Raw genomic sequence first — 115,343 nt, 5'->3', positions numbered from 1 at the left:
CATGCAACAGCGCCTCACGGTCCAGCGATAACGGCGCCTGCTGCTTTTCACAGAAAGCGATCAGGTTTTCTGTAGCCAGATTGCCTACCAGCTCATCTTTGGCCATAGGACAGCCGCCAATGCCTTTCAGGGCGCTATCAAACCGGCGACAGCCATGCACCCAGGCAGCCTGCACCTTCTCCTCCCAGTTGTGCGGCGCAGCATGAAAATGCGCACCAAATTCCACTTTGGGATAGGCAGGTATCAGGTGACTGAATAAATTCGAGATAGTAGCCGGATCAGCCACGCCAACAGTATCTGCCAGCGAAATAGTATTGATCTCTACTTTTACCATTTCCTCTACCCAGCGTAATACTATTTCCGGACTGTAGGCATCACCATAGGGATTACCAAATCCCATGGAGATATATACCACCAGTTCTTTTTTATTTTTCAGGCAGAGTTCCTGCATAGTATGTACCTGCTCCAGCGATTCAGCAATCGTTTTATTGGTATTACGCAGCTGAAAGGTCTCTGATACGGAGAAGGGAAACCCCAGGTAGTTAATTTCATCAAACGCCACTGCCTCTTCCGCTCCACGAACATTTGCCACAATAGCCAGCAGCTTACTTTTGCTACCACTCAGCTGTAAACGGGGCAATACCTGCGCGGTATCTGCCATCTGCGGGATAGCTTTGGGAGATACAAAACTGCCGAAATCAAGGGTATCAAATCCTACTTTCAACAGTGCATTGATATACTCCACCTTCTCATCCGTGCTAATTAACCGGTGCCAGCCTTGCATGGCGTCTCTTGGACATTCTATCAGTTTAAGCATATGCGATGTTTGGAATTGGCAGTGTGAAAATCAGGCCCGGCTTACATCCTTTGTTTCATCGCTTCATACAGGATGATACCTGCTGCTACAGAAACGTTGAAAGACTCAAATTTACCGGCCATAGGGATACGGAATAATACGTCCGATGCCTTGCGAAGCGCAGGAAATACACCATGATCTTCGGAACCCATGATCACTGCCACCGGTTCTTTAAAATCACAGTCAAACAGCTGCGTCTCTGTTTCCATTTCGCTGGTCAGTACCTTAATACCATTCAGGTGAAGGGTATCAATGGCTTTCAGCAGACTGTTTACACGGCAGACAGCGATCTTCTCCAGGGCGCCGGCAGATGATTTCATGGCTTCTTCATTCAGTGAAGCAACACCCTTATCCGGGATGATGATCGCCTGGGCACCACAACATACGGCACTGCGCGCAATCGCCCCGATATTCCTGACATCGGTAATACCATCAAGAATCAGGAATAAAGGCGTCTCGCCCTGCTCTGTAACATGAGAAATGACATCCTGTAAGTCCAGGTAGGTTACATTACCAGCCAGCGCAATAACGCCCTGGTGATTGGCCTGGGTAAGGCCGTTCAGCTTCTCTACCGGTACCAGGTTAACAGGTATATTAAAATTCTGTGCTTGTTCTTTGATCTGAGGAATAATATCGCCGGTGGCAGTACGCAGCATAAAGATGCGCTCAATAGGCTTACCACTGTTGATAGCTTCAATTACCGGCTGACGGCCGATAATCAGTGAAGATTGTTTCGGGCGGGGACTCGAGAATTTCTTATGGTGAGCACCAGCGTGTTTATGATTAAATTTTCTTTCCATTGCCGCAAAGATACTCTTCCTTGCTGACATAGCGATTAATACCCTAACAGCTTCAGTTTCAGGCGCTGTATCGCCGCTACAGACAATGAATCCGTGATTTCATAATCCCTTACCATCCTGTATGCTTCTTCGAAAGGTACTTTCTTCACTGTCAGCTGCTCCGTTTCCTCCGGTGTAGATACGCCCTGCTCCAGCCCCTGCGCCAGATAGATCACCGCCGTTTCATCCGTTACGGAATTGGAAGTATCCAGCTTTACCAGCAATTCATATTCTTTTGCTATCAGCCCGGTTTCTTCCAACAGCTCTCTCCTGGCAGCATCCAGCGGATCTTCATCCAGGGCGCCACCGCCCTCCGGAATCTCCCAGCTGAAACGCCCCAGCGGAAAACGGTACTGACCCACCAGGTAGGTATTCATCTCCTCATCCAGCGCTATAACACCTACAGCGATGTTCTTGAAGTGAACCACACCATAAATACCGGCATTGCCCGCAGGATTCAGCCCCTCATGATGCGTAATACTAATCCAGTTGTTGTCATACTTCGTTTCACTGGAATGAATTTTCCAGGGATTGTTATGCATATCCATCCTGCAAATAAAATGAAAATAGATGATGATTAATTATACGGACAGATAATAATAGTAAGAATTTGAATCTTTTTTATATCCTTTTTTTTCATACAGTGACTGGGCATTGGTATTGGAAACATAGGTCTGCAACATCAGCCACGCAGCATCGGTATCTTTTGCCAGCGACTGCGCCGCATCCAGCAAGGCAGAGCCTGCACCATTACCACGATGCTCCTCCAGTACAAAAAGGTCATTCAGCAGCCAGGCCTTTTTCATAGACACAGAACTGAAAATCGGATATAACTGCACAAAACCTACAATTTCGTCCAATTCCATCGCTACAAAAATGGTACTATCTTTTTTTTCTATTCGCTCAGTGATATACTTCAGCGCACCATTGAAATCAGGAGCCTGATCATAATAACTGCGGTAGGCATCAAACAATACGGCTACTTCATTGGTGTGAAGGGCGGTGGCCTGTACAACTTCCATAAGATATATTTTAAATAAGATTTCCAGTCTCAAATTAACCCCTTTTCAGGAGAAATAGTTCAGCCACACATGGTTTGTGCATTATGTTTTCCGGGAGATTCTTTGCCTGCCTTTGGCAGGCAAAGAATCTCCCGGTTCATCGGGATGCCTCCGGCATCCCGATGAACCGGGAGGAAGAATTACTTTCGGTGATTCATTAAAAGATATAGCCCAGATGCCTGATCCGGTAGATACCGGCGCGGCATCTGACTATACTTCTACCTTAAAAAAAAATGCATCCTTTTCGTATAGCTATTACTGTTGGGATGCGAGTTTCTTATTTTTTGCCACTGCATTATTAACCAGGTAAACACCCCCCAGCGTCACCAGACTTCCCAGCCCCATCAGCCACGTCAGTCCTTCTTTCAACAATACCCATCCCAGCAATACCGCCACAATCGGATTAATATAGGCATATACACTCGCCAGCGAAGGCGGCAGATTATTCAATACAAACACATAGGCAGAATAACTTAGCAGTGACCCTACCAGGATCAGGTACAGCAAACTTTCCCACAGCTCCACTGTAAAACTGGCGGCTTCAATATGCTGCCCCATAAACAAAGTGGCGATCACCAGCATCACTACACCGCTGAAGAACATCTGAAAGCCTGCGCCATAGAGGAAATTGACGCGCAAGGCCCATTTTGCGGTAAGCACAGAACCCAATGCCCAGAAAACACAGGCCAGTACCGTCAGTATGATACCAAACCTGAAGTCGGGGTTCATTAAACTGGAAAGGTAATTATAAAAGATGCCTGCTACCCCTGCAAAACCCAATATCAGCCCTATGATCAGTTGCATACTCAGTCGGGTACGCTGTACCAGGAAATAACTGAAAAAGGTAATCCAGATAGGCACCGTGGCCGCAATGATAGCCCCCAGGCCACTGGGGATATATTGCATAGCCCAGGTAATAAGGCCATTACTGCCACATAGCATTAATACGCCAATGATAAAAAGCTTTGACAGTTCTATGCGCTCGGGTAGCTTATAGCCACGAAACAGGAAAAAGAGGATAAGGATAAGCCCTGCGGTTCCCTGCCGCAATCCTGCCAGCATCATGCCATGCATGTGCCGCACGCCTATATGGGAAGCCAGGTAGGTAGTCCCCCAGAATATACTTACTATCGCCAGCGCAATGTAAGCCATGGTCGTAGACTTACGCATTATTATATTATTTACGGATTAACATTTTTTGCATGGTTGCCCATACGATCTCTATATCTTTATCTGTTGTACGCCAGTTGACCAACGCCGCTCTGATGGCTGCCTGTCCGGCATAAACAGTACGTGTCATATATACTACCCCGCTGTTGTTGATACGCTCCAGCAACCCGTCTACTGCTGCTTCCTGTTCTGCTGCGGCTACATCCAGTGTAAAGCAGACTACACATAACCTTACCGGCGCCAGCAGCTTCAGTGCTGGCTCAGCAGCGATATAAGTACCCAGCTTCCTTGCCAGGCGTACATTATTATCTACGATATAACGGTAGCCTTCCTGTCCGTATGCCTGGAGTGTAAACCATACCGGCAAAGCACGCAGCCGGCGTGAGTTTTCGGGGATATAATTACTGTAATGAAAACTGGCAAAGGGATCGCCAAGGTAAGCAGCGCCAGGGTTCTGGAATACAGACAACTGCAACGCCGGATGCCGGGCAAAAATCATGGCGGCATCATAGGGTACGTTGAGCCATTTATGGGCATCAACCGTGATACTGTCTGCCTCTTCCCATCCCTGTAATAAATGGGCAAAATCTTCGCTGCAGGCGGCGAAGCCACCAAAGGCAGCATCTACGTGCAGCCAGCAGTTATACTTTTTCTTCAGCACTGCCAGCGCTGCGATATCATCAAAATCAACGGTATTTACGGTACCTGCACTGGCCACAATAATAAATGACTGGCCGGGATGCTCCCGCAGGTAATATTCCAGGGCATGAAGGTCAATAGATTCCCGGTTAGGAATGGCAGGAATACGAACGAGGTTATTTCTTCCTATTCCCAGCATAGACATAGATTTCAATATGCTGGAATGCGGTACTGCTGCCAGTACTTTTATATCTTTTACAGCCGAAAGCCCGTCTGCCGCGATATTGACGCCTTGCTGCTCCCCTATCCACTGGCGTGCCATGGCCAGTCCGGTGAAGTTAGCCATGGTAGCACCGCTAACGAAGGCGCCCAGGAATTGTTCCGGCAGCCCGAATAATTTACGCAGCTGCTCTACCACATCTTTTTCTATATGCGCTGCCACCGAACCACTGTTGGAACCATTCAGGTCCAGTACAGATGTGATCCAGTCGCCCATTAATGCAGCTGGTGTAACGCCACCTGTTACAAAGCCCCAGTAGCGTGGCCCTGTGGCCGCAGTGAGTGCATCACCATAGTGTTGTCTGAATTTCTCCAGTGTGGCAACACCACCCAAACCAGCTACCGGCAAGGAAACAGAGGGAAGCGACCGAATCTCCTTATGCGGCGCCAGTTTATCCGTTGCTGATAAAAATTTGCTGCTGAATTCTTTCGTAAGTTGTAATAACTGATCTGTGTATTTTAAGTCGTCTGTTAGTCTCATCAGTGCCAATTATTTTTTTAGAAGAAGTCTTTCGCTTTCCCGACACAAAATTGAGAATATTTAAACTCTGAAAACAGATGCAGTTTTTTAATTTTTGAGGATATCAGATTTGATTACACTTCATAATATTTCCGGGAGTTTTTGTGCCCGCCTCCTGCGGGCACAAAAACTCCCTTTGCAGATCGATGCCTTTGGCATCGATCTGCAAAGGGAGTGTAATAAAACAACATCTTTTATATAGCCCGCAACCCGGTGAATAAATCACCACGTTCATGGTCCAGCAACCAGCGTTTTCGCCACAAACCGCCAGCATAGCCGGTTAACGCGCCACCACTGCCAATCACCCGATGACAGGGTACTATAATAGCAAGTGCATTCTTACCATTGCTGGTGCCTACAGCACGAATGCCTTTTACATTATTCATTCTCCTGGCCAGCTGCATATAGGTAACAGTATGGCCATAGGGAATATGTACCAGGTGCCCCCAAACGTTTTGCTGAAACACCGTGCCTTCCTGTTGTATAGGAACATCAAACTCCCGCCTGTCGCCGGCGAAATACTCAAACAGCTGCTGCGCACATTCGAGCAATAGCGGCGGCGCCTGTGGAAAGCTCTCTTCCGGTGAATCTGTAAAAGTGACGGCATTGATATGAGTAGCGGTACCTGTGATCAGCACAGGCCCTACGGGGGAGTCTATACGAAGGTGATACTGCGTATCCATATGTATTATTGGGGTAGTAATGTTCTCCATAGATAAAATGTAGCATATGCTGCATGCTCCTTCCAGACGCCTGTCAGCTCCTGGAGCTGTGCCGGTGTTGGCTTTGCAGGCAGCTGCAATCGAAACCTGATGGCATTATGCAGTCCGGCATCTTCCAATGGTAGCGCCTCCGGAAAGCGGCGGTATTTCATTAGTATGTAATTGGCCGACCAGTTGCCTATGCCTTTCAGCGCTATCAGACTTTCTCTGGCAGCAGCATAATCCTGCTGCAGCAAGGCTGCGGCCGACAGCTCTCCTTTCACCATGGCATTGGCCACATAAATAAGATAGGCTGCTTTGCTCCTTGAAAACTGCAGGGGAGTAAGCATTTCCGGTGTTAAAGCGGCTATTACTTCCGGTTGAGGAAAAAGATGATAGGTATTTCCGGCAACATCCAGACTATATCCAAATTCAGTGATCAGCCGTTGCCGTAGTGTATAAGCGAAGGCCAGGTTAATCTGTTGACCGATGATCGTCCAGCAGATGGCCTCAAATAATTCAGGGATGCCTACCAGCCGTAAGCCTTTGTATTGTTCCGGCAAGCCTTTCAGCAGCGGATTCTTTGCAGCAAACTTGTAGAAACTTTCCAGGTTTGCATCCAGATCCAGCCAATGACTTACATATCTACGAATATACTGTAATCCTTCTTCACTTATCTGCCCGGGTTCATCGCCAGGTGTCAGTGCCACTGGCAGTACTTCCACCCGCAGCTGCTGCCTGTCACCTGCTGAAACTGTAATCAGCGCTATGCCATCATCAACAGCAACCAGCCGCTGCAGCCGGTCTTCACGAATAAAATGTAAAATTTCCTTATCGGAGCGGCCCAGAAAACGCAGGCATTCCTGGAAGGAAAAATTCTCCGGATTATTGATCGCTACAAAAATCTCCTGACACTTCATATCATACAAAAATAAAAAAATGCACCACAGTACCAAGCCCGATTCTTGCTATTCTTTTCTACCTGCAGATTTAACATCTTCCTAAAATACATCAAAAAAACAGATTTAATTTTTAGTACTTTTGGGCAGATCAGATTTTTGTTGCCATGTTAAAAACCGCAGAACACCTCTACCTCCAGGTTGCTGATAATATAGAGCAGCTGATTGAAAAAGAAGTCCTGAAAATAGGCGAAAAACTCCCATCTGTACGTACTTTAAGCAAGCAACAGGGCATCAGTTTATCGACTGCCTTCCAGGCCTATTACCACCTGGAATCGAAGGGCCTGATCGAGTCAAGACCTAAATCAGGCTATTATATCCGTTTTAATACCAGGCGCTTCCCTGATATTCCCAGCAGGTGTGAACCGGTGAAGAAAGCTGCGGAAGTTACTGTTTCAGAAATGGTGCAGCAGGTGTTCCATCATATGACCAACGAAGACGTGATGAAGTTTTCTGTGGCAACACCTCCTCCTGCTGTATTGCCGGCGGCTAAAATGGCCAAGGCGGTAGTGCATGTATTACGGGAGCTCCCTTATTATGGCATTGGCTACGAATCAGTACAGGGGAATCTCCGCCTCCGGCGGCAGATTGCACTGCTATCCCTGGGCTGGGGTGCTGCCCATACCGAAAATGACGTGGTTACCACCAATGGCTGCGTAGATGCATTGACGTTATGTCTGACCGCTACCACCCAACCCGGCGACACCATCGCCATTGAAAGCCCCTCCTATTACGGTGCGCTCCAGCTGGCCGAAAGCCTGGGACTGAAAGTACTGGAAGTGCCTACCCATCCAACTACCGGGGTAGATCTCGACTATCTCGACAAAGCCATTCCCCGCCATAAAATCAGGGCCTGCCTGTTTGTGCCTAATTTCAATAACCCTTATGGTTGCTGCATGCCCGACGAGCGTAAGCAGGAACTGGTGAAGATGGTAGAGAAATATGATATTGCGTTGATTGAAGACGATATATACGGCGATCTGTATTTTGGTAAACAACGGCCTGCTACCTGCAAAACCTTCGACAAGAAAGGAAATGTACTCTATTGCAGCTCTATCTCCAAGTCGGTAGCGCCGGGATTCCGCGTAGGCTGGTGTATCCCCGGCAAATACAAGGAGAAGGTGATCCAGATGAAACAAAACCATAGCATTGCCTGCTCTACGATTCCACATGCCGCCGTAGGTTACTTCCTGGAAACCGGCCGCTATGAAAATCATTTGCGAAATATGCGCAAAGCTTTACATACACAGTGTTTGCGCTATACGCAGGCTATTATGGAGTATTTCCCGGAAAGTACCAGGATCAGCCGGCCACAGGGCGGATGTGTATTGTGGATTGAGCTGGAAGAACATATCAATACCTTCGAATTATTCCAGCTGGCACTGAAGTCAAAGATCAGCTTCTGCCCCGGTAGGATCTTCTCACTGCGCGACCGCTATTCCAATTGCCTGCGTATCAGCTTTGGCATTCCATGGTCGAAACAGGTAGATGATAACCTGAAGGCACTGGGAAAAATGATCCGGAAACTGAGTTAAAACTTAATAAAAAAGCGGTCTCTGCTGAGTAGAGACCGCTTTCTTTAAATATGTTACCTGTTAAGGATTGGCATGTTCTACTGCATACACCAGATCATCTACATAAGTATGTAGTTTCTTCAGATCGTCAGGGTCCAGCTTCGCTGCTGTCACTTCCTTTTCATAGTCCTTTTTCAGGGCTTCCAGTTTATCAACATATTGATTTCCTTTCTGGTCGCTGTTTGCATTGACAAGGTTGGAGAGATATTTATGAAATTTCTCTGCCATTCGTTTGGTATCTTCATTTTTAAACTGCGGCAATGGAATTCTTGCCATGGCAGCATCAATATTGGCCACGATCATTTCATTCTCTGCCGCTGCGCCATTCTCGGTTCTTGCAGCATCCGCATCAATAGATTCCTGTTCTGATTTAGCGGCTTCGTACGCTTTCTTTTCCGATTCTTTTTCATCATGCTTCTGGGGATTCTGGCATGCTCCAGCGAGAGCAACCGCCAGCGCCAGAAAATAACCTGCAGATTTCATAATCAAAAAATTAATAGTCCAGGGAATATTTAATCTTCAATTTAAAAACACCGGAGGATGATAGATGGTTTTAATTGTGCTGCCGGCGGGGTGTTAAGAATTTGCTATAAATAATAAAAGGATATCTCTACCATAGGAGAGATATCCTTCACTGCAATCGCGTTATTGCGGTTTATCGAGAATAGAAAAAAGTACTATATGATTGTCAGCCAGCGAGCGGATGCACTGCGAAGCCGCCATCAACCTGTATTTCAGAACCAGTGATGAAGCTGGCATCATCGGAGCTGAGGAAATAGACCAGTTTAGCTACTTCAGCCGGATCACCAATTCTTTTCAGTGGAATAAGCGTGCTCATGTTATCCCTTGTTTCTTCCGAAACACCAGCTTTTTCGAAAATAGGTGTTTTGATAGGGCCGGGACTAACGGTATTTACTCTTATCTTTTTAGCGGCCAGTTCCCTCGACAATGTTCTTGCCAGGGAGTTTAAAGCCGCTTTGCTGGCGGAATAAACGGAAGCGCCTGGCATGCCGGTAGTGGCATTAATGGAAGAGAGGAAGATGATACTGCCACCTTCGTTTATCAGCGGCAGCAGGTACTGTGTTGTAAAGAAGGCACCTTTGAAGTTGACATCCATGGTGGTATCAAAATTTTCTTCGCTGGTATCTTCGAAAGAGGCAAATTTTCCCAGGCCAGCATTGACGAATAATACGTCGATGGCGCCATAACGGTTACGGATATACTCCGCTAACTGCTGGGTGTCGTTCATGTTTGCCTGATCAGCGGTGAAGCCATCTGCAGACCCCCCCAGCTGCTGGACTGCTTTTTGTACAGCAGCTGCGTTACGGCCTGTTATCAATACCCTGTATCCTTTATTCAAATATTCTTCTGCTGTTGCGTATCCTATGCCACTGTTGCCACCGGTGATGACAACTGTTTTATCCTGATATTGAGCCATTGTTTGATTTATTTAAAAGTATCGATATATTATTTTGAAAAAAAAGCGCGGTAAGCGCTGTTTTATTGAAGAAGCATGGTCAGCCTGCCAGTGGGTGAACGGAGAATCCTCCGTCGATACTGATCTCGGCGCCGTTAACGAAAGCGGCATCCCTGGAGGTAATAAAGCCTACCATTTTTGCTATTTCGTGTGGTTCTGCTACGCGGCCCATGGGCACCAGTGCGGCCATATGGTCCAGCCCTTCTTTTCCGAATCCTGCTTTTTCTGCCAGTGGCGTATTCACGGGGCCCGGAACGATGGTATTGACACGTATCCTTTTAGGTGCCAGTTCCCTGGAGAGCGTGCGGGCCAGGGAGTTTAAGGCGGCCTTGCTGGCCGAATGTACTGCTGCGCCAGGCATTCCGCCGTTGGCATTGCTGGAAGAAAGGAAGACAATACTTCCGCCTTCTTTCACCAATGGCAACAACTGCTGGGCAGTAAAGAAAGCTCCCTTGAAATTGATGTCCATCACTTCATCAAAGGCGGCTTCTGTCACACTTTCAAATGGCCCGAATTTTCCTATGCCTGCATTGATAAAGAGTACATCTATTTGCGTGTAGCGTGATCTAACGTAATCTTTAAGCTTTTGAATATCCGCCAGACTGCCCTGGTCGGCCTGGAATCCTTCTGCGGGGAAACCAAGATCATAAACTGCCTGTTGTATGGCTCCCGGATTTCTACCAGTAATCAGCACTTTGTAACCTCTTCCCAGGAATTCTTCTGCTGTAGCATATCCTATTCCGCTGTTACCACCTGTGATTACAATCTTCTTTTGTTCTTTCTTTGTCATTGATGCTAGTGTCGTTACTGAAATGTTGATGTGGTAGAAATCCCTTGGCTATACTTTGACTATATAGACTCAAATAATACCTGTAGTACGCGTAACTGCCAACCATTATCTGAGGAAAATCCGCTGTGGAATTTTTGGTGATACAAACATGGATGAAAATTTGGGGTGCGCCGTACTCCGGCGCTGAGCAATGAATGATTCTTAATGGCAAGTCCGAATAACTTTACAACGCCCGATACATTGTATTACCAGCGACATAGCCCTGCTTTTGTACTTTAATCCTGTCTTTAGTCCCGTTCCAGTCTGTTGAAGCAAACCTGCCTTTATTTAAGATAATCCCTTCCCCCGTTGTAGCGGGGGAAGGATATCCTCACACCATTACTGTACTTACAACTGTTTTGTTTCTTGTTCCTGGTATTCCCGATGCCCGTATCAGGTAATTACCACTGTTGATTCATTCGATTTATTTAAAACTTTCGATGTTTAAACATTTAAAAAAAGAGATCCTAAATCCCTCATATCTATACATTTAAAAATATCAATGTTTAAACTGATAAAAAAAGCCGTTTACGGCTATTTTATTGTTAATCAGCTTAGTTTCAGAAAAAACATGCTCAGCTGTTTCATCATTTCCTTGTTGATGGTCAGCTCCAAGACACGTCCATTCTTCGTTGAATTAAGAACGCCACTGTCTACCAATATTTTAACATGGTGAGACACTGTAGGCTGAGATAAACAAGTCAGGCCACACATATCGCCACAGGCCATACTTCCTTTCTTCGCGATCTCCATGAGTATGGATAACCGGTGTCTGTCCGCTATGGCATTGGCTGCTTTTTCAATTAATCCCAAATCCATGATGCAAATATAGGAACATTTTCGAAATATCGAAATTTATCGATGAATTTTTTTTGAGAAGATTTTTCAGGCAGATGATCCAAGCGGGTAAGCTTTATTAAAACGACACCAGGAAATCCAGGCGGCAGCTATATATGGTACAACAGAAAAAAACACGTAAAGAAAATACTCTATATCTATAGGAAAGGTCGTACTCAAGCCTGTTTTAAGCGTGACCGCTATCAACACTAACAACAGTGAAACAGGCAGCCCCCACCAACACAAACATCTATATATAAAGCTATTCGCCTTCCTTTTATGCAATAAAAATATCGGTAAAAAGGTGACTGCTCCCGCTATTGCATATGATAGGCTTATCATAGTGTATAAATAAAAATAAAGCAGCCCATCCGTCCAAGAGCCTCCATAATGCCACTTCCTGCCCATCTCGCACGCACAAAATAATAAACTGATACCACACTGCGTTACAAACGACCAAAGCAAACAGTCTCTATAATATTTACCCATTTTATAAAATGATCTATTAAAATGCAACATGTATCACCTTTTCAGGCAGATGATCAAAGCGGGTAAGCTTTGTTAAAACGACGCCACGAAATCCAGGCGGCGGCTATATATGGTACAATCATTCCCAACATATACCAATCACCGTCAAATCCAGTCATACAATTCCATAACAAGATGCACAACAACGCGATCCCAGGAATCAGCCACCAGCATAAACATCTGTATAAGAAAACATCACGAACAGATTCATTATCTAACAAAAACAATGGCAGGAAAAGTACAGCTATTACCACCCCATTATCAATACCATAATGATCCACAATCCATAAAAGGCGGATGAAGGCAACCATTCGCCGGGCATCTGTCCACTTCCCCAGTAATAATCCTGGAAAATTCTTACAATGGCTAGTCCAACTGCAATGAGCAAGGGCCACCAGATTATATAATAAAAGTATTTCGCCATTATTTTTATTTTTTGCAGAAGATACCGGCAGATGATCAAAGCGGGTAAGCTTTGTTAAAACGGCGCCAGGAAATCCAGATTCCTATTATATATGGAATAAAAAGTACAGTGAGCAAAAGCAGATCATCGCTATAATATCTATACTCCAGGTTGGTTATCGTCCTGTAGATAGCTGCCAGCAGTAACAAACTCCCCGTTACCGGAAGTGCCCACCAGCATACATATCTACATAATAAACGATCTCTCCAATCCTCATTATTCAACAAAAAAACCGGCAATAATGATAATCCTACCAGGAAGGCCCATACAAAACATAGCCCCATCAACATGGAAATACTGTGTGCAAGCCCATTCCAACTAAAAGGTGCTATACCATAAATATTAATATATACGCAATAAACGCAAACCAGCACCCATTGGAAGAGAAATGGCCTGACCAGACAATCACTATAATATTTACGCATCCTGATTGTTTATGAGATCTTTATGAAATATCTGCCAGCCGATAAACCCACCAACCAGATAAGGCGTCACCCAGCATATCAGCAACCAACCATCTTTGCTATTCACACCTTCATCCACTGCCCATAAGTGAGAGAAAAAAATAATGAGGAAAGCGCCAATAAGCGGGAAAATCCACCAGCAGAGCCATCTTACCAATGCTGACTTCCTGAAAAGAGTAATACCCAGCAACAACATCGGCAGAAATGACAAAAAACCATAGGCCGCCAATGCGAGATTTGCGCCAGCCACAAACATGATATAATCCCTGAAACCCTCTCCCTCTTTGAAACACCAGACGCCGATATACAACAAACTTACTGTCAGGCAAAATAAGAAAGGATAACCAAGGCAATAACGATAATATTTCAACATGGTAACAGTGTTAAGGGTTTGTAGTGTCATCCGCTGAGACTGGCAATGAATGGATAAACCACACATTTGTAATAGTACTTTTCCATAGGATATTAAATAATTTTTTATGATTCCAATTCCCGCATATCTCTCATTCGCCCCTTAATGAATAGAAACCAAATTATGGTTTACTGATTATACTGCTCTATCTCCTTTTGCTCCTTTTTCAACTCTTTATTAAACAGATACCAGCCAACAAAACTACCGGCAATATGCAATACAAAACCAGCGTAGATCATGACAAACATCAGGAGATCATCAATAGGCATTTTCCAAAAAGGAAATCCGAAACCAACAGAATACAGCAAGTACAACCCTGGTAAAAGCCACCAGGATAAATATCTTTTGAGGGTATTCCCACGAACATCTTCCCTGCTGTTTAAAAAAATCGGCAAAAATAGTACAGCAAAAAAAACAGCATTATAAACAAAAGATATCCCCTGCGCTCCGATCCAAAACCAATATTCAGCAGTAACATCTTTACCAATGACATTTACAGCAGCAACAGCAACAAGAATGATTAGAGACAATAACAACGGATAGAGTATACACCAGCAGTAATATTTTCTCATTGACATAGGAAAAAAAATTTCGATTTAAATAGAATACAAGTTGATTAGTATAACTGTTAACATTAGCCGTCGTGCCGGCCATATTCACGCTGAAACGCCCTCCGGTCACGATTAAACGTCAACCAGCCAATGACACCGCCTATTGCATGCAGTATCATATTCAGCAATAAGAAGAAAACCATGGTACCATCAAAAAAAGGCATTTCTTTTTTCATGCTGCCATTGAATGATATATAAGCAATCCAGGCCAGCGGCAGGCCCCACCACGATAAAAACCTTAGCACCTGATTATCTCTGACAGCAGCGTAATTATTCAGAAATACAGGCAGGAAAAAGAGTCCGGCCATCATGATGGAAAACATAAAAATCAGCAATACAGCAGCTCCCGTGGTTTCCCTGTATTGCAGCCAGTCCCTGCCCAGAACCCAGGCGGAGAGCATAAAAGTGACGAGTAATAAAAGCGTCAGTAAAAAAGGAAATACCACACACCAGCGATAGTACTTAAACATAAGCTACAGGGAAAATATGTAATAGGCACAAATATCTGTCAAAATATAGATTTCATCTCTGCTTTTGTCGAACATGATAACCTACCTATACATGCTCAAATTCGACGGTAAAGGTAGTGCCGCTGTTTTCTTTGGAAACAACACTGATATTACCCTTGTGCAGGCGCACTATCCTGGCAGCAAGGGAAAGCCCTATTCCGTTGCCATCGGCATATTCTTTATTTTTTCCGCGGTAGAAAGGTGTGAAGATATTAGGCAGGTCCTGTTTGGAGATACCTACACCTGTATCGATAAAACGTAAGATGGTATGGTCTTTAAACCAGGTCACCACTACCTGCATTTCGTGTATGGCCGAAAACTTGCAGCCGTTCTCCATCAGGTTCAGGAAAGCCACTTTCAGCAGGTATTCGTTGCCGGCAATGGTGATCACGTCACTATCTTCCATGCTTTCTTCGAAGTTGATATGAATGCGGTAGAAAGGATAAATTTTCAGTAATTCTTTCCTCGCTTCCACGAGCACTTCGTCGAGGCGGAGGTCTTTGAACTTGATCTCTGCAGGGTCGTAGCTGGCTTTGGCCAGGTCCAGTAAGCTATTGGAGAGCTTCACCAGCTTCTGTGCATCCGCAATGGCGTGTTGCATACTGGCAAGATATTCATCTGCCGGCCTTTCACGCGAAGCAGAGATTTCGAGTTCCGCCATCATGGCTGTCAACGGCGTTCTCAGTTCATGGGATATATTGGATACGAACTGTTTCTGTGCGTCAAACGATTGCTCCAGCCTGTCGAGCATAGCGTTAAAGGTTACCGCCAGTTCCGCTATTTCATCTTTTCCGTTACCTTCTTGCAGGCGCAAATCAAGGTTGGTAGCGGTAATTTCCTCTACCCTGTCTACCATGTCCGATACCGGCTTCAGTGCCTGACGGGCGAAAAACTGCCCGGCAACAAATACCAGTATCACCGCCCCCAGGAAGGTAATACCGAGAATATAGGCAAGATTCCGTAACCGTGCCAGTCCGTACTCATCTTCTGCTACGGCGGTGATCAGGTATTCCTGGTTGTTATGTTTATAAACGAAACCTACCACCTGGAATTTTCCCTGTTTAAACATCAATTCATGTTCCCGCACGATATTACTTAGCATCACGGGGGTTTCCTTCACTTTGTCGATATCTACGGCATCGTGATATAACAGGTGGAAAGCGGTATCATAAATGGCTACTTCTTCCTGGGAGAGGCTCCCGGAAGAATTTTTATAAATCAGCTGTAATACCTGCGGACCTATTTGCGCATCAAACAGCAGGTTGGCTTTGGTAATGGCCTGCTGGCGCAGATTTTTATAGTATTCATCTTCACGGTCATGGGCATACGATACGTATACTGCTGCTACAAACAAGAGTAGCAGGGCTGCGATGATGCCGGTGAACAATAAGGTCAGCCGCGTTCGGATTTTCATGTTATCCTGCTTTAAAAATGAATCCCATACCGGGTTTGGTATGTATCAGTTTTACGGAAAATTCTTTATCTACCTTCTTACGAAGATAATTAATATACACGTCAATGAAGTTAGTACCGGTATCGAAATGTGTATCCCAAACATTTTCAGCGATCTCTGTACGCGAAAGTACGCGTTCGTGGTGCTGCATCATGTATTCCAGTAACCTGAATTCCTTTGGGGTGAGATTGATCTCTTTTCCTCCCCTGGTAACGATTTTTGTTTGCAGGTTCATTTCCAGGTCGGCATAGCGTAGCTTCATGGGTGCTGCCTGTACCGGCAGGGTATTCCTTTTCAGGAGTGCCCGTATACGCACCAGCAGCTCTCGCAGGTCGAAGGGCTTCACCAGGTAATCATCGGCGCCGGCATCGAAGCCTTCGACCTTATCGTCCGTAGTACCCAGGGCGGTAAGCATGAGGATAGGCATGTTGGGCAGGGCATTGCGGATGCTTCTGCTCAGGAGCAATCCATCTGTGCCGGGCAGGATAATATCGGTGATAACGAGTTCGAACTCGCCGGTAAGCGCCAGTTTTAGTCCGGCATCGCCGTCGCGGGCCAGGGTAACTTCGTAGCCTTGTTCTTCCAATCCTCTTCTGATAAGCATTCCAACACGGGCTTCATCTTCTATTACGAGTATACGAATCATATCCAAAGGTCTGTAATTCTTGCTAAAACGCTATTAAAGTTCGTAGTCTTTTAATAATTTGGCGGCAAATAATACTAAATCGTGAGCAAACCAATACTTGTCATCAAATTTGGAACGGCGTCCATCACCCGCGAAAACGGTGATCTGGACGAAACCGTTATTGCCGGAATAGCGCGTCAGGTAGCGGAATTGCATGAGGCATACCATATCGTGCTGGTGTCGTCCGGTGCGGTAGCTGCCGGAAAGCAGTTTATGAAGCATTATGGTGGTACTATCAGCGAACGTAAGGCCGCTGCCGCCATCGGCAACCCGCTGTTGCTGAACAAATATAGCCGTTATTTTGCCCCCTATGGCATCGCAGTGGCACAAAGCCTTTGTGAGCGCCAGCATTTCTCCGGCCGCGAGCAGTTCCTGCAACTGAAACGTACCTACGAAGAATTATGGGCCAACAATATCATCCCCATCGCCAACGAAAACGATGTGGTCAGCAGTACGGAGCTGAAGTTTTCTGACAATGACGAACTGGCTACCCTGATCGCTGTGGGCTTTGGCGCCTCTATGCTGCTTTTCAGCACTTCCGTGGCCGGTGTACTCGACCGCGAAGGAAAAGTGGTGTCTCAGATAGATGTCATCGACCAGCAGGCACTTGGCCTGGCAGACAAAGAGAAATCAGCGCTGGGGCTGGGAGGCATGGTGTCTAAACTGACCTTTGCACGACTGGCTACCCGCATGGGTATCCGGGTAGTGATCTTCGGAATCCGTACCAACGACGGGATCCTCCATGCCCTCAAAGGCGAAACAGGTACCCTGTGCCTGCCGCAGCCCTGCAGCATGCCTGCCCGCCGCAAATGGCTGGCCAGCGGCAGTCTGGTTACCGGCCGCGTACTCATCGACGCCGGCGCCCAGGAAGCCCTGGAGAAAAGACATAGCTTACTCGCCGTAGGCGTAAAGGAAATACTGGAGAAATTCGAAGGCGGAGAAGTAATTGAAATTGTTAATGATCAGAATATTGCTATTGCTGTAGGCAGAGCCAGGCTCTCCTCCGATGTACTGGAAAAACACAGCCGGCAACAGAACACAGAGGTAGCACATGCTGATGATATCGTGCTGCTGTAAATAATCCCCGACATGCATACCATACAACCCTTGCTGGAACAGGCAAAAAATGCTTCTTCCTCTTTACGTCACCTTCCTGACGCCCAACGCCAGGAATTGCTCTACGACCTCGCAGAAGCACTGCTGGTTAGAGCATCGGAAATCATAGCCGCCAATAAACCGGACCTGGACCGCATGCCCGACGATGATCCCAAAAAAGACCGTCTCCTGCTAACAGGCCCGCGTATACGCAGTCTGGCCGCCAGCGTAAAAGATATAGCCCGTTTGCCCGACCCCGCCAACGAATTACTACTGGAACGCCAGCTGGACAATGGTTTGCTCGTACAGAAAAAGACCGTTCCCCTGGGCGTGGTAGGCGTCATCTACGAATCACGCCCCAACGTAACAGTAGATGTCGCCGCCCTTTGCATCCGCAGCGGCAACGTATGCGTGCTGCGTGGCGGCTCCGACGCACTCGATACCAACACCATCCTGGTACAGATTATCCAGGAATGCCTGGCAAAATACAACACCGATATCCATGCAGTACAGCTGCTGCCGGCAGACAGAGCGCTGGTAACAGAAATGCTGACTGCTGTTAAATACATCGACATCATCATCCCCCGCGGATCACAACAGCTGATAGAATTTGTCAGGGCCAACTCCAAAGTGCCGGTGATAGAAACCGGCGCCGGCGTGTGTCATACCTACGTAGAGCAATCAGCTGACCTCGAACAGGCCGCCCTCATCGTTACCAATGCCAAGGTATCACGGCCGTCCGTATGTAATGCATTGGATACCGTACTTGTAGATGCAGCCGTAGCCGCAGATTTCCTGCGCATACTCACACCGCAGCTGGCAGCCCATCATGTAGACGTATATGCGGAAGCGTTAGCATACCAGCACCTCCTGGCTGCAGGCTATCCGCAGTTACATACCGCTACCCCGGATGATTTCGGCCGCGAATTCCTTTCGCTGAAATGCTCTGTGAAAGTCGTTAGCGGACTACCGGAAGCACTGGCACATATACAGGCGTTCTCCAGTAAGCACAGTGAGGCCATTATCTCCCGCGACCCCGCCCTCAGTGAGGAATTCCTCAATACCGTAGATGCGGCGGCAGTATATGTCAACGCCTCCACCCGGTTTACCGATGGTGGTGTGTTCGGCCTGGGTGCTGAAATAGGTATTTCTACCCAGAAACTACATGCCCGCGGGCCTTTTGCCTTGGAAAAGCTAGTGACAGAGAAATGGTTTGTTTATGGCGCCGGCCAGATACGCGAGTAATTTTTTCTTTATATAGATAATTGCCAGCACACCTCTGTGCGAAAAAAAGCGAGGGCCCCGTTGGGGGCCCTCGCTTTTTTTCGCTTGATCTGCCCGCCTTCGGCGGGTGGATCAAGCGAAAGCTGAAATATATTACGCGATGGTAATCGCGGTATTCAAATAAACATCCTGAATGGCATTCAGCAAGGCAACACCTTCCTCCATAGGCCGCTGAAATGCCTTTCTGCCGGAAATAAGCCCTGCCCCGCCGGCACGCTTATTTATCACCGCAGAACGCACTGCATCCGCGAGATCAGCAGCCCCTTCAGAAGCGCCACCGGAATTGATCAGTCCCATCCGGCCCATATAGCAGTTAGCTACCTGGTAACGGCAAAGATCAATAGGGTTATCGCTGGTGAGTTCGGTGTAAATACGCTCATCCAGTTTACCGTAGGTAGAACTGCCCGTATTCAATGCTTTATAACCACCGTTTACTTCCGGTAATTTCTGCTTAATGATATCCGCCTGGATTGTTACACCCAGATGATTGGCCTGCCCTGTTAAATCGGCCGATAAATGATAATCTACATCTTTTTTGAAAGCATCATTACGCAGATAACACCAGAGCACAGTAGCCATACCGAGTTCATGCGCATGTTCGAATGCCTGTGCAATCTCTACCAGCTGCCGGTCTGAATTTTCAGAGCCGAAATAAATGGTAGCACCAACGGCCACAGCTCCCAGGTTCCAGGCTTCTTCCACCGTACCGTACAGGACCTCATCAAAACGGTTAGGATAGGTAAGCAACTGGTTATGATTGATCTTACAAATGAAGGGGATTTTATGGGCATATCTCCTGGAAACCGAGGCCAGTACACCAAAGGTGGAAGCTACTGCATTGCAGCCGCCTTCCAGCCCCAATCTGACAATATTCTCAGGATCAAAATAAGCAGGGTTCTTTGCAAAAGATGCGCCGGCGCTATGCTCTACGCCCTGGTCTACCGGCAAGATGGACATATAGCCCGTTCCTGCAAGGCGGCCACTGCCAAAGAGCTGCCCCAGACTCCGCAATACCTGCGGATTCCGGCTGCTGGGGCCATAAATATCATTCACCGTTTCCGGACCGGGGAGATGCAACATTGATTTATGGATAGTCTTGCTGTTGTGCGACAGCAGCAATTCACTGTCCTGTCCGAGTAATTCATTGATTTTTTCCAAGGATAACATACGATTGCTTTTTTATCTCACTAAATTTAAATAATTAAATCTGCAAATGATAAACAGCTGGTTACCTTCCTTGTTCTATTTCAATTAGCCATCCTTCAGAACAGCTCCGGCACTTTTTTGTATCTTTGCGCAGCAGAAAATCATTTTAGCAACGATATGACGACCCGTATAGCAATTATCAGACATGGCTCTACAGCCTGGAATAAAGCAGGAAGATTACAGGGAAGCTCAGATATCCCCCTGGATGAAGAAGGAAGAGAACAGGCCCGCAGACTGGGACAACGCCTCATCGGTGAACCCTGGGAACTGATATACAGCAGTCATCTCGACCGTGCAAAGGAAACCGCCGGCATTATCGCCGCCGCCATCGGACTGACAGACCTCCGGCAGGACGAGCGTATCCGCGAAGCCAGTGGCGGACAAATAGAAGGCACTACCGAAGCAGAAAGAATAGCGCAGTGGGGCCCCGACTGGAAACAACTGGACCTCGGCGCAGAAACGACAGACGCCATCATCGCCAGAGGAACCGCATTCCTCAACGATCTCATCGCACAACACCAGGGAAAGAATATCCTGATCGTGAGCCATGGCGGATTTATCCGTAAAATGATCGGCCACCTCGTACCGGAGGCACCTCACCAGATAATGCTGAAAAATACCGCCGTAACAGAGTTACTGCATTCAGATAATAGCTGGAGTTGCCACCTTTACAACTGCGTTCAGCACCTGGAAGAATAACAACTTTTTATGTTACATACCGATTTTTATCCATTCCCCCTGATCACCACCAACAGGCTGGTACTCCGTGAGCTCAAACCCTCGGATGATGCCGCCATTTATCAGCTCCGGTCCGACCCGGCCGTAAATATGTACCTCAACCGGGCCCCGTGTACCGACCGCGTGGCGGCTCAACGGTTTATTACCGCCATCAACAACAATATCGCCAACGCCACTACGCTGTACTGGGCCATCACCTCCCCCGACGGCCTTATCGGCACTATAGGCCTATGGCAATACGATACCGTGGAAAATAGCGTGGAACTGGGCTATGAACTACTCCCCGCCCATCAGGGAAAGGGTTTCATACAGGAAGCCATGACGGCCATTATCCGCTTTGCCTTTGAGAAAATGCATGCCCGGAAAATCGCCGCCAACGTAGTTCCCGACAACCTCAAATCCATCAGGGCCCTGGAAAAACAAGGGTTCCAGCCTCAGCCACATAACGGCATCGCAGCAGAAATAACCTACGTACTAACAGCAACAACTGCCTGAACCATCTACCTAACTACTAAGACTATACGCTGATATCATCTCTTAATGCCAGAAGCCCTGTGCCTTTATCTGTGCATTGGCAATACCATGCTCCCGCAGGAACTTACGTGTATTAGCCACCAGGTGGGAATTGCCCGCCAGAAAAAAAGTATGGTTACGCGGAGGTAGTTGCTGTAGTAAATCTGATAAGACGAGGAAATAATTTTCATCCCGCGATACGGGCTGTAAATCCAGCCAGCGGCACTTGTCCACGAATTCCTCCTTATGTTCCGGCTTATTCACCACCATAATTCCCGTAGCTACGTGCCCGTTAGCCGACAACTGCTGTAAGGCGCTGAAATGCCCTATTGCCGACTGGTCGCCAAGGAATATAGGGTAAGTATCTGCCGCAGGCGCATGTTTCATACCATCAATGCCGGCATAATGAATGGTATCATCAGTTTGCAGGCTACGTACCCACTGACAGCCCCGCCCATTATGGCCGCCATCGATAAACAACGTACAGGTTTTAGTGCTGCAATCCCATTGCGCCGGTGTATAATCACAATAATGAAAGCTGGCAGTCCGGCAAACAATGCGCTGTACCGTATTCCATTGCTCAGGTTTGGATTTGGGAAGATGCAGATCGATTTCAAAGAAATCATGGGTATCCCAGGTACGGATAGCCAGTACCCTGCCGGTTTTTATGAAGATATTTTCGATAAGGGAAACTTCCCTCTTTTCTATGCTACTAATCATAACACAAAACAACAGCGAAATATCTTTTTAAAGTCGTACAAATAAGGGGAACCATAGGACTATTCACGGAATGATTTCCGGAATGATAATGCGGTCATGCCGGCAATTTTCTTAAACATACGGGTAAAATAACCGACATCTTCATACCCTAACTCATAGGCTATTTCTGTAACGGTAAGATGGGTGTGATATAACAAACGCTTGGCTTCCAGTATTACCTGCTGTTGTATATGCTGCGAAACGGCAATACCAGTCACATCTTTGATAGTGTCATTCAGGTGAGTGGCGGTGATATGCAGCACTTTGGCATAATCGGCCGGACTCTTCCAGTCCTTGAAATGTTCCTGTACCAGCAGCTGAAATTCCCTGTTGATAATGGCCGCCCTGTTATCTGGCTTCCTCCCGGATTGTAAGGCCTCCAGACTACCTGCTACCAGCCCCAGTATGCCCTGCAGGATACTGTGCATGGCAAATGCCGTAAAGGCATCATCGGACTGATTACGGAGCTTCATCAGGATTTCCAGCATCTCCTCCGTTTGCTCCATCAGCAAATCATTGGCGCCAAAAACAGTTTCTTCCTTGAAATAAGCCTCTATCGTGGATTTCAGCGCTACCGGCATCAGGCTGGGGTCGAAAGTAACAGAATAACCTTTCATGGCCTTCGCCTCCAGCAGCTGGTGCACCTGCCCCGGTACAATCAGACCTATAAACTGCCCTGTTCTATGCACCACCCTGAAATCAACATTAGCTTTATATCCGCCACCATAGGAGAAAAACATCAGGTAATGCTCGTCCCGGTGGGCAGCATAGATATCATGGTCCATATAGTCCGGCGGATCATCATGCGAATGCACCTGCATACCTGCCTTGGCTTCAACAGGCATCTTGTATCTCGGAATAGCTGCACGGGAAGATTTCATATGCCAAAATTAGGGGCTATTCATTATATCTGAAGTAAATTATTTCTTCTTCCAGATGGTATTAAAGCCCCCTGTCAGGCCTAACGGCAGCACTTCAGCCACCTGGCAATCCAGCGACTGTAGCGCCTTTACGCGTTTAGTAAGCATGGAAAACGGAAATACATCTTCCACAAAATTGGTACGGGAAATATTAATGATATCAAAGTTATTGGCAGCGGCCAGCTCACGCAGCGCTGCGCGGGTAAAGAATTGGACGTGATCCAGGTTATCCGCCTGCGATTGTACCGTAGTACCCTTATACCCCAGTGCGCTTTTGATTCTATTTACAAACGACTGCAAACGCGGACTCCTACGCACTTTCAGCATAGGCTTCGTTACCAGCACCTCCCTGGGTCCCATACCGTTTGGCACCGTTACAATCAAAGTGCCGTTATCTTTCAACGACTGATAAATCGTTTTCAACAATACACCCGGATCATGCAAATGCTCCAGTACCTCACTGCATATCACCGCATCATACTGCGCGCCACTGGCCACCAGTGCTTCTGCACTGATCACTTCAAAACGGACATTAGACAAGGTATTTTTGCTGCGGGCGACCGCAATCGTTTTTTCACTTACATCGATGCCCAGTACATGATAGCCAAACTGGCCCAGGTGACGCGTAATAACGCCATTGCCACATCCGACATCCAGGATATTAGCATGGGCGGGGATAACCTGCTGCAGACTATTGGTGATAAAATTCAGGCGCTTAATATCAGTAATGCGCTCATATTCATAAGTAATATTGGGGGACATAAATTGCTGATTGTAGCATAAAAATACAAGCTGACAGCGGAAAAACCTAGGCTACAGCACTTTAGTACACACATGATAATTTTATCATAAAAAAACGATGATTACCATGGAGGATCCAGGTAATCATCGTTATGCAATGCGGTGTTTATTTTAATGCGCCTAACACAGCCGGGCCTATCACGGCTGCCCATGCAGCATATCCTTCTTTGGCAAGGTGTATACCGTCATTTCTGTAATACTTAGGGTTCAGGTCCCCGTTATCCAGGATCATCGCGGCAGCCAGTTTTTTCACCAGGTTACGGCTCTCTTCCGGAGCTGTTTTGGCCAATACAGCCTGTACCTGCTGGTATTTTATCCGCTTGTAGTGATCAGCAGTAAGCCCGGCGGGCAATGGCCCCAGGAGAATGACTTTCGTTTTGGGCATGTTTTTCACCAGCCACTGATAGCTTTCTTTAATACCTGCTGCAATTTCCGGTGCGCTATCATCATCAAAATTATTGACGCCTATCGTCAGCACCAGCACTTTAGGTGCGGCTTTTACATAACTGCCGTGCTGCACGCGCCAAAGCACATGCTGCGTTCTGTCGCCCGAAATACCGGCACTTTCCCAGCTATGCCCGTGGTACAGGCTATCAAATACGGCAAATCCCGGTTTGCTGGTCACAAAATGCCGGTGGCCACCGGTTCCCTGTGTGATGGAATTCCCCAACATCAGGATATCCAGTGGCTGCGCGGCTTCCAGCAGATTATTAATATCTTCATTTTGTCCCCACCAGTCTTTACCGTCACTCCAGCCCGCAGCCGACCTGTATTCCACGCCAGGCGTAGCAATGGCAGCGAAGTTTGTTTTATGTCCTGCCGCAGTAAGGATAAAATCCACAATGGGTTTAGGATTAGGCAGCGAATGCGGGTGATGGCCCATACCTGGCTTATGAATCACCGTAATATCACCGCCGGCGGCCTTCACCGCTTTTTCAAACGGGGCTGTATTTTCTGCTACCGGCACCAGGTCGTCTGCATCGCCCACTACATGCAGCATTGGGTAACCTCCCTTTACAATAGCAGGTATGTTGTACAGCGGACTGCCTTTAAACTGCAGCGCCGCTTCATCCGTTGTAAATCCGTAATCAGCTTTGAATTGCGCCCACTCAGCCGGTGCACGTTTATGCGTGCCCGTGCCTCCGGGCCAGCTGAGCAGGTCTAGCACGGGATTATCAACATAGACGCTGGAAACCTTATCCGGATTGGCTGCCGCCCAGTTGTATACATATATTCCTCCCCTGCTCATACCTTCCATCGCTGCTTTTTTGGCAAGTCCGTTTTTATGCAGGAGGTCGTAGTATTTGTTCCATAGGCTGATGGCCTCTTTATTACCAAACAGTTCGCTGGCATCGCAATACACGACATGGTAGCCTCTTTCCAGCAGGGCGATGTCTGTTTGCGGCTCATGTCCCCAGAACCTTGCCCGCCATATCCATGGCTGTCCGGGCATTACACGATGTGGCTGCACCACTTTACATTCACGGTTATTAAAGGTGAATGTGGCCATTTTATAGCCATAGAAAGATGCATATGTTTTGTTGTAATTAAGTTTCGGGAAGATATCAAACCCTTTCTGAACGGGTTGTTGCACCACTTCATAGAGGCGGCGTGTAATGATGGCCGTTCCTAACGGAGATATATGTACCCTATCCGGCATCATGCTTTCCTTCGACAGGAGCATGTCTACGTTCACTACTTCCGTGCCCGTTTCGTAGGCAGTTTGCTGAATTTTTTGCAGCACCTGTTGTCGTATAGGCTTTTCCGTTACTGCGCTGCTATCCGGCATATCAGCGGGGATGGTCAGCAGTAGCACGATGCGTGCATCGGGATTGGCTACACGAAAAGAGCTGATCAGGTCTTTCAGATCAATGGCATATTGTTGCAGCCCCTGATTGTCCGGCGATTGTGTATCAGCAATGCCTGGTTCTATCACCACCAGATCTGCGGCGTATTGCAGCGCATCTTTATAGGCAGTTGTTTTCCAGTAAGGCAGATGACCGGCTTTGAGTATCCCTGCACCGGCAACACCAAAGTTTTTTACTTCGTACTTGTCAGACAGCATGGTCTGCAATTGGGCAGGATAAGCGTTTTTCTCTCTGTTGGCAGTCCCTTCGGCATAGGTATAACTGCTACCTATACACGCAATTTTTACGGGATGTTGAGCGCGTGCGATAAATGCATGACTCAGCAGCAGGCATAGTAGCATACTGAGGCGAAAAAAAATGTTTTTCATTTCCGTTGGAATAATTCATCGTCAAGAAACAACATTTACTGCGGAAATAAAAGCCACTTTTATTCCGGGGGTTCGGGGGTAGACCCTTTGCCTCCGGCAAAGGGTCTACCCCCGCGCCAAACAAAGAAAGGGCTGCCGACGGCAGCCCTTTCTTTGTTTGGAAGGATAGCCGCAACGGGTGCGGGTGCCCTTAAACCCCGAATTACTTAAGCAATTGCTGTGCTCTATACAAATTATCCGTCGTCTGCAGAATCTTGCTTTTCAGCTTCTCATTATAACCAGGATTATTTCTCAGGAAATCCTGTACTACCTGCCATGCCGCAGCATCCTGGTAGTTGGAGAAGATGGCACCCAGCCATGATTGCGGGAAGAAGATATCGCCGGTATGCTGAATCTCTTCCAGCATGTTCAGGCTCTCCGGAAGGAACTTCCTGGAATACTGCTGACGCAAAGGATGGTGAAGATAGCTAAGGCCTACTGCTACCCAGGATTCTTTAGCCCTGTTTTTCCTTTCTTTCAGGCTGTTAAAGAACTGCTCTCTGGTAGCGGCATCCGGTGATAATGCCGGGATAAGGAAAGTCAGTCTGTCTTTTTTATCATTATCCTTCAGGCGCTCCTGCTGTTGCGAGATAACGGAAACATCGCCTTTTTTCAGGGCAATGGTGAGTGACAGTGAGATATAATCTTCTTCCGCGAGCTTCACATTTTCAGGTGCCTGCTGGCTTTGCCAGATGTTGAATACTTTTTCTCCGGCTTCGGGTGTCAGGTAAATATCCTGGTAGGCTTTGAACAGCAGTTTACGGTTATTGGGCGCCGTCTGTTTTTCCATGGCATCCCATATCTTCTTTTCCATACCAGCCACGATGGTACTACGTTCTGCCGGTTTGGTAAATTCCCAGAATAGTGTAGAGATATATCCGGTCAGTTGTTTAAGGTTGGTTTCTTCCTGTTCGGTGGCCAGTGCGTCGGTGAAGGCTGCCAGCAATTCGCCAGGGGCGTAGGTTCTGTTGGCCAACATATTCTCGTAGGCATTTACATAGGCAGAAGCTCTGTTGATAGGGCTTTCCAGGCGATTCAGCTTAGATTTCTCTGCCGGATCGGAAGGGAATAAGCCATAACCTAAGCCATTTCCATTGAAGATAATGAACAGTGGACGTGGCTTACCGGCGGCTTCCGGAATATCCATGGCCTGATCCTGCATATTTACGCGAATGCTGCTGGTAGAATCAGGATATACCAATGTCACATCGAACGACTGCGGCCATAATCTGGCTGCGCCGGATTCAGGTTGCTGGGTAATATGCAGCTGGCTGATTTTATCACCATCATAGTGGAGCTGATAATCGAATACCGGGCGGCCAGGCTGGTTTACCCAAACGGTATTCCATTTGTAGAGGTCAGCCGTGGTATATTTTGCCAGTATAGCGATCAGGTCGTTCCAGGTGGCGTTGCTGTAGGAGTATTTATGCAGATATTCCCGCACACCCTGCTGGAAATTCTCTTTGCCCATCAGCAGCTCTATCTGACGCATCATGATAGGCGCCTTATGGTAAATGATATTGCCGTACATAGTGCCGGCATCCTGGAGGTTATCCAGCTGCTGGCGGATAGGATTGGCGCCTGCGGTGCGGTCTACGCTATAGGCAAGGTTATAGTGGTCCTGGAGGAAACGCAGGTTGAAAGACTCGCTACCCTGTAGCTTTTCCGCCACCTTATCTGCCATAAAATTGGCGAATACTTCTTTCATCCACACATCATTGAACCATTTCATGGTCACCAGGTCTCCAAACCACATATGCGCGGTTTCATGGGAGATCAGGTTTGTTCGTGCCAGCAGCTGATCTCTGGTAGGATTTTGCAGGAAGAGAGAAGATGCTTTATACTGCACTTCGCCCGGGTGCTCCATCCCGCCAAACTGAAAATCAGGAATAGCAACAAAGCCTATTTTCTGGAAAGGGAACGCAATGCCAGTCCATTCTTCCAGGAAACGAATGGCTTCTTTATGTAATCTGAAAACAGAGTCTATGTTATCCCGTGGATCCTTTTCGCGGTACAGGAATGTTGCCGGACGGCCGTCCAGCGTGTCAGTGGCCTGGCTGTACTTACCGGCGGTAAAGGAAAAGAGGTAGGTAGGTAATAAGTCTGTTTCTTCAAAATTATGTACGATGGGAGTGCGTCCTTTCTGCACCATGCTTTTCAGGCGGCCATTTGCCAACGTTTTCCACTCTCCCGGCACAATTAAAACGAGTTTAAACTTCGCTTTCAGGTCGGGCTGATCGAAACAAGGGAAAACAACCCTGGCCCTGTCTGGCACAAACAGCGCGTACAGGTATTCTGCGTTACGGTTCAGGGAGCCGTCACCAGCGGTGAAGTCAATGATTACTGTATTGTTGCCGGTGTTCACGTATTGCGCAGGAATCAACACATGCTCCTGTTCTACTACTGGTTTAATGGTTTTACCATTTACAAGTAGTCTGCTGATATTGGAAGCAGGTTGTTTAAAGTCGAGCTGCAATGTCTGTGTAGCTTCTTTCAGATCAAACGTAATTGTTTCATGGGCGGTAATTGCCTCCGTTTTTTCTGCCGGTATCTGAAAATGTATATCGTAATGAATATCAGTGATCACCTGCTGTCTGTAGGTGGCAAGTTCCAGGGAAACCCCTGTAGTCACAGGTACCGGGCGCGCTGTTTGCGCGAATATGGCCGATGTGGTTGTTGTCAACAACACCAGGCCTGTAAGCAATGCTTTCATCAGATTCTGTTGGCTGGTAATAGTTAAGTTCCAAATATAATCATTTCCGGCGGAGACAGGTAGCCGATAACTATGGGCGAATTCCGTTAAATTGACATCAATAAAAAATATCCGGGTCATGATGTCCCGGTAGGAATACTTCGATCGTCATAGAAGTACAAAAACAAATTATCATGAAAGAGTTCGCATTAATTTTCAGACTGAATAATACTTCTGACGCAAAGCCTTCACCAGAGCAGTTGCAGGAGAGAATGAACTGGCTGGCGGGCATCGCTGCACAGAACAAACTTGTCGATAAAGGCAATACCCTTTCGCCGGTACAGGCCAAAACCGTAAAGCCTGGTGGCATCGTTACCGATGGCCCTTTTGCGGAAATCAAAGAATTTATCAGCGGTTATATTATCGTTCGTACGGAAACCATCGACGAAGCCGTAGCCATTGCACAGGAAAATCCCATCTTTAAAGTGGGAGGCAGTATTGAGGTGAGAGCGCTAATAAAACCACATGACAACAAATAACCAGGCAAACGAGATACTCCCCCATTTATTCCGGAGGGAGTTTACCAAAATGACGGCAGTATTATGCCGTCATTTTGGGCTGGAACATATGGAGATTGCGGAGGATATTGTCAGTGAAGTATTCCTCATTGCGGCCGAAAACTGGGCACTGAAAGGTATTCCAGACAATCCTTCCGGCTGGCTGTATACCGTTGCCAAAAATAAAACCAGGGATTATCTCAAACGGCAACAGGTATTTAATACCAGCGTATCACCCGTGCTACAGCAAAACCCGGTGTACATCTCCCCGGAAATAACATTTACAGAACAGCTGATCAATGATAGTCAGCTGGCGATGATATTTGCTGTTTGTAACGCGCATAATTCGCCGGAAGCACAGATTGCGCTTGCCTTACAGGTATTGTGCGGATTTAGTATTGAAGAGATTGCCCATGCGTTTTTGTCTAAACCTGAAACCATCAAAAAACGCCTGCAGCGTGCAAAGGAAAGGCTTCGCAGCGAATCTTTCCGTATCGACATCCTTCAGGAGGACGCATTGCTGAGTCGCCTCGATACCGTCCTCACCACCATCTACCTGCTTTTCAACGAGGGTTACTTTTCTCAGACCAGCAGTCTGACCATACGGAAGGAACTCTGTGCAGAAGCTATCCGGCTGGCGCTGGTACTTACCGACACTGCCTTTACGAACACGCCTGCACTCAATGCCTTGCTGGCGTTGATGTGTTACCAGAGCTCCCGGCTGGATGCCCGCACCAGCAACGAGGGAGAAACCCTGCTTTTTGAAGAGCAGGACCGCGGGCGCTGGGACCAATCCCTGATTGACCGTGGACACTATTTCCTGGTGAATGCCTGTACCGGCGAAACACTGAGCCGTTACCACCTCGAAGCTGCCATTGCCTACTGGCATACGCTCCCCGACAACGAAAACAAGTGGCCCAATATCCTGCAGCTGTATAACCAGCTTATTGTTCTCGTATATAGCCCCGTTACGGCGCTGAACCGTGCTTTTGCACTTTCCAGGGTATCCGGCCCCGAGATCGCCATTAAAGAAGCGCTTAAACTCAATTTATCAGATAACAGCTACTATCACGCCTTATTAGGCTATTTATACCGGAACATCTCCCCGAAAACCGCTGTAACCCACTACCAGCAAGCTATCTCCCTAACCCCTTCTACTACCGAAAAGCAGACACTGACCCGCCTGATGAAAGATATAGCGATTTAATTTTCAATTATTTATACATATAACCCTCAATTTCTTAATCTAGATTAAGACTGTTTCTTAATCCAGTTCATTGCTGGCGGAACGGCGGCATCCGACATTTGTGTTATCAAACAAAGCAAAGAACTAAGGATATGACAAGGTATATATTTCATAAAGAAGACAGCCGCCACCATGAATTTAACGAATGGCTCGACAGCAAAAAGACTTTCAGCTTTGCGGATTACTACAATCCTAAAAGGATGAGCTTCGGGGCATTGCGTGTATTCAACGACGACACCGTACAGGCTACCAAAGGCTTTGGCCGCCATCCGCACGATAATATGGAGATTATTTCCATTCCCCTGGAAGGAAGTTTAATTCATAAAGATAACCTTGGCAATGAAAAAGTTGTTAAGAAGGGTGAAATACAGCTCATGAGTACCGGCAGCGGTGTTTTTCACAGCGAGTACAATCATGAACAGGACAAGGCAACCCGCTTCTTACAGATATGGATATATCCCGCACAGCTCAATAATGCACCTGCGTATTCACAGGTAGCAATAAACGAAGCGAAAAGTCAGCATCAGTTCAGCACCATTGTTGCCCCTGAAGAAGGCCCTCATACTGCCCGTATTCAGCAGGATGCCTGGTTGAGCATAGGACACTTCGGTGCAGGTGAAACATTCCGCTATGATATCCGTAAAAAAGATAACGGCGCATATGTATATCTCATCAGCGGCAACATAGAAATCGACGGTCATAACTTATCCGCCGGCGATGCCCTCGGCATCAGCGATACCCATTCCTTTAGCGGAACGATAAAAAGTCAGGATACAACAATACTGATAACAGACGTACCGATGAACCTTGAAAAGTAACAGATCATGACAAGTAACATATCTCTCCGCCTGCTGGCAATAGGTTATCACCCTGAAATCATGCAGGTACTGCACCGGCTTATGAATAGCCATTCCGGCTGGAAAGGCGATATAGCCACCAGTCTGGAAGAAGCCACCAGTCTGATTACCAATAACACCTACGATGGCATATTGCTCGCTGTAGGCGTTACCCCGGAAGATGAAACATTCATCAGAACACAGGTGGAAATTACAGCACCCGATACTAAAATCATCCGCCACTACGGCGGCGGTAGCGGACTGCTGGAAAATGAAATCAGAACAACATTCGAAAATCTCACTACAAAATAATTTACTATGAATAACAATATTTTAGGCCTTCACCACATCACCGCCATCGCAGCAGACGCACAGCGTAACTATGATTTCTATACCAAAGTAATGGGACTGCGACTGGTGAAAAAAACTGTCAACTTCGACGATCCCGGCACCTATCACTTCTATTTCGGAGATGAACACGGCACACCGGGCACCATCCTTACCTTCTTCCCATGGGAAAATATTTCCAAAGGGCAGGCAGGTACCGGTATGGCCACAGAAATTGCCTATAGCGTACCTCAAGGCAGCATTGAATTCTGGAAAGAACGCTTTAAAAAATATAACGTTCCCTTTACCGAAGTGAACGAAAGATTCGGTGAAAAATTCCTCAGCTTCACTGACCCGGATGGCTTACAGCTTACCATGGTAGAACCTGCGAAAGTTGACACCCGTAGCGGCTGGACAACCGCCGAAGTAAACAAAGACGTTGCCACCAAAGGATTCCACAGTACTACCCTCATGCTTCGCAGCATAGAGCCTACTGCAAAAATCCTGACAGATATTTTCGGTTATGAGCTGCAGTCACAGGAAGGCAACCGTTACCGCTTTGCCACCAACGCAGTAGAACAGGCCAACATCATCGATCTGCTGGAAGCCCCTGACGGGCCTCGGGGCTACAATGCCGGCGGTACTAATCACCACGTCGCTTTCCGCGTAGCAGATGATAATATCCAGATGGAATTCAGAGATAAAATCCTCCGCAAAGGGTTACAGATCACACCAAAAATTGACCGTGATTACTTCTACTCTCTCTACTTCCGGGAACCAGGCGGCGTGTTATTCGAAATCGCTACCGACAATCCGGGCTTCACGGTAGATGAGCCACTGGAGCAGCTGGGTACTGGCCTTCGCCTGCCAAAGCAATATGAGCCGGCCAGAGAAGAAATTGAAAAGATATTACCCGTATTGAAATAAGATACCGATGCCGGCCCTGTTTGCACAGGGCCAGCATTAAAAAAATATTCACAACAACAGGAAGGAGTTAATTATGGCACATCAATATAAAGTTATTGCTGCCGGCAAACCGGTAGCGGAGGCAGAAAAGGCACTGATCATGATTCACGGCCGCGGTGCTACTGCCCGTGATATCCTTACACTGGCGCCACATTTAAATGTCAGTGATTATGCGTTGCTGGCCCCACAGGCCACTGGCAATACCTGGTACCCGCAGTCATTCCTGGCACCTATTGAAGAAAACGAGCCATGGCTCAGCAGTGCATTGGAAAATCTGCAGCAACTGACCAAAGAAGTCATTGCCGCAGGCATCAAAAAAGAAAATATTTATTTCCTGGGATTCTCGCAAGGGGCTTGTCTGACCATGGAATTCATTGCACGCAATGCGGATAAATACGGTGGAGCAGTCGCCTTTACCGGCGGCCTCATCGGACCGGCAGTAAATACGGCCAATTACAAAGGTAATTTTGAAAAGATGCCTGTATTTATTGGCAGCAGCGACCCTGATTTTCACGTACCGGTAACCAGGGTACATGAAACCACCAAAGTACTGGAAGATATGGGGGCGGATGTAACCACCATCGTTTACCCACAGATGGGGCATACTATCTCACAAAATGAAATTAATGAGGTCAACCGTTTAATATTCAGTAAGTAAGCCTTAGGGCTTACTTTTTTTATGCATACTGTTTCTCACCTTACTTAAAAATTCCGGCGAAACACCCAGGTAGCGCGCGATCTGGTTCTGTGGTACCCGTTGTACTATGTCGGGGTACTTTTCCATAAAGGCAACGTAGCGTTGTTCTGCGGTCTGCGAAACGAGGCTATGGAAACGGCGCTGCAGTGCAAACAGCGAGCGTTGCACTAACAGACGGAACAGCGTTTCAAATTTAGGTATGCGCTTATATAATTCTTCCTTGCTTTTATAATCGATGATCAGCAGTTCTGAATCTTCCAGTGTTTCGATAAACATATTGGAAGGTTTCTGTTCTGTAAAACTATACAGATCGCTTACCCACCAGTTTTCTATGGCAAATGACAAAATCGTTTCCGTACCATCTTCACTTAAAAAATAAGTACGTACACAACCCTTTACAATAAATGCTTCGAAATCGCAGATCTCTCCTTCCTGCAAGAGGTAGGTACGTTTCCTTACCCGCTTGAATTTCAGGAGTCCATGGAAGTACTCCCGTTCTTCCGGGGTGAGACTGATACACTTGTCCGTAAATTGATCTATAAGCTCATACATAGTATAAAGATAGGATGCTACCGCTAAAATAACCAGGCCCGGGGTTATTTTAATTTACCCCTTATGTTTGGCTACAACAAACCACGATTCGGTTATCTGTGTTATTCGTATAGGTGGCAACTTTGTTTTATTAAAAAAATGCGGATATGAAAATCGTATTAACTGGTTCAGTAGGAAATATAAGTCAGCCTTTGGCGAATAGTCTGGTCCACGACGGGCACGATGTTACCATTATCAGTACCAATCCGGCCAAAACGGCCATTATCAATGAATTGGGCGGCACAGCTGCCATTGGTTCCATTGATGATGTGGATTTCCTGTGTAAGGCCTTTGCAGGTGCGGACGCCGTATATTGTATGGTGCCGCCAAATTTCCGGGAGCCGGACCCGGTTGCTTACTATATACGTATTACAAATAACTACGCCAAAGCCATACAGGCGGCGCAGGTGAAGCGGGCAGTTTATCTCAGCAGCTACGGTGCGGAACACGAACAAGGCACCGGTGTGATCACGGGATCCCATAAAGGAGAAGAGCTCCTGAAAGCGGTACCGGGCTTATCCCTGACGTTTGTGCGGCCGGGTTACTTTTTCTATAACCTGTTAAACTTTGTGAAGATGATCAAAGTGGCGGGAATGATAGCGGCCAACTATGGCGGGAATGATAAATTATTGATGGTAGCACCTTCGGATATAGCTGCAGCGGTAGCGGAGGAGCTGGTGAACCCGAAGCCGGATGCGGTGCGTTATGTCGGCAGCGACGATCGTACCTGCAATGAAATTGCGGAAGTGTTAGGCAAGGCCATTGGTATCCCTGCGCTGCAATGGCAGGTAATAAGTGATGAAGATAATAAAGCGGGATTGATAGCAGCGGGCGTTCCTCCTGCTATGGCAGCCTCGTTGACGGAGCTGGGTCATGCTACCCATACCGGGCTGTTAAGGGGTGATGTAGACCAGCACCCGATACCTTTAGGCAAGGTGAAACTGGAAGATTATGCACCTACATTTGCAGCAGTGTATCATGCGACTAGTGTAGATGCACCTGTGGGGCATTAAGGAAATCAGTAAACAAAGGTGCTATGACTGCACCTTTGTTTATTCGCTTTTATGCCTTGCTATGTCCTCCTTGATCATGGCGATAAATTGCTCATGATCCACATTTGCAAGAAATTCTTTTGTTCGCGCCTGATTTTCAGGAAACCAAACCTTATCTTTTAGTCTATCTAAGGCCAATTCCAGGTAGTTTCTTTGGGGTACAGTTATCATTTTTTCTGTTTGACTTCCCTTTTCAAAAGGCATGTGATATCGCTTGATTTTCCTTCAATTAAATAAGAACTAAACGGCTCGCTTATGGCACGCAATATTTTTGTTGATCAAAGCCAGGAATTCTTCCTGGTCTGTTTCTTCAAGAATAGCTTTCATTCGAGCAAGACTTTCTGGGAACAAGATCCTGTCCTTCAATCTTTCTGAAACTAATGACAGATATAGCATTTCAGGTATAGTTATCATTTTTTCGGATTGATTTTCTTTTTGAGCTAGCATATTAAACAATTTTATTTTTATGACAATATATTACGTTGTATATTCCTGTTGGCCTATAGCATTCTGTTCTCTTAATGCCCTTTTTTCCTCTCCAACCGCCGTAAAATGTATATGATTTATTAAGTTCATCAATATTCTTATCAACAAACCATCTATAAGTCCTGATACGTCTATCCATGTTTTTACATATATCCGTACATTTTTTGCGACATAACTTCCTGCATTCCTCCGAAAACGCCTTACCAGAGTCACTTCCCTCAACAGACATTATAGCGTTTGGGTTCTCATCAAAAAAGTGCAGAACAGTATTTAAAACAGTATAAAAAACAGTGTAAACATCTCCGTTATTACTTATCACCCGGTCTATAATAGAATCTGTAAGTGGATCATAATCTCCAAAACCGAGGTTATAAACCGGATATTTTCCTAAATGCTGGGTATAAGTATATTCAACTGCTTTTACTATCTCCTCTGGTCCAGAGCTAACAAACGTATAAAGTTTGCTCTCATCCCTCAATTTTACATTTACGTGATAGGTTTTATCAAATGCCATTCTATAAATTTTGCCCAGTTATATTCGGTAAAACTTAACAGCCGGATTTCATAAAATTTTCACATAATAACCTGGTTATCATAGTGATAACACCACTCCGTCATTAGGTACTGAAAGTCAGTTTATTCGCTTCAAAAACTGTATTTTAAAATAATTTCAAAAAAATTGTAGCTTCAGTTATGCCCAGGAAAACGATACATCATGTCAATACCATCAGTGAGTTTCATAAGCTCAGAAAGCTGCCTGCGCCGGAGCATCCGCTGATCAGTGTCATTGACTTGAAAACGATTGATTACAGCACGGCGAAAGGCAGCACTTTTGCACCAGGATTTTATTCCATTTCGCTGAAACGCAACCCTGGCGCTAAAATCAAATATGGTCAGCAGCAGTACGACTTCGATGAAGGACTGATGTTCTTTATCGCACCCGGGCAGGTATTCAGTATAGAAACGGATGAAGAGCTCGCGGCAAAACATTCCGGGCTTATATTACAGGTGCATCCGGATTTTCTGTGGAATACGCCGCTGGCCACCAAAATCCGGCAATACGAATACTTTGACTATGCTGTCAATGAAGCGTTGTTTTTATCTGAAAAAGAAGAGGCGATTATCACCGGCATCATGCGGATAATAGAACAGGAACTGCATAACAACATTGATAAATTCAGTGAACAGATTATTATTGCGCAGCTGGAGGTATTGCTGGCCTATGCAGAGCGTTTTTATCAGCGGCAGTTCATCACACGTAAGATCAGCAATCATAAAATCCTGGAAAAACTGGAGGCATTGCTGGATGTACATTTCAGCGACAAGGCCCTTTCATCCTCCGGGCTGCCGGCGGTGCAGGATATCGCTGCAGCGTTGCACCTTTCGCCCAATTACCTGAGTGGGTTACTGAAAAGCGTTACGGGTAAGAGTACACAGCAACATATCCATGAAAAGATAATCGCTGTGGCCAAGCAGCAATTATCCGCGACGGAACTATCTGTTAGCGAAATCGCCTATGAGCTGGGATTTGAACATCCACAATCTTTCAGTAAGCTCTTTAAGGCAAGAACAAATTTATCGCCACTGGCCTTCAGGAAGATGTATAATAATTAATCCGCCTCATACGAGCAGATTTAACATCTCTCTATAATAATAGCAAAGGTATTTCTTCGTAAATTTAAGTATGGACAACATATATTTCGAAGGCCCTGTAATGTGGGCACAGCTAGATGCAAATATGCATATGAGACATTCCGCCTATGCGGATTTTGCTGCACAGGCAAGAATGAATATGCTGATCAGTGTGGGATTGGAGGTCAATGATCTGATGCGTTTGAAAATGGGGCCGATTCTTTTCCGGGAGGAGTTGATTTATCATAGGGAGGTGGGTCCTAACGATGTGCTGAAGGTAAGCTGTATGATCAGGAGATCGAAGAAAGATGGCAGCCGCTGGTCTGTTCAGCATGAGATATTTCGCCAGGATGGTGTGAAAGCTGCTACTGTCAATGTAGATGGTGCCTGGATAGATGTGTTGAAAAGGAAGCTTACAGCCTTACCGGAAGACCTGGCGGCGAAGTTCCAGACATTACCTTATACAGAAGATTACGAATCGCTGGATTAATAATAGCAACATGATGTTGTATAAAATAGAAGGTCCGTCTCTACATGGTAGAGACGGACTTCTTTTTCAGGAACATTAGCGAATGGAAACCGGTTTATCTTTCATAGAGATTTGCCGGTCAGATTCCAACTCCTTGATAAAGGGGAGATTGTTCTGTATATAGGCCTTGGTGGATTGTTCGAAATAGCTGTCCAGCTGGAAGAATTTAGCAGCGCGGGTTGCACCGAGCAGTTTATTCATTCTTCTGAAATAGCGCAATTGAAGATGGCTGTATTCCATATCATTGCTCATGAGCTGTTTGGTCAGAGAGTTCATTTTTCTTTCGTCGATAGAGGCAAATTCTTCATTGTACATTTTCAATAGGGCCAATCTTTCTGCCTGCCAGGGTCTTTTTTCATTTTCATAGTCAAACAATGCTTCCTGGAATGACTTTGTTTCCAGTGGTGAAATACGTAGATAATCCTGCATAAGCGCTTCCTTGTTTTTACCGAAGATTTCCATTACGATATCCTCATCCTCAATTGGCATAGCCACCGTTGTAGCCTGCGCAGTTTGCGTAGTCTCCGTAGATTGCGCAGCTAAGCGCATGGTGGCGCATACAACAACCAACAAACAAAAGAATTTTTTCATAATGACGTATTTTATGGTGATCGGTATAATGAGATCCACCACCGGACTGCGCTAATCCATCTTTGGTCTGACATGACCAGTGCTGATGAGTAAACGATGTCACCGTCAGAGGGGTAACTGCTTAGCTGGTAAGAGCTAACGGGGCACAAAAAATGCAAGGGTTTCTTCAGATAGTAATTCCGGAAATACGATCGATAAATTCTTCTCTCCGGGCCATTCCGTTCTGCTCCGTACTTATTCGCTGTGACGTAATCTTACAGATGTTGCGGTTACCTTAAAGCTACGGTTCCACTGAATGTTAAACGACAATGCGGTTTAGATCTCTGTCTGCGTAAAATTCTCATTCCATGAACTTTTCAACGGTTTAAGTTTTAAGATTAAAAAACAATACGTCCATTCAAAACAGGTGAGTGCCGTCCGACGAACATTCAATATATAAACTTCAATAAAAGATAATCAGAGAAAAATTTTTGCGGAGTGAGAGCACTCCGCAGTCATTCATTATAATTCCACGTTACGAAAAAGAAGTATCTTTTATCAATTATATAAATTCAATCTTTTATATAAATATTGATACAGGCTTGCTAATTCGAAATAAAAATTTAATGACGTTGCGGGTGGTTATGCTTAGGAGTTAATCATTTGATTCGCAGGAAGTCAAATTTAATTGCTTCTTTTTTATCCACCAAAAAAATAATTTTTTCCACATTTAAACAAAATCGCGAACAATAAATTGGGGTACTCAGCCATAAAAAAAGCCCCCCTCTACCGATGTAGAGGGGGGCTTTTTTTTATGTTATTATAGCTCCGCACTTTTGATAAATCGCTTTCCTCTTGTCCCCCATTGTCCTACTGCTTTTGTCATTAATTCATGCATCTGCTGACGGTTCACCACTTTTCCTTTTTTAGGCGGCTGCATAACAGCCGGCGGTGGATTATCAACCAATACCTTTGTAGCAAACCAGCTTACGTGATCATATGGCAACGCTACTCCCAGGATCATCCCGGGCAGGCCGGCAAAAGATTCAGGACCACCAGGCGCGATGATCTGATCTGTATAGAAAGCTACCACATAGATAGAATCCATGATCACCGCATTGGCACGCCTGCACTCAAACCCAGCGATATTACGGGTTTCATCAGTGATCTTCCAGTCAATCTTCCTGATACTATCCTGCAACAGGAAGTTTGTTTCAAAGAATGATTTCTTTGCTATTGTTTTCCCATCTGCAAAAGTATTGTAGATCACATTTTCGGAAGAAGGCACCTGTTCTATGCCTTTGTTACCATCTTCCGGCAAATAGAGGGAAGCAGTATCTGTAAAATAACAATCATAGAAAGCACTCTGAAACTTCAACGGATAGCGCTTTTTGCTGATCTCTTTCCAGGCATCATCATCTTCATCTTTGAATATCTCATCGATGTATGCATGCATATTCATTTTCCGTTCGTACTGAATCTTTCCGCTGTGCAGAAATACATCTGCCTGAGCACTCAATTTCCCTGCTACCAGCAGGAAACTTATAATGACTATTGCAATTTTTCTGATCATAACTTTAATTATTTAGCTGCTGGCGCGCCACCAAATTTTTTGAAATTCCAGACAAAGCTTAACATCGCATATCTGCCAATAATACCGTACGTCTGCTGGGTAACGACATTCGCAGTACTGAAACGGTTAATACCCAAACGTTGCTGCAGGATATCTTCTACAGATGCCCTGACCTGAAACGCATCTTCCTTACCAAACTTCTTAGCTACCGAAGCACCCCAGATAGCCTGGTTATTATTGGTGGTAAACAGATCCGTTTTAGGACGAATGCTGTAGTCTATATTTGAGTTTACTTCAAAGTGATAAGGCAACCTCAGTGTCAGGCTTTCATACAGAGAGTAAGTCATGTAGGAGGTCGTCAGACTTTTCTGAATAGATGACACGGAACTATTGTAGTTGGCAGAAAAACTGAAATACTGCTCATATTTCTTTTCCTTATAGGTATTTGCGCCTATACGGAGATTTAAATTAGCAGCATTGGTGTGGTTTTCCTGGAGATTTACAAAGTTGGTCGTCTTCCGGTAATTACTGTTGGTAGAGATATCGAAGCGGGTATTCAACGGCTTTACTTTCCAGTTATAGCTCAGGTTCAGGTATATTGTTGAATTTCCGTTCACGTTAACGGTAGTCGTTTTGCTTCTGCCGCTAGCATCGGTGATGGTACTGGTAGAAAAATCGTTGTTCGTCATATTAAAGCTAAGCCAGGCCCACATACCACGCTCTTTCATTACCTGGTAGTCGCCATAGCCAATACTGAAATTACTATTGAATGCCGGCCTCAGATCAGGGTTTCCGACGAAAATATTGATCTGGTTATCATTACTTACCAGTGGCTGTAGCTGCTGCACACTTGGCTGTCTTGAATAACCATTATAGCTGAATCGTAAACTTCTTTGCGGCCCCATACTATATACGAATCTTGCATTGGGATAATAGTTCACAAAACTGCGTTTCCAGAGATTGCCGGTGAACATATTTTCCTGTGTATAGTTGGTACTTCCTGCAATGGCGTTGGCGCTAAACTTCACTTTTTTAGTGTTGTAGGAATATCCCAGTCCGCCTTTGTTGGTCATCACATTATACGCGAAATCGTTGCTGTAGAGGGAATCCAGGTCTGTATATTTTCCGCCGGCATCTTTGTTGTATGAACTTCTGCCGGACTGGTTATTATTGACATCCAGGCCGTAAGTAAATACCATGCTTGATTTCTTGCTGAGTGGCTCCGTATAGGTGGCGGTACCAGACAGGTGAAACAGTTCTGAGTTGCTGATCTTATGCTGATCAACCATCATTGTCGTATCCAGTTTGCCTGTTTTATACACATCCACTTCCGACTCCTGCAGCGCTGTATTGTTATCCTTGTTATAATTCTGTGCTATACTCAGGGACACTGTCCTGCCTATTTTCTTAAATTTCTGGCGCCACAGCATTTCTGTGCTGAAATAGTTTCTATCGCCATTACCGGCTCTGCGGTTATGGCTTTCATTGAGCAGGTTACCTTCATCATCGGTAACGGTACCATGCGACTGCGACAAGCTGCTGCTGTTATCCTTACCTCCTTTCACTGTAAACTTCACAGATGACAGGGTATCCAGTTTCAGTTCATAGATGCCGCTTGCTGTCATCCTGGAAGTGGAGTTTTTGGAGCTGCTGGTATCTTTGGTGATTTGCACCTGGTTATTCAGTACTGTCTGGTTGAGGTTTTGAGACCACTGTTCCACACCGAGGTGCATGGCTTTGGCGTTGAGGTTTACCCGGTGCTTGTCTTCATTCCATTTATCTTCATAGTGTACACCTGCATTCTGTGAAAGTGGGAATCCCTGTCCATCGAAGCGGCCGCCCCATCCGCCGAGGTCATCGTCGCCGGAGCCGTAAAAGTACATATCACCATTATCTTCCACAGACATATTCTCTGCATTGCTGGAGCCGAATCGATCTCTCTCATCCCAGTTAAGACCTGTTTTTCCGAGGTTGCTGGCGATGCCATAGGCTGCAAATTTCTTTTTTCCTCTGAAGAGGTTGAACATCAGCTCTGTGTTGAAGTAGCCTTCGGTAGCACCGCCTACATCGATTTTCCCGAAGTAACCACGTTTTTTATCTTCTTTTAGTTTGATGTTGATTGTCCGGGATTTATTGCCATCATCTACACCGGTAAAGGCGGCCTGGTCGCTCGACTTATCAAAGAGCTGTACTTTATCGACCATGTCGGCGCGGAGGTTTTTGGTGACCAGTGTGGGGTCATCACCAAAGAACTCTTCCCCATCTACCAATACCTTTTTTACTGTCTGTCCCATGGCGGTGATTTGTCCTTTGCTATCTACCTGTATGCCCGGGAGGATTTTGAGCAGGTCTTCTACATTGGCATTGGCGGCCGTTTTGAAGCTATCTGCGTTGAACTCAGTGGTATCTCCTTTAAATCGTATAGCCGCTACCTGTTGTTTGATCACTACTTCCTGCAGCAGTTTGGATTTCTGGATAACACCGATATTGCCCATTTCCTTTACGGTAGATGAGTCTAACGTTACCGGTTCAACGTAATCAGCAAATTTCGGGTAGCTGATACTGACGAGGTAATTACCTGGTTGCAGGTTTTTTAGTTCAAATTTTCCATCGGCGGTAGTACGCTGGAACTTGTACAGAATAGAGTCTTTGGCGCGAAGCACCGCTACTACTGCATTGGGCAAGTGGTTTCGGTTAAGCGTGTCCGTTACTTGTCCTCGGATAACTGCGTGCTGTGCGTGCAACCCTTGTGCAAGGCACAAGAGTGTGAGGAATAATAAAATTTTTTTCATTGACGGGCTTACGGGTTTTGTACAGATTTCATTTACGCTCGTTCACATGGTCCCAGTAACGTCAAAATTGGGGGGAAAATTTCATATAGAATTTATCTAGCCTGATAAACAAGTGTTAAATCATAGTCTAGTTATCATGTAGGCAATTGGGGTTATTTTCCCGACCATCTTCGATGGTCGGGAGGAGGGCTGGCCGCGCTGGCGCGCGGCCAGCCATTCCCAAGGAGAAATAGCGCACGTAGGTTATTTCCCTCGAAAATCGACCTCACGAAAGACAGTACCAGGCCGATTGATTTGCCGACCATTCCCAAGGAGAAATAGCGCACGTAAGTTATTTTCCTTGGAAATCGACCTCACGAAAGACAGTACCAGGCCGATTGATTTGCCGACCATTCCCAAGGAGAAATAGCGCACGTAAGTTATTTTCCTCGGAAATCGGCCGCAGGAAAGACAGTACCAGGCCGATTGATTTGCCGCGATGGCGAGCGGCCGCCATTCCCAAGGAGAAATAGCGTAGGATGAGATTTTCGAAAGGAATAAGAAACGTAGGGCATTTACTCGTAAGTCCAGCCCGGAAGAAACAGTATATGGGCGGTGCGCTGATGCATCACCATTCATAGAAATAGTCGAGTGGTAGCAGTGCTAACCTTATAACGTATTCACCAATTCGATCAATTCATCAGCGGAGAGTTTGACAGCCATATCAGTACCTTCCAGCAGCTGGTCGGCGAGTTCTCTTTTGGTATTGTGAAGGGTGAGGATTTTTTCTTCGATGGTATGCATGGCAACCAAACGATAAATGGTGACGGGCCTTGTCTGGCCGATACGCCTTGCCCTGTCGGACGCCTGCTCTTCGATAGCAGGGTTCCACCACGGATCGAGGTGGATGACATAATCGGCGGCAGTGAGGTTGAGGCCCAGGCCGCCGGCTTTCAGACTTATAAGGAACAAATCGGCTTCTCCGGCCTGGAACTGTTTTACCAGTTTAGCACGGGTCGCAATTGGGGTACTGCCATCGAGATAGAGGAAGCGGATACCTTTCTGCAGCAAGGCTGCTTTTACGAGATCCAGGTGTTTTACAAACTGGCTGAATACAAGTGCTTTATGGTTATTTTCCAGCAGCTCGTCCACAATTTCCAGGAAGGCATTGAGTTTGGAGCTACCCATTTCCAGCTGGCTATCTACCAGCTTTGGATGGCATGCCGCCATTCTGAGGCGGGTAATTTCTGCCAGGGCGCGGATATGGCGCTGCGCATTGTTTCCTTCCTGTGCGGTCAGCGACTCCAGCGCACGACGCCGTACGGCTTCATATAAAGCAGTCTCTTCAGGGGATTGCTCCACCAGCTTAACGATTTCCGTGCTTGGTGGCAGCTCCTCCAATACGGCCGTTTTGGTACGCCGCAGCATAAATGGCGACAATATCCTCTTCAGCTGCTTTTTGACATTGCTCTCCGGGTTTCTCAACGATGGAAATACATATTGCTTATTGAAGAAATCAATGCTGCCTAGCAGCTCAGGACACAGGAACCTGAAGAGTCCCCATATTTCCGTCAGGTTATTTTGTATAGGCGTTCCCGTGAGGGCGAGTTTAAAACCGGCTTGCAGATTATATGCCGCCTTAGCAGTGCGCGTCTGATGGTTACGGATGATATGCGCCTCATCCAGCACAATAGTAGCCCATTTACGATTGGCCAGCAGCTGCTCTTCTGATTGCAGGAGGCCGTAGGTGGTAATGACTACCTCAAAAGCAGCCGCCTTTTTGATAATAGCGGCGCGGTTTCCGCTGCTAAGGTCTGTAAACTGTAATGCTGGTGCAAAACGCAGCGCTTCACTGATCCAGTTAGGCAATACAGAGGCAGGACAAACGATCAGCGCAGGGCCTTCTGCCGCACGTTGGAGCAATAGCGCCAGCGACTGCACTGTTTTTCCGAGCCCCATGTCATCAGCCAGACAGGCACCTGCTCCCCAGGAGGCCAGCTGTACCATCCAGCGGAAACCTTCTTCCTGGTAGTTACGCAGACTGGTTTGCAGTCCTGCCGGCACTTCCGGTTGTATACTTTGTGCTTTTTGCCATTTTGCCAACATGGATTTCCAATGCCGGTCTGTTTCTACCTTTTCCATGTCCAGCAGGGCTTCCGCAGCGAAAGGCGCCAGCATGGGACGTATACGCAGGCTGTTATCCTCTTCTATGATAAAAGCCGCCAGATCGTATATCCGTTTACGTAAGTTATCTTCCAGGGAGATGATTTCCCCGTTTTTTAATGTTACGAATTTGTGTTTTTTAACGGCTTTATCATCCAGTAATTCTTTAAGTGACAACACCGTGTATTCATCTATATAAATATTGGCTTCACAGGTAAACCAATGGTCTTTTTCCTTTATAGCGATATGCAGGTCTTTGAGGTCTACCTGTTTGCTGATGCGGTACCGCTCTCCTTCCGGCCATTCGGCAATGGCCAGGTCCGGGTGTTCGCGGATGATTTCCAGCAACTGCAAACAATCCGCAGGATCTTCAAAAATTATCTGGTCATCATCTACCTCCTGTAACATATTTTGCTGAATATATCCCAGCAGCTTGTTGAAGTTGGCCATTTCCTGCTCCTGATCACGCAATGCCTGGCAACGCTCTCCGTTCATGATGCCCAGCACCGATTTACCTCCCAGTCCAGGTTTGCAATAGGGCGGATCTGTTTTAAAAGGCTTGATAAAAAAGGCCGCTTTCAGGCCGGTATTCATAGGCAGCAGCTGTACTACTATGCGGGCATCTCCCCGGATACTTCTGATATCAGCAGGTGTATCCAGTATATCTGCATGAATCGTGAAATAGGCAGACAGGTGTTGTAAAACCTTTGCCAGCTTATCTTTACCGGATGCCGGAATAGACTGCAACTGCTGCAGGGTGCGTAACAGGTGTTGCTGTTGCGCGCTGACAGGGATAACCTTCAATCTGGTCAGACTTTCCCGTACGAAGATCACCGGGCTGGAATAGTCATCTATATTGGTTTTGAAGGTAAAGCCTTTCGCGTGGGTAAGTACCGATAATTCAGGCGTGGCTTTAATCACTTCCACCGGTGTTTCGCCATCTTCCTCACTAAAAAGCAAGGGATGGCCAGCTATTTCCTGCCATACCCGCTGTTCGAACGACCAGGAATCCGCACCGGCATTGTAAAAGCTAACACGTTGCACGGTGCTGCCTATACGAATATCCTGTTCCGTCATTCCTTCTGCACTGCCATCTTTAATACGTGAAAGGGCGATATTTCTGCCGCGACTCCAGCCAGTGGCCTCTTTATACTGTTGCTGTACCGGCTGCACCGTAAATCTTCCCAGATCAACGAGCCAGGCTATACGAAATTTGCTGCCGGCCTTTTCCTTCTTCTTCTCTTCCGTGCCCAGCAAGGCATTCAGAATGCGTTCCCATTCCGGCACCTGCAAGGATCTGGTGCCCAGCGGCTCCAGCCCTGTATTTGCGATCATTTCGCGGTACCAGGATTCATAGCCTTCATAACCTTCATCGCGGGTATAGTACAGATACTCCAGCGCCGGCATCGTATAGCCGTTGGCGATAGCCTTTGCCAGCAACAGCCGGCAGGTAGCCTGATGCAGGAGAAGCAATTTATTTTTAGGGTGGTACCATTTCAGTGCCCACATGCCCAGCAGCAGCATCAGTCGTTTGTCCGGCTCTTTGGCGGCCATTTCAAATATCAGCTGCAACAGGTTTTCTGCTTTTTCCCTTTTGCCCATATGCAGTTGCAGGAGGGCGATGGCAGGAATGATTGCCGGGAAATGTTTGCGCTCGTAGAACTCCGTCACCTTTTGCATTTGAGGCGTAGCTTCGCCCACTGGCAGTAATACCAGCATAGAGGCATAATAAAATGCCATCAATGGTGTGGTGGGAATGATATTTTTTTTATCAGCGCTACGTTGTTTTTTGATGCCCAGTTCGAAGCTGCTTTTTGCCTGCGCCGTATCCATATGATATAGATGATAGATGGCATTTGCAAAATAATCATCTGCGGTAGCTGGTTGGGGAAGCAGCGTGAGCGAACCTTCCAGGATAGCTGTTTCCGGAACGATATCGTTGCTGCTGAATTGTTGCAGTTCCTGTTTCAGCTGGCGGATGAGGGCCAGTGGCTGCAATTGCTGCAACTGAAAGCGCATAGCCCAGGCGAACATGGCTTCTACGGCGGTGCTGTCGAACAGTTGGAGCAGGAACCGATATTTTTGACGTCCTGCCAGGCAGGAGAGAAAAGGCAGGTATTCGTTGAGTTGCTGCTCTATTTTCCGGATGGGTAGGAAGAGGAGCGATTTATCTCCAATGAAGGCCGCTACCAGGAGGCGTTGTACTTCCTGCAGCGCCGCATGGGCACTGTAGAAGTGAAAATCATTGGCGGGCACCTGTTGCAGCATTTGCTGATAGGCAGGTTTCGTGATATTTTCCGGAAATAGCTGCAGGCAATGTTCCAGTGGCAGAAAATAATTCCCGGAGATATTCCGGTGCAGTAGTTCTCTGTCGCCCAGCTGCTGTAGCAGCTCGCCCGACTGTGCAGGCTGAAGCAGGCTGAGCGTGGCCACTGCGGCGTTGAGCGTTGGTTTATCGACCGGATACATATAAATGGATAATATATCAATTATCATCTTTGCATCCTGGGGCAGCGAATGGTATTGTTTCCGGAAATTTGCATCATCAAACATAATATCGGCGCTGGTATGGCAACAAATGTAATGTATTCCGTGATTTGCATATGCAGGTAGAAAGTATTAACTTACAGGCATGTTTACACCATTTATTACCAACGTACTTCCTCCTCCAGTAGTAGCATAATTGCGCTACGACCGGATTTCTTACTTCTTTACTGGCCTTTCTGAGAGGCCATGCAGGTTTGTATTGGTTGTTAGCTCACTCCTCCTTTTTATTTATTCAAATTTGTTTTAATCAATACAATTATTGAGATGAGAAAATCATTTCTTCTCCTGCATACCTCTATACTGCTGGCCGGCTTTACAGGCATTTTCGGTAAACTGATTTCGCTGAATGAAATATCGCTGGTATGGTTCAGACTAAGTCTTTCCTTTATACTCTTACTGACAGGTCTGAAGCTGAGCGGGCGTTTCGTTGGCTATGGCGCATCTGCCGCGCGGAAAATGGCGCTGAGTGGCATTCTGCCGGCACTTGCCTGGGTGTTCTTTTATGCCAGCATCAAATACGGCAATATATCCGTGGCGGTGATCTGCTTTTGCATGACAGGTTTCTTTACTGCGGTACTGGGGCCTGTCATTCAGCGACGCAAACTGATTATTGCAGAATTATTACTGAGTTTATTGACAGTAGCCGGCATCGGCCTGATTTTTCATTTTGATACGGCATTCAGGCTGGGCATAATATTAGGCGTCATTTCTTCTTTGCTGAATGCATTTTATATCATCGCCAATGAGGGACTGGTAAAGCGTTACGAGGCTACCATGATCAATTATTACCAGATGCTGGGTGGTACGGTAGCCGTTGGGTTAATACTCCCATTCTACGTATATGCGTTTCCGGGAGCAAGGCTGCTGCCCGATATGACAGAACTGGGCTATCTCCTGTTGCTGGCTTCTTTCTGTACCATTGGCATATATGTGCTGGTCGCAGAAGCATTAAAGCAGATATCGGCATTTACGGTTAACCTTTGTTTTAACCTGGAACCGGTTTACAGTATCATCCTCGCCATGCTGTTTTTTAATGAAGGCCGTATGCTGGGGTTTTCCTTTTATGTCGGACTCACGCTTATTTTAGCGTCCGTAGTATTGCAGATGTTTTTAGCAGGCAGAAATAAATCCCGTAACCAGGGATAGTTTCAGCTAACTGATGCAGACCAGTTGAGCTATTTCTTTAATAACTGGTCTGCATCTATCTAAAAAAATATTTGTGTAACTTAAAAGTTACATTTATTTTTGAGTAACTTTTAAGTTACATATCATGAACAGTACAATCAAACAGGAATTCTTTTACCAGCATCCGGCGCAGCTGGTATGGGAATACATCACCGAATCAGACAAAATAGCCAGCTGGCTGATGGAGAACAACCTCAAAGCAGAACTGGGGTACGAATTCACTTTCCGCACCACGCCTATGCCTAATTTCGGCTTTGACGGCACCATCTACTGCAAGGTATTGGAGTTAGTTCCTTTTAAGAAGCTGGTATATTCCTGGAAAGGCGGCCCCTCTCCGGGAGTAGTAACATTAGACACGGTAGTAACATGGACGCTGGAAGCCAAAGACAACGGCACATTGCTGCTACTGGAGCATAGCGGATTTACCGAACAGCAGGCCTTCACATTCCAGATCATGACCAAAGGCTGGCAGGATAACCTGGCAGAGCTGGATGGCCTGATAAAAGCCGCTTCCAAATGACTGCGGCTGCACTAGATGTATTCCAGACCATCGCCGATCCCAGTCGCCGCGAAATGCTGCACCTCCTGTCGAAGAAAAGCCTGACGATCAACGCACTGGCAGAAAACTTTGATATGAGCCGCCCGGCGGTATCAAAACATATCAAAATCCTCTGCAATGCAGGGTTTATCACGATCCATGATATCGGCAGGGAAAGGTATTGCCTGCTCAACCAGGAAGGCTTTAAATCCATTCAGGAATGGATTAGCTACTTTGATAAATTCTGGATGAACAAGCTGAAGAAGCTGGAAGATGTGCTGAACGAAAAAGCGGGTAAGTAGTTACTTCGATGAAGGCTGGATATATCCTTCGGGCCTTATTCTTTCCAAGATATCAGCAGCACCCTGTCCGGAACGCCGGATAATACCGATCGTTTCTGCCACGGAGGCAGATAGATAGCGGATATCACCTTTCTGTCTGGCACTAACGGTACCGGATGTAGGAGAAGGTGCAGAAGGAAAAAATACAGAACAGTAATTTTCTGTTTCATCAATTACAAAGCAAATCACTTCATTACCATCAATTAAAATAGTGGCTGGCTTCCAGGCAGACTGATGCCCGGAAGTCAGCACATCCGTGGATAATGCCCGGATATAACTGTAACCGGGAATATGCATCAGGATATTATTCTCCAACCATTTATTAAAACGCTGTGCTGTTTCTGTTTTCATGAAAAGTCCTGCCAGAAAGCATAATATCAGCAAGACGAGAATTGTTACCAATGTTTCCTTACCAATACCGGGTATCTGCAAAGGAAAATGATGTGCAATAGGCGTTACAATCTTTCTTGTAAACCCAATAATTCTGAATACCAGAAAGGCCAGCACAAACAGGGAAATTACCAGTAACATGCCGGAGGCAGTTGTATTTTTTATGTAGCGCCAGAGTTTTCGCATAAGATAGTGGGTTATATCTCTCTATAACAGCCAAGGTGGGCTATATGTTCCGGCAGGCATCTGTCTGAAAAAAACAAGGCAGGCTAAAAAGCCTGCCCATATTCATTTTGCCTAATTTGCTATTTTTATAGCTATATTAAAAAGATGGTAAATTATTCAGGTAATTGTTATCAGATTCCTTCTCTTTTTTAAACTGCAGCTTTCCAAACTTATAGGAGAAATTAATACCGAATGAGCGATAAGGAATTTCACGCAACATGTAAGAAGAATAGGTGGCCGTTTTAATCGTCGTAACCTGACTGATATACTGACTGAAAGGATTAGTAGCAGTGATGCCCAGTGCAGCCTTCTTATTCCAGAACTGTTTCCTCAAAGCGATGGTATAGGAAAGGTTCTGCGGCTGACGGCCCTGGATATTGTTGAATGCAGAGCGGAATTCACCAAACACTTCAGCTACCAGGTTTTTAGGCAGCTGGTACGAAGCATTCATATTAAGACGCCAGTTGACACCATCCGTTCTGTTGCCACCATCCAGCTGGTTTACCACATGCCTGTTAAATACCTGTAGATTTTCGCGGAGGTTCAGATTTTTTGTCAATGGTACAGAACTCGTAATGATCAGGCCTGAGTTATATTCCGTACCAATATTCACTCTGCTGGTAACAGAAACGTTTGTATAAACAGAATCACCGATGGTATAGGTAGGATAGAAAGCGGTGTAAGGCTTGATATCATTGCTGTTGATACGTTCCATCAGTGCGATGTAAATATTGCCGCCGCCTTTGAACGATTTACTGTAGCCCAGTTCGAAGTTATCGCCGATTTCCGGTTTCAGCAAAGGATTACCGGTGGTGATATTATACGGATCACTGAGGTTCAGGAAAGGATTCAGTTCTCTGTCTGGCCGTTCCAAACGATGTGTGTAGGCCAGTTTCAGCATATTATCATCATTGAATTTGTGAGAAAATATTACTGATGGTACAAAATTACCGTAGGAAGGCACGGTACCGCCGGGGTAATCCATGGCCACGCTGGTGTACTCGTAGCGGGCGCCTGCCACCACATCCAGGAAGCGGAAGAGGTTAAAGCTGGCGGAGAGATACCCTGCGTAGATATTCATGCGATAGTTGAAATCGTATGACTGCGTAGGGTCCGGGCGGTAACTGTCTGTAATTTTATCATATGCGTTTACCTGTGCGCTGTTTTGCATATCGTGGAAAATGGCTTTCACACCGGCTTCCAGGGTAAATGATTTGCTGACAGGCTGGGTATAGTCGAGCGACAGGTTATGCTGATGATCCGTACCTGGGTTATATCCTTGTGTACCGCCGAAAGGCATGGCATCATCGTTGGCATATTGCAGCTGGTAGTAGCGGGCATGTGGTGATCCAAAGCTGGCGCTGTAGAGGAAGTCGAGCTCCTGCCCAGGCTTGTTGAATTTGCGTTTATAGCCCAGGTTCCAGTCGGCCGCATCCAGCCAGTTGCGGGAACTGTTGGGGCGGGAGGTGAAGGTAGTATCAAGGCTTCCGCTTGTCCACTGGCGTATGAAGGACGTTCCTTCCAGCTGGGAGCTGAAATGATTAAAAGATACGCCGGCGCTGAAGTTATCCTTTTTGCTGGGCGACCAGTCGAAACCCAGTCCGGTAGCGTAGGAACGCCTGGTAAGATCATTTGTTCCTGATTGCCAGAGGCGGCTGGCCAGCTTATTATCTGCAAAAGAGGACCTGTCCTGGCTGTTGGGTGTAGAAGAACTTAATTGTGCGTTACCGTTAAAGAAGAGGTTTACGCCGAAGTTGTTATGGCGCAGGTTCAGGTTGATGGCCGCATTTTCCAGTCGGGTGCCGGCGGCGAGGTTGATGCTGCCGTTCATGCCCTGGAGTCGGTTTTCTTTCAGCACGATATTGATGATACCGCCGGTGCCTTGTGCATCATATTTGGCGCCTGGGCTGGTAATAGCCTCAATGCTTTGTATCTGGCTGGCCGGAATGGCCGCCAGTGCGTCTGCCAGGTTATTACCGAACATGCTGGAAGGTTTTCCATTGATCAGGAAGCGGATGTTGGAATTACCCTGTAGTTCTACGTTACCGTCAACATCGACCGTTACCTGTGGTACTTTTCTGAGTACGTCCAGGGCAACGCCGCCCTGAGAGGTCAGGTCGTTGGCTGCGTTGTAGACCACTCTGTCTACCTTACTTTCCACTACCGGCGCTTTGGAAGTAACAACTACTTCGTTCAGTGCTTTGGCAGAAGAAAGGATGGCGATGGTTCCCAGGTTGATAGCAGTGTTGTTATTGGTAATTTTTATGCTGTCGATTACTTTTTTATTGTAGCCGATGAATTCTACGGAGACGGTAAAAAGGCCTGGATTAAGTCCGTGTACACTGAAGTTTCCTTTATCGTCAGCTACGGCCCCGTTGACGGTTTTGCCGGAGCTTTTGTCTGCCACTACCACCGTAGCGTAAGGTACCGGTGCTTTATTTCCGGCGTCTATGATATGACCGGAAACGGATCCGGGTTTGCCCTGGGCGAAAGCGCCCAAAACGCAGCAGCAGCAAGCAACAATCATTAAAAATAGTCTCATCTGTTATTCTATTTGCGGCACAAACTTAAAATGTGAATCTGTAGACAAACTGGAGCAAGTGGAATATTTCAGATAATGTTACCTTCGCGGCTATGAAAAAAATGCTCCGGACCATACTTATCGCACTCATTATATTTTTGCCAATGCTTTCCTACGCGCATGGCTATTGGCTGGAAATCAGTGGCAATGGCCAGCCAGGGAAACCGGTCACCATCAATATTTTTTTTGGAGAGATAGACCAGTATGGAAAGCGATTAAAGGAAACCTTTGATACTTTGCCGGCAGCCAATATGTTCAGCATTTTTGCCATGCGGCCCGATGGCAGTATGGATACGTTGCATGTTACCGCGCGGAAAGACGGCTGGCAGGCAACGTTTACGCCTACACTAAAGGGCGGCTACCGCATACTGGCAGCTGGCACCAGATTACCGGTGGTAGACAGGTCTGGCAGCGGCGGTCAGAATGTACGCCCCTTTGAATACCTCTGTAGCAGCTACCAGGCAGGTGTCGGTGTATCGGCAGAAAAACCGGTACAAATGCTGGACATCATCTCCCAGACAAAAAAAGATATGATGCAGGTAACCGTATATAAAGACGGTAAACCAGTAGCAGCAGGTGGCAAACTACGTATATTCAATCCCGATAACTGGGAAAAACAGCTGGAGACGGACAATACAGGCCGGGCTGAATTTTTTCCGAACAGAAAAGGTATGTATATTATCCGGTACGACTGGTATGACAAGACGCCGGGGAATTACGAAGGCGTTCCTTACAGTGCAGTAAGGCATCGCTGTGATTATTGTCTGATAGTAAAATAAGCAGCATGAAAAAGGCAGAAGCGACAAGACTTGAAATCCTCAGAAAAGCATTTGAGCTGATCTATGTAAAAGGTTACCAGGCAAGCAGTATAGACGATATATTGGCGAAAACCCAGGTTACTAAGGGTGCTTTTTATTATCATTTCAAAAATAAGGAGCAGATGGGGATGGCAATTATCAATGATTTGCTGAAGCCAACTTTTGCCAGTGCGTTTATTCAGCCATTCATGGATGAGCCAGACCCGCTGATAGCGATTTATAATATCATCCATTATTTGTTGATGGAAGATGAATTTATGAAGATGGAATATGGATGTCCGGTGTCGAACCTGACACAGGAGCTAAGTCCCTGGCATGCCGATTTCAATCATGCGCTGGCGGGGTTGGTACGTGAATGGGAAACGGCGATGATCAATAGCCTGGAAAAAGGCAAGAAAGCAGGTTTTGTACGGAAGGATGCGCGTGCAAAAGAGGTAGCGTTGTTTGTGATGTCGGGCTATTGGGGTGTCAGGAATGTGGGAAAACTGGAGATGGACAAGGGGGTGTACAGGTCTTTCCTGAAAGCATTAAAAGGTTATCTGAACGGCCTGAAATAAGGCCGTAAAATTTTTTTCTCCAAAAACATACCATTTAGTATGTTTTTAATTTACCTTTGGTGCGGACTAATTCCAACGACATGTATTCCGCATTAGTATTTCTCCATTCTTATCTCCGGTGGATGGTGGTACTGAGTATTGCCTATGCTATATTCCGGGCTGCGCGAGGCTATTTTATGCACCGCTCTTTTACGGCAGCAGACAATACCATCAGGCACTGGACGGCCACCATCGCACATATACAGTTGATGGCCGGTATGATCTTATATACACAGAGTCCGGTTGTTAAGTATTTCTGGCAGAACAAATCTTCTGCCATAGCGGATTCCAGCATTACTTTCTATTCAGTCATACATATATTTCTGATGATCGTTGCCATAACTATTTTAACGATAGGATCAGCGATGGCAAAGCGAAAAGTAACTGGAAGGGCAAAGTTCAGCACGATACTGATATGGTTCAGCATCGCTTTTATCATCATCTTCCTGGCAGTACCATGGCCATTTTCACCACTTTCTTCCAGACCATTATTACGATAACTATGAAGGTATTATTTCAGACAAGACTGGGCAGACTCAGATTACTGGGCTACCTGGAAGGCATCTCTTTATTACTGTTAGTACTGGTGGCCGTACCCGCTAAATATCTATTGCATGATCCGGCAATGGTAAAGGCGATGGGGCCTGTTCACGGTGCGTTGTTTCTCTTATACATTTTCAACACGTTGGGGGTGGCGGTTGAACAACGCTGGCAGTTTAGTCGTACTACCTGGAAAGTAATGGTAGCCTGCATTATACCCTTTGGCACTTTTTATATAGATAAAAAAATCCTGCAGCAGCAGGATAACTGAAAAACAACTGCTCATGAAAACGATTGTAATCATCATCGGCGTATTGGTAGTGTTATATGGCAGTTACAGAATGTACCGCTTTATCAATCTCGACAAAGGTTTGCATGTACTCGTAGCAAAAGGCGCTATAGTACTGGATGTAAGAACAGTAGTAGAATTTAATATCGGGCACATTGCAGGTGCAGTAAATATTCCGCTGGGGCAGTTGCACGCAGACAGTCTGCCACTGGATAAGAATAAAATTTATATCACTGTTTGTTCACATGGTCTCAGAAGTGTAAAGGCCATGCATTTATTGAAAGCCAAAGGCTATACGGTATATAATGGTGGTGCATTGCCGGATCTTCAGGCGGAGCTGGACCAGATACAGCCAGGCAGATAGTTGTATTACCTATAGAAGATTCTGCTACTTTTGCAGTCTATACCAGACATCTGCATGAAAAAACTATTTATCTTTCTTCTGTTATTTACAGCAGAAAACCTGTATGCGCAGGAAGCTGCAACACCCGATGATCTTCGGAGTCTGGGTATCAGTGTTGATACGATCGGCCGATATATCTTTGCCGATACTGCTTTTATACGTTCTTCACCAGACACCAGGAAAACGGCCACCGACACACTGTATGCCGGCGATAATATTCAGGTGATTGCCATTACTGACAATATGCTTACCATACGCGGGCTGAAAGGGCCGTGGCTGAAGATCAACTATATCCGTGACAGCATTGCACATATCGGTTATATCTGGGCCGGGATGGTGAGTTGTCAGCCATTGCGGCGCGGAGATACAAAATTCGTATATGGAATAGAGCGGAAAAAGGATAGCACCTGGTATAATGATTTCAAACAAAAAGTGACGCAATCCCGCTTTGTGGTGAAGCTGAAAACAGTGAAACAACGTCAGATCATTTCACAGGCCTCTTTTAGTGTTTTTAATGATGAATCTGCCAATTTTAGCTACGGGAAGGTAATGAGTGGCATGGGATTGACGGGAGTGCAGCACGTTATAGCGCTCAATTTCACCGGAGATGCCTGCAGCATTCCCAGCAACTACTATTATTTTGCCTTTACTGCTGATAGCATGCTAGTGAAGTTTCCAGAAAGAACAGAGTTATCGGAGGCGGGCATTTCCTATCATAACGAAAATTTCATCTTCCCAAATGAAAAAAATGGCAAACCGGATATGATCCTGTGGGTGATGACCAATGAAGATTTTACAGATAAGAAAGATAAGAACGGTAAATACATACATATCATTACCGAAAAGCAGGAAAAGCAATACAGCTGGAACTATGAAAACAAGCAGGTATCGGTAAAGTAGCGTACCTTTGCATTCCGGAAAAATATTCCCGTGAAATATCAACTCCATATTTTTAAGAATTTTTTATGAAGAAACTATTGCTGGTTGTATTACTGTTTGCTACCAAATCATTGTTTGCCCAGGAAGGCCCTGATTTCTCAGATATGCGCAGCTGGAGTATATATGGCGATACCGTTAGCAGGTATATCTTTGCCGACACTGCATTTGTGCGGGTTAGTCCGGATACCAGACAAGCACCCAAGGACACCCTTCTTTTAGGCGACAACATCAAAGTGCTGGAGATTACACAAAAACCACTTACTATCCGTGGATTGAAAGGCCCATGGCTGAAAATAGAATATAGCAAAAACGGAGAAGTGCGTAACGGCTATGTATGGCAGGGGCTTATCAGCTGTGCACAGATGCGCCGTGGCGACACCAAATTCATTTATGGCATAGAGCGCAGAGCCGACAGCATTACCTTTGAGAACAAGACAGCTGATACCATCCGTCGCTTTATGGTACGGCTTAAAGCCGTTCAGAATGGTAACCTGCTCGCAAAGATCGGGTTTACCACCCTTGATGACGAATCTGCCAATTACAGTGGTGGTAAGCTAATGAGTGGCATGGGACTGACCAATGTCCAGAATATTATCGTGATCAATTTCTCCGGAGAAGCCTGCGGCATCCCTACCTGTGATTATTATTTCGCATGGACCAAAGACAGTATGCTGGTACGTTTCCCGGACAAAACCAATGTTGGTGATGCAGATGCCTATTATCACAGCGAGGAGTTTATTTTCCCGAATGAGAAAAAAGGGCAACCGGATTTAGTGATATGGGAGATGTCTGAAGAAGAGGCCACCGATGTGGTCAACAAAGATGGCAGCCATAAAATGAAAACTACCGATAAGGGCAGAAAGGTATATCAGTGGGATGGAGAAAAAAAACAAATCATCTTACAAAAATAAAAGACATTAGCCGGCAGCCTTACAGCTACCGGCTTTTTTTATGGCATAATGGCTGGTCGTACCGCCATCATTTCCTGCATAACTGCCTGTTGTTCTGCATCGCTGATCGTTTGTACCGCCCCATCTTTTCCGTAGGCGACGCACTTTATGTTAGCCCCATCCGTATCCAGCAACACCCCTGATTTGAATGCTCCGGGGATATCGGCGCCAAACCAGGCTTCGTCGGGTTTTTGTTCCCAGGTGAGTAGCAGTAGTTTTTTATGTTCAGTAGCGGAGCTGTCGCCTTTGAGCAGGCAAACCGCTGCCTCATTGCCAAAAAGCACGCCGATACTATGTTTGCGCTGGTCCACAATAGTATTGATGACTTTAAACTGTTGGCGATCGAAGGGGATATTGGCCGGCACGGCTGCCTGTTTGTTGACCGGATCTATCTTAACAGGGGAATTGCAAGCCATTGCGATCATTACAAGCCCTAAGAGCAATACATACTTCTTCATGGCAACTGAATTGGTTGAGTAAAAACGAAGTCATTGTTTTTCATTGGGTTGTGACAATTAATACATTCTGTTGTAAAAACTTTGTCTTTGCCGTAAGGCACCAGGGCCGGTGTTTTGAAGCGTGCCCATCCCCAGCCTCTGGTAGCAATATATTTTTTGCTGTCTTTGATCATGAATTCTACCTGTCTGAATGCGCCGGTGGTTACTTTTCCGGCGGTATCGATCAGTTGGCCCCAGGCCACTTTGGCGAAGGTAGTACCATCTGGCCAGGGGTGGATGCGATTTTCGCGAATAGCCTTTACTCCGATATCATTGGCGAAAATGATGCGCATGGTGCCGTTATCTTCCCGGAGGGTGGTACTGATGGGTTGCCAGTCTTTATACCCGTCCATATATGGCACACCGTTAGGGGCGATAATGTTTTGTTTATTGGCGTAGTATCCTTTGGCCCATTCATAGAACTGGTGGTCACGGGCGGCCGTAAAGCCGCTGTCGGGCTGGATGACCGGTTTCAGTGTTGCCACATATTTTTTGAGGATAGCGATATCTTCATCAGTGATGCTGGTTTCGGGATGCAGGGCGATATAGGCGCGTGTTGGCATGGCATGGAGTCGGGCCTGGTTGAGGACTTCCCATAGCGCAGCGTTTCTGGCGACAGTATCGAGGCTCCCGAGGGTAGAGAAGTTGAGTACTTGCTGTGCGGCATTAATATCTGCTGCCACCAGCCAGTATCCGGGAGCGATATAATCGAACCATTTGAGGTGCGGTGTATTGGAGTGACAGTCGTAGCAGGACTTTTGCAGGATCGCCTGTACAGGCGGTGGTGCATTGAGGGGTATCCCCTGCCCTCCTGCTGCAATTTCCGGCCTGTGGAACTGCATCAGTATAAAAACGACCAGGATAGTTATGAGCGTACCTTTCCAGACTTTTCCGTTCCCTCCGTTTGCTGTTGCCATTGGATGTGGTTTAGGAATGAATACTTTCCTACCTGTTTACAGATAATAGATACAAAATGTTTAGTTGGGGAGAGAAGGTGTTCCAATAAACAAGGCAGGTCGCCATAAGATGGAGACCTGCCTTGTAAAGAAGTATTGCTAAATGCGGTTTAGTAGCCGTTATTCATGGTGAAAGCGTAGAAGGCTTTGGCAGCCGGGATACCGCCGTTCACTTCCACACCCTTTTGGAGGGTAATGGCGGTTTTAATGTTGACATGGAATTTACCATCCTTGTCTTTGGTGATTTCAGCGGTACCTCCGTTGTTGACACAGTTGTACATAACGGCGCCGGAATTCACTGCAGTACCAACAGTACAGGAGAGATTGAGGATACGGGTATTTTGGTTAGCTACCATCATTTCCATCGTTCCCAGTGTATAGGTACCTTCTCCGAGGTTGCTGTAGAAAGCCATAGATACGGAGCCTCCGGAAAACACACCGTAGTTTCCTCCGGTGCCGGCAGTGGTAGTAGCGATAGCTGTGATGGTACCACCGTTTCCACTTGGTGAAGAGGTTTGGGCAGATGTAGCTCTTGGATAGGTGTACTCACCTATTGTCCAGTTGCTGTCGCTGGCAGGAGCGGCATCATTGCTTTTACCACAGGAGAAAAGGCCTAAAGTCAGGATGGCGATCAGGCAAGGCAGTAGTTTTTTCATGGTTAAAATTTTCTTTACAAACGGGTTACTTTATATTTTCAAGGTCGCAAATATAATCACCTGTTTGAAAAATATTTAGCCATCCTGCCTATTTTTTTATTTACTTCCTGTTACCGCAGGCCCTGTTTCCGGTACTTTTACGCTGGTAAGGCCGATATTATCCTGCACTGTACCGGGATGTGAGAAGGTATAATTGATCTGATCGAGGAGATATTCTTTTTTATCGGAGGAATATTCCCAGAACATGACGCCGCCCATTTTCTTATCAAGTACGTAGTTGCATTTGTTTTGAACAGACCATTCATCATCGCAGGTAATAAAATCTTTGGTAGCTGGATTGTAGAGATAGTCTGCTTTGGCATCCTGATCGCGGTAGGCGTGGTATCCTTTCGTCAGGAGGCTGTCGCGGATGAAGGTGTAGCCGCTGCCGAACTGCTGGCGTACGATGGGTGATCCGAGTCCTGTAGCAGTTGCGGTGCTGTCGGCCACTTTAAAGTTACGGCCATAGAAAGCGATGCCCATTACCAGTTTTGAGGCCGGTACACCTGCAGCGATATAGGCTTTGATAGATTCGTCTGCATTGCGTGAATGTTCGAAAGCCTTTGTAGGAAATAGATTGGTGTGATGGCCGGCAAACTTGTTACTATAGCAATCGTAGGACATGATATTGACATAATCCAGGTATTGCTGCGCCTTACCCATTTCCGTTGTTTCGAGGAACCCGACAAATCCGGCGGTAGCTGTGGTGAGGAGGAGTTTTTTATGTGTTTTCTTTTCCAGCAGGTTTAATTCTTTACGCAGGGCGGCAAACATAAGGGTATAGTTGACCTTATCTTCCGGCCTGAATACGTTACCTACTTCTCCTTCTCTTGCAGGGTATTCCCAGTCGATATCCACGCCGTCGAGGTTATAATCACGAATAATATCTACTGCACTTTTAGCGAATGCGGCCCTGGAAGTGTCTGTCAGTACAGCATCAGAGAAATTGGCACTCCATGCCCATCCGCCAATGGAGATTAGAATTTTTAAATCGGGGTTTATTTTTTTAAGTGCGGATAAATTTCTGAAATTGACAGTATCAGTGGCAAGGTTGGTAAGTACTGCACGGTTATGCTGTACGTTTACGAAAGCGTAGTTGATGTGTGTCAGCTTATTTGCTGCGATGGCATCGGTATTTACGGTACCCCTGAAACCGCCAACATAGCCAATTACAACTGGCTTTGCCTTTTTATCTGCTGCTGGCTTTTTCGGAGTTGCTGTCAGCAAGGCCGGGGCTAATAATGCGATAAGTAATCCTTTCATTCTGGCTGAATTTTATTTGATGATGATATAACTATGGGATCCGCTAAAAGTACACAAACACTAAGATAAAAGGAAGCAAATGTTATAGAATTTTATTAAAAAATGATGTTTTTTTAATCATTAAAAAGAGGAAATAAGTATCTTTATCTTGTTAATGATTCCCAAAAATAAATTCATGTGAAATGATTGATGCCATTATTAACCTTGTACTTGCAACAATCGCCTTTACGCTCATCTACAGTCCTTTTATTAAGATTTTCATTGCCGTTAACTTCCCTCCCCAGGTACTAAGAATCAAGAGTAAGCAGGGAGAAATTGTTGAATATGATTTTAGAAAAAAAAATACGGCGGAAGATCTCATTAGATTTTTAGATGCGGTGATAAGTCATCAGGAAAAATAATAAATAGATTGTTTGTTGACCAGTAACCCAAACCAACCATCGCAAACCAGGCCTGGTTCAAATAATATTGACAGCATTGCAGGAGCAACTATAGGTTCCATTCTGGCAAAGTTTGGACAAAACCTTCCAGACCATAATGCCTGGAAAGGTTATATTATTGTGTTTGCTCCTGCAATTGGCATTATCATCAGATATCTGTGGCATTTACTCGCTCCTGAAGCGGTTTTCTATATCCGAAGGAAGTTCAATAAATACAATAGAAGGAGATTATATGCCCAGGCTGATGAATTATTAAATGATCCAAGGTTGAGCGAAAAAAATAAGGCCAAAGTAAGAGCTAAAATTGAGGACGCACAATTGTCCGCTATTGAGGAGCTCATTCAGCATATAAAGAAAACCATGTCTGCTGATTAAACTAACTATCATGCACACACTTCCTCTTTCTATCAGATTTTTAAACGCAGGTGCTTTTTCTCCATAAAACCTACCAGGATAATAACAAGCAATGCAACTGCAAAAGAACGGAGAATGCCGCCAACGCCCTGGCTGAGAAAATCTGGGTAACGGAAGCCTGTGAGCTCAAATACCGCATACAACAGGTAAGGTATCAGGTAACAGGTCAGCGTACTGGTTCCTGCCGGTTTAATCAATTTATACCAGGCATTTTTTCCACGTACATCTGTAATCCATATCAGCAGTTCAAATACCAGCACGGCAATGCCGGTGCAAATCAATACCCATGCCGGTGTAGACCTGATTTTGGAGATCCCCTCCGTATAGGGCCTTAACAGGAATCCCGCAGCAATAGCCACAATACCAATACCAGCGAACAATAGCCACAGGCTGTTTATCCTTCCCTGCTCCCGGAGGCGGGTATATAACTGTGATGCCCACACGCCCGCCATAATCAGTGCCACACTCGCTGCATCACCGATCACAGGAAGCTGTATATGCAGCCACCCGCCGTGTGTACCAATATTTATCAGCAGGAAGCAAACCAGGATAACCGATACACCCGCAAAGCGGCCCTGCAACAGCAAAAACAGCGTGGCACATACCAGGTATGCCCATCCTATGATGCCCAGGATACCACCCCATGACTGTTCCATACCATGCAGATGATCGCCGGTACCACCACTGTAACACATTGCCATCGCTATGAGCACAATAACACCTGCCCCCATGAGGCCATAACGTACCGGTGCAGGTATAGTTTCCGGATAATCCAGCCATATGAGGAAGAAAGCAATTGTGATGGCGATGGCCCAGACAGCCTGCGGCAGAGGAGCCGTATTACTATAAGATTCCAGGTTTACGTGGAAGAAACCCATGACAATCAGGGCCACTGACCGTAGTAAAATATGGGATTCTATCTTTAGCCACGACTGCTGTTGCCGCATCCGGTAGCCAATAGCAAAGGGAATAGAGAGGCCTACAATAAAAAGAAAGGTAGGAAATACAGTATCTGCAAAGCCCATCCCATCGTCTTCCATCCTCACATGTTCTATCCATTGCGGGATATTGTGCACACCGCTGACATCATTTACAAAAATCATCAATAACATGGTAATCGCCCGGAAGGCATCGATAGAGAATATTCTGCTTTTAGCTGTCATGGACACAGGTTGAAAAAATGAATAATAGAACAGGATAAGTTTATAAAGCAAACAGCACATCAAACACTTGAAAATAATACATTTCAGGTGGATTCCTGTCATGCCTATCTCTAAAGAGTATAAACCAATAAAAATCTCACCGGTTTATATGCAGAAATTATGAAGGAGGCGCCATGACTGTTCCAGAGCGGATATTTTATGTAAATTGGCCCTATCTGCTACCTATGCCTAAAGCGCAACAACCTATGAATATGAATGATATTTCCATCCTGGATGGAATTATGGAGAGCACCGCCACAAAACGCAGGTGGCATATGCTATCTTTCTATACCAGAACACTGGTAATACTTGGAATAATCTTATATCCATTACTGATTTCCTACATTATTTATGACTTCATTCTTACATCGCTACGACAGTTTGATATATTCTTGTTTGTCATGGATTTATTCTTCGGTACCTTTATTGGCCTTACCTTTCTGGGCAACTGGTTCCTTTGGAAAGAAAAAAGGAATGCCATTCTTTGGGGATATTTTACACCGGTTGTTCCGGTGCTATTCTTTTTAGTTATCACAACAATAGCCGCTGCAAGTAATACTGCATCCTTTATTATACGCACTATACCTCCACTGGCACTATTTGCACCACTTATTTTTAATTTGATCAAAATACGAAAACGCTGGAAAGAAGAAGGTGTGAGCAGCGCCGATTTAAAAAAACCTCTTATAATATAATCAGGGTTTAGCATTGACAACAACTATTTCATTCCTTACATCAACGAGACAAAATCCATGAGCACAACCGAAACCTCCATCCTGGACGATATTATTGAGAGCGCCGCAAAAAAAAGAAGATGGCTTATACTCCCGCTTTACGGCAGAATAATAGTGATATTCAGTACCATCGCTGGTGGGCTGCTAAACACCCTCATATTAGCAGGGGCACTTTTCACGGAAGAAGGGCATGATTTATTCAAGCCCGGTGAGAGAATCCCTATTATTATGGCCGCGCTAATTTTACTTACTTTCTTCCTCGGCAATCTTTTCTTATGGATGGAAAAGAAGAGCGCCATTTACTGGGGATATGCCAGCAGTGTCTGTGCACTTGTTGTCACACTTGGTATCGCCAATTTCCTGAATCAGCTAACAAAGACGCCAATGTCTACCATGCTTCCACTGGTGCTGTTATACGTATCATTTATTTTTCAACTCCGCAAAATCAGGAAAAACTGGATGGAGAACGGTGTTACCAAAAGAGAACTAAGCTGATTTGCGTGCCTGTGCTGATAATCCGAAATAATAAGATCACGACCTATGCATTCAAATGAAACCACTATTCCTCACAAAAAAAGAAGGTGGCAGCTACTACCAGTTTTCACGAAAGTACTGGTGATCCCTGGAACCTTAGCAGGGACATTCATTACAGGCAGTTTACTGATACTGATTATCAAGGATCGTTTCTGGAGCTGGGATGCCCCCTTTCTACTGATGTTATTAACCTGCCTGCTATATTTTATGGGTTTTCTATTTATATGTTTAGAAAAAAGATATGTGATTGGATGGGCTTATGCAAGTTCTATCCTTGGGGTACTGCTGTCTATCGGAGCTGGCAGGGAAATAAGCCTTTACGCAAGTACTCCGTTGATAATTATTCTCACGGCGGTACCATTTGGTGGATTACACGCCCTGCTGTTTGTCGTTTTATTACGGGTGCGCCGTAACTGGAAAACAATCGGGGCTTCTAAAAGTGAAATGAATTAATCTCACATTTTTAATATTTCCTATGAATACAACAGAAACATCCCTACTCGGTGATATGCAGGATATCGTCCAAAAGAAAAGAAGGTTCCATATGTTGCCAGTGTATTGCAGAGTTATGGTGATAATCGGAAGTATATTGGGCGGCTTTTTTACGTTAAGTACAACATATTTCCTTTTCGTAGCCATTTTTACAGGTTCAATATTTCATCTACGGCCTGCATTATTCAATACCTTTTGTATTATACTTACTTTAACCTTCTGCCTTGGAAATGCTTTAATATGGGCAGAGAAAAAGGAGGCAATAGGTATAGGCCGCGCAGCCTGTATATGCGGGATGTTCGTATCTTTTTCTTTCATAGGAATAAACTTTGCTCAGAACCTGTTGCTACTATTCATCTGCCCACTCCCACTAATCATTCTGTATATCATGTTATATATCAAATTGGGACAAATAAGTACAGTCTGGAAAAATGAGGGAATCTCTTTGCAGGAGTTACGTCGGTTGCGTAATTAACCGCTCATCCTCAACGGGAACGATTGCGTAAATAAATAGCGGCTTTCATTCCGGCTTTCTCCCAAAATTTTCCAATTTTCAAAGGATAATTGCCACGTATGAAACGTTATTTAGTTACAGGAACCATGCTGCTGCTTGCCGGCAGCATGGCTGCGCAACAAAAAAACCAGCCTGATCAACTGAAACTCTGGTACAATAAACCAGCAGCCACATGGAACGAAGCCCTGCCCATAGGAAACGGACACCTCGCCGCTATGGTTTACGGACAACCATCTGCCGAACGTATACAGCTAAACGAAGAAACCATCTGGACCGGACAACCACATAATAATATTGTTGACAGCCAGGCTACGGTTATTCCGGTTATACGAAAGCTCCTCTTTGAAAAGCAATGGGCCGCCGCACAGGCGCTCTCCAAAGCCAGTATGAACGCCGCTTATAACGGCATGAGCTATCAGCCGGCGGCTGATCTGCGTATATCCTTTCCCGGACATGAGCAGGTGAATGATTACTACCGGGACCTTGATATCTCCAATGCCGTTGCTACGGTCAGGTATACACGAAATAACATCACCTACACCCGGCAAACGATTGCTTCTCTTACAGATAATATCATCGCGGTTCATTGCAGCGCCAGTAGCAGCAAAGCGCTATCGTTTGCTGTTTCAATGAATAGCCCGCATCTGCATAAAAACACCCATGTAACAAATGGCATACTCACACTTACAGGCACACCTGGCATACAGGAGAAACTCGCGCCTGCCATACGTTTCGAAACAGCTGTAAAAGTGGCCACCACAGATGGAACGGTTGCCTATACCGATTCATCCATTGTCGTAAACAATGCTACAACAGCTACCATCTATATCGCTATTGGCACTAACTTCATCAACTACCATGATGTCAGCGGCAATCCGCATGTGAAAGCTATGCAGGCATTGCAGGCCACCGCAGACAAGCCATTTAACACGTTATTATCATCCCATCAGCAGGCATATCATCAATATTTCGACCGGGTTTCGCTGTTCCTGGGGCCCGCAACTACCGCGCAGCTCCCCACCGATCAACGGGTGCAGCAATACAGCAGCAGTAACGATCCGCAGCTAACGGAACTTTACTTTCAGTTTGGCCGCTACCTGCTGATTTCAGGATCTCAGCCCGGCGGGCAAGCCACCAATCTGCAAGGTAAATGGAATGACAAAACCAATCCTGCCTGGGATAGCAAGTATACGATCAACATCAACACAGAAATGAACTACTGGCCGGCAGAGGTAACCAATCTGAGTGAGCTGGGACAACCACTGTTCGATATGATCAAAGACCTGTCTGTAACCGGCCAGGAGAGCGCGCAAAAGCTGTACCATGCCCGTGGCTGGGTAGCACATCACAACACTGATCTGTGGCGCATAACCGGTCCCGTAGACGGTGGCTTTTATGGTATGTGGCCAATGGGTGGCGCATGGCTTTGCCGGCATCTATGGGAACACTACCTCTATACCGGCAATAAAGAATTTCTCAGGAGCGCCTACCCTATTATGAAGAGCGCCGCCACCTATTACCTCGACGCCTTACAGCGTGAGCCCGACCATGGATGGCTGGTCGTAGCGCCTAGTATGAGCCCGGAAAATAACTTCATGAAAGACAGTGCCGGCAACAGTATCGGCCTTACCTACGGCACTACCATGGATAACCAGATACTCACCGATCTGTTTACCAACACCATATTTGCAGCGCATGCCTTACAAACTGACGAGGCATTCGCTGATACGCTAACGCATACACGCGCACAGCTACCGCCCATGCAGGCAGGGAAATATGGTCAGCTACAGGAATGGATGTTCGACTGGGACCGCCCCAACGACCGCCACCGGCATATCTCGCAGCTATTTGGCCTGTATCCTTCCGCACAGATTTCACCTATACAACAGCCTGCATTATTTGCGGCGGCTAAAAACACCCTTACTTCCCGCGGTGATATCTCTACCGGCTGGAGCATGGGCTGGAAAGTTAATTTCTGGGCACGCATGAAAGATGGCGACCATGCACTGAAACTGATCACCAACCAATTAAACCTGGTATCACCGGAAGTGCAGAAAGGCCAGGGCGGCGGCACCTATCCTAATCTCTTTGATGCACATCCGCCTTTCCAGATAGATGGCAATTTCGGATGTACCGCAGGAATTGCAGAGATGCTGTTACAAAGCCAGGATGGTGCGGTTGAAATATTGCCTGCACTCCCTGCCGCATGGAAATCCGGCGTGGTAAAGGGTTTAATGGCGCGTGGCGGATTTACTGTTGATATTACCTGGAAAAATAACCAGCCACAAAAAGTAACGGTGCATTCCGCCTTAGGTGGCAACCTGCGCTTACGCCTGCATCACAACTGGCAACTGTCAACTACCCAGGGGATAAAAGCAGCTACCGGCATTAATGCCAATGAGTTTTATCAGCTGATACCTGTTAGTAAACCCATTATTACGAATGCCGCTGAAATCACAACAATGCCTTTCCGAGTAACGGATTACGATATGGCTACCACAGCTGGTAAAACCTATGAAATCATCTTTAAAACAAAATAGTATGAGGGTGGCAATAACATTATTTTTTTTGTGTATGCAGATGACTTGTGCGACTACTTTTGCTACCGGCGCGCCTGGCCGCATCGTTGTGGCAAAGGATGGCAGCGGTGATTACAGCAGTCTGCAACAGGCCATAGATGCCGTTCCCGACAACAGCACTACTACGACTATCATCTACCTGAAAAAAGGACTATATAATACAGAAAAATTGCTGGTGCCAAAATCGAAGGTAAAAATCAAGCTGGTAGGAGAAAGCCGCGACAGTACGATCATCAGTTACCATCTTTATGATTGTAAAAGTCCGGAGTCAGGGAATAAATGTCCTGCTGATGCCTGGGAACTATGGCATCAAAACGCTGACCTGATCAGAACTTCCGCCACGCTGACGATCCTGGCGGACGACTTCCAGGCGGAAAACCTTACTGTCTCCAATACGGCAGGCCCGGTAGGTCAGGCATTGGCCCTTACGCTGCGTGGCGACAGGTGCAGCTTCCGTAATTGCCGGCTGCTTGGGTACCAGGACACGATTTATGCGGCCGCAGACGGACAACGGAATTACTTCGGGAACTGCCTGATAGTGGGTCGTACAGACTATATCTATGGTGGTGGTATTGTTTATTTTCAGGCCTGTGAGATCAGAAGTTTTGGTGGTGGCTGGATAACAGCGCCTTCTACACCGCAGCAGCAGGCATATGGTTTTGTATTTAATGAATGTAAGTTTACCTATGCTGACGGGAGCCCGCGTAGCGGTGATGATGGCAAGCCTGTTGCGATTGGCAGGCCATGGCATAATTATCCTAAAGTTGCCATTCTGAATTCTGTTCTTCCCGCACAGATAGACCCTAAAGGCTGGCCTACTACCTGGAGAATGGATTATGCAGCCACCAGTGATAGCTTACAGCTCGTAGAATACAACAACAGTGGCCTGGGTGCTGATATGTCGCAACGCGCCAAATGGGCCGGATTAAGGGCCTTAACAGCCAAAGAAGCCCGGGCCTATACGCAGGAGAAAGTATTGAACAATTGGAAGCCTTAGTAAAGCTTATATAAAAAAGCCGGCCACAAAGTAAAAGAGGATGACTAGCCATGACTGGAATACCATGATCCGGTGGTTTACAGCACCGAAGTTTTTGGCCCAGAGGATGATCAGGTGCAGCAGACAGGAAATGAAGATACAAAGCCTGCCTATCCATGGATTGATGACAGTAGTTTCTTTACTGGCATAGTGAACCACCAGGTAAGTGCCTGTGAGGAAGCAGATAAAAAGAATAATATTCAGCAGTAGTGTTTTTCGCATAGCCCGGTTTCCGGCTGCAATATACGCTACATCAGGATAAAAGCAGCAAAACGGTTTCTACTGAGTAGAGACCGTTTTGCATTTAAGCAACCCTGCTTAAGAACTATGTTTATCTAACCAGTCCAGGATATCTTTCATTACTATCTCTTTATCAAGATCATTGAGCATATCATGATAATGCCCTTCATAAAACTTCAACGTTTTATCCGTTGAAGAAACATTGTCATAAAAGAATTGGCTACCAGAAGGCTTGGTGGCTTTATCGGCAGTACCATGGAGGAAAAAGACAGGGAGTTTTATTTCAGCCACATCTGCTTTCAGTTGCTCATCTGCAAGGGCAAGTTGCTGCACCGTTTTTGTTGGTTGCACTTCATCGGCGATGAGCGGATCATGGTTCATAAAATCAACTACTTCCTTATTACGGGAGAAGTCTTCATTTTTCAGTTTCAGTACATGCGCATGCGGGAAGATATGACTCAACCCTTTTAATGCGGCAATAGCAAAATCCGGGGCAGGTACCTGAAAAGCAAAGCTTTCAGAAATCAAACCGCTCAGTTTATCCTGGTGAGCCAGGGTGTAGACAACTGACATAACGCCACCGGCGCTATGACCCATTAAAAATGTAGGTAAATTGGGATGTGCTGTCTGAGCAATGTTGATCAGTTTATCCAGCTCTCCTGCAAAGGTGTGATAGTCTGCAATATAATACCGCTCTCCGTCAGACTGACCTCTTCCTGGAAAATCGAGGGCATACACTTCATAATGCTGAGCGGTTAATTGTTCTGCGGCCCATTGATAGTAACCGCTGTGGGAGTTAAAACCGTGGGCTATAATAACCAGGGCTTTAGGGTTAGCCGTGTTCCAGTTTCTGTAAAAAACGTTCAATCCGTCAGTGGAAATGAAAGTATTTGTTTGGGGCTGAATAGATTCCATTGTGCTTAGCTTTAGTTTTTGGGAGATTTGAAATTGTAACAAAGAACTTGTATATCTCTCTAAGATAATATTATTTCTCTCCTGAACCGGAAAAAACTGTAGGAATACAACCTATTGAAACTCAACTAAAATCAATTCGGACAAATCTCTACAACCCTTGCTATTACAATATCTGCCGGCATTATTAATATTTATAAAGATGTGATGAACTTATGGTTAAATAATGAAAAGCAAAGAGGTTACTCCAATGAGTAACCTCTTCAACAACTGCATTGCTATTTTGTTGTGTTATAGCTGTTTTTCACCAGGCAGGCAACGTAATGCGATACTACTGGTTTAAGTATTCGATATCCGCCACCCTGCCGAAGCCAGTGAAAGTATAGTAGCTTGGGTTGGAGGAGATTTCCATGTTAATGATATCCACTTTTCCTCCGAGGGAGCCGGCAGCAGGGTTAAACACGCCTACCATCAGGCCTACTATTGGCGGTTCAATTTGTGCCCTGTTATAATTCTGTGGTTTCAGGAGATATGCCGCCCATGTAGGCAACACGTAATCCATTCCAGATTTCAGCATGGTAATTTCGGATCCTGTGCCATACTCACGTAGCAGCCATTGTTTTTTAGCGTCCATGTCATAGGCATACAATTTATCCTTTACGCTGTAGATCAGGAAACCGTAGCGGATGTCTACTTCGTAATGGTCTGCCTGGGCGAGTTCCGGCAGGTCTACCTGTTCCAGGTTATCTGCAGAAACAGCACCGGAAGTAGTAAGTCCGATGCGGGCAATGAACCTTTTACCAGCGGCATCTTTCAATACTGCTACTGCCTGTCCGCCGAAAGCGGCTGTATGCGCCATATACAGCAGATCCATTTTCATATCGGTTGGATCGAAGCCTTTAGGATTTGGTATCAATGGGGTCAGGTAGTTGACCGTACCGCCATAATGTTTCAGGAAACGTTTATGTTCCGTATCATAAACAATGGCCAGCATTTCTGCGCCGAAAGGCATGGCCATGTATGGCGACAGCCTGAATGTTTCGCCGGTATTCAGCCTGTTGATAGGTATACCAAATACTTCTTTATTGGTGTAATACGACTTATACAACTGACCATCATAGAAGGCATAAAGATCACCCCAGGCCTGACTCCATACCCATTCAGGATTAGAAGGATATAAGTTTGCCGTTTCAAAACGGAAAGAGTAACTCGGAGTTTTCCAGGTAAGTCCGGCGGTAATATTTATTTTTTCACCGGAGAACTCAGACCCGAGATATAACCAGATTTTGCTCCCTGTTTCCGCTACACTTACCATCGTATTAGAAACGTTCATATACTTTGGTTTACCTTCCAGCGTCAGCGGTTTTCCACTCACCGGATCTTTAATTTTGCTCAGGAGGTCCGTATGCCTGACAGGATAAGTACCCAGCTTCGTCATATCTTCTTCCCAGTACTGTACATTGGTTTTTCCATCTATCTCTGACATAAACAGCCAGCCTTTTTTACCAAAGGTACCGATGACGTTCAGTACAAATTTTTTGGACCAGGTAATACCGGTAGATTTCTCTTTTACGGTATAATAAGTATTATAATATCCGGCCTGCAAAGACAGCTCCCTGGTCAGGTTACGGGTAGTATCCAGCAGGCTGTATTGCGCCGTGGTAGACCAATCGATGGCCATCCATTCGTAAGTAAAATTGCTGGAAACGGTATCCTGTGTAAAAGCCAGTTTGGGAAAAACCGCGGCATTGGTGCCCAGCCTGACAGTTACCGTATCTGTAATACCACTGATGGCAAGCTGATTGATCTCTTTGTACTCATAATTTCCTAAATCTTTTCTGCAGGCGACGAATAATACAACCAGCGAGAAAAAGTATATATATCTAATCATGTTGTCAGATTTGGAGTGTCGTTACTTGATTAATGTTCCCAGTTTGATCTCTGCGCCGTTCTCATCATAGTATATGCGACCATTCTGCTTTTCTACTCCCAGCCACCAGTTGAGGTACTTACACCAGGTAACTATTTTGTCCAGCAGTTTCCCTTTGTCGGCAGAGAGTGCAGGCACAACCGTGAATTCTTTAGGGTCCATGCCGATTACCTGTGTAAACAGCAATACCTTGGTACGCGAGTAATCTCCGAGATAGTATGGTACATACGTTTTGAAAAAAGGGTCTGTCCAAACGGCCGGCTTACCGGTGATATCGTCAATATCAATGATATACTCCGTGATAAAGAGTCCGTCACGTCCGCTGTTACTGAGCTTTTTCGGAAGGTTAATTCCAAAATTTTCATTTGCTTTCAGCTGTAGCACCAGTGAGAGTGTATCTTTCTGTAATGCTGCTGTGCGGTGTATTTTAATGAGAATAGAATCGCGGCTACTGTTGGCGGAGATTTTAAAGGGCTTATTTACAAAGTCAAAGTCAACGCCTTCCTTCATAGTGGAGGAATCGGCTACTTCCAGCGTAAAAGGTCTGTCTACAGCAGCTATACCGCCGGTAGGCCTTACATATATTGCCAGTACAGTATCCTTTACTGTTACCGGCGTATAGCCCAGACTGATATATCTTCTGCGGTAATTATCCATTACATCAGCAGTAGTGCTGTTTACAGCATAGTTGAATTTTTCCAGGAAGTAGATATCATTTTTGCTGGCATCATCATTATACAGCTCCAATCCCTGTTTCTGGCAGGAGGTGCCTGTCAGTATTAATATTAGCACAGCGATATAGCGGAAAAAATTTTGTTCCATATTACTAATATTTTAATGGTTATCTAACAGACAATTCTGATTCAGGAAATGGCAATACATATTGACTCGGACTGATTTTAAGTCCGGCGTTATTATTAGCAGAGGAGATGACGGTCATTCTCTTCCGTTTAAAAAAATACCAAATTTGTCCTTCAGCATAAAATTCTTTCTGGTATTCTTTAGCCAGTTCTGTTTCTACATCTGCTGTTGGGGAGAGATAGACCGGTGTTTTCTGCCTGTTTGCCCTTACCGAATCGATGTATGCCAGCGCCGTTGTTTTGTCTGGGGTACATTCTGCTGCGATATAGTACATCTCACTCATACGTATTAACGGCACCATAAAACGGTAGTTATAATATTCTTTTCTTGGTACGTCCTGGTATTTAACGAGTGTACGGTAGCTAACGCCTACGCCGCTGAGTCGCCAGTTCTGGGTATATCGGTAATCTGCCTGATTGTTTTCGTATACTGTTTCCAGCAGGGTTGAAGTTCCGGCAGCCAGCAGGCTATCTGGCGAAGCAACAGGGGAAAACAGGTTCACATGTGTCTGGTACAGGTCATTTACATACAGGCCAAACAACACTTCCGACCCAAAGATCCTGTCAGAAAAATCTGCAGCTTCCACTACACTGCTATAGGTCGCCCATGGAAACACCGGCTTACCGATGGCGATTACTTCCTGTGCTTTTGCCAGCGCAGCGGGTTTATTATTTCGATACAGCAGCACACGTGCCTGTAAAGCCTTCACTGCGATCAGGTTGATACGATAGTTGTTTTTACTGAGTGGCTGCAGCGTACCCTGTGCCAATACCTGATCTTTTGCCATCAGCTCCTCTGCTTTCTTCAGGTCTTCCAATACATAATCAAGTACCTGGTTGGCAGGACTGAAAGGAATCACTTTAGCCGACAGCTCATGGTAATATGGAATGGATGCTGTTACAGAATCAGCAGTAGCATAGACAGGTCCCCAAAGGCGGAACACATCAAAATGAAGGAAAGCCCTTAATGCATAGGCCTGTCCTTTATAGAGATTACTCTTTTCCGGAGATAATACGGTGTTGTATTTATCCAGGTTACTGATCAGCTCATTGGCACCGGCAATGCAGAGATAGAGCCCCTGCCAGGTATTATCCAATGTTTTTTTGAAATGGGCCTCATTATAATCCAGGTTACTGATGGTATAGGCATCGAGACCAGTCTTGGATATTGCATAGCGCTGTGCCATGAGCTCCAGTGTTGTCATCGTCAATCCTCTCCCATAGAGGTTTGCGCCGGCCATCTTCATATAAATACCATTCAGCGCATTATCAAAACCCTGCTCGTTGGAATAAATCATCTCTTCAGTAAACCTGTCTTCAGGTTTTACGCTCAGCCACTTTTTGCAGGAGCCCAGTGCCAGCGTGAGCAGGCAGAGCAGCGCTATCTTATAATTTCGTATATGCTTCATGCTAAAAAGTATTATTGGAAGTTGGTACTAAGACTAAATGAGAAAGACCTGCTGAAAGGATAATCGATCCCACGTTCACGTTTGATGGTAGAAAGGCGGAATACGTCGTTCATATATCCACTCAGGCGCAGGTTGCTCATATGCAGTTTTGTAAGCCATGGCTTGTTACGGAAATCATAGGCCACATTGAATGATTCCAGTGTAATTGTATTTTCTCTTTGTACAAATCTGCTGCTCATAGGAGTAGTAGATGTAATAGAGATCGATTTAAACTGTGCGTAATCGCCGGCTTTCTTCCAGCGGTCGTACAATGCACGTCTGTCCTGGTTATTATTCACAATGCTGTTATAGCTGATATTTTCCACATTATTATACAATGCCGAATTGAAAATGTCCTGGTCTACTATATAGCGGAAATTCATATTCACCGTAAAGCCTTTCAGCAATAAACTGCTGCTGATTACACCCTGTACTTTAGGGCGGGCGTTCCCTACTACCACCTGGTCGGCGTAGTCGTAATCCATGGTATGTGTACCATCTTTTTTGATGAAGATTTCACGGCCGGTGTTCGGGTCGATACCGGCTGAAGGCACGGCCCACAGGTCGTCAGGAGAATGGCCATCCATATACCTGGTCATGGAATTCAGGTTACGCAGCGTTTCATTTACGCCATGCAGGCTTTCACCAAGGCCATGATAGGTTTGCTTGTAGAAGGACCCCATTGCACCAAGTGTCCACACAATATTTTTATCAGGGTGGAAAATGGGTGAGTACCTAACGGTGAATTCTGCCCCTTTTACCGTCATACCCCCTGCATTGAACGGGTAGTTGGACAGGCCACTGGAAGAAGGCAGGGAAACAGCGATCACCATTGGGTCTGTTATTTTTTCGTACCAGTTCAACTGGAAGGTCATACGGTTTTCCATGAAGGCTGCATCCAAACCTATGCTTGGCTGTAGTGTATTCTGCCATTTCAGGTCGGGATTACCTTTTGAGGAGATGAAAACACCTTGTCCGAACACAGTATAGGAAGGAAGATAACTGTAAGTACTTACGGAGGTGAATGAGCTGAAGTTCTGATTACCGGTGACACCTACGTTACCTCTGACACGGAGCAGATTAATCCATTTGATATGCTTCAGGAAGGCCTCCTGATCAAGGTTCCAGGAAGCGCCTACACTGTAATAGGGAGAATATGGATTATTCACACCAAAGGAGGTGGAGCCATCATAGCGGAAGGTGGCGTCCAGGTTGTACCTGCGGTCGTACGAATAGTTCATGGAGGCCAGCAGCGCGTTCCGGCGGGAAATACTTTTATAGGCAGCAGGGCGGCCATCATCCTTATAACCAAATGCAAACTGAATGTTACCATTGCTTGCAGTTGGGAAACCTTGCATACTCATACTGGTGGCCTGGTTGTTATTTTCCTGTATTTCTGCGCGGCCATTGGCTGTCAATGAGCTTTTTCCCCAGACCTTAAAGTAAGTGAGCATGGTATTGGCGGTATAGGAAGTACCATCTGTACGGGAATAGTCCAGGGTTCCTTTCTTTTCAAAAGCCATTTTATCAAATGCTGAGTTCAGTGGAGATACAAATTTTTCAGCGATCGAGTTATTCCTCATCAGTTGCAGGTTGGTTGTCCAGCGTAATGAATTGCTGATATCATATGTTGCCTGCAGGTTGTTGGTCACGGCGAATGATTTCGTATAGTCGAAACTATTCAGGCTGGCATTGTACAATGGGTTGGGGATATAGATAGAATCACCGCCTTGTCTGGCTGGCAGCACTGCCAGGAATTCCACGTTGGCCGGCATTTTGCGGTAATACGGATTGACGTTCACCCATGAGGAGAAGGACCCATATGGAGATTCGTTCCCTTTCACTCCATTCACATAGAGATTGTTACTGATATTAAATTTTCCGGGGCGATATATCAGGTTCAACCTGGCGCCATAATCTTCCTTGGTGCTACCAATCATGGTGCCTTTAATCTTACGATAGTTGGCGCCCACATCAAACAGCAAGGCATTGGAGCCGGCGGAAGCGTAAACAGAATGGCGTTCGGATATACCTGTTTGCAATGGACTACTCAGCCAGTAAGAGTTGACACCCCGTTGTACTTCCTGCAGCCTGCTGGAATATAATCCGTTATAATAGGCATACAGGTCTTCTTTTGTTCCAAATCGGCTATCGGGAGTATATACCCCTGAGAGTCGTTCGAACTCCAGTTTTTCGGCCGCATTCATACGATTATAGCTGCTGAGGTCCGGGAGCTCTACGGTCAGGTCATTTGTATAGGAGAATATCGCTTTTCCTGGTTTGGGCACGATGGTTTCTATCACTACTACGCCGTTGGAGGCGCGGCTGCCGTACATCGCTGTAGAGGCGGCATCTTTGAGGATGGTCATGGAAGCGATACGGTTGATATCGAGGTCCATTACCGTGCGGAGATCAGTTTCAAACCCGTTGAGGATAAACAGTGGCTGATTCGGATCAGTGGAAAACCGGTCGCGCAGCGCGTCGGTGCTGATACTTGATTGTCCGCGCAACTCAATAGTAGGCAGTACATTTGGATTGCTACCCGCCAGGTTATTTTCCATGAGGAGAAAAGAGGGATCGAGCGAGCGCAGACTTTGTATCACGTTGGTATTGCTGACGGTGCGGAGCATTTCGCCGGAATAGGTAGCGGTAGCGCCGGAGAATATTTTTGCATCACGTTTAACCATACCTGTTACCACTACATCTTTGAGGCCCTGACTGGAGCTCTGCAGGCGGATCTGTATTGGTTTGGCATCTGTAATACGCTTTTCCTGGGTAAAAAATCCCAGGGAGGTAAATACCAGCGTACTACCTGGCGGCACGTTGATACGGAATTGTCCCTGCTCATCCGCCGCTACGCCGGTATTATTGCTTTTTAACCGCACGCTGACACCGGGTATGGGTTGTCCCACTTCATTGAGCACCTGCCCGCTGATATGCAGTACGGTATCTATGGGTGTTGTAATAAATGATGATACGGGAGCCGGTTTAGGCTTAATGATAACAGACTCCTCTCCGACCTGGAACTGCAGGTCTGTCTCGTTTAGTGTAAGCTGTAAAACCTGGCGGACATCCATGGATGTTACATTCACGGACACATGTTTCATCTTGTCCAGCTTTGCGGCATCAAAGACGAGGATGTTCAGGCCGGTTTGCTGGCGTATTGCCTTGAAGACGGCCTTTACGGGCACATCTTCCATTTTCAGCGTTACAAGTTGCCCCCTTGCCCGGGCAGAAACCTGCAGCAAAGCGGCCAATAGCAGAACAGATGTTAATTTCATTGCTCTTAGCAGTTGGGATAAATGCATATATTTGCTTCGTTGTTTGGTTGATTAAAAGGTTTTGCGGCCTTGTTTCATGTCAAATAACATCCGGCTCCTGTTCCACCAGGAGCTTTTTGTTTACAATCGTGTTTGGTTACTATTTTTAGGTTTAGATAATCAGGTTGATATCACTATAAGTTTTTTTCCTTCCATTACGAATTTCACCTCAGGATTGGCAGCTTTAAGCAGGTCCAGTACTTTCGACAAAGGTGTATTTCTAGAAATCATCATCAGGTACGACCGGTCGCCGGGTGGTGTTTTATAGACCACTTCCACATCGTACCATCTGGAGAATTGCCGCAGTATTTCGGGCAATGTGGTGTTTTCGAAGTAAAAATTCCCTTCTTTCCAGGCAAGGGCCTGGCTCAGGTTAGCATCATTTACCGTGGTGCTGCCAGCTTCATCTACAACCTCCTGTTGCCCGGGATGTAAGATCTTTTTAACAGCATGGGATTGTACCTGCACGGCACCGTTGACGAGGGTAGTTGTAATCTGCGCTTCGTCGGCATAGCTGTTAATATTAAAGGCGGTGCCGAGTGCCTGCACTTCTATTGCGCCCGCACTGACTACAAATGGCTGGCCAGGCTGCTGTGCTACGTCAAAGTATGCTTCCCCTTTCAATTCAATCCTCCGTTCTTTACCATTGAAGCGGGTAGGATAACGGAGACGGCTATCTGCATTCAGCCATACGAGCGTTCCATCGGGCAGCACGACTTTATACTGCCGGCCACGGGGCACCGTGAGCGTGTTATAGCCGGCCATCGTATCCGGATGCTCGTAACTCAGCTGACCTTCTGCTATAGCTACTTTCAACCCGTTGCCGAGTTGCAGGTTCCCTTGCCGGGTGCTGTCCAGCTGTACGGTGGCGCCATCTGCGAGTGTAAGGATAGCGCCGGTAGTGCCTGGGTGTATGTCTGCCGCAACCGGAGCTGGCATGCGTTGCTGAAGCATCAGCAGGTAAAGACCGGCCGATAGCAGCAATGCCACTGCGGCAGCGGCAGCATAGCGATAGAATAGCCGTAGCGGCTTATTATGGTTGGTTTTTGATGGTTGCAGAATATTAGATAAGATGACATTTGCGCGGTCTGCGGGAATGACATCTTCTGTTTCCTTTAGCTGCTCCCCCATTTCAGTTATCCATTGACTGATTAGTTGGTCGTCTGTATCGCGGAGCAATGCAGCCAGTTCAATTCTTTCCTCTTCAGTGGCCGTTTTTGAATAATATTTTTCAAAAAGTGCGCTGGTCCTGGTTGTTGACATATATTAATTCGTATCAGCACTGTCTGTAGTAATAGACAACATGGCTATTAAAAAAGGGGGAATGAATGGAGAAAAAAAATTAAAAAATATGTTTATCCTGTAACTCTACTAATAAAATGAGTAGTGTAATTTTACCTTTCACGTGACTGGTAATGGCTTTGGTGGCCAGTTGCAGGTGAGTTTTTACAGATTCCCGCCCAATATTCAGTTTTTCTGCAATTTCAGCATAGGTCAGTCTCTGATGACGATGGAGCAGGAATACTTCTTTTTGCCTGGGAGGCAGGCTATCAATGGCTTCATCGATTAGTGTGAGTTGAAAGGCCCGGTGTTGCTCAGATTCTCCGGTATCGTGCTGCAGCATTTTTTCGGCGGCATCTTCCCGATTGATGCGTCGCATAATGGACTTTAGTGCATTGAGGGCCTCATTACGGGAAAGTTTAAGCAGGTAAGCTTTTATATAGATGACAGATGATAAGCTTTCTCTGGTCATCCAGATCTTCATAAACACATCCTGTACTACTTCTTCTGCCAGCTGGGATGATTCTGTGATCCGGTAGATATGCGTTGCCAGATAAGGTTGCCAGTGATGAAAAAAGGCGCTGAAAGCCGCTTCATCGCCAGCCGCTATCCGCCGCACTACAGTTGCTTCATCATATATGCTCGTTATCTTCACGAGGCCAAAAATAGAAAAAATGATCAGGTAACGCAAGGTTCGGGGAAGAAATTAAAGAAACACATGTTAGCGGGGGATACAATAGCCTCCACTAAGTGAAGACTATTGCATTCTTTTAGATTATACTAACCCTATTGTTTTATCTCTTTCTTCTTTTCAAAATTCTGCACCTCCTTATTTATCTCATCCAGTAATTGTTTCTCTGTTGGGAGACAAGTCTGGTATTCGCTGGCGATAATTTGTTTCTGTCCTTCAGGCAGTGTAAATTTTACGATGGAACCATTTTTGCCGGCACATAACAAAATTCCTACGGTGGCATTTTCCCGCGGCAGTTTCTCTACTCTGTCATAATAATTTACATACATCTGCAATTGCCCTAAATCCTGATGTGTGAGTTTACCTGTTTTAATTTCAATAATGACAGAGCAGTTCAATAACCGGTTATAGCAAACCAGATCTATAAAGAAGTCATCTCCATCGATATGAATGCGTTTTTGTCTTGCAGCAAAAGTAAATCCATTACCAAGTTCCAGTAAAAAACTCTGCAGGTGAGTAATGATGGCAGTTTCCAATTCCTTTTCATAATAAGATGCTTCCCGTTGCAGCCCTAGAAATTCAAGTACCATGGGATCTTTGATGATTTCCCTTGGATCAGAAGGGAGTTTTTCTTCTTTGGCAACGGCCAGTACACTTTCTTTGTCATTACTTAATAGCAGACGTTCATAAAGACTGCTGTAAACCTGCCTCTCTAATTGGCGGGAAGTCCAGTTATTTTTAATTGTCTCAGCAACATAAAACTCTCTTTTGCATTGATTATCAATCCTAATCAGGAGTTTATATTGTGTCCAACTCAATTGTGAACGCAGTGAATTCGCAATTGGAAATACGCGAAAAAACTGCCTAAAAAGCTCTATTTGCCTTTTAGAGAATCCACTTCCAAATTCAGGTTCTAATTCTTCTGCAACATATTTGGTCAAATATGTTCCATAGTCCGCCCTATCCTTTCCTTCCTGTTCTTCTTCAAAGATTCGTTTACCAATATGCCAGTACATCAATGTGCGCTGATGGTCGACTGCGCGAATAACTTGTTCCCTTGAGTGGGTAATGATTGTTTTGATGTCTGCGATTACGCTCTGGTTAATCAACATAAAATATAGTTTTAATGGTTGTAAAAAAAATATGCATTGAGAGGTCAGAAATCAATCTGAAATCAGGGTTATCAAAATGCCAAAAACCTTATCAGGCAATACATACAAGCCACATCATGAAGGAGAGGTAAAGAATTAGAGGAGGTACTAAGATAGCTTAAAAAATTCTGAAAATATTTTCTAAAAAAAATGATGGTGATTAAATCAGTTTACAGTAATTCACACGTAAGTATTTCATATCTCTATAATCATTTACTCAATTGTTTTAAATATCCTCTATTTATAGGAGATCAAATGTATTGGATGGATCATTTTGATAAAACGCAGCGAGGCAGAAGCGGGCAGAAATACCCCAAAGGCTTTCTGGAAATAATTTATTAAATTAGTTTAGATGGAAAAGATAGAATTAAATAGATTGATGGATCTTCTTGAAGATATCAAGAAAATTGATTCAATGATTTTATTACATCAAAGCCTCGACGATTCCAATTTCATGACCAGTCAATATCAATCTAAAAAAATTGAGCTGGTGGGTAAATTTATAGATGATTTAATATCATTAAATATACAATCTGCGCATACATTTTCACTGATTCAAAAAGTCATTAGTAAATACTACCCATCCATAGGTGATGACGATGGCAATTTTGATGATGAGATGTCCCAGTTATCTCAGGCAATTTAATATTCTAAGAATTCTTACAATAATTCATAAAAAAAGCCTCCGGATATCATCCGAAGGCTTCTCTAATACTATCATTTAAGTTTTAACGCCAGCCTAATCCAGGGGCCACATGCTCCAATATGGACGACAATATATGTACATTGTAATCCACTCCTAAGGTATTAGGAATTGTTAAAAGCAATGTATCTGCTTCCTGAATGGCCTCATCTGCTGCCAGCTGCTTTATCAGCTGATCTGGTTCGGCAGCGTAGCTCCTTCCGAAAATAGCACGTTTGTCAGGCTCTATCATCCCTATCTGGTCCTGACTTTTGGCATCTCTGCCAAAATACTGGCGATCCTTATCATTCATCAGCGGAAAAACAGACCTGCTTACAGATACCCTTGGTGCGCGGGTATGGCCGGCTTTTTTCCAGGCATCCTTATATAACCTGATCTGTTCTGCCTGTTGAATATGAAAAGGCTTACCACTTTCATCTATTTTGAGGGTAGAGCTCTGCAAATACATGCCATTTTCCGCGGCCCATACAGCCGTTGCATTGGAGGCAGCACCCCACCAGATACGCTCGCGCAATCCTTCGGAGTAGGGCTCCAGGCGGAGCAAACCTGGCGGATTAGGGAACATCGGTGAAGGATTAGGCTCCGCAAAACCTTTGCCTTTCAGCCTTTCCAGGAACTCCAATGCCTTACGGCGTCCCATATCTGCGTCCGTTTCTCCAGCTGCAGGTTCATATCCAAAGTAGCGCCATCCGTCAATTACCTGCTCAGGCGAACCTCTGCTGATACCCAATTGTAATCGCCCTCCCGATATCAGATCCGCTGCGCCTGCATCTTCTACCATATACAACGGATTCTCATAACGCATATCAATTACACCTGTACCGATTTCTATCTTGCTTGTTCTGGCACCAATGGCCGACAGCAAAGGAAATGGCGATGCCAATTGCGCTGCGAAATGATGAACACGAAAATAGGCGCCATCCAGGCCGATTTCTTCGGAAGCAACCGCTAAATCAATAGACTGCAGCAACGTGTCTGCTGCCGTACGGGTACTGTAGGCAGGATGATTAGACCAATGTCCGAACGATAAAAATCCTATCTTCTTCATAAATCTATTTTTATGAACTATCAAACCCAATATTATCTATTATTTGCCTGACAAAACAATTTCCTTCCTCCCAATGCTATTTTTTTACAAATCTTAAACATCTGTTATCCAATCTTCCTAAATTGCAGGATGCAACCGGCTAAAAATAAAATCTTACTGGTGATTGCATTGCTGTTAAGTACTGCTATCAACACCTATGCGCAGAATGCCATAAAAAAAGCAGAAATTGCTTTATCAGCATCATACGCTAAGATCCTTGACCACGAAGACTCCGCTTATCGCTATGCAGATAAATTCCGTCAGGAATTTACCATCCTGCTAAAAAACAATCCGGCAACTATCAGTTATAATTTTAAGCTATTGCAAGATAGCAGCCATTGTTATGTGACCACTTCAGCTGATGGTGCTTTCAGGGTTTACAGCTGGGATAGATGGACAGGTGGCAGCATGCACTATTTCGATGCCATCTATCAATACCGGACAGGCGAAACGGTATCCACCCAGGCTGCTGTACCTATAAAAGGCAATCCCGGTACGTTTTGTTCAAAAATATATACTGCCAGTATAAATGGTAAGGCTTACTACCTCGCCATACTTAATGGCATTTACTCTTCCAGAGATGCGGCTCAATCTGTACAGGTTTTTACAATTACCAATGGGAAACTTGATGACACGACCAGGATCTTTAAAACTAAAAGCAAAATACTCAATAGGATCGACGTGCCATTCGACTTTTTCAGCGTCGTGGACAGACCTGAAAGACCACTGGAATTAATTACTTACAATGAGACCAGCAAAGAGGTATATATACCATTAGTAGATAAAAACGGACAGGTAACACATAGCAATCTCATATATAGATTAACCGGAGATTTTTTTGAATATGTTGGTGTAGCGAAAAGTAAATAATTTCTTTTATCCCGCCAGCGCCTCCTTATTATACCTGTTCCTATACTCCAGCGGCGACATACCCGTTATTTTCCGGAACACTTCCCGGAATGCCTTCAGGTCTGAATACCCTACTTCATACATCACCTCGTTGATGGTTTTCCTGGTAGTTTCAAAAGCCCGCTTAGCGGCTTCAATCTTAATACGCTGGAAATATTCAAGCGGCGTATTACCTGTTGCTTTAATAAACCTGCGGTCAAAATTTCTGCGCCCAACGGCAAACTTCGCGGATAGCTGTTCAAAAGAGATTTTTTCTGCCATCTTCTCCTCAATATAATTCTGAGCAGCCTTTACCATTTCATCACCATGCTCTTTCTGTCCCTTGAAAATAATGAACGATGACTGGTGCTGGCGATCTATATCTATCTGGAAAATCTTTGCACAAAAAATGGCGGTCTGTCTGTCATAATATTTTTCGATCAGGTATAATACCAGGTTGAGGAATGAATAGGCGCCTCCATTGGTATAAATGCCATTCTCTTCCGTGATTAGTTTGTCGGACTGTACATTTATACTCGGGAATCGCTGGCGAAAATCCGCTGCAGCGGCCCAGTGTGTAGAGCAGGATTTACCTTCCAGCATACCAGCCGCTGCCAGCAGGAAAGCGCCGGTACAGATGCTGGCAATTTCAGCCCCATGCTTATATTGCACGCCCAGCCAGTCGATGATAGCTGTATTTTGCGCAATTGCCGCATCATAGGCATGATTCAAAGAGGGAACAATAATCAGATCTGTCTGTTTAACATTAGCAATATCAGTATGAGGTTTTACAGAGAACAAGCCGCCATAAAACTCGGTGGTGGGGGAAGTACCGGCCAGTTCTATCCTGAAAAGTTCCTTACCCTGCTGTTCTTTCCATAATGCATTGGCGCGGGAAAATATCTTGTAGGCACCTACAATGCTGCTCAGGTTATTTTCACCGTTAGGAACGAGGATAGTCAGATGTTTCATGGTTCGGTTTTCTGTAAATATAACCAAAAGAAAATGTCCAAATCAACCCACTATTAAGTCCAAATCACCCGTCTTGAAACTCAAAATCAGACTGTAGTTTTACATCATGAAACCAGCAGTCTTTTTGTTACCCCTCTTACTGCTATTTGTTACCCTCCAAAAAATCTGGTCACAAGTGGCATACAAAATCAGCAATACTAAAATTTCAATAACTATGAATGCGCAAGATTACACGCTCACTTTCCAGGTAGCAAAGTCGCCGGAAGAAGTTTTCAAGGCGGTAACCAATGTACGCGGATGGTGGTCTGAACAGATCGAAGGCCGCGCAGATGCCTTAAATGAGGTATTCAACTACCGCTATCAGGATATTCACCGCAGCAGGATGAAGATCATTGAATTTGTTCCCAACCAGAAAATCGTCTGGCTTTGTGAAGAAAATCATTTCAACTTCACCAAAGATGAAAAAGAATGGACAGGAACAAAGCTCAGCTTCGAAATTAGCCAGAATAGTGACCAGACCGAACTGGTATTCACCCATATCGGATTGGTACCTACAGAGGAATGCTATAGCATCTGCACGGATTCCTGGAGAAATTTCATTCAGGGCAGTCTTAAGCTACTGATTGAAACAGGAAAAGGTAAACCTAATCCTTATCAGACGGCCATCGACAATGCTGAAAAGAAAAAGGCAGCGGCTGGCATTTAACATTAACGCCTGTACGCAAAAAAGGAGAACATCTCACGATGATCTCCTTTTTTATTGGCGGCATTGCTGCCAATGATCAGCTTACCCTTGAAATATCCATATCAACCCGCCATAAAGTCCAAATCACCCACCCTGCAACTCAAAATCGGACTGTAATTTTGTATGGTGAAAACAACAATTACATTCTTATCACTCGTACTGCTATTTGTTAGCTCCCAGATAACCAGGGCACAAGTGGCATCCAACACAATCATCAATTCAAAAATTGCAAAAAGTATGAAAGCACCGGATTACACAAGTTCCTTCCTGGTATCACAGTCGCCGGCAGAAGTATTCAAGGCTGTAGCCAATGTTCGCGGATGGTGGTCGGAAGAAATAGAAGGCCGGACAGACGCCTTAAATGAAGTATTCAACTATCATCACCAGGACATCCACCGCACCAAAATGAAGATAGTAGAATTTGTTCCTGACAAAAAAATCGTCTGGCATTGCGAAGAGAATAATTTCAACTTCACCAAAGACGCGAAAGAATGGACCGGCACCACGCTCGTTTTTGAAATCAACAAAAAAGGAGACCAGACAGAAATGGTATTCACCCATATCGGACTGGTGCCAACAGAAGAATGCTACGCTATCTGTTCGGATTGCTGGACGATTTATATCCAGGGTAGTCTCAAAGCGCTGATAGAAACAGGCAAAGGCAAGCCAAACCGCTTAGGGGCAGCCATTGAATGCGCAGAGAATTAAAAAAAACCGGTACAGTAAAACCCCTTTAATACGGGCAAGATCCCGATCCGTCGGGAATAAGAAAGGAGATCATATTAACATGGTCTCCTTTTTTATAAGAAAAACAAGTATGCAATAAGCAACCAATTGTTTAAATTTATTGGAAGATGTTGATATTACACCATCATCATGCTTTATGAATATTGTTACAATTGAACCTCACAGCAGCCTTAAACAGGTAGTAAAAAAATTCTGGTATGCCGACATTCCCAATTCCGCACATCAGAATAAACCATTCCATATCATGGCAGATGGCGCTTTAGGCATTGTATTTCAACATTGTAACGGACACTCAGCACTATTGAACGCAGCCGGCCAGCCGTTTCCCCTTTCATTTGTTTATGGGCAAAAAAGCAACAGCCCCTGCATCAATTCATTCTGCGATCATCCATTCCTTTTTGGTGTAAATCTTCAACCCACCGCCTTTAAAAAACTATTCAACATCAACACCCACGAGATCACCGATACCCTTTTAACCGTTGATCATCTTTTTCCAAAACACTTCACTGAACAATTATTGCACGCTACTTCTCCGGAACAGATATCCAGCCTGTTTAATCAACAACTTCTTAAAAGACTGCAGTCATCCAAAGAAGATAAAATAATTGACCATAGCATCCAACTGATATTAGCGGACACAAAAAATATGGGGCCGAATGATCTCTCATCGCTGTTTCCTGTTTCCAGACGGCATTTTCAGCGAAAATTCAGGGAGCACCTCGGTGTTTGTCCGGAATCTTATATGCGTATAATAAAATTTCAGCGATCTATTCATTTATTAAAAACCAGGCAATACAGTAAATTAAGTGATATCGCGTTTTCACTGAACTATGCAGACCAGTCGCACTTTGTGAGAGAATTTAAACTTTTTGCCGGCTGTACCCCTAAAGAATTCTTAGTAAAATCTCCTTCCATACCTGTTTCAGGTCACCATAATCCACCATTTGAGACAATGCGGATTTTAATCAATTGACGTTAAAATGTCGCCAGCGTTCTATTTTTTCCAGATGCACTTTTATTACTTCGCAGCAGAACAAAATAGTTTTGCCATGATAAAAATACATCACCTTAATTGCGTAGATATCCTCTCTCCGAGAGGCGACAGCGCAATAGGACATTGTTTGCTATTAGAAACGAATGAACGCCTGATACTTATCGACACCGGCATCGGCCTACTGGATACGCAACAACCGGAATTACGGATCGGACAGGATTACATCGACATGGTAGGCTATCGTTTTAATGAAGACTGGCCGGCTTTCAGGCAAATAGAGCGACTTGGCCTCAATCCCGCGCTCGTAACAGATTGCGTAATTTCACACCTGGACAACGACCATATCGGCGGGTTGGCAGACTTCCCTGATGCAGTGGTCCATATTGGTTCAGAGGAAATGGAAAATTTCGAAACCGGTAATCTCAGATACCTGAAAACGCCATTGGCGCATAATCCTAAAATCATTACCTATGGCACATCAGCTGATAAATGGTTTGGATTTGAAGCCAGAAAAATCGATATCAGTATAGACACCAACATCTTCCTGATTCCTTTGTTTGGCCATACGGCCGGCCATTGTGGCGTTGCAATAGCACATGAAGGCCAATGGATTTTCTATGTAGGCGATGCCTATTATCTAAGAGTTGAGCTAACGGACCTCCATCACCCGATACATTTTCTGACAAAACGCAATGCAGATAATGATGACCTTCGGGCTGCCACGCTGGAGAAAATACGTGTATTAGCCAGTCAGCACCCGGAAATTATGATGTATGGCTATCATGATATAACTGAATTTAATAGTTAAAGCCTCCGCATATCCTGCGAAGGCTTTTTAATTTGCACCGCTAGCGCATGTTGCAATTAATAATCACCAACTTAATCCTGCATGCGTTGCTTCACCTCGTCAATAGCCGTATTCCTGTTTCTGGCCGATTTCACCTGCTGATTACCAAAGCGGTAATTAAACGTCAGCTTAACGAAACGTGTTTCAGGACTGCTGATTTGCCTTGCATGTACATCATAGGAAAGTATATCATAACGTCTTTTAGCTGTATTGAAAATATCCGTCACATTCAGGGTCACGGTACCTTTCTTTTCCAGCACTGTTTTACTAACGCCAAGGCCTATATTAAATATATCACTGAAGCTGTAGGAACCGAAACGAAAAGGCGCACTGTAACTGGTTGACACCTCGACCTTCATGGTCTTGTTTACCTTTAGTATACTGCTGTTATAGGCCATCACACCGACAGTAGCCCTGTCTAAATTCGTTGAGGCGGCAGCGTTATATTTTGCGTACAGGCCGGTAATACTGGTTGTAGTAAACAGTTTATCCTTCAAAAACCCTTTTGAATAGCTGATGGTAGTGGTCAGCTGATCGGCACTGCTGACATTGTCGTAACCGCTGATAGTTACGTCTGTACCGGCCTCTTTATGAAAAACCTCTGCCAATACATCTGAATAATGGCCATAGGAAGCACTTACCATCCATACGGCGTTGTACATCCAGCTTACATCAAGATTATCTGAAAAAGTAGGCCGGATACCAGGGTTTCCCTGATAATACTGATACTGGCTCTGGTATATCCGGAAAGGGTTTACAATATCCAGTCCGAAACGCTCAATCTTACGGCTATACGAAAAACTATATTGCTGTTGTTCATTCATATTGTAGCCGGCAGTAAAAGATGGGAACAGGCTGGTATAGCTGTTTTCATTGATCTGGTGCAGCGTAACACTATTGCCGCTGCTGGCAGTATGTTCCATTCGCAGGCCCGCCTGTAAATCCCATTTCTTGAATGTTCTTGCTGCAGTAAGATAGGCGCTGTAAACATTTTCCTGATAGATAAAATGATTACTGCGGACTGAATCCTTTTCCCATACCGTCTTATCAAACTGTTGCCATTGCTGATCATTATCTGTATTGGTTAATACTGCTTTTATTCCTGTTTCCATCCTGAATTTCTTCAGCAGAAAACTATAGTCGCTGCTAAAAGCCCAGACATTATTACTTGCCGGAGCGTTACTCTTCATCAGTGCAGGCTGGCCATACGCCACATTATGTTCATCGTAGTAATTTATACGATAATCTTCCTGTAGTGTTTTCCTGTAGCTGAAATAGTCGGCATTTACGGAGAGTTCATTTTTACGTTTACCCAGCAGTACTTTATAGTATGCATTCACAGCCGGAGTATGGTACGCGGCCTGGCTATTATGTTGCATGACAGAGCTGGAATCCTGGATCGTCATTACTGCATTATTCCGGACATCCGTATTACGTTCACGATAATTCCCACGGATAATAAGCCCGAAGCTGTTGGTTTTGTTGATGGTCTGGTCGATGCCGATCTTATAGGTATGACTTGCCAGGACACTGCCTTGCGTCTGTAAATCGCTGATCAGCAATTGCGGATCGATGAACCTGGTGGTTGCGGTGGTAGCATCTGTATTTCTGTTCATATAATCATAGCTGCCGTAGATATTGGTATTGGCAGTTCTATGGTTGAGACTAACACCGCCATTATACAGGAAATGGTTGCCAGTGCCTGCACCAAGATTTACGGCGCCGTTAGTGCCGAGGTTCTTATTTTTTGCCAGTACCAGGTTGATAATGGCGGCACCGTTAGCCTCATATTTAGCGGAAGGATTGGGCATCAGTTCGAGGTTTTCTATAGTAGCAGCGGGGATGGCAGCCAGGTAAGCCTCCAGATCAGCACCAGACAAGCGTGATGGCTTGCCGTTGATGTACACGGCTACCGACTTACCGCGGAGTTTAATACCATCGGCCGCAGTCACGCCTGGCGCTTTCTTCATTGCTTCCCAGGCATTTTCACCGGCATTCATAGGGCTTTGGGCAAGATTTACCACTATTTTATCCGGCTGCATGCTGATGTAAGGCTGACTGGCAGCCACTTCCACGCCATTTAGCGTTTTTACCAGCTGCTTTAGCAGGAAGTCCATATTCACTTCCGCTTTCAGATAAACAGGCTGGTTACTGACCGGGCGATAGCCCATATAATTAACCGAAAGCTGATAAGTACCACTATCCAGGTTCATAAAGCGGAAATTTCCGTTTTCATCAGCCGTTAATTGGTAATTCGTAGAATTTTTGCTTATTTGTAATGCAGCAAAAGGCAACGGTGCATGGCTGGCACTGTCCAGTATTCGTCCCTGTAGAGAGAGCTGCTGTTGTGCGGAGGAAGAAAAGGCAAGGAAGAATAAGGCAAGGAAATAAATAATGTGTTTCATATGCTATCGATTAGATGAAGATTTCAGTGATTGTGATAGCAAAGAAAATCGATCTTCAACAGGCCTGAAACCCTGTTTCTACCTATAGCCGGAATTGTTCTGCCAAATAAAAAGCCGCTTATTTCGTCGAAGAAAATCCCGTTTTGTCGAAATAAAATTGCCCTCGTACTGTGCCGCCAATAACTTTATACCATGAAGCAACTCAATACCATACAACCTGCAAATATGAAACTGATATCTGTTTACGAGATATTGGTATGGATTATATATGCAGTCATTTATAAATATGCAGTCATTATAGAGAGCCCTCACCTGCCCAGGCAACACCTGAATTTCCCTTTTCTGGTGATGACGGGGTATGCTTTCTGTATTACGATCTATGTCATTCCATATTATCGCGTGATCGGGCCAGCTATCCTTCAAAAGAAATCTTATGTGGTGCTATTTCTGAGTACCGTATTATACTTCTTTCTTGTTCCAAAATATGTCAACTGGCTGGTATCATACCTGTTCCTGCAGGCAGGCTCCGGGCCAGACACTACAAGCTACTTCCAACATCAATATGATTTGTTTCACCATCTTGCCATGTCCAGAAAGATCATGGCTCAGTTTCTCCTTACAGATATGCTGGCATTCATTTCTGTGATGTTCCTCCGCTTTGCCATGAAGAATGAATATCACCGTCATAAGCTGGAAAATGATAACCTCACACTGCAGCTAGGTGCTTTAAAAGCCCAGCTGCATCCGCATTTCCTGTTTAATACCTTAAATAGCATTTATGGTATGAGTTTAACAGGTGCCAAAGAAACACCTGCATTTATTCTGCGTTTATCAGATATGATGCGCTATATATTGTATGATTGCAGCCAGCATCATGTGCCGATTGAAAAGGATATTGCGTTTATCCGGGACTACCTGGAGATGGAAAAGAAACGGTACCCAGAAGCTAATATCGATTTCCGCATCCATCAGGAAGAAATACCCCATCTTAACATAGTCCCGCTTTTAACGATTCCATTCCTGGAAAACGCCTTTAAACACGGGGCACACCGGGTACAGCAAAATGCTTATATCCGCGGGGAACTACATTTCGTTAGTAACAAATTATGCTTTACACTGAATAATACGGCACTAACGGTAACACCTATGCAAAAGTCGCAATATGGCGGGGTAGGTATTGAAAATGTCCGGAAAAGGCTGGACCTTTATTATCCTGGCCAGTATCAGCTGATGATCCGGGAAGATGACCAACAATATACTGTTGCACTCGAAATAAATCTTTAAGATGATTAAATGCCTGATTGCCGACGATGAAGTCATCGCGCAGCAAATTATTGAACAATACATCCTGCAAACAGAAGGGTTGACGCTGGTAGCCAAATGCAAAAATGCCATGGAAGCTTTTGCCAAAATGGAGCAACACCAGGTAGATCTTATTTTCCTGGATATTGAAATGCCGCTGGTAAATGGTATTACATTTTTGAAGAGTCTGTCGCACCCGCCAAAAGTAATATTCACTACGGCTTATGCAGAATACGCATTGCAAGGGTATGAACTGAATGTTGTCGACTACCTGCTGAAACCCTTTTCCTTTGAGCGTTTCAGTACAGCCGTAAAAAAAGTACAGCAGCTGCTAAGTACAGGCAACAATTCCGTCAGCGCTACCACAGACACTGTCACAGATCTTATCATAAAAGAGAAAAATGGACTGACAAAAATCCCCTACGCTGATATCATCTACATAGAAGGCTCAAGAGATTATGTAAAAATTGTACGCTCAAAGCAACATCACCTGGTACATATGACGATGAAAAAACTGGAAGAAGATTTGCCGGCATCGCTGTTTGTGCGTACACATAAATCATTTATCGTAGCCATACCGAAGATAAAGATCATTAAAGCCAGCGAGCTGCTATTGTCCGGCCAGCAGGTAATCCCCCTAAGTCAGAACTACAAGGAGCAGGTAACGAGGAGTTTTGGATTGATTAAGTAGATTTTTACAGGTAGATCATTATCCCATTTTTTCGTAAATTAACCTGTAATCTTAGGTAAAAATAGTAGCAATGAGATCAAGGGAAGAAAAGCTAAAATCTATTATTGAATGGGCAGAAAACAACCATGATATCAGTGTTGTTTTGCTGACAAGTTCACTTGTAAATCCGCTGGCACCCGTTGATGACCTGAGCGATTTAGATATCGAAATTGTTTTTGAGAACAACAGTAAATACATATCCGACAATAGCTGGACACACCATTTCGGCCGACCTATTGCTATGATTGAAGAAGATGAAGCCTGCTTCGGTTTCAAACATGCAATGAAAATGGTACTATACGATGACTATGTGAAAGTCGATTTCAAACTATTTAGTAAGGACAAATTTATTGAAGAAGTTCATCAAAACGAATTACCTGAAGATTGGGATATCGGATACAAAGTACTCATCGACAAAGAAGGCATAACAGCCCATCTGAAAAACCCTACTTATCAGGTCTCTATTATCAAAAAACCAACATCGCAAAAATTCCAGGGAACACTGAATGACTTCTGGTGGGACACTACCTACGTAGCAAAATGCCTTGTAAGGGATGAAATATTCTATGCAAAAACTATGGAAAACATCATCCGGACAGCATACTTCATTCCTTTAATGGAGTGGTATATTGCCAGTCAGCACGATTGGAATATTACTACCAATAAATCCGGCAGACTATTTAAAAAATATCTTTCTCCTGAAATATGGGAAAAAGCAGCACAAACATTTCCAGGAAGTAATATTGAAGACAACTGGAATGCGCTGTTTGCAACGACTGACCTGGTTTCCGAAATCGGCAGGGCGTTATCGAAAAAATTAGGCTATGAATATCCAGTAAAATTGGAGTCTGAAATAAGAAAATATTTAAACTTTTTAAAAACAAATCCAATTACCTGACAACTAGAAAAGAATGGATAACTAACAGCTCTACATTCAAGCGCTTACAATATAGCAGATGTATGGTAAAAATGAATAATGAAGCGAGAGAAGGGATAATGATCATCTGCCACTCCCAAAAATCTATAGATAATTTTACTAAATATCTTAATTATCGGTATATTGGTGTATACGACAGTAACAAGTCCATTGTAATACGCTTCATCACAAAGCGCTCTTTTACATTTCAACAGGAAAAGATTCATTAGCGAATTTATTAAATCCCATACCACATCTTTCTGTAATTATTCTCTTACTATATAATTTATGTAAATTCTAATCTTAAGTTTTGTGTTATGAACCCCATAAAAATCTTACTTCTTTCCTGTGTATCATTCGTTGTGCTATCATTTTCTTCAACCCTTTCGGCACAAAACATAAAGCGGCTGGACGGCTCTTCGATCAGTTCTGATCAGTTAGACCATACCATAAAAGAACTGGTGGATACTGCGAAAGTTGCAGGATTATCTGTGGCTGTCTTCAATAAAAATAAACCTGTCTATATAAAAAGTTATGGCTATGCGGACCTTTCAACACAAAAAAAGATGGACACCGGCACCATTTATTGGAGCTGTTCTTTGAGCAAAGCTGTGTTTGCCTATATTGTTTTGAAAATGGCCGACAAAGGCATTATCGACCTTGATACCCCATTGGTGCATTACCTGAAGAAACCATTATATGAATATGTTTTTACGAAGAAAAGCCGGGGGTACCAGCAAATCAAAGATGACAAAAGATACGAAAAGATTACAGCAAGAATGTGCCTGGACCATACCACCGGTCTGCCTAATTACAGGGGATTCGAACCTGATGGGAAACTGAGGATTAAATATGATCCGGGAACCCGGTTTAGCTATTCAGGAGAAGGACTGTACCTGTTGCAGTTTGTATTGGAGCAGATTACAGGCAAAGATTTTGAAGTTATTGCCCAGGAAGAAGCCTTTCATCCTTTAGCGATGAAAAACAGCAGCTATGTATGGCAGGATGCTTTTGATAAAAACTATTGTGTCGGACATGATTCGTTACAGAAGCCTTATGAATTCGACAAAAGAACTTCTCCTCATTCCGCCGGATCGATGTATACTACCATAAACGATTTCTCCATTTTCTTCAGCGCCTTATTACAGAAAAAAGGACTCTCGAAGAAAAGCAGCCACGAAATGTTTTCTCCACAGGTGGCCATTCTGTCCAGGCAACAATTTGGCCCTAATGCATTAGTAGACGACAAAACAGCCGCCAATACCAATATATTTTATGGTTTAGGAGTTGGTTTACTTAAAACGCCTTATGGCTATGCCTTCTTTAAAGAGGGCCATAGCGAAGGTTGGGGGCATTATGCCATCGGATTTCCGGACAAAGGGATTGGCATCGTTATTATGACCAACAGTGATTATGGGGAAAGTATTTTTAAATCCCTGATGGAAGCGGCGATTGGTAATACATTTACGCCCTGGTACTGGGAAAACTATATCTCGTACGATCAGCACTAAAATAATTAGTGCATTTACCTTCAGATACGCTACTATAGATTATGCTTGATGGATTTGCAGCCGATTTCTACTGAGTAGAGATCGCTTGTTGAGTTCATATAGAGTCTACTTACTTTGTTCCTGCAGCAGGTCTTCAAATATCTCATCAAAACCTTTTCCCTTATGCCTTTGCCATTTTTCTGACAACTTAATTTCTATCTCTTTTAATAATTGAATACACAGGTCTTTGTCATCATCTGCGAGCGTATGGAGCAGCATGGTCGCGTTCTTCTCTATTTTTGCAGTACTGTCCCTGATTACCTTTTCTCCTTTGGCCGTGAGTTCTATTCTTTTGGAGCGTTTATCTTCTTTGTCTGCATATTCTTTTATTAAGCCCCGTTTCTTCAATCGGTTGAGCATATCTGTGCCGCTGGATAGCTCGAACAGGTTAGCGTAGATTACCTCTGTTTTGCGGGGGGCCTGCTCCTGCCTGATTGTTTGCAGGATGCCGAATTCTTCAATTTGATGAAGCCCGGTACCTTCCAGGGCTATATTGGCATATGACATATTCAGCTTGCTGATTCTGCCGATAATTTTCATGAGTAGTCCTGCTTTTACCTGTGGAACAACGCCGCCAACGAGCTTTCCGGATGTTTTTGGTTCTTTCTCCTGCCGTGCCAGGTAATACCTGCAAAAATCGGCGATGCTGCCGTTCGGATGCTTTTCTTCAAAATTGCCCCAGTGGTTTACCAGTTCTACGGTTTTATTCATATATACTTCGGTTTCGAAACAAAAATATAAAATAAACTACGGAAATATTATTTTATTTCAAAAACGTATTATATTTACACAAATTAATACGCTTTCGTAGTAAATACATCTATTATGGAACAAGCAAAATCAAACAGCATCCTATATTGGATTGCCAAAGTTTTTATCAGCTTCTTTATACTTTTCAGCGCCTGGTTTTCTTATACACATGCAGACGATTTAAGAAAACTTGGGTTTCCGGATTATTTCCGCATAGAATTGGTGATTGCTAAAGTCATAGGCGCTATTGTGCTCTTACTACCTTTTACGGCACTGCGGGTAAAAGAATGGGTATATGCAGGATTTATTACCGCGATGACATCAGCACTCATTGCACATATATGCAGCGGCGATCCGCTGTCGCGGATACTATTTGTGAGTGTGGATCTGGTGTTGATGTTGCTGGCGATTCGTTACGTCTCCAAAACTGACTTCTTGATTAAAAAACAAAGATCATGAGTACAACAATATATTATGCAGCGTTAGTACTGCATGTAGCCGGCATTACCCTGATGGCCGGCACCTCCTTCATAGACCTTATTGCTTTCCACACCTTCCGCAAAGCCTATAGCAGAGATAACAAGGAAAGCCTGGCAATGATTGCATTCCTTAACAAGCTGCAACACTTTCTGGGCATAGGAATGGGGCTAATCCTGCTATCAGGTATCATCATGATGGCAAAGATGCATGAAATCTGGGGCGCACAGCTATGGTTTCGCATAAAAATGATACTCCTGTTGCTGGTAATTTTTAATGGACTGGGGCTACGGCGTGTATTAGGCAACAGGCTAAATAAACTGGTAGCATTGTCCTCACCGCAAGGTGGTGAATGGGCCAGGCTTACTACCAGCTTTTATCTGGTAGAGATCATTCAACTAATCTTATTTGTATTGATATTTACTTTAAGTGTTTTCAAGTTTAATTAGAAGAGCATTCATGTTGAATGCCCATACATTTCAGCCATTGCCGGCCAACGGCAATCGGCCTGGATATTTCCAAACAAAAAAGGAGACCATCTTACGATGATCTCCTTTTATTCTGCGGAGAGTCAGGGATTCGAACCCCGGGACCTGTTACAGTCAACAGTTTTCAAGACTGCCGCAATCGACCGCTCTGCCAACTCTCCAGTGGACTACAAAAGTATAAAACTCATTGATTATAAAAAATTTTGTAGCACTTTTTTTAAATATATTTTTGACGTATAATCATGCGTGCGCGCGGAAATACGCTATCCCGCCCTGTGTGCGCCCTTCTTCTGAAGGGTTCTAACCAGCCATGGTAGCGTTAAACCTTGTCCCAGCAAGGTTATCAGCACCGCCACTACGGAAATAAAAATAATGATGTCCCGTTCCGGAAACGGCGTACCGTCGCCAAGTGTTTTAGGTAAACCTAATGCCACCGCCAGTGATACTATACCGCGCATACCCGCCCAGGTAATGATCAGACTCGTTTTAAAATCCAATAAAGCATCTTCACTTACCCGCTTATCTTTCTTCCTGAAAGCCCGTTGCAGGTTCACTTTCTGCAGGTATACTCTCAGCATTCTTATTACAATAGCTACAATCACCGCCAGCAGGGCATAAAGCACATACACCCATACGTGCGTCTTATCTATACCTTTCAGTACATAAGGAAATTCCAGCCCGATGAAAATAAACATCAGTCCATTCAACAGAAAGATGATGATATCCCAGATAGATTTCGACTGCTGCTTCACATGCTCAGGGAATATCTTCCTGCTAAACCTGGCAATCATCAATCCCAGTATCACCACGGCTATTACGCCTGAAACATGAAAGTCTTCCGCCAGCAGATAGGCGATGAAAGGCATCAGCAACATCAAACTAATACATACCCAATAGTTCTGTTTGAAGCGGGTCAGCAAAAATGCCAGCACCCATCCCATTACTACACCAACGGCAAATCCTCCCGCCAGCACTATTACGAACTCCAGGGAGGCTTTCCAGAATACGAAGGCCGTGCCGGTAACCGCCGCCAATGCAAAACGATAGGCCACCAACGCAGATGCATCATTCACCAGGCTCTCCCCTTCCAATATGGTGAGCGTCTTATGAGACAGCCCTAATCCTTTGGTAACAGAGGTTGCAGCCACTGCATCTGTGGCAGACAAAATAGCCCCCAATACAAATGCCAGCGGCCAGGTCATGCCAGGAATAATATAATGCGCCATCACCGCAATGCCGGTAGCAGTAAGGAATACCAGGGATATCGCCAGCGTACCGATCGTGTTCATATTGGTCTTAAACTCGTCGAAACGAATATTGAAAGCCGCATCATATAACAAGGGAGGCAGAAACAACAGGAAGACTATCTCAGGGTCCAACTCAATTTCCGGTAAGCTGGGAATGAAGCCCACCGCTATTCCTACTGCTATCAATACGATGGGTACAGGTATCCGTATCTTCTCCGCTATACCGGAGAAAATAATCATTACACCCAATAGAAACAAAATTATACTGTAATTTTCCATCCTGCCTTTCTTGTATTTTAAATTTATATTTTCGTGAGATGACCAACATTTGCCAGCAATTCGAAGATAATGGTTTCGCCGTCATTCCCGGCATTTATGACCACCTTGCTATCAATGAAATCATTGCTGCTATTACGTCGGCCGATAGTACCAGCCCTGCCTTCAGGCGCTCTGCAGACCTCTTCGCCATACGCCGTTTTCTTCATGAAGTACCGGAAGTATTGCCATTGCTACTCAACGAAAATATGAAACGCCTGATGGCCGAAATACTGCAACACGACTACTTCATCGTAAAAAGTATCTACTTCGACAAGCCCTCCGGTTCCAACTGGTACGTAAGTTATCATCAGGACCTCACCATTTCTGTCAACGATAAACAAGTCCTTCCCGGCTTCGGTCCCTGGACAGTTAAAACCGACCAGTTTGCAGTACAGCCACCACTGGAGTACCTGCACAATATTGTCACTTTTCGTATACACCTCGACGATACCACTGCCAGCAATGGCGCCCTGCGCGTCATTCCCGGCTCTCACAAAAAAGAAATCCAGCGGCCCGAAATGATTGACTGGCCCAATACTTCAGAAACTACGTGTGAAGTCCCTGCCGGCGGTATCATGCTCATGAAACCACTGCTGCTGCATAGTTCCGGCCGTACTACCAACGAGCAGCAACGAAGGGTGATCCACATCGAATGCGCCAGCCTCGAACTGCCAACAGCCATTCAATGGTCTGAAAAAATCGGCTTACAATAAGGTATAGGTCTTGTTGCCAGCACTGAACACCGCCTTCCTGACGGAGGCCGGGCCATCGAAACGATACTGTATTCCTACGATTGCCGACGGCGGCGACTGTATATTCAACTCTCCCGCGAGCTTGCCATTTACATTAAACTGTATCTTTTTCCCGGTGGCGACCACCTGTAGATTCGTCCACTGATGCAAATCACAGCCAAACCCGGATAGATCCGTATTGCTGCTGTTCACCTCCGTTCCCCCTCCCACCAGCGTCAGATCACCTACGCAACCTTTTGCACTCAGCGGCACCATGATCACGTCATTTTCACACAAAAGAAATACCGTCATACGCTGACAGGCAGCACTCCCCTCGCTGAAATCACTTTTAACGGCCGTCTCAAAGCTAAACTGATTGTTCATTATTCCAGGTAGCTGCAGTACATTATAGATACGTATATCCGGCAACGTTGGTTGTAAAGGAATTTTATAGGCATCCAGCAGGGCGCTGGAAACCGTAATCAGACTATCCTGTAAATATTCTGTTTTTTTGAAATATACCGGCACCTCTTCCTGTGCCTGCAATGCCAGCCACCCATCGGAGTTGATGATGAGGTCGTGGTGCTTTACTTCCTTATCCCCTATCAGCAACCTTGCCCGGAAAAATCCCGGATAATAGTAAATGGCAGAATAGGCACGCTTGTCTTTATCTACCTGCTTACGTCTGCGGATATCCCATGACTGCGCAATAAATACGGAATCGTCGCCGGCAGCTGCCGCATTATAGTTAAATACTACGGAGTTCGGCACCCCGGAGGTAAGCACTTTGGTGCTGCTAAAAGTATATAGCGCCGTATCCATAGCGGCCGCCTTGCCGGCTCCGGGCCTCCTGATCCATGCCACCATCACTACCAGTATCAATATAACTGCGGCCGCCCATCCATACCAGTTTCTTCTTTTTCCTGTTGCAGGTGCCGGCTCCGCTACTGTTACCTCCGCTGTTGCCGGCGGCAGCTCCACCGACTGACGGAATGCCTGCCAGTCTGTATACCCCACATACTGCGCCAGGGTATTTAATGTGGTTACCGCAGGTGCACTGGTATATTTCACCCGTCCGAATACACGTTTCAAGGTGGTGACACTCAGCATTACCCCCGTCGCTTCTTCAATGGAAACACTCAGTTTTTCATAGTCATAATTGGTCCAGGACATGTAATCCCCTCTGTCCAAACGACTGACAACCAACGTCAGACATCTATTTATATAATATGAATTATCTATATTATTCATTGGAAATTAATGAAATACTAACTTGCACAGACTTGAACCAACTTGTTTCGTGTATGATCCACCGTTAAGGTAAGTAATATTCAGTTTTGGTGCAGTTAACATTTAAAAAGCTGACACCATATGAAAAGAACATTCAGCGGGATCGTCCTGGGAGGTTTATTATTGACCAGCATCCTGGCACATGCCCAACAGAAAAAGGAAACCAAAGTACCTATGACAGCAGACAGCTGGCAATACGATGCCGGCGACGCCGAATTTACGACCGACAACAGTCAGCCGGTCTTAAAACTACTACGGAGCAAAGCCATAGCTACGGTAAAAAACCTGGACTTCTCTACCGGCACTATCTCCTATGACATCAAACCCATAGACTCTTTCTTTGCGGGTTGTGCCTTCCGTAAGCAGTCGAAAGACGAATCCGAATATTTCTACCTGCGCACAGAAAATGCCGGCGACCCGGACGCCTCTACGGCCGTACAGTATGCACCTATCATCAGCAGTATCAACCTCTGGGACCTCTTACCAGAATACCAGGGAGCGGCCAGCTTTACCCGCGGCTGGAACCATATCAAGCTGGTGGTATCCAAAAAACAAATGCGTGTATTCGTTAACGATATGAACAATCCCACGCTCATTATCCCCCGCCTGGAAGGTAATACAACCCATGGCAGCATCGCCTTCGACGGCCAGGCACTGATCCGCAACGTAGCCATCATACAGGGCCCGGCAGAAAACCTGTCTGACGAACCCGAAGCCGATATTACGTATAATGATCCCCGTTATATACGCAACTGGGAAGTATTGAAAGACTTCAGGTACACCGGCAGCACCGATTTTGACAAAGCATGGATACCTGACAATACCGCCGTCTGGGAAAAAATCACCGCAGAAAGAAAAGGAATGATTAACCTTACCCGTAAATATGGCGGCAACTTCACCAGGAAGATCACCTGGCTGAAAACCACCATCACCGCAGAAAAAGACTGCATCAAAAATATACGTCTCGGGTTCAGCGATGATATCTATTTATATGTAAATAAACAACTGGTCTATCTTGATAAAAATACTTTCTTCACCCCCATCATGAAAGTACCAAGAGGTCGCATCAGCATCGATAACGGCAGTACCATCATTCCGCTGAAAGCCGGCGCCAACGAAGTACTGATCGGACTGGCACAAAACTTCTACGGCTGGGCACTGATCGCAAGACTGGATGATACGGAAGGGGTTCACCTGATCAGATGATTGCACTATAACTTCAACCGGATATTATCGCCACCGCTGGTGGCGATAATATCCAAACGCACGCAATTGCTCCGGGAAAAAAGAGTAACTTGTGGTATGTACAACAAAGAAAACTTTTACATCCTCACAGGAGGCCCCGGTTCCGGCAAAAGCACGCTGCTGCTGGAATTGCGCCAACGTGGCTATGATGTAGTGCAGGAATCCGGCCGTAAAGTTATCCGCGAACAGATCAAACATAATGGCAATGCCCTTCCCTGGGAAGATACTGCCGCCTATTCGCAGCTGATGCTCAAACAGGCCACCAGAGATTACAAACGATATATCACCTCTACCAACACCTGTTTCTTCGACAGGGGAGTACCAGATGTGCTGGGATATGTATCATTGATCAAAGGCCCGTCCATAGCCACTTATGAAGAGGCCGCCGCTAACTACAGATATAATACGGACGTATTCATTCTTCCACCGTGGGAACTCATCTACGAAAATGATGCAGAACGCAAACAGGATTTCCAGCTGGCCATAGCCACCTACGAGCAAATGAAAAAAACGTATAGTAGTTTAGGTTATAACCTCATTGAAGTACCTAAAGACGTAGTAGCCGCCCGCGCCACTTTCATACTCAATTACCTGTACGAAAAGGACAGCAATTTTTAACCCTACAGCAAATGCTGTAGCTTGTCCAACACCTGATTCAGGTTAATACCTTTTCCCAGCAACCCTTTTAACAGATCGCCCTTAGCCGCGAGCCTGGCCGGCATCGTATTGATATTAAAATCCTTCATATTGAGTCCGGCCTTTACTTCCTTCCAGCTAAGCGGCGCCGATATCGTAGCACCTGGCTTAGGCCTTAATGAATAGGCCACTGCCATCGTCTGTATCTGGCGGTTCTGCAGAAAATCCAGGTATATCAGTCCTTTCCTTTTGGCAGGAGTACGAACCACGCTGGTAGTATCAGGCAGCCGCTTATTGACAACGCCTGTTACCAGCTGCGCCAGCATCCGCGACTGCTCATAACTATAGCGCGCCCCCAACGGCACCAGTATATGCATCCCCGAAGAACCAGATGTCTTTACATAAGACTCCGCCCCTATTTCATCCAGCACCGACTTCACTACCAGCGCCGTTTCCACCACCTGACTAAATGGATTCTTATCCGGATCTAGATCAATCAGACAGTAGTCAGGGTTATCCGGCTTGCTGATACGGCTATGCCAGGGGTTTAGCTCGATACAGCCCAGATTGGCCATGTACAAGAGTGTAGCCTTATCTTTACACACCAGGAACGACTTGGTTTGTCCGTCCGACTCACTCAGGTAAGGAAATGTCTCTATCCAGTCGGCCACTTTATCTTCTACATTTTTCTGGTAAAAATGAAAACCGTTAATACCTTCCGGGAAGCGGTTGAGCGACTGCGGCCGGTCTTTTAGATAAGGCAATATATAATCTACTACGGATGCATAGTAGTTGATCATATCCCCTTTGGTAATTTTTTCTACCGGCCAGTAGACTTTATCCAGGTTGGTAAATTTCAGCAAACGTCCGTCCACCTTCATTTCTACCTCTGTTTCTCCGGCAGGCAAAAAATCGTTGCCACTATTTTTGGAGGGTTTTGTTATGGCTTTTTTTTTCCTGGCTGATGTTGTAGTTTTTTTTTCGGAAGATGTAGCAGCAGTTTTTTTTGGTGTAGTTTTTTTTACCGCAGCTTTTTTAGCCGGTGTTTTCTTTGCCTCGGCGGTCTTCGCTTTCGCAGATGTTGCTGTTGCCATATTCGAAGATTTTTTCGAAGTTGTTAATTTATCCGGGGGCGCCGTCACTATCTTCTCGTTCTTTTCTGTTGCAGCTTTTTTATCCTCCCGTAGTCCCATAAATATGGGTTGTCGTAAAATCCCTTCTGTAGTAATCTCTGCATATTTCACGGCACATACCAGCAGTGGTTTCATCCAGGTGACCGGCATATTGGTATCAGGTACCGGCTTAAAAGGTGAATGATCGGTTACCAGCGGTTGAAATTTTGCGTAGAGCTCGCGTAGCTGCTGGTCTGAAAACCCGCCACCGGTATGACCAATATACTGAAGTTTACTGCCTTTGTATTTCCCCAGCACGATAGCGCCGAAATATTTCCGGCTGTTGCGCCCTTTGGTATAACCGCAGATGACGGCCTCCGTAAACTGATTGTTCTTTATCTTCAGCCAGCTATCTGTTCGCCTGCCGGAGACATAAGCGCCGTTGGCATTTTTAGCCATTACCCCTTCCAGTCCGCGTTTCACTGCCGCTTCATAAAAAGCCTTACCATTTTCAATGATATGATCACTGTAGCGGATAAGATTATCTTCAGGTGGCAATATTTGTTGTAGCAGCGTTTTCCTGGTTAGCAGCGGCTCTTGCCGGAGGTCGCGACCTTCATACCAGAGCAGGTCAAAAATATAATATACAATTTGCGTGCTGCTGCCGAATTTCAGGTAGTTCTGCAATTGTTGAAAATCCGGGTCACCATTTTCGTCAGGTGCAACAATTTCGCCATCTACGACCGCTTTTACGTTCCATTCCTTCAGGGCTTCCGTTATCACCGGAAATTTCTTATCAAAACTAAGCTGGTTTCGGGAAACGATATGCGCTTTCTCCTTATTGCAATAGCCGATGGCCCTGTAGCCGTCCCATTTGATTTCATAGAGCCAGTCGGCGTTATCAAATGGTTTGTTGGCAAGCGTTGCCAGCATGGGTTTTACACCTTCCGGCATGGCAGCTTTTTTACCAATATTTATGGCAGACGGGGCCGCTTTTTTAACAGCAGCTTTGGGTGTATGTTTTGTTGTTGATTTTTTTTGTGAAGACTCCCATACACGTTCCGGGGATTTTTTTACCTGTGTAATAGTTTTTCCGCTTACCACAGATTTGTTTTTCCGGAGAATATCGGCAGCAGATGCAAACTCATCCTTCATTTTTATGAGCAGCCAGGCGTTATCCCCTCTGGCAGGGGCTTTCACCAGTACAAATTCTCCTTTAAGTTTATCGCCATGCAGGAAGAATTTAAGCTTGCCACTATCCAGTTCTTTCAACAGGGCTTTTTCAGCGGCTTTTTTATTTTTCGCAGGAACATCCGGCTCATACCAGCCTTGATCCCAAACAATGACAGTGCCGGCGCCATAGTTGCCGGGCGGAATGATGCCTTCAAAGTCTTTGTAGTTGTAAGGATGGTCTTCCACCATCATGGCCAGGTGCTTTACACGTGGGTCCATGCTGGGACCTTTGGGTACGGCCCAGCTCTTCAGTACCCCTCTTATTTCGAGGCGGAAATCATAATGCATATGCGAAGCTTCATGTTGCTGCACCACAAAATGCAACACTTCGCTATCGCTGCGGCCGCCGGTAGGTTCCGGTGTAGCAGAAAAGGTCCTTTTCTCGCGGTATCTGGCTAAACTCATACGTAAAGCTTCTACCTACTTAATACAAATCGGATGCAGGAAAGGTTAAAGGGTGGTGTATTGCCGCCATTTCTGGCAACAACACACCACCCTTTATGGCTGTAATAATTCCACTTCTGCCACCAGCACGGCCTCCCACAGGGGAAGTTCGGAGCCGTCCACATCTTTTTCTGTGAGTAGCAGAAAACGCAGCAGGTCCTGCGACAGCATTTTTTCTGCCAGCATAACGGACAGCTGCCGGCGATACTGCAGGAGGGCTGCTTTGTTACTGCCTGGTTGTTCATCGATGCGGATGCTGGCCATGAGGGTATGCGTTTCCCGCATTAAGTCTGCCTGGAACGGCTGGCGCAGTTCTGCAGCGGTGATAAGGTGGATAGATTGTAATCTCTTTATAAAATATTTCTGTTTATACACTATTACTGTTAATAATAACAGGAGCAGGCAACAAACGAGGATTAAACAACTGAATAATGTGATCACAAACAATAAAATGAGGGCAAAATCGATCTAAAGCCGGGCGCGACGGGTTTTGGCAACAGGGACGCGGGTGAGTACTCCTTCCATATTCACCGTCACATAGGTATCAAACGGCTGATAGGCAGCTACTGTACCTTCATGGGCAGCACCATCTTCGAGGTCACATTGTACGGCTGTACCCTTATAGTAATAGAAAAGGAGATCCAGGTATTCCAGTTCAGCTTTCATTTCCGCATTTTTATAGGTAAAAAGCGGATAGGAAGATTTCTGAAATACGCGATTGTAAATATCATTTTTGACATATGGATCATTGAAGAGGTTAGGCAGGTTGTTCCTTTCTGCAATTTTGAGGATGGTATTTTCCTTGCCTTCCTTTACACGGGCCCAATACTTCTTGTCTTTTTCGCTCTGGTATATCTGCTGGCGGATATCGGCCTGCAGCCATTCTACCTGGAGTACTACAAAGAAATCATAGATAGACAATTCACGGGTCTTCTCACACTTAAGCGCTAATGTTTCCATAATTAGGATATAGGATTTGATTTAAGCAATCGAATTCATCACAGTGAGGGAGGTGTTAACAACAATCATCGGCCATTCACTGAATATATGCAGATAACGGATTGGATAATTCTGAGGTACGGGACAAACAAACTATTTACCACAGCGGGTTTCGGCATCTATCATCTACCTTACAAATCTACAAAATGAGGATCAGAATAAAAAGAGATTTGTATTTTTTTTGAGGAAAAAAAGAGTCATTTAACCTGGTTTGATTAAATGACTCCGGAAATTTCTTAGAACATTTTCTTAAAGTAATACAACGCGTAATATGGCGGCATGTTTTCGTGTGGTTCACTATTACCCATATATGCCATTGCGGTGCTTACACCACCTTTCTCATCGCCATCAGCCGGAGGGGTGACCGCGCGACTGTTTTGCGCCATGGAACCAACACCACTTACGTTGCCGGCACCAGAAGCATTCAGACCATGTTTGTGCTTAGGCATCTGGGCAATGCTGAGCGTAACAGTAGCGGCACCACCGGTTTTACCCAGCTGATAGTTTTTACCAGCACCCACGATAAAACGGTCTCTCAGGTCAGGCGTACCCTCACGGCCATCACACAGGTGATAACCAAAGTAACCTTTTACTTTACCCCATCCGTTTGTATCAAACAGGTCAGTGATGACACCATCTGTAGTGGCAATCAGATAGGGGTGCTGTAATTCGTAGTTGGCAGATATCACCCATTTACTTCCATTGTATACACAGTTAAAAATGATACCACCATCATGGTTGAGCATATGCCATACATCTGCTGTTGTAAGCTTTTTCAGCATATCCGGATTTCCGTCTCCATAGTTGCTGACGATGTAAATATTTTTACCACTCAATCCAAGGGCAGTACAATCAAAGTGAATGGTAAACCTATTACCTTCCACTGCACCGTCTTCGCTCAGGCTGATGTACAGGTCATCATTCATGGTAATATTGCCGGTGACATACTGATAGATCTTTTCCTTTCCTACCTGCAATTTAAACATCTGGGTATTGGTAAAAGCACTGATAACGTTGACACCATTAATATCTCCCTTATCCATCTTACCCACAAAATGACTATAGGAATAAGCAGCGGCTCTTACCGGAATAAAGCCTTTGGTTTCACTGGATGTATATGTCTGGAACACCCTGCTATCCGTAGGTTTGAGCAGGCCGCCATTAGAAAAAGAATCTTCTGTCAGGAACCCATGATTCATATCGGAAGGAAGCATGGCATATGGAGTAAATCCTTTCCCGGTCTGATAACGATAGGAAATCTGGTAATTACTTACCGGATCTTTATACGCATCTACCTCACAAATACCAAACAGGGCATTCACCGGAAAACTGTACTCTACTTCCACGTTGCCGATATTGTCAGCAGCATCAGGCGCACATTTTATCAGGACATGATCACAGTCTGGCACTACGAGCATATATTCGCCGGTAAAAAAGGTTTCACCACCATCTGATGATACATCATTAATATCCAGCACATCCAATTGCAGGTTGATGGCAAGTCCTTGTTTTACAGAAGATATTACCCGGCGGTAATTGCCGTTTGGAAAATACAACCTCCATCCGTCGAAATCGCCGTTGGTAAAGTCTTCCGTAGACTTGTAAATACCACCCAACGCACCACCTAATAGGGTAAGGATATTGAAAGATGAATCTACAGACCAGTTCTGCGAACGCATTCCCCAGGCTACCTGTATCTGATTTTTATTGGCAGGAGTTGAAGGATGCTGCCATTTAACAGATTCCACACCTATTAATGGGTTTTCGTTAGCGTCTATCACCGCTGCGTTGAAATCGGCCTGGGTCATCCAGTATTCCAGGCGTTTATCCTGGATAATAACGTTGCCACTTTCTGCTTTTACGCGGGCGATATAGAATTCACGACCCTGGTTATATAATCCCGGAATCTTGTTATTATCCAGCTCTTTTGTGAGAGAATAGGTGGCGCCATCATACTCGAACGGATACTTGTTTACATTAGGGATAGCTGCACCTGGTGTGAAAGTACCCACTACGCGGTATTTCTGATGCTCCTCCACTACAAACTCAGCGATACCGCTGGTAGTAGTTGCAGGATGCGCTACCCTTGCATGCTGGTCATCTATTACCTCCAGTACATCGTATTCCTGTTTGTTGTATTTCGACCCGGGAAAAGCAATCCTTGACGGGAAGTTAGGCAAACCACGCAAGGTGGTAGTAAAGCTGGTACCGACACCCACCAGATCACCATTGATGGCCAGGCTTACTTCACCCTGCTCTTCATGTACTGGCAGATAACGAAGTTTGATCCAGTACCAGTTACCATCAGCAGGTACGGGAATACCGTTTGTTTCCGGCAGGTAGATAAAATTACCATCAGCATCAATACCTTTCGCTTCCCTGATCTTAATTGTTTTCTGACCTACCGTTGTGTCCAGGTCCCTTTCTACTTTTGCATTCAGGAAATCCGGATCCAGGCGTTCATTTTTGATCAGGCCGAAAGACATTGAATTTTCCAGGATGTTTTTTCGAAATCCCTGCCGATCCATGAAATCAGCAAACCGGTTCAGTTCAATGGCTTCTAAAAATAAGTCAGGGCAAAATTTAAATCTTGACATTTACAAGCTTATAATAATTTAACGATCTGTTTAACTTATCACTTTATAACCTACGCCTGGTAAGAGTTCATAGGCAATATTCGTATCACTTTGCAATTGCTGATCCACTGGCAGACTGAGGTCATAAATGGCTTCTCCCCTGTCTCGTGTCAGCAGCAGATTATCTGTATTTGCTACCTGTGTATAGGTATCCAGCACACGTGTAATTGCACTGACAGCTTCTGTAGTCGTAATACGATAGTTGAGCAGCACATTGGCCGTTGCCGGCTGAGTAAGGGCTGCATCCTGATAAAAACGTACGTTTACGTTGGCGCTGCGTAGTATTTTCTTTCCATACGGCAATACTGCCTGTTCAGTTACGGCGCTATTGGTGATGGTGAGTTTAGCGTAAATCAGTGTAACCGGTTCATCACCACAATTGCCACTGGACAATGTAACAGCAACACCATCCGCGCCATCTCCTATCATTACACTGTGGAAAATATACATTCCTTCTCCCTGGTATGGCTGACACGCCGTTTTGCCCTGGAAATCGGCTTTTACGGAACCTGCTGTTCCTGCGATTGTAACATACACATCGTAGGTTCCTTTTGGTGGCGTTTTCAGGACAGGACTATCTGTACTACCCAATGTTGCATCCAACAAAGAAATTGTTTCTCCATCGCCATTAGTGCGCAATTCAATTTTTGTAATGAATGCCTGTGATGCGCGGGAATCCACGTATGCGAGTACGGTACCGGTAGCTCCGGCTGCTTTGGTATTTACCGTTATACTAACCTCATCCTGTCCGATGGCACCACGATTATCCGTTACCGTTAATCTGAATTTGTACACCCCGGCTACCAGTCCGGTCAGCATAGGCTGTGGCACATTCGGATCGCTGAGTTGGTATGCAATCGGGCCTACCAATTTATCCCAATGCCAGGAAACGATGCTTCCATCTATATCCGTGCCTGTACCTTGCAGCTGGATAGCTGGCTGATCTTCCACGAATACGGTTACGTCCGGACCTGCATTTGCAACAGGTGGTACATTTTCAACGGATGGCACAGTCGAATCGGTAAGTATAAACTCCAACAAATTCAAGCCGCCTTCAGTGGTGCGTACCAGGTTTAAGTTCTCCCAGACCTTACCTGAATTGATGTCAATAGTTGTGGTTACCAGGTCCTGCGCACCTTGTGCAGTTGTATACCTGATAATGAGGTTAAGTGATAACTTTTTTGAGAAATTACTACTTACCATGCTGATCTTCCACCATTCTGCCACATGCCTTTGCGATTGCACGATCGCTGCAGTGCCCTGGCCAGGAAGTACCAGGTATTTATCGCTAAAGAGGGCGGGGTTACTGGCACTCTTGTCCCAGGGTGCTATTTCCAGGTGCTGAAAGCTAACGAACTGGCTGCCGTTATATACGATATTAATTTTTAGCTTATTGCCATTTATTGGTTCTGCCGGCGTTACCGGACAGCTTCCCGGATCGTAGACAGGAGGTACGTAGTCAGGATCAGTGGCTGAGTTTATTTTTTTTCTGCCAGTTGGCTGACCTGTACCAAGAATATATTCCTCCAACCGACTATATTTAGTCATCCCGGTATTTTCCATGTGCTTATTTTATTGGGGTTAATTAATCGGACAGGTAGTAGTATCCTGAATAGGTGGAAAATAAGTTCCTACCCCCTCTCCCTGAACATTCACTTCTACCGTACCATCTTCTTCTCCACGCAACAACCTCTTTCTATTCCTATAGGCTAATTTCCCAGAGTTATGTTGTTTGATTGGATCCACCAATACCTGCCGGCATATCGGGCTACCGTTATTAAAGTCAAGTGCATAGCCTGTTGGGCAGCTGTAACCGTTAGGTCCGGTATGGATGTTCTGACCACGAAGGCTGGCTGTTGACCAAATAACGTTAAACTGCACACCTTGCAGATTGTAGAAGTCACTCATAGTATTACGATAGATTTCTGCTCCAAAGCAAAGTGGAGAGGACATCGTGGTAAGACCTTCCAGCTGAATAATATTCAGACCTTTTTTAAGCTGTACTTCATATACGTTCCATTCCTGGTATAAAGTCCATGAACTGGTATTGGTAACAACGTTTACGCTGGTACCTGCTGAATTAGTCATTAAGATACGTGCATTAGTAGTAGCTCCGATGCCAATAAAAACAGTTTCATCTTCAGGTACATCCAGCGTTGCTACAAAACCGATCCACTTATTTAATACAGCATCCGGCGTACCGTCGTTATTAGTATCCACCCATAACCCACAACGGTTCATAGGCCCGGTTGAATCACTACCACTTATATTAGTCCAGAAAGTATCACTGTAGCCAATATAACTAGGCCAGCCACTAGAAGTATTGCTATAAGATCCCAGACTAAATACATAGGCATAATAATTCGTGAACAACGTGCTTTTTACAGCTACTGTTTTTGCCGGGGTAACTGGTACCGTAGCCACAGTACTTCCTTCTTTCATACAGTGGGAACTATCCGGGCTTATTACATACCCTGGGGCACAGTAATAAGAAGTTGCTTCACAATAGGGATCAATGGGCTCCCAAACATATGGTAGTGGACAAGCCGATAAATTTTCCTCTGGCGCCACATAATCAGGATCAGCAGGATCATTGGGTTTGCGAAGTCCCGTAGGATGCCCGGTATTACGATCCACCTGCACCAGCCACTGATATACGAGTGTTCCTGTATTATCAAGCATGATTAAACTTTTTTAAGAAATTATCTCTGCAATCTTTAATAGCATAAATGTAGCGCGACACCGACTGTATTCCCGCTACCTGAAGGCGATTCACCTCGTCAAATGGCTCCTTATCCATGAATTTCGTTTTATCGAGCACCCTGGAATCTAAATGGTGGTATAGTTTCACATCCCTGCGAAATCCCTTTCCATATTCAAAATCCAGTTCTTTATGGATTTCCGTTTTAAATCCCCGGTCCCAGATATTCCATATCCAGGTGCGCATTTCACAAATCCATCTGTCATATTTGGTATTGATATTTCGACACATGTATTCATAGAGTTTTACGCTATCTTCTTCTACTTTATACCAGAAGTCAGCATCCACTCCTTTACCAATTGCATGAAAACCTCCCGGGCGATATGGCTTAGGTTGCAGCCCTATTACGTGTTCAAACTGTCCGCTTTCAATATATTGTCCTGCATCACTCCAATACCAGGTATCTGGTAACAGTTCTATTTCTGGCAGCCCAAAAAGTAACATATCCTGCTCTGCAAAAAAGAAGTATTGGTCTTCATTCTCTTTACACATCTCCCAAAACCGTCCGTATAAATGGGGTTTACAGGAAGGCTTATAAAAGCGGTGTTTAGTATCCTCGAAGTAGTGACAGGTAGCAAACCGTTCAAACTTTCTGAATTCATCTGAAGGCTTTCCATCTATCTGGGTCAGGAAAATGATATTTTCTTTAGGGATTTCCAGGTGCTGAACAGATGACAGAAATACTTTCAACTGCCATCTGAAATAAGCGTTATCAGCTTGTGTCAGCAACAATTTATATTGCATATTATGCTTTGGTTAAGGTCACAAAAAAATCTATATCATCGCGCATATTACTGTAGGCTCGTTCATAAGACTCGCCCGGCGCAATGGTTTCGGTGACTACTTCCGGAATGAGAATCCATTCAGTATTGTCCAGATCATCTGGATCAACAGGTATCCATTCGCCATCATTAAGCGTATACGTCATTAATAATGGATAGGGGTTATTATTCTGTCCCCTGAGCACCACCGGTAGTTCGTAATTTCTGAAATCAACTGCAGTAAACTGCGAATTCTTATCCAGGACTACAGGGCCACCTTCCTGAAATTGAAAGGATATTTCAAAATACGCATTACCGAAATCCGGGCCTGTTTGAAATGCACCTACATAGGCGGAACCATAATAACCTCTGAAGTTAGTAGTCACATTAATCACTACTTCACCCGATAACCCGGTAAATGAAAAATCAGATTCACGGCCGCCAGAAGCGCGAGCTCCAACGAGCACACCATCCATAAAACAGAAGGCATCAAATGCTACAGGCTCCGTGAGAGTTCCATTTTCATTATAATCACCAATTCTCGTGCTCTCAAAACTAATTTTATGATCTCCTCCCGATTCAGTGAACGATGTAGTTTCACCAATTTCCACTCTTCCTTCATTAACACCTGTGTTTACGAGATAGTCAACATACCCGTCTCTTGGCGCTTTAGTCCAGTTATTAATGGTAAAATGCGTATCGGTTATTGGGATAAAAGGGCATCCGGCTGCATCCACCACAGGTGCCACATAATCCGGATCTCCCGGAACATTTGGTTTCACCACACCTGTAGGAAGCCCTGTGGATGCACTGTATTGTACCAGTAGGGCATACTGTTTATTTCCTGTATTTGACATAATTAAAGCGTTATGGGATTAGGGGTATCATCACCAAAATTTGTACAATAACCGGTTGCCACTTCTCCGATCCAGTAGGTATCCCTCTGTTCACAACCAGGATTTATCGGCCTCCAGGCAGTGGTTTCACAATAAGGTGCTTCCGGCTCCCAGTAAAAGGTTTCAGGCACTTCTTCGATTTCATTGTAACCGGCATCACCTACATCTGTTAATGCCATCCAGGAATTATAAGGGATCAGGTAATGCCTGATATAGCTGGTCACCTGGTTAATTGCAAACGAGTGATTCCGGTTACGCATCCAGATACTGATGAAGTTATTTACCTGAACCAGTCCTCTGGAATAATTCGTTTGCATCGGTAGCATTCTCATGCCCCACAAGCTTCCTGTACCAGATATTTCTATTACCGGGATAACATAGGTAGTATCGTAATGGAAGATGAGATCATTACCCTGTTTGATTTCTGTTGTATCATGTGCAAAGGTTGTCCTATTCCGGTTATACAGGAACAATCTCACCTGCAGGTACTTATCATTTCGTACCAGCTTCACCGACTCAAAGAAGTAATTATTATCTGTACCATCTTTATACGAGCGGGCATTGAGTACATTACCATCCTTGTCATAAGAATGAATACCTACGGAAATCCGGCTGCCGGCATCCAGCTTTACCAGGAAGGAGAATTCATAATCCAGGCGGGGATCTACTTTAATCCTGAAAGCAGGATCTGTACTTTTCAAACCACCGTCTGTGATTTTCATCACTGACTTTTCCTCCTCCACAGCCGCGGTCACATCTCCATAAACAGGATATTTACTAAGATCTTTAACATCAAAATGAGTTTCATAATTTTTATTGATGTTATCGTTCAGGTAAAGTCCTTTGTATAATGGAGAGGCGTTTCCCAGGTTCCATCCGAAATGTTCCGGTTTATAGAGGTTAAACAACAATTCATCTTCCTGACGATAGTTGATCAGACGAAGTAGTTCCCCGTCGATAGCTGCGCCCAGCTCCTTTTTATCGTAGATATGTTTGGTGCCGCGATAGGCGATCTGATGGTAGAAATGTTCCATCAGATCCGTCATTTCAGGAAGTGTATTCCCATCAGAAACAGCCAGTCCACGTTGAGAGATAAAGTCTGACAACAGAAAATCTGTTTCATAGAAATGTTGAAACTTACGGGCATATATCACCATGTAGGAAACAAAATGCGCGACAGATTCCCAGAATGCGATGAAGTCTTCATTACCGTTCACTTCATTCTCCCGGTCCATGTAATTGGGAATAATCCCTTTGGCATATAGTTTCTGTAGAACATTTACGTACCAGCTGATCACTTCAGGATCATAGGCGCCAAAGTACCTGGAGAAAATAGAGTTATCAAATACGGGAGTCTGCGGAAGAGGCGCAGTTCCGGCAACCTCCAATAAAGCGCCGGTGACCTGAATATTTGCATTCAGGTCGCTTAGTTTACGATCATACTTCATTTCGAAGTAAACCACGTCCTCACCGGAAAACTGTAAGACGGTGAGATTATCTATTGTCAGCGCCTGCCACTCCGTATAATCTACGCCGTTAGTTGAATAGCGGAAAAATTTTTCAAAGTAATTATTTCCATCTTCACCGGTAGTAGCGTCCGCAAAAGAGGATATTCCCAGGACAGCCACTGCCGGCGAACAGGTGAGTATTATGCTGTTGCCTTCCTCCCTGAATATTGCTGCTTGAATAGCCATAATTATAAATCTAAAATGGTGGACATGTAAGCGTGATCAATCACGTTTGGATAGTAAAGTGGGGAAAGTGTGCCGCTGAAGTTGGTAATGATCCTTCCTTCGAGGTCCAGCATCAGGAATCCCCGAAGGCGTGGCAGAGCAAACTGGTCAATAGACAGATCTGTCCGCGGATAGAAATACTGATCCGGCACGTATTTAACGCCTGCTGTATTTTTCACAATTTGTAGCAGGTTATCCCATTCCACACGCATAACAGATGGATCGAAGTAACGGAAATCGAGGTACTTGGAAATAACTACCTGAATATTCCTGCGAATATCATCCGGGTTAACAGAATTATCCAGCTCCACGCGGAAGCAAATATCTACTGGAGCATAAGTCGCATTCTGCAACTCAATACCGTAATATTCTGTTCCGAAGGGTTTATATTCTGTCAGAGAGAAATACATAGCACTTTTCTTCAAAAGGTCATCCATTTCCGTGTTGGTAAGAATTGATCCGTCTTGTGTTACGATGCCCAGTACCACTTTTCCGGAATTACTGTTGCCGTAATGAAACACACGCAGTACCTTCCGGTTGATGGCGATAAAAAGTTGTTCCATCATTGCCAGCGTACCACGTGCGAGGATGTTTGCCCCATTTTTTATACGGATACGGAAGAAGTCGTCCGACTCTGTATCCCGACCATATTCTGCACGACTTTCATTGATAATATTGAGGTGTCCGCTGGGGGCTGGAGCTAAGCGGGCAATCGACAATGCTTCCACGTTGGTGGCAGCACCTTTTTCAATGCTTCTGACCTTTGCATAGGCAAAGCCGGCATCCCCCACCGTAAAATCTTCTTCAAATTCAAAACGGATACCCGCTGTAGATGTCGGAAAGTGCATAGTAGCACTATATTGAGTTCCGGGGTTTGCCATCACTCTTACGTAAGTGGTAGCACCAAGACTTCCCATACGAGGGGCTACGCCAAAGTTCAAAGCCACTTCGTCCAGTTGTGTTCCAAATGCTGTATCAGGAAAGAGCTGGCTTAGTGCCAGCACAATGTCCTTTTCGCTTTTTC

109 protein-coding genes and 1 tRNA gene (2 of these 110 running past the window's edge) are annotated in these 115,343 nt (G+C 45.2%); 46 read left to right on the top strand and 64 right to left on the bottom strand.

Going from position 1 to position 115,343, the window contains the following annotated elements; translation table 11 throughout:
• From F3J22_RS15335 to F3J22_RS15300, 8 genes are all read right to left on the bottom strand, one after another.
• On the bottom strand, window positions 1–817 hold the 5' portion of the coding sequence (locus F3J22_RS15335) for a hydroxymethylglutaryl-CoA lyase (RefSeq protein WP_167018838.1). It extends 35 nt beyond the left edge of the window; 817 of the gene's 852 nt are visible here — the first part of the coding sequence; the start codon lies at window positions 815–817; the stop codon falls past the left edge of the window.
• A gap of 41 nt (window positions 818–858) precedes the next feature.
• Window positions 859–1,656, bottom strand: a complete 798-nt coding sequence (rlmB, locus tag F3J22_RS15330) for a 23S rRNA (guanosine(2251)-2'-O)-methyltransferase RlmB (RefSeq protein ID WP_167018837.1) — start codon at window positions 1,654–1,656, stop codon at window positions 859–861.
• Window positions 1,657–1,691: 35 nt separating this feature from the next.
• Window positions 1,692–2,237 carry an NUDIX hydrolase gene (locus tag F3J22_RS15325; RefSeq protein ID WP_240155108.1) on the bottom strand — a complete coding sequence of 182 codons (546 nt, stop codon included), beginning with the start codon at window positions 2,235–2,237 and terminating at the stop codon, window positions 1,692–1,694.
• A gap of 39 nt (window positions 2,238–2,276) precedes the next feature.
• Window positions 2,277–2,717 carry an N-acetyltransferase gene (locus tag F3J22_RS15320; RefSeq protein ID WP_167018835.1) on the bottom strand — a complete coding sequence of 147 codons (441 nt, stop codon included), beginning with the start codon at window positions 2,715–2,717 and terminating at the stop codon, window positions 2,277–2,279.
• Between the two features lie 294 nt (window positions 2,718–3,011).
• A complete protein-coding gene (locus tag F3J22_RS15315) occupies window positions 3,012–3,926 on the bottom strand; it encodes an EamA family transporter (RefSeq protein WP_167018834.1) in 915 nt (304 codons plus the stop codon).
• A gap of 7 nt (window positions 3,927–3,933) precedes the next feature.
• Window positions 3,934–5,325 carry an aminotransferase class I/II-fold pyridoxal phosphate-dependent enzyme gene (locus tag F3J22_RS15310; RefSeq protein WP_167018833.1) on the bottom strand — a complete coding sequence of 464 codons (1,392 nt, stop codon included), beginning with the start codon at window positions 5,323–5,325 and terminating at the stop codon, window positions 3,934–3,936.
• Between the two features lie 233 nt (window positions 5,326–5,558).
• Window positions 5,559–6,047, bottom strand: a complete 489-nt coding sequence (locus F3J22_RS15305) for a methylated-DNA--[protein]-cysteine S-methyltransferase (RefSeq protein ID WP_167018832.1) — start codon at window positions 6,045–6,047, stop codon at window positions 5,559–5,561.
• A gap of 5 nt (window positions 6,048–6,052) precedes the next feature.
• Window positions 6,053–6,985: a DNA-3-methyladenine glycosylase gene (locus F3J22_RS15300; RefSeq protein WP_167018831.1), complete on the bottom strand. Its 933-nt coding sequence runs from the start codon at window positions 6,983–6,985 to the stop codon at window positions 6,053–6,055.
• A 146-nt stretch (window positions 6,986–7,131) separates the two neighbouring features.
• On the opposite strand from F3J22_RS15300, the gene F3J22_RS15295 reads away from it, so the two are divergent.
• Entirely contained in the window at window positions 7,132–8,559 is a 1,428-nt protein-coding gene (locus F3J22_RS15295) for a PLP-dependent aminotransferase family protein (protein ID WP_167018830.1), read from the top strand.
• A 60-nt stretch (window positions 8,560–8,619) separates the two neighbouring features.
• On the opposite strand, the gene F3J22_RS15290 is transcribed toward F3J22_RS15295, so the two are convergent.
• From F3J22_RS15290 to F3J22_RS15250, 9 genes are all read right to left on the bottom strand, one after another.
• The gene (locus F3J22_RS15290; protein WP_167018829.1) at window positions 8,620–9,081 is read right to left on the bottom strand and encodes a hypothetical protein; all 462 of its coding nucleotides are present in this window, start codon (window positions 9,079–9,081) and stop codon (window positions 8,620–8,622) included.
• A gap of 205 nt (window positions 9,082–9,286) precedes the next feature.
• The gene (locus F3J22_RS15285; protein WP_167018828.1) at window positions 9,287–10,036 is read right to left on the bottom strand and encodes an SDR family oxidoreductase; all 750 of its coding nucleotides are present in this window, start codon (window positions 10,034–10,036) and stop codon (window positions 9,287–9,289) included.
• A gap of 79 nt (window positions 10,037–10,115) precedes the next feature.
• Window positions 10,116–10,865, bottom strand: coding sequence for an SDR family oxidoreductase (locus F3J22_RS15280; protein ID WP_167018827.1), 750 nt, complete (start codon window positions 10,863–10,865; stop codon window positions 10,116–10,118).
• 588 nt (window positions 10,866–11,453) lie between these two features.
• Entirely contained in the window at window positions 11,454–11,723 is a 270-nt protein-coding gene (locus tag F3J22_RS15275; RefSeq protein ID WP_167018826.1) for a helix-turn-helix transcriptional regulator, read from the bottom strand.
• Between the two features lie 1,426 nt (window positions 11,724–13,149).
• A complete protein-coding gene (locus tag F3J22_RS15270; protein ID WP_167018825.1) occupies window positions 13,150–13,569 on the bottom strand; it encodes a hypothetical protein in 420 nt (139 codons plus the stop codon).
• Window positions 13,570–13,736: 167 nt separating this feature from the next.
• Window positions 13,737–14,186, bottom strand: coding sequence for a hypothetical protein (locus F3J22_RS15265; protein WP_167018824.1), 450 nt, complete (start codon window positions 14,184–14,186; stop codon window positions 13,737–13,739).
• 56 nt (window positions 14,187–14,242) lie between these two features.
• Window positions 14,243–14,689 (bottom strand): hypothetical protein, encoded by a 447-nt coding sequence (locus F3J22_RS15260; protein ID WP_167018823.1) that lies wholly within the window; start codon window positions 14,687–14,689, stop codon window positions 14,243–14,245.
• Between the two features lie 85 nt (window positions 14,690–14,774).
• Window positions 14,775–16,142 (bottom strand): HAMP domain-containing sensor histidine kinase, encoded by a 1,368-nt coding sequence (locus tag F3J22_RS15255; RefSeq protein WP_167018822.1) that lies wholly within the window; start codon window positions 16,140–16,142, stop codon window positions 14,775–14,777.
• Window position 16,143: 1 nt separating this feature from the next.
• A complete protein-coding gene (locus tag F3J22_RS15250; protein ID WP_205195324.1) occupies window positions 16,144–16,827 on the bottom strand; it encodes a response regulator transcription factor in 684 nt (227 codons plus the stop codon).
• A gap of 81 nt (window positions 16,828–16,908) precedes the next feature.
• On the opposite strand from F3J22_RS15250, the gene proB reads away from it, so the two are divergent.
• Together proB and F3J22_RS15240 are read left to right on the top strand one after the other, a co-directional pair.
• Complete coding sequence (gene proB, locus F3J22_RS15245) at window positions 16,909–17,943, top strand: glutamate 5-kinase (protein ID WP_167018821.1); 1,035 nt, start codon at window positions 16,909–16,911, stop codon at window positions 17,941–17,943.
• Between the two features lie 12 nt (window positions 17,944–17,955).
• Entirely contained in the window at window positions 17,956–19,206 is a 1,251-nt protein-coding gene (locus F3J22_RS15240; RefSeq protein ID WP_167018820.1) for a glutamate-5-semialdehyde dehydrogenase, read from the top strand.
• Window positions 19,207–19,338: 132 nt separating this feature from the next.
• Here the strand turns inward: F3J22_RS15240 and F3J22_RS15235 are convergent, their stop codons facing one another.
• Window positions 19,339–20,412, bottom strand: coding sequence for a class I fructose-bisphosphate aldolase (locus F3J22_RS15235; protein ID WP_167018819.1), 1,074 nt, complete (start codon window positions 20,410–20,412; stop codon window positions 19,339–19,341).
• 156 nt (window positions 20,413–20,568) lie between these two features.
• Here F3J22_RS15235 and F3J22_RS15230 point away from each other — a divergent pair, with 156 nt between their 5' ends.
• Together F3J22_RS15230 and F3J22_RS15225 are read left to right on the top strand one after the other, a co-directional pair.
• Window positions 20,569–21,150: a histidine phosphatase family protein gene (locus F3J22_RS15230; protein ID WP_167018818.1), complete on the top strand. Its 582-nt coding sequence runs from the start codon at window positions 20,569–20,571 to the stop codon at window positions 21,148–21,150.
• A 9-nt stretch (window positions 21,151–21,159) separates the two neighbouring features.
• The gene (locus F3J22_RS15225) at window positions 21,160–21,684 is read left to right on the top strand and encodes a GNAT family N-acetyltransferase (protein ID WP_167018817.1); all 525 of its coding nucleotides are present in this window, start codon (window positions 21,160–21,162) and stop codon (window positions 21,682–21,684) included.
• 42 nt (window positions 21,685–21,726) lie between these two features.
• Here F3J22_RS15225 and F3J22_RS15220 read toward each other — a convergent pair whose 3' ends face one another.
• The 5 genes from F3J22_RS15220 to F3J22_RS15200 form a co-directional block, all read right to left on the bottom strand.
• Entirely contained in the window at window positions 21,727–22,422 is a 696-nt protein-coding gene (locus tag F3J22_RS15220) for an SIP domain-containing protein (RefSeq protein WP_167018816.1), read from the bottom strand.
• 59 nt (window positions 22,423–22,481) lie between these two features.
• Entirely contained in the window at window positions 22,482–23,342 is an 861-nt protein-coding gene (locus F3J22_RS15215) for an AraC family transcriptional regulator (RefSeq protein WP_167018815.1), read from the bottom strand.
• Window positions 23,343–23,381: 39 nt separating this feature from the next.
• On the bottom strand, window positions 23,382–24,143 hold the full coding sequence (locus tag F3J22_RS15210) for a bifunctional 2-polyprenyl-6-hydroxyphenol methylase/3-demethylubiquinol 3-O-methyltransferase UbiG (protein ID WP_167018814.1): 762 nt from the start codon (window positions 24,141–24,143) through the stop codon (window positions 23,382–23,384).
• A gap of 145 nt (window positions 24,144–24,288) precedes the next feature.
• Window positions 24,289–26,418: a GDSL-type esterase/lipase family protein gene (locus F3J22_RS15205; RefSeq protein ID WP_205195322.1), complete on the bottom strand. Its 2,130-nt coding sequence runs from the start codon at window positions 26,416–26,418 to the stop codon at window positions 24,289–24,291.
• A 202-nt stretch (window positions 26,419–26,620) separates the two neighbouring features.
• Entirely contained in the window at window positions 26,621–29,170 is a 2,550-nt protein-coding gene (locus tag F3J22_RS15200; protein WP_167018813.1) for a M1 family aminopeptidase, read from the bottom strand.
• Between the two features lie 173 nt (window positions 29,171–29,343).
• On the opposite strand from F3J22_RS15200, the gene F3J22_RS15195 reads away from it, so the two are divergent.
• The 6 genes from F3J22_RS15195 to F3J22_RS15170 all read left to right on the top strand — a co-directional run bounded on the left by F3J22_RS15195 (window position 29,344) and on the right by F3J22_RS15170 (window position 33,739).
• Window positions 29,344–29,688, top strand: coding sequence for a YciI family protein (locus F3J22_RS15195; protein WP_167018812.1), 345 nt, complete (start codon window positions 29,344–29,346; stop codon window positions 29,686–29,688).
• Entirely contained in the window at window positions 29,675–30,913 is a 1,239-nt protein-coding gene (locus tag F3J22_RS15190) for an RNA polymerase sigma factor (RefSeq protein WP_205195320.1), read from the top strand. The genes F3J22_RS15195 and F3J22_RS15190 overlap by 14 nt, the downstream gene beginning before the upstream one ends.
• Window positions 30,914–31,044: 131 nt before the next feature.
• Window positions 31,045–31,770: a pirin family protein gene (locus F3J22_RS15185; protein WP_167018811.1), complete on the top strand. Its 726-nt coding sequence runs from the start codon at window positions 31,045–31,047 to the stop codon at window positions 31,768–31,770.
• A 6-nt stretch (window positions 31,771–31,776) separates the two neighbouring features.
• Window positions 31,777–32,100: a response regulator receiver protein gene (locus tag F3J22_RS15180; protein ID WP_167018810.1), complete on the top strand. Its 324-nt coding sequence runs from the start codon at window positions 31,777–31,779 to the stop codon at window positions 32,098–32,100.
• A gap of 6 nt (window positions 32,101–32,106) precedes the next feature.
• Window positions 32,107–33,042 (top strand): ring-cleaving dioxygenase, encoded by a 936-nt coding sequence (locus F3J22_RS15175; protein WP_167018809.1) that lies wholly within the window; start codon window positions 32,107–32,109, stop codon window positions 33,040–33,042.
• Window positions 33,043–33,115: 73 nt separating this feature from the next.
• Complete coding sequence (locus tag F3J22_RS15170; RefSeq protein ID WP_167018808.1) at window positions 33,116–33,739, top strand: alpha/beta hydrolase; 624 nt, start codon at window positions 33,116–33,118, stop codon at window positions 33,737–33,739.
• A gap of 3 nt (window positions 33,740–33,742) precedes the next feature.
• Here F3J22_RS15170 and F3J22_RS15165 read toward each other — a convergent pair whose 3' ends face one another.
• Window positions 33,743–34,330, bottom strand: coding sequence for a Crp/Fnr family transcriptional regulator (locus tag F3J22_RS15165; protein WP_167018807.1), 588 nt, complete (start codon window positions 34,328–34,330; stop codon window positions 33,743–33,745).
• 146 nt (window positions 34,331–34,476) lie between these two features.
• Here F3J22_RS15165 and F3J22_RS15160 point away from each other — a divergent pair, with 146 nt between their 5' ends.
• Window positions 34,477–35,382 (top strand): NAD(P)H-binding protein, encoded by a 906-nt coding sequence (locus F3J22_RS15160; RefSeq protein WP_167018806.1) that lies wholly within the window; start codon window positions 34,477–34,479, stop codon window positions 35,380–35,382.
• A gap of 39 nt (window positions 35,383–35,421) precedes the next feature.
• Here the strand turns inward: F3J22_RS15160 and F3J22_RS15155 are convergent, their stop codons facing one another.
• From F3J22_RS15155 to F3J22_RS15145, 3 genes are read right to left on the bottom strand one after another with little or no spacing between them, the layout of a single operon-like run.
• Entirely contained in the window at window positions 35,422–35,625 is a 204-nt protein-coding gene (locus tag F3J22_RS15155) for a hypothetical protein (RefSeq protein WP_167018805.1), read from the bottom strand.
• Between the two features lie 36 nt (window positions 35,626–35,661).
• Window positions 35,662–35,868: a hypothetical protein gene (locus F3J22_RS15150; protein WP_167018804.1), complete on the bottom strand. Its 207-nt coding sequence runs from the start codon at window positions 35,866–35,868 to the stop codon at window positions 35,662–35,664.
• A gap of 1 nt (window position 35,869) precedes the next feature.
• Window positions 35,870–36,421: a hypothetical protein gene (locus F3J22_RS15145; RefSeq protein WP_167018803.1), complete on the bottom strand. Its 552-nt coding sequence runs from the start codon at window positions 36,419–36,421 to the stop codon at window positions 35,870–35,872.
• A gap of 179 nt (window positions 36,422–36,600) precedes the next feature.
• Here F3J22_RS15145 and F3J22_RS15140 point away from each other — a divergent pair, with 179 nt between their 5' ends.
• Window positions 36,601–37,521, top strand: coding sequence for an AraC family transcriptional regulator (locus F3J22_RS15140; protein WP_167018802.1), 921 nt, complete (start codon window positions 36,601–36,603; stop codon window positions 37,519–37,521).
• Window positions 37,522–37,591: 70 nt separating this feature from the next.
• Window positions 37,592–38,029 carry a thioesterase family protein gene (locus tag F3J22_RS15135; RefSeq protein WP_167018801.1) on the top strand — a complete coding sequence of 146 codons (438 nt, stop codon included), beginning with the start codon at window positions 37,592–37,594 and terminating at the stop codon, window positions 38,027–38,029.
• Between the two features lie 75 nt (window positions 38,030–38,104).
• Here F3J22_RS15135 and F3J22_RS15130 read toward each other — a convergent pair whose 3' ends face one another.
• The 4 genes from F3J22_RS15130 to F3J22_RS15115 all read right to left on the bottom strand — a co-directional run bounded on the left by F3J22_RS15130 (window position 38,105) and on the right by F3J22_RS15115 (window position 47,614).
• A complete protein-coding gene (locus F3J22_RS15130) occupies window positions 38,105–38,659 on the bottom strand; it encodes a hypothetical protein (RefSeq protein WP_167018799.1) in 555 nt (184 codons plus the stop codon).
• A gap of 799 nt (window positions 38,660–39,458) precedes the next feature.
• Window positions 39,459–40,211 (bottom strand): GLPGLI family protein, encoded by a 753-nt coding sequence (locus F3J22_RS15125; RefSeq protein WP_167018798.1) that lies wholly within the window; start codon window positions 40,209–40,211, stop codon window positions 39,459–39,461.
• Window positions 40,212–40,219: 8 nt separating this feature from the next.
• Window positions 40,220–43,003 carry a TonB-dependent receptor gene (locus F3J22_RS15120; RefSeq protein WP_167018796.1) on the bottom strand — a complete coding sequence of 928 codons (2,784 nt, stop codon included), beginning with the start codon at window positions 43,001–43,003 and terminating at the stop codon, window positions 40,220–40,222.
• A 648-nt stretch (window positions 43,004–43,651) separates the two neighbouring features.
• Window positions 43,652–47,614 carry a DEAD/DEAH box helicase gene (locus tag F3J22_RS15115; protein WP_167018794.1) on the bottom strand — a complete coding sequence of 1,321 codons (3,963 nt, stop codon included), beginning with the start codon at window positions 47,612–47,614 and terminating at the stop codon, window positions 43,652–43,654.
• Between the two features lie 342 nt (window positions 47,615–47,956).
• Here F3J22_RS15115 and F3J22_RS15110 point away from each other — a divergent pair, with 342 nt between their 5' ends.
• The 3 genes from F3J22_RS15110 (at window position 47,957) to F3J22_RS15100 (ending at window position 49,717) form a co-directional block, all read left to right on the top strand.
• The gene (locus tag F3J22_RS15110; RefSeq protein ID WP_167018792.1) at window positions 47,957–48,838 is read left to right on the top strand and encodes a DMT family transporter; all 882 of its coding nucleotides are present in this window, start codon (window positions 47,957–47,959) and stop codon (window positions 48,836–48,838) included.
• Between the two features lie 124 nt (window positions 48,839–48,962).
• Window positions 48,963–49,397 (top strand): SRPBCC domain-containing protein, encoded by a 435-nt coding sequence (locus tag F3J22_RS15105; protein ID WP_167018790.1) that lies wholly within the window; start codon window positions 48,963–48,965, stop codon window positions 49,395–49,397.
• Window positions 49,394–49,717, top strand: coding sequence for a helix-turn-helix transcriptional regulator (locus F3J22_RS15100; RefSeq protein WP_167018788.1), 324 nt, complete (start codon window positions 49,394–49,396; stop codon window positions 49,715–49,717). The genes F3J22_RS15105 and F3J22_RS15100 overlap by 4 nt, the downstream gene beginning before the upstream one ends.
• Here the strand turns inward: F3J22_RS15100 and F3J22_RS15095 are convergent, their stop codons facing one another.
• Both F3J22_RS15095 and F3J22_RS15090 read right to left on the bottom strand, forming a co-directional pair.
• Window positions 49,718–50,332, bottom strand: coding sequence for a DUF502 domain-containing protein (locus F3J22_RS15095; protein WP_167018786.1), 615 nt, complete (start codon window positions 50,330–50,332; stop codon window positions 49,718–49,720). It abuts the gene before it with no gap.
• 136 nt (window positions 50,333–50,468) lie between these two features.
• Window positions 50,469–52,913: a TonB-dependent receptor domain-containing protein gene (locus tag F3J22_RS15090; protein ID WP_167018784.1), complete on the bottom strand. Its 2,445-nt coding sequence runs from the start codon at window positions 52,911–52,913 to the stop codon at window positions 50,469–50,471.
• Between the two features lie 92 nt (window positions 52,914–53,005).
• Between F3J22_RS15090 and F3J22_RS15085 the strand changes: the two genes are divergently transcribed.
• From F3J22_RS15085 to F3J22_RS15055, 7 genes are all read left to right on the top strand, one after another.
• Complete coding sequence (locus tag F3J22_RS15085; RefSeq protein ID WP_167018782.1) at window positions 53,006–53,731, top strand: hypothetical protein; 726 nt, start codon at window positions 53,006–53,008, stop codon at window positions 53,729–53,731.
• A gap of 5 nt (window positions 53,732–53,736) precedes the next feature.
• Window positions 53,737–54,327 (top strand): TetR/AcrR family transcriptional regulator, encoded by a 591-nt coding sequence (locus F3J22_RS15080; RefSeq protein ID WP_167018780.1) that lies wholly within the window; start codon window positions 53,737–53,739, stop codon window positions 54,325–54,327.
• Window positions 54,328–54,407: 80 nt separating this feature from the next.
• Window positions 54,408–54,866: a hypothetical protein gene (locus F3J22_RS15075; protein ID WP_167018778.1), complete on the top strand. Its 459-nt coding sequence runs from the start codon at window positions 54,408–54,410 to the stop codon at window positions 54,864–54,866.
• A 2-nt stretch (window positions 54,867–54,868) separates the two neighbouring features.
• Window positions 54,869–55,177, top strand: a complete 309-nt coding sequence (locus F3J22_RS15070) for a DUF3817 domain-containing protein (protein WP_167018776.1) — start codon at window positions 54,869–54,871, stop codon at window positions 55,175–55,177.
• Between the two features lie 13 nt (window positions 55,178–55,190).
• On the top strand, window positions 55,191–55,559 hold the full coding sequence (locus F3J22_RS15065) for a rhodanese-like domain-containing protein (RefSeq protein ID WP_167018774.1): 369 nt from the start codon (window positions 55,191–55,193) through the stop codon (window positions 55,557–55,559).
• 54 nt (window positions 55,560–55,613) lie between these two features.
• Window positions 55,614–56,498, top strand: a complete 885-nt coding sequence (locus F3J22_RS15060; protein WP_167018773.1) for an SH3 domain-containing protein — start codon at window positions 55,614–55,616, stop codon at window positions 56,496–56,498.
• A 65-nt stretch (window positions 56,499–56,563) separates the two neighbouring features.
• A complete protein-coding gene (locus F3J22_RS15055) occupies window positions 56,564–57,448 on the top strand; it encodes an SH3 domain-containing protein (protein WP_167018771.1) in 885 nt (294 codons plus the stop codon).
• Window positions 57,449–57,486: 38 nt separating this feature from the next.
• Here the strand turns inward: F3J22_RS15055 and F3J22_RS15050 are convergent, their stop codons facing one another.
• The 4 genes from F3J22_RS15050 to F3J22_RS15035 form a co-directional block, all read right to left on the bottom strand.
• Entirely contained in the window at window positions 57,487–57,945 is a 459-nt protein-coding gene (locus F3J22_RS15050; RefSeq protein ID WP_167018769.1) for a hypothetical protein, read from the bottom strand.
• Window positions 57,942–58,901: a cytochrome P460 family protein gene (locus tag F3J22_RS15045; protein ID WP_167018767.1), complete on the bottom strand. Its 960-nt coding sequence runs from the start codon at window positions 58,899–58,901 to the stop codon at window positions 57,942–57,944. Before F3J22_RS15045 ends, F3J22_RS15050 begins: the two co-directional genes overlap by 4 nt.
• A gap of 149 nt (window positions 58,902–59,050) precedes the next feature.
• Complete coding sequence (locus tag F3J22_RS15040) at window positions 59,051–59,596, bottom strand: hypothetical protein (protein ID WP_167018765.1); 546 nt, start codon at window positions 59,594–59,596, stop codon at window positions 59,051–59,053.
• A gap of 96 nt (window positions 59,597–59,692) precedes the next feature.
• Window positions 59,693–60,898 carry a glycoside hydrolase family 18 protein gene (locus F3J22_RS15035; RefSeq protein WP_167018764.1) on the bottom strand — a complete coding sequence of 402 codons (1,206 nt, stop codon included), beginning with the start codon at window positions 60,896–60,898 and terminating at the stop codon, window positions 59,693–59,695.
• Window positions 60,899–61,080: 182 nt separating this feature from the next.
• On the opposite strand from F3J22_RS15035, the gene F3J22_RS15030 reads away from it, so the two are divergent.
• Both F3J22_RS15030 and F3J22_RS15025 read left to right on the top strand, forming a co-directional pair.
• Window positions 61,081–61,299: a hypothetical protein gene (locus tag F3J22_RS15030; protein ID WP_167018763.1), complete on the top strand. Its 219-nt coding sequence runs from the start codon at window positions 61,081–61,083 to the stop codon at window positions 61,297–61,299.
• Between the two features lie 12 nt (window positions 61,300–61,311).
• Window positions 61,312–61,713: a hypothetical protein gene (locus tag F3J22_RS15025; protein ID WP_167018762.1), complete on the top strand. Its 402-nt coding sequence runs from the start codon at window positions 61,312–61,314 to the stop codon at window positions 61,711–61,713.
• 32 nt (window positions 61,714–61,745) lie between these two features.
• Here the strand turns inward: F3J22_RS15025 and F3J22_RS15020 are convergent, their stop codons facing one another.
• On the bottom strand, window positions 61,746–62,915 hold the full coding sequence (locus tag F3J22_RS15020; protein ID WP_167018761.1) for a DUF5009 domain-containing protein: 1,170 nt from the start codon (window positions 62,913–62,915) through the stop codon (window positions 61,746–61,748).
• A gap of 173 nt (window positions 62,916–63,088) precedes the next feature.
• Here F3J22_RS15020 and F3J22_RS15015 point away from each other — a divergent pair, with 173 nt between their 5' ends.
• The 5 genes from F3J22_RS15015 to F3J22_RS14995 all read left to right on the top strand — a co-directional run bounded on the left by F3J22_RS15015 (window position 63,089) and on the right by F3J22_RS14995 (window position 68,804).
• The gene (locus tag F3J22_RS15015) at window positions 63,089–63,649 is read left to right on the top strand and encodes a hypothetical protein (protein ID WP_167018760.1); all 561 of its coding nucleotides are present in this window, start codon (window positions 63,089–63,091) and stop codon (window positions 63,647–63,649) included.
• Between the two features lie 57 nt (window positions 63,650–63,706).
• Entirely contained in the window at window positions 63,707–64,183 is a 477-nt protein-coding gene (locus tag F3J22_RS15010; protein ID WP_167018759.1) for a hypothetical protein, read from the top strand.
• Window positions 64,184–64,228: 45 nt separating this feature from the next.
• Window positions 64,229–64,675 (top strand): hypothetical protein, encoded by a 447-nt coding sequence (locus F3J22_RS15005; RefSeq protein WP_167018758.1) that lies wholly within the window; start codon window positions 64,229–64,231, stop codon window positions 64,673–64,675.
• Between the two features lie 612 nt (window positions 64,676–65,287).
• Window positions 65,288–67,768, top strand: coding sequence for a glycoside hydrolase N-terminal domain-containing protein (locus F3J22_RS15000; protein ID WP_167018756.1), 2,481 nt, complete (start codon window positions 65,288–65,290; stop codon window positions 67,766–67,768).
• A gap of 34 nt (window positions 67,769–67,802) precedes the next feature.
• Window positions 67,803–68,804 carry a pectinesterase family protein gene (locus tag F3J22_RS14995; RefSeq protein ID WP_167018754.1) on the top strand — a complete coding sequence of 334 codons (1,002 nt, stop codon included), beginning with the start codon at window positions 67,803–67,805 and terminating at the stop codon, window positions 68,802–68,804.
• A gap of 6 nt (window positions 68,805–68,810) precedes the next feature.
• On the opposite strand, the gene F3J22_RS14990 is transcribed toward F3J22_RS14995, so the two are convergent.
• From F3J22_RS14990 to F3J22_RS14950, 9 genes are all read right to left on the bottom strand, one after another.
• Entirely contained in the window at window positions 68,811–69,065 is a 255-nt protein-coding gene (locus tag F3J22_RS14990; RefSeq protein ID WP_167018752.1) for a hypothetical protein, read from the bottom strand.
• A 96-nt stretch (window positions 69,066–69,161) separates the two neighbouring features.
• A complete protein-coding gene (locus F3J22_RS14985; protein WP_167018750.1) occupies window positions 69,162–69,998 on the bottom strand; it encodes an alpha/beta hydrolase in 837 nt (278 codons plus the stop codon).
• Window positions 69,999–70,326: 328 nt separating this feature from the next.
• A complete protein-coding gene (locus tag F3J22_RS14980) occupies window positions 70,327–71,886 on the bottom strand; it encodes a PKD-like family lipoprotein (protein ID WP_167018748.1) in 1,560 nt (519 codons plus the stop codon).
• Between the two features lie 21 nt (window positions 71,887–71,907).
• Window positions 71,908–72,747 (bottom strand): DUF4843 domain-containing protein, encoded by an 840-nt coding sequence (locus F3J22_RS14975; protein WP_167018747.1) that lies wholly within the window; start codon window positions 72,745–72,747, stop codon window positions 71,908–71,910.
• Window positions 72,748–72,766: 19 nt separating this feature from the next.
• Window positions 72,767–74,194 (bottom strand): RagB/SusD family nutrient uptake outer membrane protein, encoded by a 1,428-nt coding sequence (locus F3J22_RS14970; protein WP_167018745.1) that lies wholly within the window; start codon window positions 74,192–74,194, stop codon window positions 72,767–72,769.
• 11 nt (window positions 74,195–74,205) lie between these two features.
• Window positions 74,206–77,514 (bottom strand): SusC/RagA family TonB-linked outer membrane protein, encoded by a 3,309-nt coding sequence (locus F3J22_RS14965; protein ID WP_167018743.1) that lies wholly within the window; start codon window positions 77,512–77,514, stop codon window positions 74,206–74,208.
• Window positions 77,515–77,673: 159 nt separating this feature from the next.
• Entirely contained in the window at window positions 77,674–78,816 is a 1,143-nt protein-coding gene (locus F3J22_RS14960; protein ID WP_167018741.1) for a FecR family protein, read from the bottom strand.
• A gap of 79 nt (window positions 78,817–78,895) precedes the next feature.
• Window positions 78,896–79,489, bottom strand: a complete 594-nt coding sequence (locus F3J22_RS14955; RefSeq protein ID WP_167018739.1) for a sigma-70 family RNA polymerase sigma factor — start codon at window positions 79,487–79,489, stop codon at window positions 78,896–78,898.
• Between the two features lie 131 nt (window positions 79,490–79,620).
• Window positions 79,621–80,637: a YhcG family protein gene (locus tag F3J22_RS14950; protein WP_167018737.1), complete on the bottom strand. Its 1,017-nt coding sequence runs from the start codon at window positions 80,635–80,637 to the stop codon at window positions 79,621–79,623.
• A gap of 391 nt (window positions 80,638–81,028) precedes the next feature.
• Here F3J22_RS14950 and F3J22_RS14945 point away from each other — a divergent pair, with 391 nt between their 5' ends.
• Entirely contained in the window at window positions 81,029–81,322 is a 294-nt protein-coding gene (locus F3J22_RS14945; protein WP_167018735.1) for a hypothetical protein, read from the top strand.
• A gap of 82 nt (window positions 81,323–81,404) precedes the next feature.
• Here F3J22_RS14945 and F3J22_RS14940 read toward each other — a convergent pair whose 3' ends face one another.
• The gene (locus tag F3J22_RS14940) at window positions 81,405–82,427 is read right to left on the bottom strand and encodes an LLM class flavin-dependent oxidoreductase (protein WP_167018734.1); all 1,023 of its coding nucleotides are present in this window, start codon (window positions 82,425–82,427) and stop codon (window positions 81,405–81,407) included.
• A 129-nt stretch (window positions 82,428–82,556) separates the two neighbouring features.
• Between F3J22_RS14940 and F3J22_RS14935 the strand changes: the two genes are divergently transcribed.
• Window positions 82,557–83,336: a hypothetical protein gene (locus F3J22_RS14935; RefSeq protein ID WP_167018733.1), complete on the top strand. Its 780-nt coding sequence runs from the start codon at window positions 82,557–82,559 to the stop codon at window positions 83,334–83,336.
• Window positions 83,337–83,342: 6 nt separating this feature from the next.
• Here the strand turns inward: F3J22_RS14935 and F3J22_RS14930 are convergent, their stop codons facing one another.
• The gene (locus F3J22_RS14930; protein WP_167018732.1) at window positions 83,343–84,326 is read right to left on the bottom strand and encodes a GlxA family transcriptional regulator; all 984 of its coding nucleotides are present in this window, start codon (window positions 84,324–84,326) and stop codon (window positions 83,343–83,345) included.
• A 214-nt stretch (window positions 84,327–84,540) separates the two neighbouring features.
• On the opposite strand from F3J22_RS14930, the gene F3J22_RS14925 reads away from it, so the two are divergent.
• From F3J22_RS14925 to F3J22_RS14910, 4 genes are all read left to right on the top strand, one after another.
• On the top strand, window positions 84,541–85,032 hold the full coding sequence (locus tag F3J22_RS14925) for an SRPBCC domain-containing protein (protein ID WP_167018731.1): 492 nt from the start codon (window positions 84,541–84,543) through the stop codon (window positions 85,030–85,032).
• Between the two features lie 276 nt (window positions 85,033–85,308).
• Window positions 85,309–85,779: an SRPBCC domain-containing protein gene (locus F3J22_RS14920; protein WP_167018730.1), complete on the top strand. Its 471-nt coding sequence runs from the start codon at window positions 85,309–85,311 to the stop codon at window positions 85,777–85,779.
• Window positions 85,780–85,954: 175 nt separating this feature from the next.
• Entirely contained in the window at window positions 85,955–86,791 is an 837-nt protein-coding gene (locus tag F3J22_RS14915; RefSeq protein ID WP_167018729.1) for a helix-turn-helix transcriptional regulator, read from the top strand.
• Between the two features lie 76 nt (window positions 86,792–86,867).
• Entirely contained in the window at window positions 86,868–87,620 is a 753-nt protein-coding gene (locus tag F3J22_RS14910) for an MBL fold metallo-hydrolase (protein ID WP_205195318.1), read from the top strand.
• A gap of 71 nt (window positions 87,621–87,691) precedes the next feature.
• Here F3J22_RS14910 and F3J22_RS14905 read toward each other — a convergent pair whose 3' ends face one another.
• On the bottom strand, window positions 87,692–90,064 hold the full coding sequence (locus tag F3J22_RS14905) for an outer membrane beta-barrel family protein (protein ID WP_167018728.1): 2,373 nt from the start codon (window positions 90,062–90,064) through the stop codon (window positions 87,692–87,694).
• 192 nt (window positions 90,065–90,256) lie between these two features.
• Here F3J22_RS14905 and F3J22_RS14900 point away from each other — a divergent pair, with 192 nt between their 5' ends.
• From F3J22_RS14900 to F3J22_RS14885, 4 genes are all read left to right on the top strand, one after another.
• Entirely contained in the window at window positions 90,257–91,348 is a 1,092-nt protein-coding gene (locus F3J22_RS14900; protein WP_167018726.1) for a sensor histidine kinase, read from the top strand.
• 1 nt (window position 91,349) lies between these two features.
• Window positions 91,350–92,057 (top strand): LytTR family DNA-binding domain-containing protein, encoded by a 708-nt coding sequence (locus tag F3J22_RS14895; protein WP_167018724.1) that lies wholly within the window; start codon window positions 91,350–91,352, stop codon window positions 92,055–92,057.
• 70 nt (window positions 92,058–92,127) lie between these two features.
• The gene (locus F3J22_RS14890) at window positions 92,128–92,994 is read left to right on the top strand and encodes an AadS family aminoglycoside 6-adenylyltransferase (protein WP_167018722.1); all 867 of its coding nucleotides are present in this window, start codon (window positions 92,128–92,130) and stop codon (window positions 92,992–92,994) included.
• Between the two features lie 335 nt (window positions 92,995–93,329).
• Entirely contained in the window at window positions 93,330–94,523 is a 1,194-nt protein-coding gene (locus F3J22_RS14885; RefSeq protein ID WP_167018720.1) for a serine hydrolase, read from the top strand.
• Between the two features lie 105 nt (window positions 94,524–94,628).
• Here the strand turns inward: F3J22_RS14885 and F3J22_RS14880 are convergent, their stop codons facing one another.
• Window positions 94,629–95,273, bottom strand: coding sequence for a MarR family winged helix-turn-helix transcriptional regulator (locus F3J22_RS14880; RefSeq protein ID WP_167018718.1), 645 nt, complete (start codon window positions 95,271–95,273; stop codon window positions 94,629–94,631).
• Between the two features lie 114 nt (window positions 95,274–95,387).
• Here F3J22_RS14880 and F3J22_RS14875 point away from each other — a divergent pair, with 114 nt between their 5' ends.
• Both F3J22_RS14875 and F3J22_RS14870 read left to right on the top strand, forming a co-directional pair.
• Complete coding sequence (locus tag F3J22_RS14875; protein WP_167018716.1) at window positions 95,388–95,771, top strand: DoxX family protein; 384 nt, start codon at window positions 95,388–95,390, stop codon at window positions 95,769–95,771.
• On the top strand, window positions 95,768–96,238 hold the full coding sequence (locus F3J22_RS14870; RefSeq protein ID WP_167018714.1) for a hypothetical protein: 471 nt from the start codon (window positions 95,768–95,770) through the stop codon (window positions 96,236–96,238). The genes F3J22_RS14875 and F3J22_RS14870 overlap by 4 nt, the downstream gene beginning before the upstream one ends.
• Window positions 96,239–96,353: 115 nt before the next feature.
• Here the strand turns inward: F3J22_RS14870 and F3J22_RS14865 are convergent.
• Window positions 96,354–96,438: transfer RNA gene (locus F3J22_RS14865), tRNA-Ser, on the bottom strand.
• Window positions 96,439–96,540: 102 nt separating this feature from the next.
• Entirely contained in the window at window positions 96,541–97,803 is a 1,263-nt protein-coding gene (locus F3J22_RS14860; protein WP_167018712.1) for a Na+/H+ antiporter, read from the bottom strand.
• 38 nt (window positions 97,804–97,841) lie between these two features.
• On the opposite strand from F3J22_RS14860, the gene F3J22_RS14855 reads away from it, so the two are divergent.
• Window positions 97,842–98,555: a phytanoyl-CoA dioxygenase family protein gene (locus F3J22_RS14855; RefSeq protein WP_167018710.1), complete on the top strand. Its 714-nt coding sequence runs from the start codon at window positions 97,842–97,844 to the stop codon at window positions 98,553–98,555.
• On the opposite strand, the gene F3J22_RS14850 is transcribed toward F3J22_RS14855, so the two are convergent.
• Complete coding sequence (locus tag F3J22_RS14850) at window positions 98,547–99,746, bottom strand: hypothetical protein (RefSeq protein ID WP_167018708.1); 1,200 nt, start codon at window positions 99,744–99,746, stop codon at window positions 98,547–98,549. The genes F3J22_RS14855 and F3J22_RS14850 overlap by 9 nt on opposite strands.
• Before the next feature lie 198 nt (window positions 99,747–99,944).
• Here F3J22_RS14850 and F3J22_RS14845 point away from each other — a divergent pair, with 198 nt between their 5' ends.
• Together F3J22_RS14845 and F3J22_RS14840 are read left to right on the top strand one after the other, a co-directional pair.
• Window positions 99,945–101,069 carry a hypothetical protein gene (locus tag F3J22_RS14845; protein WP_167018706.1) on the top strand — a complete coding sequence of 375 codons (1,125 nt, stop codon included), beginning with the start codon at window positions 99,945–99,947 and terminating at the stop codon, window positions 101,067–101,069.
• Between the two features lie 96 nt (window positions 101,070–101,165).
• Window positions 101,166–101,726: an AAA family ATPase gene (locus F3J22_RS14840; protein WP_167018704.1), complete on the top strand. Its 561-nt coding sequence runs from the start codon at window positions 101,166–101,168 to the stop codon at window positions 101,724–101,726.
• Window positions 101,727–101,728: 2 nt separating this feature from the next.
• Here F3J22_RS14840 and ligD read toward each other — a convergent pair whose 3' ends face one another.
• From ligD to F3J22_RS14790, 10 genes are all read right to left on the bottom strand, one after another.
• Window positions 101,729–104,494, bottom strand: coding sequence for a non-homologous end-joining DNA ligase (gene ligD / locus F3J22_RS14835; protein ID WP_167018702.1), 2,766 nt, complete (start codon window positions 104,492–104,494; stop codon window positions 101,729–101,731).
• 93 nt (window positions 104,495–104,587) lie between these two features.
• Window positions 104,588–104,908, bottom strand: coding sequence for a hypothetical protein (locus F3J22_RS14830; RefSeq protein ID WP_167018700.1), 321 nt, complete (start codon window positions 104,906–104,908; stop codon window positions 104,588–104,590).
• Between the two features lie 93 nt (window positions 104,909–105,001).
• Window positions 105,002–105,493, bottom strand: a complete 492-nt coding sequence (locus F3J22_RS14825) for a hypothetical protein (RefSeq protein ID WP_167018698.1) — start codon at window positions 105,491–105,493, stop codon at window positions 105,002–105,004.
• A 275-nt stretch (window positions 105,494–105,768) separates the two neighbouring features.
• Window positions 105,769–108,018 (bottom strand): hypothetical protein, encoded by a 2,250-nt coding sequence (locus tag F3J22_RS14820; protein WP_167018487.1) that lies wholly within the window; start codon window positions 108,016–108,018, stop codon window positions 105,769–105,771.
• Between the two features lie 141 nt (window positions 108,019–108,159).
• Complete coding sequence (locus F3J22_RS14815; RefSeq protein ID WP_167018696.1) at window positions 108,160–109,731, bottom strand: PKD domain-containing protein; 1,572 nt, start codon at window positions 109,729–109,731, stop codon at window positions 108,160–108,162.
• A gap of 18 nt (window positions 109,732–109,749) precedes the next feature.
• Window positions 109,750–110,850, bottom strand: a complete 1,101-nt coding sequence (locus F3J22_RS14810) for a hypothetical protein (RefSeq protein WP_167018694.1) — start codon at window positions 110,848–110,850, stop codon at window positions 109,750–109,752.
• The gene (locus F3J22_RS14805; protein WP_167018693.1) at window positions 110,843–111,673 is read right to left on the bottom strand and encodes a hypothetical protein; all 831 of its coding nucleotides are present in this window, start codon (window positions 111,671–111,673) and stop codon (window positions 110,843–110,845) included. The genes F3J22_RS14810 and F3J22_RS14805 overlap by 8 nt, the downstream gene beginning before the upstream one ends.
• A 1-nt stretch (window position 111,674) precedes the next feature.
• The gene (locus F3J22_RS14800; RefSeq protein WP_167018691.1) at window positions 111,675–112,547 is read right to left on the bottom strand and encodes a hypothetical protein; all 873 of its coding nucleotides are present in this window, start codon (window positions 112,545–112,547) and stop codon (window positions 111,675–111,677) included.
• 2 nt (window positions 112,548–112,549) lie between these two features.
• A complete protein-coding gene (locus F3J22_RS14795; RefSeq protein ID WP_167018689.1) occupies window positions 112,550–114,280 on the bottom strand; it encodes a hypothetical protein in 1,731 nt (576 codons plus the stop codon).
• Window positions 114,281–114,282: 2 nt separating this feature from the next.
• Window positions 114,283–115,343, bottom strand: the 3' portion of a protein-coding gene (locus F3J22_RS14790) for a baseplate J/gp47 family protein (RefSeq protein ID WP_167018687.1). Its footprint extends 145 nt past the window's final position; only the last 1,061 of its 1,206 coding nucleotides appear in the window; its start codon lies off the right edge, out of view; the stop codon is at window positions 114,283–114,285.

Source organism: Chitinophaga sp. Cy-1792, from assembly GCF_011752935.1.
Taxonomy (GTDB): domain Bacteria; phylum Bacteroidota; class Bacteroidia; order Chitinophagales; family Chitinophagaceae; genus Chitinophaga.
The sequence above is the reverse complement of the archived record's forward strand: the minus strand, read 5'-3'. Positions and strand labels throughout refer to the sequence as shown.

Excerpts from the sequence above, each read along its gene's own strand:
- F3J22_RS15100 (WP_167018788.1), top strand. The coding sequence starts at position 49,394 with ATGACTGCGGCTGCACTAGATGTATTCCAGACCATCGCCGATCCCAGT.
- F3J22_RS15045 (WP_167018767.1), bottom strand. The coding sequence starts at position 58,901 with ATGGCAACAGCAAACGGAGGGAACGGAAAAGTCTGGAAAGGTACGCTC.
- F3J22_RS15200 (WP_167018813.1), bottom strand. The coding sequence starts at position 29,170 with ATGAAAGCATTGCTTACAGGCCTGGTGTTGTTGACAACAACCACATCG.
- F3J22_RS15180 (WP_167018810.1), top strand. The coding sequence starts at position 31,777 with ATGACAAGTAACATATCTCTCCGCCTGCTGGCAATAGGTTATCACCCT.
- F3J22_RS15230 (WP_167018818.1), top strand. The coding sequence starts at position 20,569 with ATGACGACCCGTATAGCAATTATCAGACATGGCTCTACAGCCTGGAAT.
- F3J22_RS15195 (WP_167018812.1), top strand. The coding sequence starts at position 29,344 with ATGAAAGAGTTCGCATTAATTTTCAGACTGAATAATACTTCTGACGCA.
- F3J22_RS14815 (WP_167018696.1), bottom strand. The coding sequence starts at position 109,731 with ATGGAAAATACCGGGATGACTAAATATAGTCGGTTGGAGGAATATATT.
- F3J22_RS14895 (WP_167018724.1), top strand. The coding sequence starts at position 91,350 with ATGATTAAATGCCTGATTGCCGACGATGAAGTCATCGCGCAGCAAATT.
- F3J22_RS15090 (WP_167018784.1), bottom strand. The coding sequence starts at position 52,913 with ATGAGACTATTTTTAATGATTGTTGCTTGCTGCTGCTGCGTTTTGGGC.
- F3J22_RS15140 (WP_167018802.1), top strand. The coding sequence starts at position 36,601 with ATGCCCAGGAAAACGATACATCATGTCAATACCATCAGTGAGTTTCAT.
- F3J22_RS15080 (WP_167018780.1), top strand. The coding sequence starts at position 53,737 with ATGAAAAAGGCAGAAGCGACAAGACTTGAAATCCTCAGAAAAGCATTT.
- F3J22_RS14820 (WP_167018487.1), bottom strand. The coding sequence starts at position 108,018 with ATGTCTTTCGGCCTGATCAAAAATGAACGCCTGGATCCGGATTTCCTG.
- F3J22_RS15065 (WP_167018774.1), top strand. The coding sequence starts at position 55,191 with ATGAAAACGATTGTAATCATCATCGGCGTATTGGTAGTGTTATATGGC.
- F3J22_RS14810 (WP_167018694.1), bottom strand. The coding sequence starts at position 110,850 with ATGCTTGATAATACAGGAACACTCGTATATCAGTGGCTGGTGCAGGTG.
- F3J22_RS15085 (WP_167018782.1), top strand. The coding sequence starts at position 53,006 with ATGAAAAAAATGCTCCGGACCATACTTATCGCACTCATTATATTTTTG.
- F3J22_RS14965 (WP_167018743.1), bottom strand. The coding sequence starts at position 77,514 with ATGAAATTAACATCTGTTCTGCTATTGGCCGCTTTGCTGCAGGTTTCT.
- F3J22_RS15040 (WP_167018765.1), bottom strand. The coding sequence starts at position 59,596 with ATGAAAAAACTACTGCCTTGCCTGATCGCCATCCTGACTTTAGGCCTT.
- F3J22_RS15220 (WP_167018816.1), bottom strand. The coding sequence starts at position 22,422 with ATGATTAGTAGCATAGAAAAGAGGGAAGTTTCCCTTATCGAAAATATC.
- F3J22_RS15015 (WP_167018760.1), top strand. The coding sequence starts at position 63,089 with ATGACTGTTCCAGAGCGGATATTTTATGTAAATTGGCCCTATCTGCTA.
- F3J22_RS15125 (WP_167018798.1), bottom strand. The coding sequence starts at position 40,211 with ATGATCAGAAAAATTGCAATAGTCATTATAAGTTTCCTGCTGGTAGCA.
- ligD (WP_167018702.1), bottom strand. The coding sequence starts at position 104,494 with ATGAGTTTAGCCAGATACCGCGAGAAAAGGACCTTTTCTGCTACACCG.
- F3J22_RS15170 (WP_167018808.1), top strand. The coding sequence starts at position 33,116 with ATGGCACATCAATATAAAGTTATTGCTGCCGGCAAACCGGTAGCGGAG.
- F3J22_RS15185 (WP_167018811.1), top strand. The coding sequence starts at position 31,045 with ATGACAAGGTATATATTTCATAAAGAAGACAGCCGCCACCATGAATTT.
- F3J22_RS15160 (WP_167018806.1), top strand. The coding sequence starts at position 34,477 with ATGAAAATCGTATTAACTGGTTCAGTAGGAAATATAAGTCAGCCTTTG.
- F3J22_RS15290 (WP_167018829.1), bottom strand. The coding sequence starts at position 9,081 with ATGAAATCTGCAGGTTATTTTCTGGCGCTGGCGGTTGCTCTCGCTGGA.
- F3J22_RS14850 (WP_167018708.1), bottom strand. The coding sequence starts at position 99,746 with ATGTCCTGGACCAATTATGACTATGAAAAACTGAGTGTTTCCATTGAA.
- F3J22_RS15010 (WP_167018759.1), top strand. The coding sequence starts at position 63,707 with ATGAGCACAACCGAAACCTCCATCCTGGACGATATTATTGAGAGCGCC.
- F3J22_RS15300 (WP_167018831.1), bottom strand. The coding sequence starts at position 6,985 with ATGAAGTGTCAGGAGATTTTTGTAGCGATCAATAATCCGGAGAATTTT.
- F3J22_RS15145 (WP_167018803.1), bottom strand. The coding sequence starts at position 36,421 with ATGGCATTTGATAAAACCTATCACGTAAATGTAAAATTGAGGGATGAG.
- F3J22_RS15225 (WP_167018817.1), top strand. The coding sequence starts at position 21,160 with ATGTTACATACCGATTTTTATCCATTCCCCCTGATCACCACCAACAGG.
- F3J22_RS15280 (WP_167018827.1), bottom strand. The coding sequence starts at position 10,865 with ATGACAAAGAAAGAACAAAAGAAGATTGTAATCACAGGTGGTAACAGC.
- F3J22_RS14950 (WP_167018737.1), bottom strand. The coding sequence starts at position 80,637 with ATGTTGATTAACCAGAGCGTAATCGCAGACATCAAAACAATCATTACC.
- F3J22_RS15250 (WP_205195324.1), bottom strand. The coding sequence starts at position 16,827 with ATGATTCGTATACTCGTAATAGAAGATGAAGCCCGTGTTGGAATGCTT.
- F3J22_RS15175 (WP_167018809.1), top strand. The coding sequence starts at position 32,107 with ATGAATAACAATATTTTAGGCCTTCACCACATCACCGCCATCGCAGCA.
- F3J22_RS14840 (WP_167018704.1), top strand. The coding sequence starts at position 101,166 with ATGTACAACAAAGAAAACTTTTACATCCTCACAGGAGGCCCCGGTTCC.
- F3J22_RS14845 (WP_167018706.1), top strand. The coding sequence starts at position 99,945 with ATGAAAAGAACATTCAGCGGGATCGTCCTGGGAGGTTTATTATTGACC.
- F3J22_RS15235 (WP_167018819.1), bottom strand. The coding sequence starts at position 20,412 with ATGTTATCCTTGGAAAAAATCAATGAATTACTCGGACAGGACAGTGAA.
- F3J22_RS14935 (WP_167018733.1), top strand. The coding sequence starts at position 82,557 with ATGCAACCGGCTAAAAATAAAATCTTACTGGTGATTGCATTGCTGTTA.
- F3J22_RS14910 (WP_205195318.1), top strand. The coding sequence starts at position 86,868 with ATGATAAAAATACATCACCTTAATTGCGTAGATATCCTCTCTCCGAGA.
- F3J22_RS14900 (WP_167018726.1), top strand. The coding sequence starts at position 90,257 with ATGAAGCAACTCAATACCATACAACCTGCAAATATGAAACTGATATCT.
- F3J22_RS15215 (WP_167018815.1), bottom strand. The coding sequence starts at position 23,342 with ATGAAATCTTCCCGTGCAGCTATTCCGAGATACAAGATGCCTGTTGAA.
- F3J22_RS15110 (WP_167018792.1), top strand. The coding sequence starts at position 47,957 with ATGAGAAAATCATTTCTTCTCCTGCATACCTCTATACTGCTGGCCGGC.
- F3J22_RS15020 (WP_167018761.1), bottom strand. The coding sequence starts at position 62,915 with ATGACAGCTAAAAGCAGAATATTCTCTATCGATGCCTTCCGGGCGATT.
- F3J22_RS15115 (WP_167018794.1), bottom strand. The coding sequence starts at position 47,614 with ATGTATCCGGTCGATAAACCAACGCTCAACGCCGCAGTGGCCACGCTC.
- F3J22_RS14945 (WP_167018735.1), top strand. The coding sequence starts at position 81,029 with ATGGAAAAGATAGAATTAAATAGATTGATGGATCTTCTTGAAGATATC.
- F3J22_RS15165 (WP_167018807.1), bottom strand. The coding sequence starts at position 34,330 with ATGTATGAGCTTATAGATCAATTTACGGACAAGTGTATCAGTCTCACC.
- F3J22_RS15305 (WP_167018832.1), bottom strand. The coding sequence starts at position 6,047 with ATGGATACGCAGTATCACCTTCGTATAGACTCCCCCGTAGGGCCTGTG.
- F3J22_RS14875 (WP_167018716.1), top strand. The coding sequence starts at position 95,388 with ATGGAACAAGCAAAATCAAACAGCATCCTATATTGGATTGCCAAAGTT.
- F3J22_RS15255 (WP_167018822.1), bottom strand. The coding sequence starts at position 16,142 with ATGAAAATCCGAACGCGGCTGACCTTATTGTTCACCGGCATCATCGCA.
- F3J22_RS14980 (WP_167018748.1), bottom strand. The coding sequence starts at position 71,886 with ATGATTAGATATATATACTTTTTCTCGCTGGTTGTATTATTCGTCGCC.
- F3J22_RS14860 (WP_167018712.1), bottom strand. The coding sequence starts at position 97,803 with ATGGAAAATTACAGTATAATTTTGTTTCTATTGGGTGTAATGATTATT.
- F3J22_RS15030 (WP_167018763.1), top strand. The coding sequence starts at position 61,081 with ATGATTGATGCCATTATTAACCTTGTACTTGCAACAATCGCCTTTACG.
- F3J22_RS15310 (WP_167018833.1), bottom strand. The coding sequence starts at position 5,325 with ATGAGACTAACAGACGACTTAAAATACACAGATCAGTTATTACAACTT.
- F3J22_RS15320 (WP_167018835.1), bottom strand. The coding sequence starts at position 2,717 with ATGGAAGTTGTACAGGCCACCGCCCTTCACACCAATGAAGTAGCCGTA.
- F3J22_RS14930 (WP_167018732.1), bottom strand. The coding sequence starts at position 84,326 with ATGAAACATCTGACTATCCTCGTTCCTAACGGTGAAAATAACCTGAGC.
- F3J22_RS15285 (WP_167018828.1), bottom strand. The coding sequence starts at position 10,036 with ATGGCTCAATATCAGGATAAAACAGTTGTCATCACCGGTGGCAACAGT.
- F3J22_RS14975 (WP_167018747.1), bottom strand. The coding sequence starts at position 72,747 with ATGGAACAAAATTTTTTCCGCTATATCGCTGTGCTAATATTAATACTG.
- F3J22_RS14880 (WP_167018718.1), bottom strand. The coding sequence starts at position 95,273 with ATGAATAAAACCGTAGAACTGGTAAACCACTGGGGCAATTTTGAAGAA.
- F3J22_RS15260 (WP_167018823.1), bottom strand. The coding sequence starts at position 14,689 with ATGTTTAAGTACTATCGCTGGTGTGTGGTATTTCCTTTTTTACTGACG.
- F3J22_RS14905 (WP_167018728.1), bottom strand. The coding sequence starts at position 90,064 with ATGAAACACATTATTTATTTCCTTGCCTTATTCTTCCTTGCCTTTTCT.
- F3J22_RS15120 (WP_167018796.1), bottom strand. The coding sequence starts at position 43,003 with ATGAAAAAAATTTTATTATTCCTCACACTCTTGTGCCTTGCACAAGGG.
- F3J22_RS14960 (WP_167018741.1), bottom strand. The coding sequence starts at position 78,816 with ATGTCAACAACCAGGACCAGCGCACTTTTTGAAAAATATTATTCAAAA.
- F3J22_RS15070 (WP_167018776.1), top strand. The coding sequence starts at position 54,869 with ATGAAGGTATTATTTCAGACAAGACTGGGCAGACTCAGATTACTGGGC.
- F3J22_RS14990 (WP_167018752.1), bottom strand. The coding sequence starts at position 69,065 with ATGCGAAAAACACTACTGCTGAATATTATTCTTTTTATCTGCTTCCTC.
- F3J22_RS14805 (WP_167018693.1), bottom strand. The coding sequence starts at position 111,673 with ATGCAATATAAATTGTTGCTGACACAAGCTGATAACGCTTATTTCAGA.
- F3J22_RS14915 (WP_167018729.1), top strand. The coding sequence starts at position 85,955 with ATGAATATTGTTACAATTGAACCTCACAGCAGCCTTAAACAGGTAGTA.
- F3J22_RS15240 (WP_167018820.1), top strand. The coding sequence starts at position 17,956 with ATGCATACCATACAACCCTTGCTGGAACAGGCAAAAAATGCTTCTTCC.
- F3J22_RS15210 (WP_167018814.1), bottom strand. The coding sequence starts at position 24,143 with ATGTCCCCCAATATTACTTATGAATATGAGCGCATTACTGATATTAAG.
- F3J22_RS15050 (WP_167018769.1), bottom strand. The coding sequence starts at position 57,945 with ATGAAGAAGTATGTATTGCTCTTAGGGCTTGTAATGATCGCAATGGCT.
- F3J22_RS15315 (WP_167018834.1), bottom strand. The coding sequence starts at position 3,926 with ATGCGTAAGTCTACGACCATGGCTTACATTGCGCTGGCGATAGTAAGT.
- F3J22_RS15055 (WP_167018771.1), top strand. The coding sequence starts at position 56,564 with ATGAAGAAACTATTGCTGGTTGTATTACTGTTTGCTACCAAATCATTG.
- F3J22_RS15270 (WP_167018825.1), bottom strand. The coding sequence starts at position 13,569 with ATGTTGAAATATTATCGTTATTGCCTTGGTTATCCTTTCTTATTTTGC.
- F3J22_RS15275 (WP_167018826.1), bottom strand. The coding sequence starts at position 11,723 with ATGGATTTGGGATTAATTGAAAAAGCAGCCAATGCCATAGCGGACAGA.
- F3J22_RS15035 (WP_167018764.1), bottom strand. The coding sequence starts at position 60,898 with ATGAAAGGATTACTTATCGCATTATTAGCCCCGGCCTTGCTGACAGCA.
- F3J22_RS15295 (WP_167018830.1), top strand. The coding sequence starts at position 7,132 with ATGTTAAAAACCGCAGAACACCTCTACCTCCAGGTTGCTGATAATATA.
- F3J22_RS15325 (WP_240155108.1), bottom strand. The coding sequence starts at position 2,237 with ATGCATAACAATCCCTGGAAAATTCATTCCAGTGAAACGAAGTATGAC.
- F3J22_RS14800 (WP_167018691.1), bottom strand. The coding sequence starts at position 112,547 with ATGTCAAATACAGGAAATAAACAGTATGCCCTACTGGTACAATACAGT.
- F3J22_RS15075 (WP_167018778.1), top strand. The coding sequence starts at position 54,408 with ATGTATTCCGCATTAGTATTTCTCCATTCTTATCTCCGGTGGATGGTG.
- F3J22_RS15265 (WP_167018824.1), bottom strand. The coding sequence starts at position 14,186 with ATGTCAATGAGAAAATATTACTGCTGGTGTATACTCTATCCGTTGTTA.
- F3J22_RS15155 (WP_167018805.1), bottom strand. The coding sequence starts at position 35,625 with ATGCCTTTTGAAAAGGGAAGTCAAACAGAAAAAATGATAACTGTACCC.
- F3J22_RS14870 (WP_167018714.1), top strand. The coding sequence starts at position 95,768 with ATGAGTACAACAATATATTATGCAGCGTTAGTACTGCATGTAGCCGGC.
- F3J22_RS15205 (WP_205195322.1), bottom strand. The coding sequence starts at position 26,418 with ATGAAAAACATTTTTTTTCGCCTCAGTATGCTACTATGCCTGCTGCTG.
- F3J22_RS15190 (WP_205195320.1), top strand. The coding sequence starts at position 29,675 with ATGACAACAAATAACCAGGCAAACGAGATACTCCCCCATTTATTCCGG.
- F3J22_RS15095 (WP_167018786.1), bottom strand. The coding sequence starts at position 50,332 with ATGCGAAAACTCTGGCGCTACATAAAAAATACAACTGCCTCCGGCATG.
- F3J22_RS15005 (WP_167018758.1), top strand. The coding sequence starts at position 64,229 with ATGCATTCAAATGAAACCACTATTCCTCACAAAAAAAGAAGGTGGCAG.
- F3J22_RS15000 (WP_167018756.1), top strand. The coding sequence starts at position 65,288 with ATGAAACGTTATTTAGTTACAGGAACCATGCTGCTGCTTGCCGGCAGC.
- F3J22_RS15150 (WP_167018804.1), bottom strand. The coding sequence starts at position 35,868 with ATGCTAGCTCAAAAAGAAAATCAATCCGAAAAAATGATAACTATACCT.
- F3J22_RS14885 (WP_167018720.1), top strand. The coding sequence starts at position 93,330 with ATGAACCCCATAAAAATCTTACTTCTTTCCTGTGTATCATTCGTTGTG.
- F3J22_RS14995 (WP_167018754.1), top strand. The coding sequence starts at position 67,803 with ATGCAGATGACTTGTGCGACTACTTTTGCTACCGGCGCGCCTGGCCGC.
- rlmB (WP_167018837.1), bottom strand. The coding sequence starts at position 1,656 with ATGGAAAGAAAATTTAATCATAAACACGCTGGTGCTCACCATAAGAAA.
- F3J22_RS15130 (WP_167018799.1), bottom strand. The coding sequence starts at position 38,659 with ATGAAAAAATTCTTTTGTTTGTTGGTTGTTGTATGCGCCACCATGCGC.
- F3J22_RS15135 (WP_167018801.1), top strand. The coding sequence starts at position 37,592 with ATGGACAACATATATTTCGAAGGCCCTGTAATGTGGGCACAGCTAGAT.
- F3J22_RS14855 (WP_167018710.1), top strand. The coding sequence starts at position 97,842 with ATGACCAACATTTGCCAGCAATTCGAAGATAATGGTTTCGCCGTCATT.
- F3J22_RS15105 (WP_167018790.1), top strand. The coding sequence starts at position 48,963 with ATGAACAGTACAATCAAACAGGAATTCTTTTACCAGCATCCGGCGCAG.
- F3J22_RS14795 (WP_167018689.1), bottom strand. The coding sequence starts at position 114,280 with ATGGCTATTCAAGCAGCAATATTCAGGGAGGAAGGCAACAGCATAATA.
- F3J22_RS15060 (WP_167018773.1), top strand. The coding sequence starts at position 55,614 with ATGAAAAAACTATTTATCTTTCTTCTGTTATTTACAGCAGAAAACCTG.
- F3J22_RS14825 (WP_167018698.1), bottom strand. The coding sequence starts at position 105,493 with ATGGAAACATTAGCGCTTAAGTGTGAGAAGACCCGTGAATTGTCTATC.
- F3J22_RS14925 (WP_167018731.1), top strand. The coding sequence starts at position 84,541 with ATGAATGCGCAAGATTACACGCTCACTTTCCAGGTAGCAAAGTCGCCG.
- F3J22_RS14970 (WP_167018745.1), bottom strand. The coding sequence starts at position 74,194 with ATGAAGCATATACGAAATTATAAGATAGCGCTGCTCTGCCTGCTCACG.
- F3J22_RS14940 (WP_167018734.1), bottom strand. The coding sequence starts at position 82,427 with ATGAAGAAGATAGGATTTTTATCGTTCGGACATTGGTCTAATCATCCT.
- F3J22_RS14985 (WP_167018750.1), bottom strand. The coding sequence starts at position 69,998 with ATGGAATCTATTCAGCCCCAAACAAATACTTTCATTTCCACTGACGGA.
- F3J22_RS14920 (WP_167018730.1), top strand. The coding sequence starts at position 85,309 with ATGAAAGCACCGGATTACACAAGTTCCTTCCTGGTATCACAGTCGCCG.
- F3J22_RS14890 (WP_167018722.1), top strand. The coding sequence starts at position 92,128 with ATGAGATCAAGGGAAGAAAAGCTAAAATCTATTATTGAATGGGCAGAA.